The sequence below is a fragment of the Bacillus sp. 01N42_2 genome (assembly GCF_056399565.1).
The window spans coordinates 1-115343 of sequence record NZ_JBFTRO010000009.1 but is presented as its reverse complement, the minus strand read 5'-3'; the positions used below and the strand labels follow the sequence as shown (position 1 = coordinate 115343).

Below are 115343 nucleotides of genomic sequence, written 5' to 3'. Positions count from 1 at the left end.
AAAAAACGGCGTCACATTTATAGATGAACCGAAACAAATGGAGTGGGGCAGCTTCGTGCAATTTAAAGACGAGGAAGGCCATGTCTTTCTCCTCAAATCGTAATCAGTCATCGCAATTGACTTTGAGAATCATTTTCATTTAAAATAAAGCTTGAAAATGATTGGAGAGATGCCAGATGTTCGTGCAAATCAGAAAAATGACCGTAAAAGAAGGACATGCCGATAAAGTGATCGAACGCTTCAGCTCAGAAGGCGTAATTGAAAAGCAGGAAGGCTTGATTGACGTAACAGTCCTGGAGAAAAAAGTCCGCCGCGGCGATGAAGAAGTCGTCGTCTTAATCCGCTGGGAGTCAGAAGACCATTGGAAGCAATGGGAAAAAAGCGAAGATCACATCGCGGCCCACAAAGCAAACCAAGGCAAGCCGAAACCTGATTACATGCTTGGGACGGACGTCGGTATGTATCATGTCAAAGCCGTTAAAACAGGCGTACACGGAAAATAATAAAGAGCGTTTGCCCCAGGGCAAAGCTCTTTTTATTTTTTCTCCTCATACGGCAGGACAAACAGCGGCTTATCGGGCTTCCATTCCGCATACAACACGTCCTCCGTTTTTTTGATGTTCAGCTTTTTCAGCTCCTGAGTCAGCTGCTTTTCTTCCACCCCGGCTTCTTTCAGATTTTCGTGCAGCACTTCACCGTCAATAATCAGTGTAACGGGTAAAGAGACCTGCTTCGGTTTTATTTGCATGTCGCCGTTTTTCGTCGTGTCGTACGGAAATTTCGGCAGGACGCTGACCATCCCGTTTGTTTCTAAAATCGCATATTCCGCTTCCTGTATGGAAAAGCAGTTCGCCTGTCTGAGAAGGCTCTGCAGCTGATTAATGTCCAGTTTATTTTTTTTCAGCACATCATATTTCAGTTTTCCTTTATGAATGACAATGTTCGGCTCGCCTTCCAACAGCTTTCTGGAGCTTTTCACTTTCTGCGTAATCAGTTCGATGAAATAGATTAAAATCCCCCATAACAGAGAAGCAAAAATGATTTCAACGATCCTGACGCCTTTATCATACACCGCATTTCCGACCAATTCGCCGAGGATAAGCGCCGAAATAAAATCAAATGGCGTAATCTGTGAGAATTGAGTTTTTCCGAGCAATTTTAAAATCACAAATAAAATACCCAAACCGCATACTAATTCCCAAGCCACTGTAAATAAATGTCCCATATCTGCACCTTCTTCTTAAAAGTCATTACCATTATGGACATCCGCCTGTTTTCTATACAGCGGCCGAAAACACAAAAAACGCAGCCGCAGCCGCGTTTCTCAGTTTAATGTTTTTGATTCGATTTCACGACCCGAACGCACGTCTCAGCAACATAACCGACGGCCGCTCCGAAACCTGCAAACATCGCAGCAAGGCCCAGGCCCATCCCTTCCCAGCCGCCGACACCGAAAATGCTGTAAACAACCGTACCGAATGCAGCAAGGCCCAGTACCGCCAAAAGGCATTCAGGCCACATCTTTTTCGGCCATTTTTTACGGAGAACAGCCGATACGGCAAAGTTAAGACAAAACGCGGCCAGACAGATCAGATAAAAATATCCCATGTCTCTTGCACCTCCGTCATGAGGAGCTTTTTAATTGCTCATCTCTTTTTCAAACAAATGATAATCTGATGCAAATCCTTTTGATTCGTATCCCATCCCGCTGTAAAACGACTGAAGCGCCTTGTTGTCAGACACGCAATCGAGCCGGATTTTTGTTTTTCCCGGACAAGACACCCCCGTCTCCGCCCAAGTCATGATCGTCCGGCCGAGTCCCGCGCCTGCAAACCGCCTGTTAATCGCCAGCCGATGCAGATATACGGATTCTCCATGTCCTTCATTGCCCCATAGACGTCTGTCCCACTCGCTTGCTTCGGGAAGCAGCATGACGACACCGGCCAGCTCTGCTTTCTGCCTGAATAAAAAAACATGTCCTTTGGCGATCGCCTCCCGCATATTGTGGGTATCTTCTCCTTGCAAAAGCCCGCTCCACTGGTTTGACCCTTTATCCCGAAGCCATTCCGCAGTTGACACGAGCAGATCCATCACCTCTTTTGTATCATCCTTCCGGGCGGGGGTGACCCGGAAGGCTCTCGCCGTCTCTTCCGTAATCGTAAATGGTGTCATAAAATCCTCCCGTAATCAGAATATTCGACACCTTCATTATAGACCAAACGCAGAAAGGAAAAAAACAGCCGTCATGTTTGAGGGCCGTTTAAAAAATTTTCTTCTTATCACGTTCTTCTTTTAAAATCTCAACCGCTTCCCTGAAACGCATGGAGTGAACGATTTCACGCTCACGCAGAAAACGGAGTGAATCATTCAGGTCAGGGTCATCGGAAATATCAATAATCCATTGATACGTCGCTCTCGCCTTCTCCTCAGCCGCGATATCTTCATATAAATCAGCGATCGGGTCTCCCTTTGCCTGTATGTAAGACGCCGTGAACGGAACTCCGGCCGCATTATGATAAAACAGCGCGCTGTCATGGTTGACGTAATGGTCGCTGAGCCCTGCATCACGCAGCTGCTGCGGGGTCGCATCTTTTGTCAGCTTATAAATCATCGTCGCAATCATTTCCAAATGGGCAAACTCCTCCGTGCCGATATCCGTCAGCAGGCCGATCACCTTATCGGGAATCGTGTAGCGCTGGTTTAAATACCGGAGCGCGGCGGCTAATTCGCCGTCAGCCCCGCCGTATTGTTCAATCAAAAACTTAGCCAGCATCGGGTTGCATGTGCTCACTTTAACCGGATACTGCAGCTTTTTTTCATATACCCACATTTACAGATCCCTCCTTATACTTGCCACGGCCAAGGACCGCGGCCCCAATCCCACTGCGCGCCAACCTGACTCACGCCAAATTGCAGAAGCGGTCCGTACTCAGGTTCAAACCGTTTTCTCAGCTGCCTTGAGTACCGGGAATATTCATGAAACTGCTGAAGCGCGAGACGGTCATGGGGATGCGTATCCAGATAAAGCGTCAGCTCCACCAAGACAAAGTCCGCCGCCTGGATTTGCTCCAGCAGCCGATAGTATTCATCATCAATCTTTTTCGCCATATTCGATTCCCCCCCGATAAGGATTATCATAGAAATCGTAAAGATCCTTCCAAAGGGTCCCTTTTCTCAATGCCTCCATCGGAGAAAACTGCTCCAAGTGATACGGCTGAAACCGCATATAAAGATGCGGCGGCGTTCTGTAGTATTTTCTCCCGATCGGCGGGCAGGGATCAAACCGGCTGTGGAAGGGCTTATAAGATTTAACCGGTGTAAACGGCTGATTTTCTTTCATTACGATCCTCCTTTCCTAAACACATGACCTTAATAGGTATGAACCCGTAACGGCATTTATGCCCCGCAAGAAATGAAAAAAGCCCGGCGCTTAGAAACGGTCACAAAAAAACACTCTTGCTGTCCAAGAGTGCTTTTTCCCGAATGGTCAGATATATTGACTGTCCCGATGATGATGATGATGGAACGGGTAGCCGCCGTAGCCTCCGCCATAGCCGCCAAAACCGTATCCCGGGTAGCCTCCAAACCCTCCATAGCCGCCATAGCCGCCGTAACCGCCAAAACCGTATCCCGGGTAGCCGTAGCCTCCGCCGAAACCGTATCCCGGATATCCTCCGAAGCCGCCGTAGCCTCCGTAGCCGCCAAAACCGTATCCCGGGTAGCCGCCGTAGCCTCCAAACCCGCCATAGCCGCCGCCATAGCCGCCGCCGTAAATCGGTCTTCTTTCATCCATGATTTATCGCTCCTTCACATAGGTTACAGTCCAGTTTATGACATGCGGAAGGAAACGTATGGGCATCCGCCCAGTTTTGGCGAAATAATCAATAATTGCTTACGGAGAAATACGATACAGGCCGGCCGCATAAGCAAAATAAAAAGGCCGGAACTTATGCCGCCCCGGCCTTTTTGTCTTTATTCGCCTAAATCTACATTGTGATAAACCTGCTGTACGTCTTCCAAATCTTCCAGCACATCGATCAGCTTTTCAAATTGAGCTTTCGCATCTTCGGGAAGCTCGATTTCATTTTGCGCAAGCATCGTCAGCTCCGCAACTGTGAACTCTTCAACACCGGCATTTTTGAATGCCTCTTGTACGGCATGGAATTGATCAGGCTCAGCATACACGATAACACTGTCATCCTCTTCTAAGATATCGCGCACGTCCACGTCAGCTTCCATCAGCAATTCCAGCGCTTCATCCGCCGTCTTGCCTTCAACGCCGATAACGGCAGTCGCATCGAACATGTAAGCGACAGACCCGCTCACACCCATATTTCCTCCGTTTTTCCCGAATGCGGCACGAACTTCAGGCGCCGTGCGGTTTACATTATTCGTTAACGCATCAACGATGATCATTGAACCGTTCGGCCCGAAACCTTCGTAACGCAGCTCGTCAAAGTTCTCCTCCGCGCCGCCTTTCGCCTTTTCAATCGCACGCTCAATAATATTTTTCGGCACACTGTACGTCTTTGCGCGCTCAAGCACCACTTTTAACGCCTGGTTCGATTCCGGATCTGGCTCGCCTTGTTTTGCCGCCACATAAATCTCACGGCCGAACTTCGCGTAAATCCGGCTCGTATTTGCGTCCTTTGATGCTTTCTTTTCTTTAATATTGTTCCACTTACGGCCCATTTTGTTCCACTCTCTTTCACGAATTGAATCTGTATGATTAAATACTCTGTTTCTATTATACCTCAGCGATTAGGTTGTTTCGAGTGTAAGACATTAGAAAAAACAGGCACGCCTAAAATCACCGCGGCGCACTAAGCCGAATTTGAGGGTTATTGTACAAAACATAAAAAGCCTCCCTTCATACAGGAAGGAAGTCGCAAGTCAAAAGATTCATTTTATTCTTATTACCTATTTCCTACACTGTATACCCCGATTCACGTGGTAAAATTTTGATATCGAACAAAAGAAAGGATATGGTCATGAAAGTTTTCGAAGCAAACAGCCTGCTGGCCGCTGCCAAACAGCGCGCGGGTGAATATAAAAAACTGCGCGGTCAGATGGTCAACCTGAAAAAAGCGTTTCAAGGCATGGCTGATCTTGGTGAAAATGATTTCTCAGGCCGGGGCGCCGACAACATCAAAGCCTTTTTCCAGGATCACGCCGGCGTCACAGACAGCTGGCTTGATCTGATCGATATGAAAATCGCATTTCTCACAAGCCTTCCCGGTAAGGTCGAAGATGCCGGACTTTCCAATTCGCATGTGGAGGAATCTTTCCTGGAGCATGAACTCACCCACGCCCTCAGTAAATCAAAGGCGATTATGGAAGAGCAGAAAAAGGACATGCGCTCCATCCTCGGTGAGATCGATGACATCATCTCGCTTGATCTGTTTTCAACCGAAAGCACGGATCAGAAGCTTTCTTCAGCTGACAAAAAAAGAAGCGAAACGATACATAAACTCGGCAAGCTCGATCACGACCTAATGAAAGAATACGCAGAAACCGAAGCGAACGAACAGTTCATCCAAGCTGACTTCCAGCAACTTCAAAATGCCACGAGCAAAGGAAAAAGCGCCACGCCGCTTCACTATAACGCCAAGGCATATCGAGAAAGCGACATCCATAAGAAAAAAGGCGAGATTGCAAGACATTCGGATGCTTATTTGACGATTAAAAAGGAAGAAGCGAAAGAGCGGGAAATCAAGGATCTGAAGAAAAAGCTGGCTGATGGTGTCACCGACCCCGATGAGTATTTGGAAATCGCGAAGAAGATCGGCTATGAAAACCTTGAACCCGCTCAGGTGCAATATGTGATGCAGCTTGAACAAGCAAAACAACTCGAAGAAGTCGGAGAAACGGCTTGGGACATCGTCAAAGGAATAGGCGTCGGCCTTTATGATGTCGGAAAAGACACCGTAACCGGCGTCAAAGATCTGGCTGTCGGCGCATGGGATTTTTACCATCTCTCTGATGAACAAAAAGTCGCTAAAACCATATCGGCTGTATTGAACACACCCTCCTACGCAAAAATCATATGGACAAACCTGGCGGATTCATGGAATGATAAAATGGTTAACGGGGATGCGTATTCAAGATCACATTACATCACCTACGCCATCGGGAGTATCGTCGGACTAAAAGGTTCCGGCTCAGCTGTAAAAGTAACAAGCAAGCTCGCGAAAACAGGCGCCGCCAAAGTGGATAACGTCTTGGAAGCCGGAGAAAAAACGGCTGCAAAACATGTGAAGACAGGTATCCAGAAAACTAAAGATTTCACCAATTCATTATCAAAAGGAAATCAACCAGCTTTTGCAGGAATTCTCCAGGATATTGAAAATACGCATAATGTGAAGAATACGCCGCTTTTGAAGAAAGAGATTGATGTACAGAAGTCGAAAGCTTTACAAGAAACTGAGATAATAAAAACCCAGAATGTAAAGAAACCTAGAAAAACAATAGTTCCTACAGTAAAAAGTGGTGAATTTAATAATTGGTTCAACTCATTAACAACAAAACAACTTGATGAACTTTGGGCAGATAAAAAAGTTAGAAGAGCAATTGAAAGACAACTAAGAGCACCCGGCGGCATGCACGAATGGCATTTAGTTTCCCGAGCTCCTACCTTTAAACATTGGAATATTACAGCGGAACAAATAAGAGATTTAAGAACTGCCATAAACGAAGTTGAGTTCGTAAATCCTGTTGGTAAACACGGGGGATTGGGCTCTACAGCTGCCCATAATGAATTGCTAGGAATTATTGATTCATCTCTAAACTATAATATATTTGTCCGCAGATTAAATAATTGGGCAAACTATAGACTTAAAGGTGGAGTGGAAGCCCTGCCAAAAGGATTGAGGATTAAATAATAGGAGGTTTATATGGAACGCCAAAATTACGTATCATTGTGGATTGGAAGTATAAAGGATAATGAATCATTAAGTAAATATGTTGAATTAGTTTACAATGAAGATGAGGGTGATTTTCTTCCTTCCCAATTTTTAATTGACTTTGATATAGATATCGATGATTTAGATGAGGATTTTATAGAAAAAGTTGCACATGAAAATAGCCGTAACAATTTACCTGCACTAATTGACGGCTGTTCATACGATAGTGTCATCTTACCTCGTTTCGAAAACATGGTAGGTACCACACTCCCTGAACAAATCAATGCTGCTGTTCTTTTATATAATTTTGAATATGACGGCAGGGAGAAAGAAATAACTGCAAAAAATTATTCATTTAAATTTATTGGTGCAGTACCCTATGTTTAAAAGAAAAAATCATAATAAAACATAATTCAGAATTACATTTTCAGTGTAGCATTTTATTAGATGGTTATTCATACTACTTAGAAGCAAATAAAAAGTAGGATGACTAGAAGAAGGCTCTCTTTTTTTCAGAGGCCTTTTTTGTTTGCGTGTAAAACCTAAAAGACTATAAATATCCATAGATAGACAAAAGGAGGGGCGTTCTCTCACTGACAAAGTAACTAACTATAACTGGAGGTTATTCTCCACTATCGCCTACTCCATGCGTGGTACCGCCAAAGGAGTACCTTACACACCGAAACCGTACGGAACTTCCTCTAAGGGAAGAAGAAGACCGAGCTTCGCCAGTAGGGTCAAATAATACGGCGAGCATTTTGCGAAATGGACCAGAAAGAAAGTATTGAAGCCGAATGTCATCTACAAAACAAAAGAAGGCTACACATACACGACTGACAACTATGGTAGAATTACAAGTGTCAAAGCAGACTTTGCAGCTAGGAGAAGCAAAACACAACCAATATGCACAGTCAAAAGCAGGTAAACCAGACCGCCTGACAGATGACGACGGAGGCCACCTAATCGCCACCCAATTCAAAGGCTCAGGCCAATTCGACAATATCGTGCCGATGAACCCTCAGATTAATAGGAGCGGTGGCAGATGGTATGAAATGGAGCAAGAATGGGCAAAGGCTCTTAAAGAAGAACCTCCTAAAAGAGTTAATGTTAACATAGAATCTCTATATAAAGGTGACTCTTTAAGACCTACAAAATTCATAATCGAATATACGATTGGCAATAAAACAAAATTCGTGACAATAAAAAACCAAGCTGGAGGTTAAACCTATGGAAACTGAGAAAATGGGACAGTTATATCAACAAATAGCAGAACAGCTTAATGAAATGATTCCATCTGAATGGACAAAAATCATTCTTTATGCGGAAATATTAGATGATTCGTCAGAAGTTTACTTTTTCTTCAACACACTACAAAATGAAGAGAATATCTATTCTCATGATATACCGAAACAATTCGATGTTAGTAAAAAAATATACGTGAGTTTATTAATTGAACTTCAAGAGTTATTCGAAGAGTTAAGAGAAGAATTTAAAGCAAACAACCAAGATATTTGGACCAATTTAACGCTTAAACTAGAGAATACTGGAAAATTCTCAATTGACTACGATTACACCGATGTCATCGCCTCAGACTTAAACGGAACACAACGACAAGTGATATGGGAATATCAAAATTTAGGGATATTGCCTGAAGATGAGAGCGATAAAGAATTTGTAATAAACTACTTCGGTCTATAAATCAATAATGGCTCAGCACTTCTTTGCTGGGCTATTTTTTATAACTAGGATTTCTCGACGATTGAAGGTGAAAAGGTTGGAAAATAAGAAAATGCAAGATCTGTACCAGTTTATTTGTGATAAATTAAATGACATCATACCTTGTGAATGGACAAAAATATATCTTTATGCAGAAGTATTAGATGACTCTACCATGGTTCTCTTTCACTACAAGACACCAGAAAAACGTCAACTGATTTATTCGCAAGATATACCAGTCCGATACAGTGTAAGTAAAGATATCTTCAACACTTTTTTAAGAGAAATCCGAGAACTTTTTGAGGAATTACGAGCTGAGCACAAAAATAATTATGATCAGGTTTGGACGAACCTTACATTGACATTGGAGAGCAACGGTCAATTCCAACTTGATTATAATGATGATGATATTTTGGCATCTGAGCTTGATGGGTATCAAAGAATTGCATTATGGGAGTACAAAACTCTTGGAATTTTGCCTAAAGACGAGGAAGATCAAGAATTTTTAATTAGCTACCTAAATCTATAAATTTTGAACTGGAGGTTAGCATGGAAACAGAAAAAATGGGTGAATTATATCAACAGATAGCAGAAGGCATTAACGAAATCATTCCTTCTGAATGGGAAAAGGTCATTCTTTATGCAGAAATACTCGACGATTCTTCTGAAGTTTTCTTTTATTTCAATCCTCCGCAAAGTGAGGATTATATCTATTCTCATAATATTCCTGAACATTTTCAAGTAAGCGAAGATCTTTATGACAATCTATTAATCAAACTTCAAGAAGCCTTCGAAGAACTGCTCAAAGAATATAAAGAAAATAATCTGCATATTTGGACGAACTTGACTTTAAAACTAGATAGGACAGGCCAGTTTTCTATAGATTATAACTATGAAGATGTAATCGGTTCAGAGCTAAATGGAGCTCAAAGAAAAGCTGTTTGGGTGTATAAAAACCTAGGCTTGATGCCAAAAAGGAAAACGGTAAGAACCTTCCTAGAAGATTTCATCAAGACTAGCGAAAGATAAATGAAAAGCTGACAACCAGGATATCTTGACTAATGTAACATGTTATTGCATCAGAATTAACCGGTACACAAAGACAGAACCTGAAGAAGCACAAAAATATGGGCATGCTTCCATAAGACTAAGCAAAACAGGCAGCATCCAGTAAACGGATGCTGCCTGTTAAATCGTTATGTATCGACTGAATAGGTTATTTATTTTGTTTTTTAAATATGAAAATAGATATAACGGTAAATATGATGGCTGTAATGACAATGATCCACAAGCTTGCTGCCGTACTGATAAAATGGCCGTTTAACTTGTAGACGATCCCGTAATGCTTTTCATATTCCTGTATTTGGTCCGCAGAGGCATGTTTAAATACTTTGTCAACTGAATCTGTCATAAACGCCTTTCTGAACAGAACAGCGGTATGGCTGATAGGGAAATACATAATAATCTTCTGTACAAAAGCCGGTACACCGCCGATCGGCACATAAACTCCGCATAAAAAACCGATGGCTGTTCCGACAATCGTACTTAACGTCGAAAATGCATTTTGTGTGTGAATAAACAGCGTTAAAAATAAATTAATAGAGCTTGACAGTGCAACTGAAAGAATAATGATCCCCAATACTTCAAGTATATCTGTACCGCTTAAAAGCTTGCTGCCTGTTGAAATGAGAAAAATTTCACAGCCTAAAAAGGCGATGAAAGAAAAGATCAAGCCGATGACAAATGAATGAATGACGTAGCTCAATTGGATGGTCGCCCTTGATAAAGGAGCTGTTAAAAAGTCATACGTTCTCTTGCTTTCTTTATCCTTCACCATAATTCCGAAAGCGCCTAAAGTCGTTGTCACAGCTGTAATGGACAGCAATCCCGCCACCATCCATTCGTTCACCATTGCTTTGGAATCATCTGTCGAACCGACCAGAGCCTTAATAGCGTCCAGCTGTGTCTGCTGTAAGAACACGGCATATAACAGAATGACGATAAATACTGACAGCAAAGAAAGAAGCAAAAGCGTTCGATCACGGAAGTAAATTTTTATATTTCTGCTGATTAAACTGGATAAAGACTTCATTTACGCAATGCTCCCCTTTACTGGCAAACTGCTTCCTTGTTCTTCGATAATATGGATAAACACATCATCCATATTCCCTTTAATCACCTCGAAAGATTCAATTTTTCCTTCAAGACCTTTCAAAATGTCCAACGCATGAAGAGTGGACTCTACACGAAGGGAATAAATAGAGTTTTTAACCGTAAAATCCAGTTGTTTATTTTCAAACCACGCAGTCGGATCAACGCCTTGCTTAAATATCATATGCAGACTGTCAAACGCATATTGATCTTTCAGCTGACTCGGTGTGCCCTCTGCGATCAGACGTCCTTCTTTGATGACCACAACGTTATCAGCCACAGCGGCCTCCTCCATGTAATGGGTCGTTAAAAAGATTGTCATGTTTGTTTCTTCCTGCAGCCTTTTAATCGCATTCCAAACAAATACTCTCGTTTGCGGATCAAGACCTGTAGTAGGCTCATCTAAAAATAATATAGTCGGTTTATGGATGATGGCACGGGCAATATCTGCTCTTCTTCTTTGTCCGCCTGACAAATCGCTGTATTTTTTCTCCTTAATATCATCCAATTTTAAATAGTCTGTTACAAACTGATAGTTCTCTTGCACTTGTGCCTTGCTTAAATGATAATATTGTCCGCGGTTCATGATATTTTCATAAACGGTCAATCGTTCGTCCAAAATGCTCTCTTGAAAGACAACCCCAATCTTTTTACGGATATGATTATTCTCTTTCCCCTCACCAAGCGTAAAACCGTCTATTACCACTTTTCCGGATGTCTTTTTAATCAGCGTACAGAGAATATCGATAGTGGTCGATTTCCCCGCACCGTTCGTTCCCAGAAATGCAAACAGCTCGCCGCGTTTGACAGAAAAGGATACCCCTTTCACTGCTTCAAATGATCCATATTTTTTGCGCAGATCCGTTACTGTAATAATGTCTTGTTCTTCTCCCATTCTGTTCACCTCGAAAAGTAAGATTATATACCGTTGTCCACTAACTTTATATCGTCATTCCCGCTGTGATTTTCTCATTTTTATCCAACTTTATTATCTTTTTATAAATAATTATCTTGATTATAATGATATAATTTATTACTTTCGGATTTTGTTATTGAGTTTAGTATCGGTGGATTTTCTATACACGTGGATCACTATTGATTTTGCATGAAGTTTATACATGCTGTAATCAATAAACCCTTTATCATAAAAAGGGTTATTATTGGTTAAGAATCTCTAATACTATTTAAAATTCCTGTCTGTAACCGAAATACATACTATCTTGGAACATTCAGAAAGGAGAACGTAATGGAAACATGCCCTTATTGTGCAACTTCAATTCAAAAGGATGATCAGTATTACTGTAGTTTTTGCTTAATGTACATACATAATGTTCAGAGAGATGGCAAACGTGAAATCATAGAATATCGTGAGCATATTTCTGAATTAGATTTGGATAAGTCTACACCAGAACTAATGACTCTGCCAACAATTGAATTATTTCATTTACTGCGGCTCTCAAGAAAAATACGCAAACAGAAGTATGATCAGCTATAAAATCTCGACTTGAATCAGAAAAGGGAAATGAATCAGAAAGAGTTCAAATCGCAACGGATAATTACCAATATTACACAAAGAAAATGTATATCATAGAGAATATATTAAATAAACGTCTGGGTTACATTCCGGATAGGATAGATAATGTATTTCTTAAGAGTTATTTAGAAAAAGTAATGATTAGTAAGGAGAAAAAACAAGATATGAAAGTGTATTAAAAAAGCTGCCCCTCTAGAGTGAATATTAATAAAGAGATGTATAGAAAGCTATATTATAGGCGTTAACCAAACATCTTCTGGCACTCCTCTCATGTCAAGAGTTCGTCCTGAATGCAAAAAAATTCGGATTAAAAAAGGCAACTATCCCTAAGGGTTAGTTGCCTTCTCTTAATTCCAGCACTGCCACACACTCCACATGATTCGTATGCGGGAACATATCCACAGGCTGCACTTCCAGCGTCGCATACCCGCCATCCTCAAGCACCCGCAGGTCTCTTGCAAGCGTTCCTGGATTGCAGGACACGTACACCACCCGCTTCGGTTTCATGTCGATAATTGTGCGCAACAGCGCTTCGTCACAGCCTTTTCTTGGCGGATCGACGACTAGTGTATCGGCCGTGATGCCTTCCTCATACCACTTTGGAATCACGGTTTCCGCTTCTCCGACTGCGAATTCCGCGTTTGTGATGCCGTTCAGTTCAGCGTTGCGTTTTGCATCGTCGATGGCTTCCGGTACGATTTCGACGCCATACACCTTTTTCGCCTGCTTCGCCAAGAAGAGAGAAATTGTTCCGATGCCGCAGTAGGCGTCGATGACGGTTTCTTCCCCTTGCAGCTCCGCGTACTCAAGCGCTTTGTCGTAGAGCACTTTTGTCTGTTCCGGGTTAACCTGATAGAACGATCTGGCGGAGATGGCGAATTTGACGTCTCCGATGAGGTCGTAGATGTATTCTTCGCCCCAGATGACGTTTGTTTCGTCCCCAAAGATCACGTTTGTTTTATTTGGGTTGATGTTTTGCACGATTGATTTGACGTGCGGGAATTGCGCCGTAATGTCTTCGATGATCTTCGCTTTGTGCGGGAAGTCGTTTGTTCTTGTGATGAAGACGATCATCATTTCGCCTGTGACGACGCCGTATCTGACCATGATATGGCGGAGCCAGCCTTTGTGGCGTTCTTCGTTGTAGGCTTTGACACCGTAGTTTGCGCAGATGTCTTTGACGGCTTGGACGGCTTCGTCATTTTTGGATTGCTGAATCAGGCAGGCGCTCATGTCGATGATGTCATGGCTTCTTTGCTGATAAAATCCGGCGACGAGTCCGCCTTCTCTTTCACCGACTGGCACCTGTGCTTTGTTTCTGTAGTTCCACGGGTCTTCCATGCCGAGCGTCGGGTGCACGGTGACTTTAGAGAGATCCAGCTTGCCGATCCGTTCTAAGACGTCTTTGACTTGTTTCTGTTTAAACAAGAGCTGGCCTTCATAGGTCATGTGCTGGAGCTGGCAGCCGCCGCATTGCTTGTAGATTGGGCACGGGGCATCCGTTCTGTGCGGGCTTTCTTCCTTCAGCTCGATTAAGCGGCCGAAAGCGAAGCCTTTTTTGACACGTGTCACTTTGATTTGCGCTTTTTCCTCAGGCAGGGCGTTCGGCACGAAGATCGGGAAGCCCTCAACCTTTGCGACGCCCGCTCCTTCGTGCGTCAAATCCTCAAATGTCACGTCATAGTATTCATTTTTTTCTATCGGGGGTTTCATTTTCATCTATAATCACCTCTAGTTTTAAGCGAAAGAAAACTCGGCCAAAAGCCTTGTTTCAGCGTGCTGGCAAACCTTCAAATTCAGGCCTTCAAAGGTTTCCGATCACGCTGAAAAGATGACAAAATCCTAAAACGAATACTGTTTTAGGATTTTGTCCGCGTATTAATCATCCAGCTGTTCCGCTTTCTCCTTCGGCATGATGACGTGAATATGCCGATACAGATTCACGAATTCGCCAGGCAGCATGCCGCCGTATTCGCCATCCAGGTTCAGCTGCATCTTTTCTGATACATTGACTTTCACACGGTTCGCTTTTGTGTAGATAATGTGCTGATCGTTAATATGATCGCCTCTGAGCGCCATGCTCGCGACTCTGATAAACTCCGCGAGGTTGGCTTTTTTCAAAATAATTAAATCAAACATGCCGTCATTCAGGCTGGAATCAGGGGCCAGCTTCTCGAATCCGCCGACCGAGTTGGTCAGCGTCACTAAAAACAGCATAATTTCGCCTTGAAACAGCTTGCCGTCATATTCAATCTCGACTTCTGTCGGTCGAAGTGAAGGCAGCATTTCCATTCCCTTTAAATAATAAGCAAGCTGGCCGAGCATCGTTTTCAGTTTGCTCGGCACATCATACGTCAGCTCCGTCAGACGGCCTCCGCCGGCGATGTTGATGAAGTACTGACCGTTCACCTGACCGATGTCGATCGGGCGGGCTGCGCCGTTAATGACGGTATCAGCGGCATTCAGTATACTCTCTCTCGGAATGCCCAGCGCTCTGGCGAAGTCATTTGTCGTGCCGACCGGAATGATGCCGAGTGTCGGGCGGTTGTCTAACGGCGCAAGGCCGTTGACGACTTCATTAATCGTTCCGTCTCCGCCGGCTGCGATAATCAGGTCAAACTCCCGCAAAGCGGCTTCTTTTGCGGCGTGAGTGGCATCCCCCGCGCATGTGGTGGCATGGGTGGAGGTTTCATAACCGGCTTGTTCAAATTTTTGCAGGACCTGGGCAAGATTTTTCTTAAAAAGCTCCCGTCCTGAAGTCGGATTGTATATTATGCGTGCACGTTTCATTATCTCATCATCCTACTTAAGAGTATCCGATCCATTATTAACACTAACAACCTTTAATTATACTATGACTTGAGAAAATCGCAACAATATGTACAGGAATTGCCAGAAGAAAAAAGGCCCCGGCTCCTTTTAAGGAGCCAAGGCCCGCTGTCTTACTCTTCTTCTGTTCCTGGTTTTTTCTTACGGAATTTCGCCAATACTTCATATACGATCGGCACAATCAGAAGGGTAAGCAGAGTCGAACTGATTAAACCGCCGATAACGGTGACACCGAGTCCTTTAGAAATGACCTGGCTTCCGCCTTCGAAGCCCAATGCCAATGGAAGCAGGGCGCCGATTGTCGCGATCGCCGTCATCAGAATCGGACGCAATCTCGTAGAGCCGGCTTCAAGGAGCGCTTCTCTCGTCGATAAGCCTTCCGCTTCTTTATGAATGACGCGGTCAATTAAGACAATCGCGTTTGTAACGACGATTCCGATCAGCATCAGCATACCGATCATGGCGTTCAGACTGATCGTCTCTCCGGATACATACAGTCCGGCTAATGCGCCGATGATTGTAAACGGCAGCGAGAACAGAATCGCAAACGGCGCTAATGCTCCGCCGAACGTAATCACAAGCACGAGGTATACGATGGCGATTGCGGCAAGCATCGCTAAACCGAGTTTCGTAAAGGAATCAGCAATATCGGCTGATACACCGCCGGTATCAATGGATACATTGTCCGGCTTATCCAGTTTGTCTACTTTCTTTTGAACGGCTGATGACACCTTCGTGACGTTGTCAGAAGTGACGGTTGCCGTTACGTCAGCGTACACTTTGCCGTCGCGTCTGGAAATGGTATCAGATGTCGTGCCGTTTTTCACTTTCGCCACATCGCCGATTTTTACTTCTTGGCCTGCAGGCGATGTGATGGTTTTATCCTCTAATTCTTTTACACTCTTATACTGGTCTTTTTCTGTTTTGATGTTTACGTCAAGCTCTTTGCCGTCTTTTTTCACCGTTGTCAAAGGAGACTGTGACGTTTGCGGCATCAAGGCTTGGGAGATTTGCGAAGCCGTCAGGCCCATCTTGCTGAGCTTCTCCTGGTCAGCGGTGAACGTGTACTCATCATATGTGCTGGAAAGGCCTGAGTTGACGTCTTTCAGATCCTTCTGCTTTTTCATGATGCCTTCGATGTCTTTGACCGTGCCTTTAATATCAGACTCTGAATCTCCGTACACATAGTACGTTAATTCGTTGTTGTTGCCTGACGAGCTGAAATTTTGTGATTTCCATTCGCCGCGGCTGGATGTTTTTTTGACTTCTTTTAAGACATTGTCTTTTTCTTTGTCAAAATCAGGCGTGTCATCCTCGTATTTCACGTAGAACAATGCCCCGTTTGAGCTTCCGCCGAGCGGGCTTTGCGAGCCTAATGAATACTGGACGGTATCGACATGTTTGCGTTTAAGCAGCATGTCTTCCGCTTTTTGCGCAGCTTTTTCAGCTTCGCTTTTCGTTTCACCCGGTTCAGGCGTGTATGTGAGCTGCATTGTTTTGTCCGCTTGCGCAGGCAGGTAGCTCGCGCCGATCAGAGGTACGAGGAACAAACTGCCGGCAAGCATCAGAACCGCGATAATAGATGTAATCCATTTATGGCTTAATGACCAATTCAGCACTTTTTTATAGAAATTGGCCAATCTGCCCGGCTTATGCTCTTTCGCTTTAACAGGCGCGCCTGTGAGCGATTTTTTGAATAAACTGTGCGCAAGCATCGGCACCAGTGTGATGGAAATCAACAATGATGCGGCAAGCGCGAAAACGATTGTTAAGGCAAACGGCATAAACAGTTCGCCGATCTGTCCGCCGACCATGGCAAGCGGCAGGAATACGGCAATGGTTACGATCGTTGATGACATGATCGGTTTAAACATTTCTTTTGTCGCTTCACGCACCAATTGCTTCCCGCGTAAAGGCTCATCTTTCAGCCTCATGCGGCGGTAAATGTTTTCGATAACGACAATGGAATCATCGACTACCCGTCCGATGGCGACCGTCATCGCGCCGAGTGTCATAATGTTCAATGTGACATCGAGCTGATTCAGCACCAGAAGCGCAATCAGCAGTGACAGCGGGATGGAAACGATAGAAATCATCGTTGATTTAATATCTCTTAAGAATAAGAGAATAATCACGACCGCAAAAATCGCGCCGAAAATCGCTTTGCTTAACATCGTCTCCACTGACTCTGTAATCGGCTTTGCCATATCAAGAGTCGAGCTGTACTTGAACCCTTTGTGGTCTTTTTTGTATTGATTCAGTTCATCTTTAATCGCATCGGCCACTTCCACCGTGTTGGCGTCATTGGCCTTTACGATATTAATTCCGATGCTGTCCTTTCCGTTCGTGCGGGAAATGGATTCTGCTTTTTTCACATCTTTAATGTCGGCAATGTCAGAAAGCTTGACTGTCGGCACCCCTGCTGATGCGCTTTGCTGTGCCTGCTGCGCAGCCTGAGCGTCCGCCGCAGATGCCGCACCAGCTCCGCCCGCTTGACCTTGAGCGGCAGAAGAAGATGTGACGGGGATTCTCATATCTTTCAGATCTTTAATTGACGTAATATTTCCGTTAACGACAACTGATTTTTCTTTGTTGCCGAACGTGTACAATCCAAGCGGCGTATTGACGTCAGAGCCTTGGATCACTTTCTTGACGGTATCTTCATCAAGTCCGTACTCTTTCATTTTTTTGTCTTTGAAAGAGAATTCCACCTGCTCTTCCTGCTGTCCGGAAACTTGCACGGACGCAACGCCCTGGATGCCTTTGAGCTTAGGAACGAGAGTGTTTTCCACATTTTTGGTCAGATCTTCAAGCGAGCTTTTGCCGCTTGTCACACTGAGCGTCAAAATCGGGAAAGAGTTGAGACTGTAACGGGAAATGTCAGGTTTTTTCGCGTCGTCAGGAAGGCTGACACTGTCCAGCGCTTCAGCGACTTCAGTTTTCGCCTTGTCCATATCCTTGCTGTAATCATATTCAATCGTAACCGATGAGACGTTTTCAGAGGATGTGGACGATACGACGCTCACTCCTTCTAAATTCTGCACCGCCTGCTCAATTGGTTTCGTTACGTCATCCGCAACTTGACTCGGAGCAGCTCCGGGATAAGTCGTATTTACTGAGAGATAAGGCATGTTGACGTCCGGTATGGATTCCTGTTTCATATTCAGACCGGCATACAGCCCTGCTACAGTAACGATAATCGTCATCAGCCAAACTGCGAATTTGTTCTTCAGTACAAAGTTAATAATGTGGTTCATCATGTCCTCCGTTATTTTTTATTGACTGACTGGTCATTCTATATAATACTAAACGGTATAACTCAACATCGTCAACCAATAAGGCAGTAAATTTTTCTAAATTTTTCAAGGATTAAGGGGAAGCACGTCATGAACGAAAAAAAAGAGAAAATCATAAAAACAGGCATCCATTTATTTGCTAAAAAAGGATTTTCTTCAACAACCATTCAGGAAATCGCCGGTGAGTGCGGAATTTCAAAAGGCGCCTTCTATCTCCATTTCAAATCAAAAGAAGACCTTTTGCTGTCCGCATGTGAGTATTACATCGGCATGTCTATGGAAGAAATAAAGAAGATCAAAACAGAACATCAGCATAAACCGCCTAAGGACGTATTCCAAAAACAAATCGCATATCAATTCCAGGAATTTATGGAGCATAAGGACTTTATCATTCTCTTGCTGAGCGAAAAGGTCATCCCAGAAAATCAAAAGGTGAAACAATACTTTCATGAGGCGAATATTCAATTTAACATGCTGTACCGGGATGCTTTGCTGTCCGTTTACGGAGATGCCGTCATACCGTTTTTAGCGGACGCATCCGTTATGGCCCAAGGGATTGTGAGCTCTTATATCCATTTCTTGATTTTCAATGAAAATACCGCATTCCGGACGGAAAACGTGGCCCCCTTTCTGATCGCCAGGATCGATGATCTGATTACCGGACTGATAAAAGACAATCCCGATCCGCTTTTGCCTGAGGATATTTTCACTCAGCCCGCGGCGGACAGAAAGAGACTGCTCGCGGATATTCAAATGGCAAAAGCTCAGCAGGGGCTGCCTGAGGACGTTCTCATTTCGCTGGAAGTCATTGAAGAGGAAAGCGCAAAGGAAGAGCCGCGAAAACCGATTATTAAAGGAATGCTGTCCAATTTGGCAGGCAGCGGAAATAAACAGATTGAAACGCTGCGTGCTTCCATTGAAACCTATTTCAGCTTATAAAAAAAGAGACCGGCGCATGCCGGTCTCCGTGTCAGCAGCGCCCTTACAGGCGGCTGCTTTTTTTATCGTTTTTTGATTTCTTCAAGTAAGATTTTGTTGACCATCGGCGGGTTGGCCTGTCCTTTTGAGGCTTTCATAATCTGCCCGACAAGGAAGCCGATCGCGCGGTCTTTTCCGTTTTTGAAGTCTTCAATTGACTGCGGGTTGCTGTCAAGTGCATCTGTCACCAGCTTCAGAAGCACGCTTTCGTCAGAAATCTGCACGAGGCCTTTTTCTTTGACGATTTTTTCAGCGTCTCCGCCTTTTTCAATTAATTCTTTGAAGACTTTCTTCGCGATTTTAGACGAAATGGTCCCTTTTTCAATCAGCTTAATCATGCCGGCAAGGCCTTCAGGAGTCAGTGCGACATCCTCAAGCTCTTTTTGTTCGGCGTTCAGGTAAGCTGACACTTCACCCATCAGCCAGTTGGATGCCTGCTTGGCTTCTGCGCCTTTATTGACCGTTTCTTCGAAGAAATCAGCCATTTCTTTCGTCAGCGTCAGAACCATTGCGTCATAAGCCGGCAGGCCGAGCTCTTCGATATAACGTTTGCGGCGCTCATCCGGAAGTTCAGGAATGGTTGCTCTTACGCGTTCTTTCCATTCGTCATCAATGTAGAGCTCGACAAGGTCAGGCTCTGGGAAATAACGATAGTCATCCGAACCTTCTTTGATACGCATCAAAATGGTTTTTTTCGTCGCTTCATCGTAACGGCGCGTCTCCTGCTGAATGACGCCGCCTGACAGAAGCACCTGCTCCTGGCGTTTTTCTTCATGCTCAAGGCCTTTTTGCACGAATGCGAAGGAGTTTAGGTTTTTCAGCTCCGTTTTTGTGCCGAATTTCTCCTGGCCGATCGGACGGAGAGAAATGTTGGCGTCACAGCGCAGTGAACCTTCTTCCATTTTACAGTCAGACACGCCTGTGTATTGGATAATTGATTTCAGCTTTTCGAGATATGCGTAAGCTTCCTCCGGTGTGCGGATATCCGGCTCAGATACAATCTCGACAAGCGGCGTGCCCTGGCGGTTGAAGTCAACGAGGGAATAGCCGTCGCCCGTATGCGTCAGTTTTCCCGCATCTTCTTCAAGGTGAAGACGGGTAATACCGATTTTTTTCGTTTTTCCGCCGACTTCGATTTCGATCCAGCCGTTTTCGCCGATCGGCTTGTCAAATTGAGAAATTTGATATGCCTTCGGGTTGTCCGGGTAGAAATAGTTTTTCCGGTCAAACTTCGTATCCGTTGCGATTTCGCAGTTCAAAGCCATTGCGGCTTTCATCGCGAATTCGACCGCTTCTTTGTTTAAAACGGGCAGCACGCCGGGATACCCAAGGTCAATGACGCTCGTTTGGGTATTCGCTTCCGCTCCGAATGGCGTCGGTGAGCTTGAGAAAATTTTAGATTTTGTTTTTAATTCCACATGGACTTCAAGTCCGATTACCGTTTCAAAGTTCACTTCATTTCACCCCTTACAGTTCAGGTTTCGCTTTATGATGATCTGTTGCCTGCTCAAAAGCATGAGCGACACGGTATACAGTGCCTTCATCGAAGTGCTTTCCGATGATTTGCAGTCCGAGCGGCAGTCCGTCCGCAAATCCGCACGGCACGCTGATTCCCGGCACACCCGCGAGGTTGACAGGAATCGTTAAAATATCGTTGGCGTACATTGTGAGCGGATCGCTGGTTTTTTCGCCGATTTTGAAAGCTGGTGTCGGCGTTGTCGGTCCGACGATGACATCGTATTTCTCAAAGACGTCTTCAAAATCTTTTTTAATGAGCGTGCGCACTTTTTGCGCTTTTTTGTAATACGCGTCATAGTAGCCTGAGCTGAGCGCGAAGGTGCCGAGCATGATGCGGCGCTTCACTTCGTTGCCGAAGCCTTCTGAGCGTGTCTGTTTATAAAGGTCGATCAGGTTGTCCGCATTGTCTGAGCGGTATCCGTAGCGGATGCCGTCAAAGCGCGCAAGGTTCGCAGACGCTTCGGAAGATGACAGCAGATAATACGTCGCAAGCGCGTATTTGCTGTGCGGCAGAGATACTTCTTCCCATGTCGCTCCAAGGTCTTCAAGCACTTTTAAAGCGGCTAAAACCGATTCTTTCGCTTCTTTGCCGACGCCTTCTCCGAGATATTCTTTCGGTACGGCGATTTTTAAGCCTTTAATATCGCCAGTTAATGAAGAAAGAAAGTCCGGCACTTCGACATTGGCGCTCGTAGAGTCCATTTTGTCCGCGCCTGAAATCGCCTGAAGCAGGAATGCGTTATCTTCTACGTTTCTTGTGATCGGTCCGATCTGGTCTAATGAAGACGCAAAAGCGACCAAACCGTAACGTGACACGCGTCCGTATGTAGGCTTTAATCCGACGACGCCGCAGAAAGAAGCCGGCTGACGGATGGAGCCGCCCGTATCAGATCCGAGTGAGAACGGCACTTCGCCAGCTGCAACCGCAGCTGCGGAACCGCCGCTTGATCCGCCGGGAACCGTATCAAGATTCCAAGGGTTTTTCGTCGCTTTGTACGCGGAGTTTTCAGTAGAAGAACCCATCGCGAACTCGTCCATATTCAGCTTTCCGATCGTGACGGCTTCAGCGGCCTGAAGGCGCTCTACTACCGTCGCATCGTAAATCGGATCGAAGTTTTCGAGGATTTTGCTTGAGCATGTTGTGCGAAGCCCTTTTGTCACGATGTTGTCTTTGACGCCGATCGGCATTCCGAAAAGAAGACCGTGTTCAGACCGGCCGTCAACCGCTTCGTCAAGCTCTTTCGCGTAAGCGCGGGCTCTTTCTTCGTCAAGCTGCAAAAACGCCTGCACCTTATCATCCACGGATGCGATCCGTTTGTAAGATTCGTCAACAAGATCGGAAATCTTGATGTCTTTATTATGTATCATTTGTTTCAGTTCTGTGATTTTGTGATCAAATAATGACATACTGTCTCCCTCCTTTAATCCAGAATAGATGGCACACGGACATAGCCGTCTTTATGATCGGGAGCATTCTTCATGACATCCTCGACCGGAAGGCCTTTACCCGCTTCATCTTCTCTCATTACGTTTTTCATTTTCAGTACGTGTGTTGTCGGTTCCACGTTATCCGTGTCTACTTCATTAAGCTCCTCGGCAAACGAGATGATGCTGTCAAGCTGTTCTGTGAACATTTCAGCTTCTTCATCCGTAATGGCGAGTCTCGCCAAATGAGCGACATGTTTTACTTCTTCTATAGAAATTCGTGACATAAGATCCACCTCCGCATAATTCTCCGTTTCGTCATATAATACAGATCATATCAAAAACGAGCCCTCTAAAGCAACAAAACGCCGCCTCCTGAGGCATGATGAAACCCTCTCTATTTTATCCTAAATCGGAGAGAAAGAGAAACGAATTATATGTCAGAAAATTTTTACTTTTATAATTTATTGGTAGCGTTTTCATCTTTAAGCTGTTCTATGTTGCCGGGGATTTTTTCCTTGAATGGGCCAGGTTTCGAGAGTTGATTGATCGGGGATACTTTGTTAGGTTTAGTAACCATAGCCTGCACAAAATCATGCATTCGGCATGTCATGATGACTAAAGGCTTGCCGCCGGCGCAAAAGTCCGGCACTACTAATCTGCAGAGGTGATGCAACATTTACTTAAAAGAAGAGAGGGTCCAGAAACCGTGAGTATTGAATTAATTATATCTCTTGGCATTTACTTTGCTGCCATGCTGTTAATCGGCTGGTACGCATTCAGAAAGACAACGAATATTAATGATTACATGCTGGGCGGAAGAGGACTCGGCCCGTTCGTAACGGCGCTGTCCGCAGGTGCGGCGGACATGAGCGCATGGATGCTGATGGGGGTTCCCGGCGCAATGTTCGCAACGGGATTATCGACCTTATGGCTGGCGCTCGGTTTGACGATCGGCGCATATTCAAATTATCTGCTGCTTGCTCCGAGGCTGCGCGCCTATACGGAAGTTGCAGATGATGCGATTACGATTCCCGATTTCTTCGATAAACGGTTCCGCCATTCGTCATCATTGCTGAAAATTGTTTCCGCCGTGATTATTATGATCTTTTTCACACTGTACACATCGTCCGGAATGGTATCCGGAGGCAGGTTATTTGAATCGGCATTCGGTGCCGACTACAAATTCGGTTTGTTTTTAACGGCCGGTGTTGTTGTGCTTTACACGCTGTTTGGCGGTTTCCTTGCTGTCAGTCTGACTGACTTCGTACAGGGAGCGATCATGTTTGCGGCATTAGTGCTTGTGCCGATCGTTGCTTTTACCCAGCTCGGGAGCGTTTCAACGACGATTGATTCGATCAACGCCGTAAACCCGAAACTATTGGATATCTTTAAAGGCGCGAGCGTCATTAGCATTATTTCTTACTTGGCATGGGGACTCGGCTATTACGGCCAGCCTCATATCATCGTACGATTTATGGCGATTAAAGAAGTGAAGGATTTAAAACCCGCCCGCAGAATCGGGATGAGCTGGATGGTTATTTCAGTTGTCGGTTCACTGCTTACCGGGATTATCGGGGTTGCGTATTCTCATCACTTCGGGGTCTCCGTAAAAGATCCGGAAACGATTTTCATTATTTTTTCTAAAATCTTGTTCCATCCGCTGATTACGGGCTTCCTGCTGTCCGCAATTTTAGCGGCGATTATGAGTTCCATCTCCTCACAGCTTCTCGTAACGGCAAGCGCCATTACGGAAGATTTATACCGCGCCTTTTTCAGACGGGAAGCGAGCGATAAAGAATTGGTCATGACCGGACGCCTGTCGGTATTCATCGTGGCCGTAATCGCCATCCTGCTTTCCATGAATCCGAACAGCACCATTCTTGACCTGGTCGGATATGCGTGGGCAGGCTTCGGTTCGGCCATCGGCCCGGCGCTCCTTCTCAGTCTGTACTGGAAACGGATGAACGAATGGGGAGCGCTTGCGGCGATGATTACCGGAGCTGCGGCCGTTCTAATCTGGATTACGACGGGGCTTGCCGCTTCAACCGGCATATACGAAATCATTCCGGGATTCTTCCTCAGTCTGATTGCCGGTATTGCCGTCAGTCTGCTGACCAAAAAACCGGCCGATGCTTCTTATCAGCTGTTCAGCCGGATGGAAACTCTTTTGAAAAAGAAGAAATAGACAAAAAGCCGTCAGATTTTATCCCTGACGGCTTTTTTCTTCCGCACTTGTCCTGCTATAAATACTGTGAGAAAATCATATCAATTTACTATAAGAAAAACTGCGGAGGTGCTGTGCAAATTGAGCTGGCCTATCGATCCGGACATTTTATTAAAACTGGGCATTGCCACGCTGATCGGGATGATCATCGGTCTTGAGCGCGAGCTGAAAAATAAACCGCTCGGACTGAAAACCTGTATCGTCATCGCCGTCAGCTCCTGTATGCTGACGATCGTCAGCATTAATGCGGCCTATCATTTTCCGAAATATTACCGTATTATGATGGATCCGCTCCGTCTTCCCGCCCAAATCATTTCCGGCGTCGGCTTTATCGGTGCGGGCGTGATTCTGCGTAAAAGCAATGACGTCATTTCCGGCCTGACGACATCGGCTATCATCTGGGGTGCAGCCGGACTGGGTCTGGCCACAGGCGCCGGCTTTTATAAGGAGGCGTTCGCAAGCCTCTTGTTTATCCTGATCAGCGTCGAGTTTCTTCCGTGGCTGATCAGAAAAATCGGCCCCAACCGCTTGAAGGAGAAAGATATCCGCGTGAGGATGTCTCTTTCCGACAAAGACAAAATGACCGAGATTTTAAAGGAAATGAAAAGCAAACAGCTCCGCATTCACTCCGTCCGGATAGATGATCTGCATGAAAAAGAATTTCCGATTATGGAAGTGAAAATCAGCGTTCATAAAAACCGCTACACAACGGACGTGTATTATGATATTAAAGAAATTCAGGGTGTCGTCGGAGTGAAATGCGATACGTTATAAAAAAACGCCGGACTGATGTCAGCCGGCGTTTTTCTATTTATACGAATGCAGAAAAATGATATTCAGTAATCGGTGTTTCGTTTTCAATATCGCGTCTGAAGCCTTTCAGCATCTCAAGCTCTTCATCTCCGAGTGAGTCTAGGTCAAACGCCTGATGCAATAATCCGTAGATCAGCATATGGCGCAGCCGGAGGAAATCCGGGATTTTTTCAAGCCAGGCGGGATCAAGGTCATTTTCTTCCCTGTAGCCTTTCATAAAGTGTGTCATGAATTCACCCGTAAACGCGGCCTTGTCTTCATACGGGATGACCGGATACCACAACATGTTGTACAGCAAAATACTGATATCATTCACAAACCAATTGTAGCCGATATCATCAAAATCAAAGGCAGTAATTTTTCCGTTGTCCCAGTTGAAATTGCCATGGTGCAAATCGGCGTGCACCAAACCGTAGCTTTCCGGGTTCTTCGGCAATTTCCGCAGTTCCTCCATTAAAGCATCCGCCCGCTCGAATACAAGATGCTGATCTGCGGGCACGTATTTTCTCAGCTTCAGCTGCTCCTCTTCGTCCCATTCCTGCCTTTTATATTTCGGGTCGCTCAGACGGTAGCTTTTCGTCAGCCGATGCATGTTCCCCGTATACTTGCCAAGCTCATAAAACAGAGTTCCGTTCCAGTCTGATTCTTCAACTTTATGGCCCGGCGCTTTTTCGTAGACTCTTAATAAAAACGCTCCGCCTTTTCCATCCGGCACTTCTTCGACATCTCTGCCATTTAATGAAGGAATCGGTTTTGCTGCTGAAAGCCCTCCCTTTGTGAGATGATGAAGCCATTCCATTTCTCCCAGAATATATTCCGGTGTTCTGCGGAGCGTATGCGTAATTTTTAAGATATAAGGTTCGTTATCTTTCACAATTTCATATACGTAGTTCTCTGCGTCTGCGATAAATTGAAATTTGGTAAAGCCGTATATTTCACCGGCTTTAGCGAGCACCTTATCTTCCTCCAAAACCGCTTTAATATCTTTATGCATGCTGATTCACCCTCTTCATATCTTTTGGCAGTGATATGTGTACTCAGCATAAGTCATTCATCAACATCCCGCCCTTCTTTTTGTTCCTAACAGATTAGTAACATCCGCCTATAAACAAAAAAGTTTTTCCTGTTAATCCTTATTTATACAAATATCTTAACATACGTCACTGCTCTCACCAACGATATATACAAGAAAAACCCTTGCTCATAAACAAATGAACAAGGGCGCTTCATTAATCGTAAATATGGACGGTCGGTTCTTTGTCACCCGCATTTCGGACGATCAGCGCTTCCTGGCCGTCTGACGAGGTGATATTGATTTCAACATCGACTGAGCCTTTTGAATAATAATCCATAAGCTCACCCGTTAAGTATTGGGTAAAGGCGATGACTTCGCTTTTTCCGTAAAATTGCATCGGGATTTCTATTTTCATTTTTCTCATTTCATCATTTTCGTACATCGCCGTTCCGACTACTCCGGTGTAGTTCGGGAAGTAGCTGTCGATCGCGTTTTTGAAGCGTTTAAACACTTCGGAATCGTCAGGGTATTTCTTTGCCGTATCTGTATCCGCCGGATAGAACACGTATTTTTCTTTGACATCATCCCAGTTTGAAATGGTGGATGAGCCGGCTTTGACTTCTGTTTTTGCAATGTAATTTCCCGGTACGATTGATGTTTTCGGCGCTTGTTTATAAAGGGCGACGGTAATCGGCACATTTTTCAGGTTATCCATTTTCCGGAGACGGTTAACGACTTCCTGGGCGATTTCTTCCCCGTGGCTGCGGATCGTTTTGTCGCTGAGCTCTACTTCCTGCTGCGGATCACCGGTTTTTTCGCGGTAATAGTAAACAGAGTTGAGAGCGAGACCGATCATGACACCGCCAAGCTGGATGGAATTTTTATCTTTTCTTACTAAGTAATCCTGTTCAAGCATAGACGCTAAGTAAATCGGGCTGTTTTCGTTTTTCTCTTTTGCCGATCCCGAACTTGGCAGCACCGGGTTTAATCCGAGATTCTGGAAATTGGCGTCTGCCTTTTTCGCCTTTTTCAGATCACTGCCTTCTTTTTTGCGGTCAAGCCAGCTGAGTACCGTATCCTCATCTAAATACTGGCCTTCCTGATACAAATAATCATCCGTCGGGAACGTGTCTTGAGCGAGCCGCATCAGCCCCGTCTCGAATTCATCGATGTCCAGCCTCGTATTCAGCCGGTCCGCGGTCAGGCCGCGCGCTTTTCCGGCCTTAAACGGAAGCACCATCTTATAGTAGGAATCAGAGATATTATATTTCGGTATGATCGCTTTTTCAGAAGACTTTGCGGTTTTCTGCGTGATCTCTTCCTCTTTTTTTCCCCCGAAACTCGGCGAACAGGCTGACAGCATCAATACTGCCGCGGTCGCCGTCGCCGCCAATGCCAACATCTTTTTCAATAGAAAACACTCCTCTTATTTCTTTAGCTCTCCCAATAGCTGTGCTTCATTCCATACTTCAATGTTTAATTCCTGCGCTTTTTCCAGCTTGCTTCCGGCCGCTTCTCCGGCGATCACCAAGTCTGTTTTTTTGCTGACAGATCCCGTCAGCTTTCCGCCGAGCGCTTCGATCTGCGCTTTGGCTTCATTTCTGGACAGCTCTTCAAGCTTTCCGGTTAACACGATGGTTTTTCCGGCAAAATAAGAGTCGCTGTCCTCCGCTTTTACTTTTTTCGGGCCTTTATAGAGTGTGTTCACACCGAGCTCTTCCAGTTCATTCAAAAGCTCAAGCATTTCTTCTTTTCGGAAGTAGGTGATGACGGCATCAGCCATCTTTTCACCGATTTCGTCTACTGCAAGCAGCTCTTCCTCTGTGGCTTGTTTCAGATTTTCCAGGCTTTCAAAATGCATGGCCAGTGTTTTGGCCGCTTTTGAGCCGATAAAACGGATGCCGAGACCGAACAGCAGCCGTTCCAGCGAATTCTCTTTCGACTTTTGGATCGAGCTGATCAGATTGTCAGTTGATTTTTCCCCCATCCGCTCAAGCCGGATGACCTGTTCTTTTGTCAGCTTATATAAATCAGCGACATTACGGACGAGATGTTCACGGAAAAGCTGTGTGATGACACGTTCTCCGAGGCCGTCAATATTCATCGCGTTGCGTGAGACAAAATGAATCAGGCCTTCTCTGATTTGCGCCGGGCATTCCGGGTTGATACAGCGCAGCGCGACCTCTCCTTCAATGCGGACAAGTTCGCTTCCGCACTCAGGGCAGCTGGTCGGCATATTGAATTCTTTTTCTTCTCCGGTCCGCTGTTCAACTAAGACATTGACGACCTCAGGGATGATATCGCCCGCTTTTTTGACGACCACTTTATCGAGAATGCGGATATCCTTCTCTTTAATTAAATCTTCGTTATGAAGGGATGCTCTTGAGACCGTCGTCCCCGCTACTTTTACCGGTTCCAGGACGGCAGTCGGCGTAATGACGCCCGTTCTTCCGACATTCAGTTCGATATCGAGCAGTTTTGTCACGACTTCTTCTGCCGGGAATTTATAAGCAATCGCCCAGCGCGGGCTTTTTGCCGTATACCCGAGCTCTTCCTGCTGATCGAGCGAATCCACCTTGATGACGATTCCGTCAATTTCATACGGGAGATCGGCCCGCTTCGCCTGCAGCTCTTCGATCATTTCAATCACTTCATCTATCGTGGCGCATTTTTTCCGTTCCTGGTTTGTTTTAAAACCGAGCTCATCCAGAAAATCCAGGCCTTGACTCTGTGTTTCCACACCCATTTCGTCAAGCTCCGCTATACTGTAGACGAAAATGTCAAGATTTCGTTTCGCTGCAATTTTCGGATCGAGCTGTCGGAGTGAGCCCGCAGCCGCATTCCGGGGATTGGCAAACGGCTCTTCTTCATGTTTCAGCCGTTCTTCGTTGAGCGCTTCAAATGACTGTTTCGGCATGTACGCCTCTCCGCGCACTTCTATGGAGAGGTTCCGTTTCATTTTCAGCGGAATGTTTCGGATCGTTTTTAAGTTTTCCGTAATATCTTCGCCCGTCGTTCCGTCTCCTCTTGTCGCGCCTCTGACGAAATAGCCGTCTTCATAACGGAGAGAAACAGCAAGACCGTCTATTTTCAGCTCCACATTGTAAGCGACGCTGTCACCGACAGCCTGACGGACGCGGCGGTCAAAATCGCGGAGATCATCATCGTTAAATGCGTTGCCGAGACTGAGCATCGGCGTGCCGTGCTGCACCTTTTGAAAAGATTCAAGCACCGCTCCCCCGACCCGCTGTGTGGGCGAATCAGGCGTTCTGAGCTCCGGGTGCTCTTCCTCTATGGCAACCAGCTCCTGCATCAGTCTGTCGTACTCGGAATCCGGCACGCTCGGTTCATCTAAGGTGTAATATTCATAACTGTACTGATCGATGGTGCGGCGCAATTCTTCTGCCCGGTGTTTCGCTGTTTCTTTGTCCATCATGTTCTTCCTTTCCTCTTCAGGTTACTGCTTTTCAATCGGGGCAAAGGCGGCCAGCAGACGTTTCACGCCGACTGGGCTCGGGAATGCGATATCAAGCTCCGTGCTTTCGCCTTCTCCTTTTACGCTGACAACCGTTCCGGTGCCCCATTTTTTATGGCCCGCTTTATCGCCGACCGCCCAGCTGAGCGAGTCGCCGCCTGTTTTGTTCGCGTAGGAAACAGGACGGGATACGGGCCCGCGTTTCGGTTGCATTTTTCTTCCCGGCTGCATGCGCGGGGTTTTCTTCTCATTTAGGTTCTCCAATAAATCGTCAGGTATTTCCCTGATAAAGCGGGATTCCGGATTCATATTGGTGCGCCCGAACAGGGTGCGCATTTTGGCATTCGTTAAGTACAGTTCTTCTTCCGCCCTCGTAATGCCTACATATGCAAGCCTGCGCTCTTCTTCCATCTCGGCTTCTTCCATCAGGGAGCGGCTGTGCGGGAATACGCCTTCCTCCATGCCCATTAAGAACACGACAGGAAATTCAAGCCCCTTAGCGGCGTGCAGCGTCATTAACGTGACGGCATCCTTTCCGCCCGATTCCTCTTCCTTCTGGTCGAGCTGGTCAATATCCGCAATCAGCGCCAGATCGGTCAGAAACGCGACGAGAGACTTGTCTTCGCTTTTTTGTTCGAAGTTTTTCGTGACAGAAAGAAACTCGTCGATATTTTCAAGACGGCTCTGGGCCTCAATAGACTTTTCAGCCTTCAGCATTTCTCTGTATTCCGTTTTATCGAGAATTTCTTCCGTGAGTTCCGTAATGGACAGGTAATCCTGCATATTCGTCAGGTTTTCAATCATCGCGCCAAAGCCGTCAAGCGCGTTTGCCGCTTTCGCGCTGACGCCGATGAAATCAATCTGTTTGATCGCCTGGAACATTGACATGCCGTTCATCGCTGCGTATGAAGCGATTTTTTCAAGCGAAGTGGCGCCGACGCCCCGTTTCGGCACATTGACGATCCGTGTAAAACTGATGTCATCGTCCGGGTTTGACACAAGGCGCAGATATGCGAGAATGTCTTTAATTTCTTTTCTGTCGTAGAACTTGGTTCCGCCGACGATATTGTAGTTCAGACCGGCTTTTAAAAGGGTTTCCTCGATAACGCGCGACTGGGCGTTTGTCCGGTATAAAATCGCGATATCGGAAAGCTTCCGCCGGCCTGAGCTGTTCAGCTCATAAATTTTGCCCGCGACGAATTGGCCTTCGCCGAATTCATTGTCGCCGCTGTAATAAGAAAGCTTGACGCCTTCGTCATTCTCCGTCCACAGGTTTTTCGGCTTGCGGTTTGAGTTGTTTTTGATCACTTCGTTGGCCGCCTGCAGAATCCGCTTTGTTGAGCGGTAGTTTTGTTCGAGCAGAATCACGTTTGCGCTCGGATAATCTTTTTCAAAGGAAAGGATATTCGCGATATCCGCCCCGCGCCATCTGTAAATGGACTGGTCGGAATCACCGACGACGCAGATATTTTCAAGACGGGCCGCAAGCTGCTTAACGAGCAGGTATTGCGCTCTGTTCGTATCCTGATACTCGTCTACGTGAATGTACTGGAATTTGCGCTGATAAAACTCAAGCACTTCCGGCACACGCTCGAAAAGCTTGATCGTCGTCATGATTAAATCATCAAAATCGAGCGATTGGTTTTTCAGCAGTTTTTTCTGATAATCGGTATACACGTCACTCGTGACCTGATCGTAGTAGCCGCCGGCCGTTTTTGCGAATTCCTCAGGTTCGATCAGCTCGTTTTTGGCGCTGCTGATCGAGCCTAAAATACTTCTCGGATCAAACTTTTTCGGGTCGATATTCCGCTCTTTCAGAATCCCTTTAATAACGGAAAGCTGATCAGCCGTATCAAGAATGGAGAAGTTTCGGTTGATGCCGATTCTGTCAATGTCCCTGCGCAGAATCCGCACGCACATGCTGTGGAAGGTGGATATCCAGATTTCATCCGCGCCGGGGCCGAGAATGCTCTCCACCCGCTCCTTCATTTCTCTGGCGGCTTTATTTGTAAATGTAATCGCCAGAATATTCCACGGCGCCACGTGTTTTTCCGCCATTAAGTATGCGATTCTGTGCGTCAGCACCCGTGTTTTTCCGCTTCCCGCACCTGCCATCAGAAGCAGCGGACCGTCCGTCGTCTTGACCGCTTCCTGCTGAACGGGATTTAATCCGCTTAATAATTGATTGCTAATGTAATTCATATCCGTTCACCGCCTATCAAACATATGTTCTATCATAAATCAAATTCGTCCGCTTGGCTACTTTGTCTTTACAGCCGCCACCGTTTTGAGCGCCTGATCAAAATCTTCATATACGGCATTTCCCACAACGATGACATCGGCATGACGGCTGAACCGTTCCGCTGTTTCCGCGTCTTTAATGCCGCCGCCGTAAAACAGGACGGACTTGTCCAGCACAGCCTTCGTTTTCTCCACTGTTTCTATGTCCGCCAGCATCCCGCTGTATTCCAGATAAAAAATCGGGAGATGAAGCAAATTCTCCGCGACCCGCGCATAGGCGAGAATATCTTCTGTTTCTATATGTGTATCCGCCTCCGTCAAAGCGGCCGCCTTACAATCAGGGTTGACGATGCAATAGCCCTCCGTCACGATTTCCTCCATTGACATGAGCTCGCCGTATTCTTTCATCGCCTGGTGGTGCATGCCGACAATCCAGTCCGCATTTTTGCTGTTAAGCACACTCGGAATGAAATAAAGATCAAACCCGGGCACAATGGAATCAATCGTTGACACCTCAAGTACGCACGGCACTAAAAACCGCCGCACCTTTGACATCAGCCTCAGCACATTGTCCTCGGTGACATTGTCGCTTCCTCCGATCACAATGGCGTCAGTCCCTGATTCACAAAGCCGTTCCAGCTGTTCATCCGGTAAATCTTTATTCGGATCGAGTTTAAAAACGTGCTTCCACTCGTTAACATCGTACATGCGTTTTCGTTCCTCCATTCGTTTCTTGCCATTTAAACATTATAACAAATTCATTTGGCCCGGAAAAACGGAAAAAGACGTCATTCACCTGATTCACAAAAAAAGATTGCGCTCCGCCTGCTGGGATACGCCTATGTTTCAAAAAAGACAAAATGTGGAATGTCAAAGAGAAAAAAGGCAAGGAGTCTGATTTCAATGGAACAAGCCATTATCGTACTGATTTGTATATTAATTTTGATTATTTTAGTTCCCGCCGCATTGTTTCTTTGGATATACATAAGAGACGAAAAGCAGGAAGAGCATTCAGTGCTGCGCAATTATCCCGTAACGGGAAAGCTGCGTTATATATTTGAAAAAATCGGGCCTGAGCTGCGGCAGTATTTGTTCAGCAATGATAACGAAGAACAGCCGTTTTCCCGGAGAGAATATGAACAGACAGTCATGTCGGGAAAGTATAAAAGCAGAATGATGGGCTTCGGATCGGAACGGGATTTCGATCAGCCGGGCTATTATATCCGTAACGCCCTCTTCCCGAAACAAAGGGAGGAACTGCGCACAGATCAGACGCCGAAGATCGAGACGATGGTATACAAGATTGACAAAGACAATCTGCTGAAACGCAGCGAGCACCGTGAAAAAGCGAAAGCAGACCCTTATTACCTGCATCCGGACGATGTGCAAGTAATCGGCCGTGACACATGTAAGAAGCCGTTTTATGTAAAAGGATTAATCGGACAATCAGCGATGAGCTACGGCTCACTTGGCGACCGGGCAATTACCGCCCTGTCAAAAGGGCTGCACCAAGCCGGAGGCACATGGATGAATACAGGCGAAGGCGGCCTGTCAGAGTATCACCTGAAAGGCGGCGCGGATATTATCTGCCAAATCGGCCCGGGGCTGTTCGGCGTCCGCACCGAAGAAGGAGAATTTTCCTGGGAAGAATTTAAGAAAAAAAGCCGTCTCGAGCAGATTAAAGCCTTTGAATTAAAGCTTGCGCAAGGGGCGAAAGCAAGAGGCGGGCATATTGACGGCTCAAAGGTGACCGAAGAAATTGCCGCCATCAGGAATGTGCAGCCCGGACAATCCATTGACAGTCCCAACCGCTTCAACGAATTTTCAAATGTACCGGACATGCTTGATTTCATTGAGAAATTAAGGACTGTAGGTGAAAAACCGGTCGGCATTAAAATTGTCCCCGGCAGCCGCAAAGACCTTGAAGATCTTATTTCCTGCATGAGTTCATCAGGCAAACATCCCGACTTTATTACGATTGACGGCAGTGAAGGGGGAACCGGGGCTTCTTTCCATGAGCTGGCGGATTCCGTCGGCCTGCCGATTCTGACCGGCCTCCCCCTTGTTGACAGCCTTTTGAAGACATACGGTATAAGGGATAAGCTGAAAATTTTCGCATCCGGAAAGCTGCTCACTCCGGATAAGATTGCCGTCGCCCTCGCGCTAGGCGCGGATTTTGTCAATATTGCCCGGGGAATGATGTTTTCAGTCGGCTGTATCCGTGCTCAAGTATGCCACACCAATCATTGTCCTGTCGGAGTGGCGACAACCGATCCAAAACTTCAGCGCGCGCTCAGTATCGAAGACAAACAGCACCGCGTCTGCAACTACGTGCTTTCCCTGCGTGAAGGGCTGTTTCACCTTGCCGCGGCGGCGGGCCTCAGCTCGCCGATTCATTTCTCAGCTGAACACATCGTATACCGGGAGAAAGACGGAAGCCTGAGAGAACTTCCCGGCCTTATGGATCAGCACGCATAAAAAAACCGCCTGCCGTCACCGGCAGGTCGGTTTTTTACGTTGCTGAGGAAGATTCCCCTTTGTTTACACGGTCAAGCGCCATTTCATAGGCGTCATTTCCGTAATTTAAGCAGCGCTTCACTCGGGAAATCGTCGCTGTGGAAGCACCCGTTTCGCTTTCAATTTTGTGATACGTATTTCCTTCGCGGAGCATTCTTGCCACTTCCAAACGCTGCGCCAGCGATTGAATTTCATTAATCGTACAAAGATCGTCAAAGAAACGATAGCATTCCTCCAGATCTTTCAGCGATAAAATAGATAAAAATAACTGGTCCAGTTCTTTTCCGCGTAATTTATCGATTTGCATCGTCAAACACCTTCTCCTTTACTAATGGAAGCTGCATCGAGATCAGGAACGATATTAATCCATGTCTTTCCCGGCACAAACGGAAGAATCTCACCGCCTTTAACGGGCAGAATACGGCCGTCTTTGTATTCCCAGTCTGACTCAATAACATCGCCGTGCTGAAGCAGGAGGCCTTTCCCTCCTGATTGAATATCGATGGCCCGCCTTCCATCTTTGTCTGTCATGCGATGGCCGGCTTCAACAATAAAAATGTTGCGCATGGCTAAAGGCTTTCCGGTCTCCCGGTCTGTCGCTTTCACACCATCAGAGCTTCTTGTATAAGTATCAGCTTTTTTATCATAATCGTATTCGACAAGATTTGTAACGTTTTGTGTTCCATAATCTATCCGAATATTGTAGGTTTCGTTTCCGGGATTTGCATCTGATGTCTGAAATGGAAGCGGTTTTGTTTTTCCGTTCAGCTTGTATCCTTTTTGTTCCGCCGCCTTTCTGATATTGTCATAAGACGTGTAGGAATTGTGGGGCGGCTTGCTGAAATCGGCCCGCCAAAACAGGCTTCCGTCAAAATCCAAACCGTTTATATAATCGTAAGCACCGGACTCCAGCTGCTTTTTAGCGCCGGGACTCCAGCCATGATGGATAAATATGCTGTTAAACCCGCTGCTGAGGGTGACAAAGTATTCCCTCGCGCTCCGCACAGGCCCGACCGTTTCCGGCATCTCACTCTGAAAAATCGCGAGAAACCGCGTAATCCTGCCTTCCGCGAGCGCTTCAATGACAACATCCGCCTTTGACAGCCCGGATTGGGGCCTCGCCTTCGGATGATTGTTCACTATAACTGCAATCGGACGGCGTTCTGCAAGCTTCCGCTCAGTTTTTAACCCCGTTAAAGGAGCTTCCGCCTCTTTCGGCTTCACCTGATCGGCATCATTCTGCCGGCAGGCGGCAAGCAGCAAAAACGCAAAACAAAGCATACAAACGGTTTTCCATCTTTTCATATGTCGGCTCCCTGCTTTTATATTTTAACGCATTATCGATGGAAAGAGTACAGTTTTTTTCATCACGTCGAATATTCCTCTCGGCGTAATGCGAATATAAGGCAGATGTGTGCTCTGCAAAAAGAGCAGCGTATAGATCGGATCGCAGAATCGGTAGCCCCGCTCCTCAAGCAAAGTCCTCAGCTTTTGCTCTTTTTCAAGCACGTCTTCAAAACTCTCCGCAGATGCAGAACCGTTCAAGGCAAGGGGAATTTCATGAAGAATCTTCCCGTTTTCGGCAAGCACGATTCCGCCGCCGATTTCTTTCATCCGTGAGAAAGCAAGCAGGATATCTTCCTTATTTTTTCCCGCAGCGATAATATCTCCGGTTGTCGTGTAAGAACTGACAAAGCCCTGCACCCGCTCGGCAAAACCTTTCAGCATTGTATTGACCCGCCATTTTCCATGCTTATCGAGAAGCGTGAGGTAACTTTCATCATGATCAAAAGAAAGCTGGTCAACAGAATTATCAATCGCAATCATATACGGCTCCATAATGACCGCGTTGCGCATTTTCACACCCATCGGCATTGAAAACTGTAAATCATCCATCGTCATATCATATGAAAGCTCAAGAGGGACAAGACCGCCTCTTTTCCAATCCGTTTTTGTAAACGCCTTCATATTTCGGCCGTCTTCTTTCAGCAGGATGCCTTTGGAGATCACCGTGACCGGGTCCGGATTCATCGGGTCGTCGAGAATGTTCAATGAGGCAAGCCGGCCCGGACCGACCACACCGAGAAAGTCATCCATCTGATAATACTTCGCGATATTAAAAGACGCCATATTGTAGGCGTCAATCGCCGGAACCCCTTCCTCCAAAGCGATTTTGATCAATTCATTCGTCATGCCGCCTTTATAAAAATGCGGCGCCGCCCCATCCGTCGTGTAAAAGAAATGATCATAATGCCGGAAGCCTTTTTGATGGAGATCCTGCAATATCGTTCTCAAATCAGGGCGGATGGATGAATGTCTGAGTGAAACATAGTAGCCCAATTCAAGCCGTCTCATCACCTCGTCACCATTCATGGCCTCGTGGTCGGAATCAGCTCCGAATAATTTCATCTTCGTCAGTGTTTTCTCAGAAGCGCCGGGAAAATGCCCTTCAATCCGCTTGCGCAGTTTTTTCGTCGCCTGCATGCAATGAAGCATTAAGTCATCGCCATCCATCAGGCGCGGCCACCCGGTCAATTCTCCGCCTTGAATGACATCCGGGTGCTCAATCCATTGTTTACGGACATCATAAGAAAGCAGCTGATCCTCATTCAGCACTTCTGTCTGCAGGTCGTATCTGGACCACCAGAAATATTGCACCGGCTGTTTTTTCAGTTCCTCTAATATAGTAAGCGCTTTCTTTTTACCGCTGTTCAAAAGAAAAAACAAGTTATCATTAACAAACGTCGTTGTTCCGAATTGAGACACATATTCGGCGAGCGTTTGGGGATTATATATTTGAAAAGGATGTGTATGCGGTTCAATGTAACCTGGCACAATGTATTTTCCTTCACAATTTATGGTATGAATGTGCTCTGCTGCATCAGGAAGCTCATCACCAACATATACAATTCGGTCTCCGTAAATCCAGATATTCTTATTCAGCCATTGTTTTAAAAAAGGATTTAAAACGAGAGCGTTCCGTAAAAGCAGCGTTGGAAGCAGCTTTGAGTCTACAACATCCGCCTGTGATCTGATGTCTTTATTTTTCCAGTTAAAGGTACGTTCGGACATTCACATACTCTCCTTCGCTTATATTAGACCCATCGTATCACATCCGCACAATTATCGCACGGCTGAAACGTTACAAATTATTGAAGATGAATGAAAAAACTTTTTCTAAGGGAGCTGAAATGATGAAACCGAATATCAGTTTATTGAACGCCGTTATGCGCATCACTTGCGGCCTCACCATTTTGTCTGCTGCGTCAGCGAAATATACAAGGAAACCTTGGTGCAAGATGCATCTCTTCTGTATGATGATGGGCGCGATGAAAGCGGCGTCCGGCATCCTCCGCTTCTGTCCGGTGACATATATGTTCCAGGCCGGAATGAATCAGGATGACAGCCATCAGCAAGAAAAATAACAAGCCGCAACGGCTTGTTATTCCGAGAAGAATCATCTCTCACGGCAAATCGACAACCTTAGTCGTCCTTTCAGAAGAAAACCCGCGTCTTACATGACGCGGGTTTTCTTCTTTATCGCTGCGAAGCTTTCAGCGCACGGGCGCCGATGTCGCTTCTGTAAAACAGTCCGGGTTTTGTCAGCCCTGAAACGGCGCTGTACACTTTATCCCTCGCCGCTTCAAATGTTTCAGCAAATGCGGTGACATTGGCGACCCGGCCGCCGTTTGTGACAAATTGGCCGCCGGCTTTTTTCGTTCCGGCATGAAAAACGGCGATCCCGTCTTCAGCGGCCGTCAAACTGCCGATCGGTGTGCCTTTCGCATAGCTTTCAGGATAGCCCTCAGAAGCCAGCACAACGCTGACGGCGGCCGTATCCTTCCATCTTAGGTCAACATCTTTCTCATGCAGCAGATCCAAAAGCACCTGAATAAGGTCTGATTCCATTCTCGGCACGACGACCTGTGTTTCCGGATCTCCGAAGCGCGCGTTGAATTCAATGACTTTTGATCCGTTTTCCGTCAGAATCAGCCCCGCGTACAGCACGCCCGTGAAGGAGCGTCCCTCCTTCACCATTGCTTTTGCCGCCGGCTTCACAATCGTTTCGACGGCGCTTTTGACGATATCATCGGAAATGTGCGGCACCGGTGAATAGGCGCCCATTCCGCCCGTGTTCGGCCCTTTGTCTCCGTCGAAGGCGCGCTTATGATCTTGGGCGATCACCATCGGATAGACGGTCTCCCCCTTCACAAACGCCATTAAGGAAAATTCTTCGCCGGCGAGGAACTCTTCAATGACAACAGATGCGCTCGCCTCCCCGAATTTCTCATCCTCAAGAAAATCGTGCAGGCATTCGATCGCTTCTTCTTCCGTCATCGCGACCGTTACACCTTTTCCGGCCGCAAGCCCGTCGGCTTTAATGACAATCGGCGCGCCTTTTTGCCGCACATAAGCTTTCGCCTCTTCAAATGAAGTAAATGTCTCATACTCCGCCGTCGGAATGCCGTATTTTTTCATTAAATCCTTGGCAAACTGTTTGCTTCCCTCAATGATTGCCGCTTTTTCGGACGGTCCGAAAACAAGCAGTCCGGCTTTTTCAAACTCATCCGCTATCCCTTCGATCAGAGGAACTTCGGGGCCGATAATCGTCAGGCCGACATGATGTTCTTTCGCAAAGGCGATGAGTGCGGCATGATCGCTTTCTTCGATGCTGACCAGCGTCGCGCAATCCGCCATACCGTCATTTCCGGGCGCGGCGTACACCGTGTCAACAAGCGGGCTTTGCGCCGCTTTCCAAGCCAGTGTGTGCTCTCTGCCGCCTTTACCGATAATCAATACATTCACGCTTCGTTCCTCCCCTTAATGTTTGAAATGTCTGATGCCGGTGAATACCATGGCGATGCCGTATTCATCCGCTTTTTTAATTGACTCTTCGTCGCGGACCGATCCGCCCGGCTGGATAATTGCCGTGACGCCCGCTTTTGCGGCTTCTTCGACTGTATCCGGCATCGGGAAAAACGCGTCTGATCCGAGCGCGCTGCCTTTTGCTTTTTCTCCAGCCTGCTCAATGGCGATTTTGGCTGAACCGACGCGATTCATCTGTCCTGCGCCCACACCGACCGTCATATGGTCTTTTGCAAGAACGATTGCGTTGGATTTCACGTGTTTAACGACTTTCCAGGCGAGCTTCAGATCTTCCCACTCCTGCTCGTTCGGCTCTCTTTTTGTCGGAATGCTGATGTCGGCGTCATCAAATCCGTGCACGTCTAAATCTTGAATCAAAAGGCCGCCCTGTACGGAAGTCAGCTGTTTTTCTTTCTTTCCTGATGCGGTCACATCAAGCGTGAGCAGACGAAGATTTTTCTTCGCCGTCAGCACGTCCAGCGCTTCTTTGCTGAAAGAAGGGGCGATAATGATTTCTAAAAAGATGCCGTGAAGAGCTTCAGCCGTTGCCTGATCAACTTCACGGTTCAGCGCGATGATGCCGCCGAAGATGGACGTTTTATCAGCTTCATACGCTTTATTGAATGCTTCCTCAATTGAAGCTCCCGTACCGACTCCGCACGGGTTCATATGTTTAACGGCAACAGCCGCGGGTTCTGCAAACTCCCGGACGATTTGAACGGCCGCATCCGCGTCCTTAATATTATTGTAAGAAAGCTCTTTGCCGTGAAGCTGTTTTGCCGCCGCGATGGAACCGGAAACAGGCAGTGCGCTTTGATAGAAAACAGCCTCTTGGTGAGGGTTTTCGCCGTAGCGGAGCGATTGTTTTTTTTCAAATGTAACGGTGAATTGCTCAGGGTCTTTCTCACCGGCCTCGCGTGTTAAGTAATCAGCGATTAATGCGTCGTATGCCGCGGTGTGGCGGAATACTTTGGCCGCAAGCTCGCGTTTTCTTTTAAGCGAAACACCGCCGTGTTCTTTGATCTCATTGAGCACTGAGCTGTAATCGGCCGGATCTGTGATGACCGTCACATCCTGATGGTTTTTCGATGCGGCGCGCAGCATACCGGGGCCTCCGATATCAATGTTTTCTATCGCTTCATCATATGTTACGTCTTCTTTTGAAATCGTTTCTTTAAACGGATAAAGGTTGACGACCACAAGATCAATGGGGGCAATGCCGTGCTCATTGATCTGCGCCATATGCTCTTCATTGTCTCTTACGGCAAGCAGTCCGCCGTGAATATTAGGATGGAGCGTTTTTAACCGTCCGTCCATGATTTCAGGAAATCCGGTCACTTCCGAAATGCCGATGACATCCACACCGTTTTCCTGGAGAAGTTTTTTTGTTCCTCCGGTCGAAATGACTTCGACGCCGAGCTCTGTCAGTTCCTTTACGAAAGGTACGAGATTTGTTTTATCAGAAACACTGATTAGTGCGCGTTTGATTGTCATGCCTTTTCACCTCTGTTATTTAGTCCCAGCAGCTGTTTCACAACGCTCGGATACCATTTGTGCTCAAGCTCGTGTATCGTACGTTCTATATCTTCAAGCGTATCGTTTTCCTGTATCTCGAATGCTTTTTGCGCGATAATCGGTCCGGTGTCCATGCCTTCGTCGACGTAATGAACGGTAATGCCGGCCACTTTCACACCGGCCCGATACGCCTGTCCGACAGCGTCGATTCCCGGAAATGCCGGAAGAAGCGAAGGATGTATATTAACAATGCGGCCTCCGTAAGCTTCAAGGAGCGTATTTCCGATCAGTCTCATATAGCCGGCGAGAACGATTAGTTCCGCTCCGTGCAGACGAAGCTGTTCAAGAATGGCCTGTTCAAAGGCGGCCTTGTTTGCAAAAGCTGACGGCTCAAAGGCGAAGGACGGGATATGTAAAGCCTCCGCCCTTTCCGCAGCCTTTGCCTGGGGCTTATCCGTCACGAGAAGGGAGAGCTCCGCGTCCCACTTCTCTTCTCTCATACGTTTGGCAATGGCCTCAAAGTTCGATCCGTTTCCTGAAGCAAATACCGCAAATTTCTTCATGAAAGAGCCGCACCGCCGAAAGAAATGCCTTCGCCGCGTTTGACCCGTCCGATTAAATAAGCCTTTTCGCCTTGGGCTTCAAGCGTTTCGATAACGTCTGTCAGGTCCTCTTCTTTAACGGCAAGGACAAAACCGATGCCCATGTTAAAGACATTGAACATGTCTTCTTCTTTCAGCTTGCCGTGCTCCTGTAAAAACGGAAAAATCGGCGGGATCGGCCATGATCCGTGATCAATTTCCGCGCTCAATCCGTCCGGCAGCATCCGCGGGATGTTCTCGATGAATCCTCCGCCTGTCACATGCGCCATGCCGTCCACCTTACCGCTTTTCACTGCCTCAAGCACCGGTTTCACATATATTCTCGTCGGTTCCAGCAATTCTTCTCCGAGAGGCCGCGCAAACGGTTCATAGACAGTATCCAAATCAAGTCCGCCATCATCAAGAAGCACTTTTCTCACAAGGGAAAACCCGTTGCTGTGAAGGCCGCTTGAAGTAAGTCCGATTAAGAGATGCCCTTCTTCGATATGTTCTCCGGTGACGATTTCGTCTTTTTCCGCGACACCGACTGAAAATCCGGCAATATCGTATTCATCAGCTGTATACAGTCCCGGCATTTCCGCCGTCTCACCGCCGATAAGCGCTGATCCTGACTGCTCGCAGCCGTCTGCCACACCTTGAACGATCTGCTCAATTTTCACCGGATCGGCCTTGCCGACTGCCAAATAATCAAGGAAAAACAACGGCTCCGCTCCTTGGGCGAGCACATCGTTTACACACATCGCGACCGCATCGACGCCGATCGTGTCATGCTTATCCATTGAAAATGCGAGTTTCAGCTTGGTGCCGACACCGTCTGTTCCTGAAATTAAAACAGGCTTTTGATACGGGAGCTCTGACAGATCAAACATTCCGCCAAAACCGCCCAAGCTTCCCATAACGCCGAGCCTTTTCGTGCGCTCCACATGTTTTTTCATTCGTTTGACGGCTTCATATCCGGCTTCGATGTCGACTCCGGCATTTTTATAAGCATCAGACATCCCTATCACTCCTTGTTAATTCGTTTCTCCTTAAAGGCAGAAAGAGAAAGGCAGCCTGAACTTGCGCTGCCTTTATATCATTTTCAAACTTTATTTTGTCAGCACCGCTTCTTTTACGTGAGGAAGCACTGTATCCTGATAAATTTCCGTCGGATATTTGCCTGTAAAACAAGCGAGGCATTGTCCGCAATTGGTGTCTTCAAATTTTCGGCCGACTCCTTTTAACAATCCGTCTACACTTAAGAAAGACAGCGTGTCGGCACCGATGATCTGGCGGATTTCTTCCACGGAATGGGAGGAAGCGATCAGCTCCTCATGGGTTGATGTGTCAATGCCGTAGAAGCACGGATGGGCGATCGGCGGTGAACTGATCTTGACGTGCACCTCTGTCGCTCCCGCTTCTCTGAGCATTGTAACAATCCGGCGGCTTGTCGTTCCGCGCACGATAGAATCATCAACCATGACGACCCGTTTTCCTTCAACAACACCGCGTACGGCCGACAGCTTCATTCTCACACCTTGCTCACGGAGAGCCTGTGACGGCTGGATAAACGTTCTGCCGACATAACGGTTTTTAATGAGACCGAGTTCGTACGGAATGCCCGTTGCCTCGGCATAGCCGATGGCAGCAGAAATACTGGAATCAGGCACGCCTGTAACGACATCCGCTTCAACCGCGGACTCCTGAGCAAGCATTTTCCCGAGGTTTTTCCGGGCGCTGTGCACGTTAATGCCGTCGATATTGCTGTCAGGTCTTGAGAAATAAATGTACTCCATGCTGCAGATGGAACGATTGATATTCATGGAGAAACGCTCTGATTTCATGCCTTCATCATTGATGATCAGCATTTCGCCCGGCTCTACCTCGCGGAGGTATGTCGCGCCGACCACATCGAATGCGCATGTTTCTGATGCCACGACGTAAGCGTCGCCGAGCATGCCGAGCGAGAGCGGTCTGAGTCCGTTCGGATCAAGCGCTGCAATCATCTCTGTTTCTGTCATGATTAAAAAGGCGTAAGCGCCTTTCAGCATGGACAGCGAATTTTTGATCTGATCCTTCAGCGAAAAGTGGCCGCTGCGCTTAATCAGATGAGCCAGCACTTCCGTATCGGAGGAAGTCTGAAAGATGCTCCCTTGGTTTTCAAGCTGCTGCTTCAATTGTGTAGCGTTGACCAAGTTGCCGTTATGGGCGAGCGCGAGGCTGCCGTTGTTTTGCGAATGGAACAGGAGCGGCTGGACATTTTCATATCCGCCTCCGCCGGCCGTCGCATAGCGGACGTGGCCGATCGCGCCTTTTCCCTTCACTTTGCTCAGTTCGCCGTTTTGAAAAACCTCGGTAATAAGCCCCTGCCCTTTATGCGCCGTCAGTTTTTCGCCGTCGGTCGCCACGATGCCGGCGCCTTCCTGTCCTCTGTGCTGCAGACTGTGCAGGCCGTAATACGTAATCTGCGGAGCCTCTTCGTGACCCCAGATGCCAAACACACCGCATTCTTCATTCAGGCCTTTGATTTCAGCAAGCATGGAATAGCTCCTTTCCACGCGCGCTCAAGTTCTTTCGTTTGCGCGTGAACCAATTGTTGTCCTTCTTGGCTTCGGATCGTCAGCTGTCCGTCTCCTGTCACTTCACCGATATGAACGGCATCTGCCGCAGCCGCTTCAAACGCCGCCTTGTTTTCTTTCTTCACGGAAACGACAAAGCGGGATTGAGACTCAGAGAATAATAACGCCGCTTCCCCTTCTACAGTCACGTTCGCGCCAAGGTGTTCCGTCGTCATGACGATTTCTGCTATCGCCACGCCCAAGCCGCCTTCTGACACGTCATGCGCGGATTGGATCAGACCTTGTTTAATGGCGTTAAGAAGTGATGTTTGGCGGGCTTTTTCAACGTCAAGATCAATTTCAGGCGCTCGGCCATAGATTTTTCCTTCAGTCATTTTCTGAAGTTCACTGCCTGCATACTCAGGCTTCGTTTCACCGATGACGTAAATCAAGTCTCCGGCCGCTTTGACATGCTGTGTCGTAATATGAGCCGTATCTTCAATTAAGCCGACCATGCCGATAACAGGCGTCGGATAGATAGCCGTTCCGTTCGATTCATTATAAAGTGATACGTTACCGCCGATGACCGGAGTGCTGAGCACGTTGCACGCCTCGCTAATCCCGTCGGCCGCTTTTTCGATCTGCCAGAAGATTTCCGGTTTCTCCGGATTTCCGAAGTTAAGGTTGTCTGTGACCGCAAGCGGTTCGGCACCTGAGCAAATGATGTTGCGCGCCGCTTCGGCAACGGCGATTTTTCCGCCTTCTTCCGGATCAAGATATAAATAGCGGGCGTTGCAATCCGTCGTCATCGCCAGCGCTTTTTTTGTGCCGCGGATTCTGAGCACTCCCGCATCAGATCCCGGAGCGACCACCGTGTTTGTACGCACCATGTAGTCATATTGATCGTACACCCACTCTTTGCTGGCGATTGTCGGCTGCTGCAGCAGGGCAAAAAGCGTCTCTGTCGCATCTTTCACTTCAGGCGCGGGAACTTCCGTTTTCTGAAACTCGCGGTAGTACGCGGGTTCCGCTGACGGCTTGTGGTATACAGGTGCTTCTTCCGCCAACGCGTCGACCGGAAGTTCGCATACAACCTCTCCGTTATGGCGGAGGCGGAGCATTTTATCATCCGTGACATGACCCACGGAAACCGCTTCAAGATCATATTTATTAAAAATATCGACAATTTCCTGTTCACGTCCGCGTTCAATGACGAGAAGCATGCGTTCCTGAGACTCGGAAAGCATCATTTCGTAAGCGGTCATACCCGTTTCCCGCTGCGGAATGAGATCAAGGTTCATTTCAATGCCGGAGCCGGCTTTGCTTGCCATTTCCGCACTTGAACTTGTCAGGCCGGCCGCCCCCATATCTTGAATGCCGACTAACGCGTCGCACTGAATGACTTCAAGGCAGGCTTCCAAGAGAAGTTTTTCCATGAAAGGATCGCCGACCTGCACCGCGGATCGTTTTTCCTCAGACGAATCTGACATTTCTTCTGATGCGAAAGTAGCGCCATGAATGCCGTCGCGCCCCGTCTTAGCGCCGACGTACATGACCGTGTTGCCGACACCTTTCGCCTGGCCTTTTTTAATATCCTTATGATCGATTAAGCCGACGCACATTGCATTGACAAGCGGGTTGCCCTCATAGCTTGCGTCAAACTGCACTTCTCCGCCGACGGTCGGAATGCCGATACAGTTTCCGTATCCCGCGATTCCCGCCACTACTTCTTCAAACAAGTACTTCACTCGAGGTGAAGTGAGTTCACCAAATCGAAGAGAGTTTAATACAGCTATCGGACGGGCGCCCATTGAGAAAACGTCACGGATGATGCCGCCCACTCCCGTCGCAGCACCTTGGTATGGCTCAAGCGCTGACGGGTGGTTATGCGATTCAATTTTGAACACGACCGCCTGATTGTCACCGATGTCAACGATTCCCGCGCCTTCTCCGGGACCCTGCAGCACGCGTTCGCCGCTAGTCGGGAATTTGCGTAAAACCGGTTTTGAGTTTTTATAGCTGCAGTGCTCTGACCACATCACGGAAAAAATCCCGATTTCCGTATAGTTCGGCAATCTTCCGATAATCGATTCAATGAGTGCGAACTCGTCATCACTGACACCCATTTGCTGATAGAGTTTCTCTTCTTTTATTTGTTCTTTACTTGGTTCAAGCAGTAGCGACATGAGTTTCCCTCCAATTTTTCACAATAGACTGGAACAATGCAAGACCGTCTGCGCTGCCGAGCAGTTCATCGACCGCACGCTCCGGGTGAGGCATCATGCCTAATACGTTGCCTTTCTCATTCACGACGCCGGCAATGCCGCTTACGCTTCCGTTAATATCGCTGCCGTATGTGAAGGCGATTTGATTGTTTTCTTTTAATCTTTCAAGCGTTTCGTCATCACAGTAGAAATTGCCTTCGCCATGGGCAACCGGGATCGTAATCGATTGTCCCTCTTTATAAGAAGATGTGAACATTGTTTCGCCGTTCTGCACGATTAATTCAACCGGGCGGCAGATGAATTTTAAATCTTTGTTGCGTCTCATGGCGCCGGGCAGAAGTCCGAGCTCCTGCAAAATCTGGAATCCGTTGCAGACGCCGAGAACCGGTTTGCCTTCAGCAGCCGCTTTTTTCACCGCCGGCATGATGTTTGCGAATCTGGCGATGGCGCCGCATCTCAGGTAATCGCCGTAAGAGAAGCCGCCGGGGATGAGCACGCCGTCAAATCCGTCAAGGCTTGTTTCCTCGTGCCAGACATACTCGACTTCTTCGCCGAGTTCGTCCTTCACGGCGTGGAACATATCAATATCACAGTTGGAGCCGGGTAACACAATCACCGCAAATTTCACTGTGCGACAACCTCCTCAACTTCATATCGGTAGTCTTCAATGACTGTATTGGCTAGGAGCTTCTCACACATTTCTTTCACGAGCGCGTCAAGATCACGGTCAGATTTTTCGATCTTCAGCTCCATGTATTTTCCGATTCGCACATCCTGCACTTCATTGTAGGTCATGCTGTGCAATGCATGCTGCACCGCGCTTCCTTGAGGATCGAGCACACTTTCTTTTAAGCTGACATAAACTTTCACTTTATACATTATGAAATGCCTCCCAGTCTTTTGAAAATCTCTTCATATCCGTCGGTTAAGCTTCCCAGGTTCTGTCTGAACAAATCTTTATCAAGCTTTTCGTTCGTGTCTTTATCCCACAGACGGCACGTGTCAGGAGAGATTTCATCTGCTAAAAGCACCCGTCCCTCTGCGTCTAAGCCGAATTCCAGCTTAAAATCTATTAATCTGACACCGCAGTCTTCAAAAATATGCTGAAGTTCTGGATTCACTTGATTTGTAATTGATTTGATCGTTTCGACATGCTCAGGAACCGCCGCTTTTAAGAGCCAGATATGATCTTCGGTAATGAGCGGATCACCGAGTGCGTCGTCTTTATAGTAAAATTCGATAATCGGCTGCGGAAGCTCAGTTCCTTCAGGGATGCCGAGGCGTTTCGACATGCTTCCGGCGGCAAAGTTTCTGACCACGACTTCAATCGGAATGATGCTTACCTTTTTGATAAGCTGCTCTGATTCTGAAAGGCGCTCTACAAAGTGATTGTCAATTCCTTTAGCATGCAGATGTTTGAAAATCAGGCTTGAAATTTCATTGTTCAGACGGCCCTTTCCGCTGATCTCCGCTTTCTTCTCACCGTTAAAGGCTGTTGCGGAATCCTTGTAGACCACGCGGAGAATCTGTTCGTCTTCTGTTTGATAAATTCGTTTCGCTTTTCCTTCATAAAGAAGATTATTGTTCTTAATATTCACGGAAGGCCTCCTAACCCGAATCTTGGGAATATTCAATCTATGGCGGCTGAAGAAGCCGCCTCCGGCTGGCTTCTTCTATAAACCTAAACGCTCAAAGATCAAGTCGACGTTTTTCAGATGATAATTGTAGTCAAAGCAATCGGCAATCTGTTCCGGTGTAAGACGGGAGGTGATTTTTTCCTCCGCTTCGACAAGCTGGCGGAACGGCACTTGTTTTTCCCACGCTTCCATCGCTTTCGGCTGAACCGTGTCATATGCTTCTTCACGAGGCAGACCCGTGTCGATTAAAGCGAGCAGCACGCGCTGAGAATAGATTAAACCGAGTGTGCGATCCATGTTGCGTTTCATATTTTCCGGGAATACCGTTAAGTTTTTGACGATATTGCTGAAACGGTTCAGCATGTAATTCAGCGCGATTGTCGCGTCAGGAAGAATGATGCGTTCAGCCGATGAATGAGAAATATCACGCTCATGCCATAACGGAACATTTTCGTATGCCGTCAGCATGTACCCGCGGATCACACGCGCCATGCCCGTCATATTTTCCGACCCGATCGGATTCCGTTTATGCGGCATAGCCGATGAACCTTTTTGTCCTTTTGCAAAAAACTCTTCCACTTCACGTGTTTCACTCTTTTGCAGGCCGCGGATTTCCACAGCGAATTTCTCAATGCTCGTCGCGATCAAAGCCAGTGCCGCCATATAATCCGCATGACGGTCCCGCTGCAATGTCTGAGTGGAAATCGGCGCCGCTTTCAGGCCGAGTTTTTCACAGACATACTGCTCTACGAACGGATCAATATTTGCATACGTGCCGACCGCGCCGGAAAGCTTACCGACTTCGATTCCTTCTTTTGCCTGCTTGAAACGTTCAAGGTTGCGTTTCATTTCTTCGTGCCAAAGCGCGAGCTTCAGGCCGAATGTCGTCGGTTCCGCGTGTACGCCGTGCGTGCGCCCCATCATGACCGTGTATTTATGTTCTTTCGCTTTTTCTTTTATAATGTCAACAAATCTCTCAATGTCCTTGAGCAAAATCTCATTCGCCTGTTTTAATAGATAGGAAAGAGCGGTATCCACGACATCTGTTGACGTCAGGCCGTAGTGAACCCATTTTCTTTCTTCGCCTAATGATTCTGAAACCGCGCGGGTGAATGCCACGACGTCATGGCGCGTATCCTGCTCGATTTCCAAAATGCGGTTAATGTCGAAAGACGCGTTTTCGCGCATGACTTTAACATCTTCTTTCGGAATGACGCCAAGCTCAGCCCAGGCTTCACAGGCTAAAATCTCGACTTCCAGCCATGCCTGGTATCTGTTTTCGTCCGTCCAGATCGCGGACATTTCAGGTCTTGAATAACGTTCGATCATTATGCTCGTCCTCCGTCTCTTTTCATCCATATGTTCGTGATGTCCTGAATCCATTTTTCATCAGGCTCCCGCAAAAACGTTATATGCCCCATTTTGCGGCCTTTTTTAATTTCATGTTTTCCGTACAAATACAGTTTGGCTTCTCTTAAAAGCTCCGTATGCTCCTCCGCCAGCTTCACTTCATCACCGAGAAGATTCACCATCATTCCCGGTTTAAGCAGATCGGTTCGGCCGAGAGGAAGTCCGCAGACCGCTCTGATGTGCTGTTCGAACTGGCTCGTTTCACAAAGGTCGAGCGTATAATGCCCCGAATTGTGAGGACGCGGCGCCAGCTCATTGATCAAAAGGTCTCCGTCTTCTGTGACGAACATTTCCACCGCAAGCGGCCCGACAAGCTCCAATTTCTCCGCGAGCTGAACGGCAAGCGCCTCTGCCCGCTTTTGAACCGTTTCCTCCGCTCTCGCGGGCACGATGCTTTGGAACAGAATATTATTTTTGTGGATATTTTCAGCAGCCGGAAAGGTTGAAATCTCTCCGTGCACCGATCTTGTCACGATAACGGAAAGCTCCATCCGGAATGACACCCAGCTTTCCAGTATGCACGTGCCGTTTTCCAGCAGCGCGGCCGCTTCATCTGTCTGTCCTTCTTTCTTAATGACAAATTGGCCTTTGCCGTCATATCCGCCGCGGCATGTTTTCAGCACCGCCGGAAGCCCCAATGACTGAACGGCTTCCTCAAGCTCCCGTCTGCTGTTTACGATCCGATAAGGAGCGACCTGACATCCGGCTGACTGGATCGCCTTTTTTTCCGTTTCCCTGTTTTGGGTGATAAGCAGCAGCTCGCTTCCTTGAGGAAGGTATGCATGTTCTTTGAGCCAATTGAGCGCCTCGTAATCGATATTTTCAAATTCGTACGTAATGATGTCGCTGACTCCGGCCAATTTTTGAATCGCTTCACGGTCATTATACTGGGCGGTAATCTCAATATCGGCGATCTGTCCGCATGGCGAGTCTTTAACGGGATCGACGACTGCGACTTTATAGCCCATCTGTTTTGCGGCGACAGCCATCATTTTTCCGAGCTGTCCGCCTCCGATAATGCCGATGACGGCGCCGGGAAAAATCGTTTTTTTATCAGACAAGCTGATCACTGCTTTCCAGCACCGTTTGTTTTGTCGCATTTCTTCTCGCCTCTAGTTTATCCGCAATATCACCGTCAAATGCCGACAAAATTTGCGCGGCTAACAGACCCGCGTTCACCGCGCCCGCTTTCCCGATCGCCGTCGTCGCGACCGGCACGCCGCCGGGCATCTGTACGATAGACAGAAGAGAATCAAGCCCGTTAAGCGATTTCGTCTGAACCGGTACGCCGATCACCGGCAGCGTCGTTTTGGCCGCCGTCATTCCCGGCAGATGCGCCGCTCCCCCGGCTCCGGCAATAATGACTTTTAAGCCTCTGTCTCTTGCGCTTTCTGCATATTCAAACATCAAATCAGGCGTCCGATGCGCGGATACCACCTGTTTTTCATAAGGAATGTGAAGTTCGTCAAGTATGTCGCATGCATGTTTCATTGTCTCCCAATCGGAGGTGCTTCCCATGATGATTCCTGCTAGCGGCTGCATTCTGTTCCCACCTTCTCATGCTTTGTTTTTCAGAAAAAAAAGCCCGGCTTATATTGCAACTATGAGGAAGCAATACAAACCGGGCATGGCGCGCGTATCGTCAGTCGTTCGCTTCTGCGATATCCATGTCAGCTGTTTATCACTTTCCTGCATAGTCCGGCCGTTTACGGCAGCCGGGTAGAAACTTATGGGCCATATTCCCAAGATTATATGAGGTCGTGTTTTGATTTCATGTTTATCTTAACAACGGACTTGGATAATGTCAACGACATTATCGAACGATATAAAAATTCTTTCTTTTAATGTTCGTGTTTAGATCAATTTCCCTTCAAATACGATTTTTTTCCCGCAAGGAACAACTTGAATTGACCCATTTTCTTTCTTTTCTGTAAAGATCGGCTCTTCCATCCGCCGGACGGGCATATAGCCCTCTTCCTTCATTAAAGTGAGAATGGTGTCGATCGTTTCATGTTCCGTTACTTCAAACCGTTTCTTTTTTGGCTTTGTCATTCCTTAATTCTCCTCTTCTTCACTGCTTTCACCCAGAATCCGCCGTGGATCGCTTTCGGCTCAAAAGCGATGATAAACGCTTTTTCATCGAGCGTTTTAATCGTATCATACAGCTGAAGCTCATATTTGCGCGGCGTCAGAATCTGCATGGCGGTCCGGTCCCCTTCAAGGCCGCCCGCGACCCAGCTTGTGACTCCGTATCCTTTTTCCCGAAGCTGTTTCGGCAGGTCCAGATCAAGCTCTTTCGTAATGACGTTGACTGTTATGTAGCCGAGCGCCAGTTTTTCTTCAATTTTCATTCCCACTATGACGCCGAGGCCGTAGCCGAGCGCGTAGGCAATGACGTTTTGAATCTGATTCAGATTGCCGAGCACGAGACTCAAGCCGGTCACATACACAAGGATTTCAACCGTACTGATGCCTGCTGCGAAATAGCGCTGCCCCTTTAATGTAAGGATCATCCTGATCGTAAAGAAAGAGACATATATAATATTAATGATGAGAATAATGAGAACCATACCTATACTGTTGGATAAAATCGTCTGCATCATTGATTCCCCCTCCTCTGATAATTTGAAAAGCCAATCTTTCAATTAAGGATAGTTTACCCTCTTTTGATCATTTTCAAAAGAAAAAAAAGCCCGCCCCAAGGCAGACTTTCAAACTCTTTTCAGTGAAGCTCAGCTTTCTTCAATCGTTTGACCGCTTCATATTCCTTTTCAAGCTCGCTCAGCGTGTATCCGGACAGTTCCTGAACATGGTTTTGGTAAAACCCTGAGCGGATCAGCTTTGTCCTCAGATGCTGTTTTTTCCGATTAATGGCTTCTCGCAACAACGGGGCCATCCTCATCATCCTTTCCGAATCATAAAGATTAATGCCGCTTTCCAATTTCTGTTGCTCCCATCATATATCGGCCGGCTTTTCAAAACAACACGCTTCATTAGAAATATTTGTAAACATTGTGAAAGACAAATTTCGACTTATAAAGGGATCAGCGAGGCAGTAAAGTACTCTGAAATAAGCGGCCATGTCACAGCCGTAAAGACGAGCATGATGATGACCGCCGCAGAAATACAGTACATCACGTCGACGGCAGGATTCTCAGCCGATTTGTACAGAATCTGCACAAACTGCACCATCGCCGATGCCGCCAGAAATAAGGTCAGCGCCGTAAACACCACGGTGATAACCGGCAGATTCAATATCGCGAAAATCATCCACACGATAGAGCAGACGACAGCCGGAACAAGAAGTGAGCCGACTCCCGCGGCCGCGTCCCGCATCGTAATTTTCTGTTTCAGCAGATAGCGTGATACAAGCCAGACCGCGCCGGCCGCAGCGGCAAAAAAGACGAGCGTATACACGAGAACGACGGTAAAGCCGTCAAAAAACGTGTGATGCCGTTCCCCGTATCCGAGCGGTCTCTGCTGGCTCGCCCTCAGCTGAAACCAATTTCCGATTGAGAAAAAAATACTGAATACAAGCATTGAAATAAGAGCATATTTAAAGCGGGAAAAGCCGTCTTCTCCAACGACCTTCACCGGTGAAGTCAAAATGCGCAATGCGAAACGGCAATAACGTTTGACCGCGGCCCATACAGAAGCGAGTTTTTCCGTAAAAGCCGGAGCCGGGCGCCGTTCCTTTTCTTTCTTCTTTTGCTTTTGATAACGTCCCGCTTTTCTGGACATTCTCGAGAGCGGTTCTTCATCAGTTCCCTGATGCTGTTTTTCTTCTTCCAACGTTTCTTTTCTTTCTTCCGTCATGTCAGCAACTCCTATCAAAAAAATACGGCGGAATTTGTTAAGCAAGAAAATAAAACACTTATATAAGGTACCGAAGCGTCCTTCATCAGTCAAGCGGTTTTCTTCACCCCGACACCTACATGACGTTTTATATTATGTATTGGTTTTACGGAATAGGACAAAAACAAAAAACCGGCTGTCCTCAGCCGGTTTTTCCGTTATTTCAAGAAGATGAAATACAGGATAAAGATGACGAACAGCCCGTACATAATCGGGTGGACGCTTTTTCCTTTTCCTTTGCAGATCATTGTAATCGGGTAGAAAATAAAACCGATCGCAATCCCCGTCGCAATGCTGTACGTCAGCGGCATCATAATCATCGTTAAAAATGCCGGCACAGCCACCTCGAATTTATCCCAGGCGATCTTACCGAGCGGCGCCACCATCAGCGCGCCGACGATAATTAAAGCCGGAGCCGTCACATTCGTGGTGACAACTGACAGAAGCGGCGAGAAAAACATCGCCAGCAAAAAGAGAATGCCTGTCACAACAGCAGCGAAGCCGGAGCGCGCTCCCGCCGCAACGCCTGAGCTTGATTCAACATAAGAAGTCGTTGTAGACGTACCGAGCACGGCTCCGATAACGATTGAAGTTGAATCTGCCAAAAGCGCTCTTCCCGCACGCGGAAGTTTGTTTTCCTTCATCAGTCCGGCCTGTGTCGCTACAGCTACCAGCGTACCGGCCGTATCGAAAAATCCGACGAACAGGAAAGTTAAAATGACAATCAGCATTTGTACGGAAAAGATATCCGGAAGGTGCATCCACGCCTGTCCGAAAGTCGGCGCAAGACTCGGCACGCTGCCGACAATGTGTGTCGGAACCGGAATCAGCCCGCAGATCATACCGGCAACCGCCGTCAGAAGCATTCCGATAAATACGCCGCCGTTTACGCGAAGCACCATCAGAATGACCGTCACAATAACACCGAAAACCGTCAGCAACACAGGCCCGCTGTGAATATTGCCGATAGATACCAAAGTCGATGAGTTCGCTTCAATAATGCCCGAACCCTGCAAACCGACAAATGTAATGAATAAACCGATACCCGCGCCGACCGCCAATTTCAGCTCAGGCGGAATCGCATTAATGATTTTTTCCCGCAATCCCGTAAGCGAAAGCGCTACGAAGATAATTCCGGAAATCAAGACGCCGGAAAGCGCAGCCTGCCATGAAATTCCCATGCCGAGTACGACAGAGAAAGCAAAAAACGCGTTTAATCCCATACCCGGCGCAATCGCGATCGGATACTTTGCAATGAGCCCCATTAAAATACATCCGGCCGCAGATGCAAGAGCTGTAGCGGTGAACACCGCGCCCTGATCAATTTTTAATGCTTCCGGAAATCCTTTCACACCGTTTAAAGACAATGTGAGCGGATTGACGAACAGAATGTACGCCATTGACAAAAAGGTCGTTAAACCGCCGATGATTTCATTACGATAGCTTGTCCCCAGCTCATCAAACTGAAAAAATTGCTTCAAGCCAATTGCCTCCTTCATTCTCTCCCATTTATTCTGCCCGTTATCCGCCAAATAAAAAACGCCCCAAATACATTTGGGACGCTTGACTACATACGTTCAGTCTGAATAAATAAGAATGGATTATTTATATCAAACGATTGAGATTGATCCGTAGTCAAGCCATTTACGGTAGCTTGGTAGAAACTTGCGGGCCATATCCCCGCCATTATACGATATCTGCATATTTGATTTCTGAGTCTATTGTATCAATTCAATTTTGAAAACTCAATAAAAAAAACGAACAATCTTGTTTGAAAAAATTAGTTTATTCGTCAATTGACCAATAATGGAAGACGGCAAAAGCCGCCTTCCTGACATCATTTTCCGTCAGCAGGCCGGACCGGCACCGAGAATGTGATCCCCTTGTCATCCGCCAGCGAGTTCATAACCGTTTGATTGACATACAAAGCATACGAACCGAATGAGAAATCGCGCAATGAATAGTCTTTATCGGATGAATCATCTAATTCAAAAACGGATTCCATTTCACCCGTTTTAAGGTTCGTGACTTTCGCCTTATTCCCTTTCAGATAATAGCCTTTTTCATACTCATTAATCGATGGCCATGTTTTCATTTTTTTCGTATTGCCGAGACCGATAGTCTCACCGATATTCATCAGCTGATCTTCATCCGCCTTGCTTAGATTAATTCCACTGAATTGATAATCGACAATTACCCGTCTGCCTTGCTGTTTAATCTTTTTGATGGTGATACCGACATGATGATGTTTCGTTTCATAGCTGGCGGGCAGTTTTGTTTTCAGAGGGACGATTTCTCCAGGCTCTGATTCTGATTTTACATCACCCGTGATGAAAAGTGTTTTCGCTTTCGGGTCTATCGGTTTGCTGAATTGAGTTTGGCCGCGTACTCTTTTCCCTCCGCCGGGAAGGTTCTTCCGGCTGCCAAGTTCAATATTCGACATCGTCATTTCATAATGGTTTCCAGCATCATCCGATGCCTCGTAAATCGAGATGGCATCATTTTTAGCAACATCGTGAAAGTCGACTGAATACAGGAGAGCCGATCCCGTCGTTCCGTTTTCCGCCCGGATATCGAAAAAGCGGTATAACCCGTTTACATTCACAGCTTTCGTTCCTTCAAGAGAAACAGACTTTTGTTTTTTAATCGGAAGTGTAAAGCGCCAGTTTCCGGGGATATCCTTGATTTGTTTAATGACAAGCGGAAGCTTATCACCGTCTTTCAGCTTTGAACCGTCTGTGAACAAGCGAAACTGCCCCCCGTACTGCCCGTCTTTCATTTTTTTCATGCCCTGACTGTCATAATCCAAAGATAATATATTCCGGGTGTCTTTATAATCGACTTCAAAAGGAATATCCTCCTCATCAGATTTCAAATTGTCAACGGTAAAATTGTAAACGAGCTGTCCGCTGTCGTAATACACACTTTTCACTGTCACCGTAATCCCGCGCGATTCCGCTTTCTCGTTCAGTTTTGTCACCAAATTGCTTTTAAACAGCGCAGAACCTGCCTTATCCTGAAATACCCTGTAAATCTGCCCGGCAACAGGGATGTTTCCCATAGCCGTATTAACGGAGGGCATGAACAAGCCTGAGGACAGATACAGAATAAACAAAGCAGCAGCAACCGCGAGGCCGTTTATCACTTTTCGTCCCCATCTCCGTCTGACGGCGCCTTCTTTTCCGGCACGGACAGCGGCGCTATGTATCACGTTTTTCAATTCAGCTTTCGGCACGTCAATGTCCTGATACAATTGCTTCATTTGATGCTTTTCCATATTTGTTTATCCTCCTTTTCCAGCTCCTGCTTCAATGCTTTTCTCGCCCTGTGGAGATGCGTTTTTACAGTGCCTTCCGCCATACCGGTCTGTTCAGCGATCATGGCAATCGAGAAATCTTGAAAATAATAAAGCTGAATGGTCAGCTGTATATGTTCGTCAAGCGTTTCCAGGGCATTCCGAAGATCTATGTATTCTTCAATGTTCTTATTCTCCGCGCGTGTATCATGTTGCGGCTCAAACGGGATAACGTCTCCGTTCTTTTTCCTCATTGCAAAAATCGTATTAAGCAAAATCCGGATCAGCCACGTTTTAAAATATTTCGGCTCCTTCAGCTGCGCGATATGAAGAAAAGCCTTGTAAGCCGTTTCCTGCACTGCGTCCAGCGTATCTTCTTTGTGATGCAAATAGAGATAAGCTGTTTTATATAAAGTATCCTGGTGGGTTGTGATCAGTTTTTCAAAGGCTGAGGCATCACCTTTTTTCGCCTTTTTGATCAATCGTTCTTCCTTCACCTTATCCACCTCCTATGCTGTTAGATATGAATCAGGGCAAAACGGTTTCAAAAAGATAAAAAAAACGCCTCTTTTTAATGGGAGACTTTCAAAATAATGTATTAATTAAACTCTTATTTAAAAAACTTTTTATTGAAGTTTTGTATGGTAATGATAAGAGATTAAAAGAAATGTATCATAATGTACTTATTCATTATGTTCCCTATGCTGAGCACCGTTCAGTTGGAAAATACTTCTATCTTGTGAAATAGAAATGCCTAAGCTTCATTATAGTCAATATTTCATTTCAGCGTATTTTTATCAAATAAATGAGGATAACATATTCGCAAAGTATAAGGCCATACAAACAAAGCAATAGAATTTCTTTACTATAAACACGAATCGCAAATAAAATTATTACTTGAGAATTTCATACACAAGGAAGGTTATTCTTTGAAAAAGTTAGATAAAAAATTAACAATGCTCGTTTCATACCTAACTGACATGCTTCAAACGTTATTACCGAACGAGGAATCACTAGGACTAAGAGTTCGTAATATAATAATTTCTGATTAAAACAAACTCGGACCGGTGATAGCTAACGATTTGGTGGGTGAAAAGAGAATGACACTGAAGATAGTACGATGAAACTATAGGCAGAATCTTCTTTAACGTACATTATGCAATTAGAGAGAGTGCAAGTAGTAGAGCTTGAAGTTAATAGAGGAATCAAATTTAGCAGTAAAGAAAAAGATGGCGTGTAGACTGTAATATGTCTGTAACACCATCTTTTTCTTTCACTGATATTTTATGTGTGTATTATATTTAAGTAACTTTGATTATAACATAAGTTTCAGAATTTCAATTTTTCAGGTTCTAGGGATACATCAGATACTTCTTGTACTTTTGTAATCTCTGCAAGTTGATCCATAGTTTTTTGACCGTCACCCTTAGTGTAGAATTTCAGCCCACTAATTCGGACATTCTTTATTTCATCTTCAAATTCCATCTCTGCTTGGTGATCAGTCATATACAATAACAAGTCTTGTTTCCATAACTCGCTGACAAACCTGTCACCACTCATTCCTTTTGGTTCAATAAATATTTGGAAATGAACATCACTATTCTCTAGGAATAAAATAAAGTCAGGTTGAAAACCTTGTAAGTGCATGTCTACTTTTTCACCTGCACGATTTATCCGTGAGCCATATTGGTGCAACTTAAGTTTCTCACTTTTTGCTGATTCACGGTGCATATTTTCATCCATTCGGAATAGGTAGACAGCTTTGTTGTATTTTTGTTTTAATTTATCTACATACGCTTTAATTCGCTCAATCAACTCATATTCTAGCTTGTTGATGATTGCTTTTTCATAAACGTAAAATTCATCGTCGATTTCGTAAGCGCAAACCTTTTGAGTTACTTCATTCAAAAGGTTTGCAGTGTCATCCTCTGGAACACGCTTGTTGTAGTTTGTTAGGTATTCTTTAATTGGATAGCCGATAAATCTATTGGTTCCTCGTTTTTTAATGTAACCTGATTTAAATTTCACTTCATACTCTTTCAATAAGTCGACAGTTACTTTCAAAATCTCATTTGGAGAAATATCTGACGCTTTGTATTCTTTTGGAACAGTCAAGAAAAGCTTCAAATTCTCCGCATTTAACCATTTTTCTCCATAGATAAATTCTTTCATAGAAGTCAGCAGGGGAAGATACTTTTTCAAATTATCAAACTGGTAAAACTCCAAGCGTTGGATGGCTTTTTTAATGAAACGAACATCAAATTTTTCTATACCGATGGTTTTTGTTTCAATATTTTCAACAGTTGCTTTATAAGAAACTTCCCGACTGCCATGATTCAAGCTTCGAGAAATATCTGACTTATGGTTAATGCCGTATTTTTCAATAGAGTCGAACCATTCATCTGATACGTCCTCCGCTTCGTTATAATAGATTTTCCCTGTTTTATAGGTATCTGTTTTCTTGAATGAAGGTTTAACTTTAATTTCAATAGGCGGATTTTTCTTATCTTGTCCCGTTGGTAAATCCATTTGTTGCAGAGAGCCCACTAGCTGTTTCAAATATTGAGGTTCATTCATTGTATGGTAGTGGAGAGTTTCCAAAAATAATTGCTTATTTGAGGAATCATTGTCATATCTCCGCTGATAACTTTTCTCACCATCAATTTCAAATGGATAATACCTGGCACCACGTCCAATCAGTTGAGCTTCAACCATTGTAGCGTTCTTGTTAGTGCCTGCTTCTTTTTCAATACGAACAATATCATACAGATTGAGTACATCCCATCCCTCTGTCAGTTTTGCCACAGCAAAGACCACTCGATACAGGTTATTTGGGCTTTCTAGTGTGTTCAAAGCTTCATACTGACCTTTTTCAAGCATATTGCCACTGGCATCGTTGGCATTTAAAACATTTCGTGGGTCAAAATCCCGTTTAATCTCACGAACAATCTTTGCTAAATCATCTTCATTTTGCAAGTAGAAATTATAAGCCAACTCTAGTGCAGAGCTTTCATTACTATTCAATAATTGCTGACGTTGGATGAATGACACTAAATCACTTACGTTTAGATTGGCAATGAGATCATTAAAGACTTTTGTTGCTTCAAGTGAGATTGCAACTTTTGGTGATTTGAACATAATCACGGGCTTGAATGATCCCGTGACACCCTCAGCATAGGCACAATATTTTCGGAATTGTGAGAGTAACACCACGTTCAGCATTTTATCTTCATCACTTGCGGATGTTTCAATACGTTTAACCCGCTTAGAGTACCCATCAAACATAAGATCGTTTAACGGATAACGGTAAATGACTTTATCACGATACTTGTTGTAAATTGCTTCCTTGTCAAAATCCACTGTTGCGGTGAACTCTAGTAATAGATTCTTTTTCTCCTTGTCATCTCTAGCTCTTAAAATCTTATTGATAGCAGATTCCCAAGTATTCTCAGCTTCTTTTTCTGACTTTGTGCTTGCGGAATAATGATGGGCTTCATCGGCCAAAACAACCACAGGATGATTTTCATAATCAGATAAACCCATTGTGTTTTCTTTTAACACAAACATATCATCTGATACCTTTTGCACGGATGAGAGCTTGATATAGATGGTATTATTTTGCCGAACACGAGGGAAACGCTCAACTTGTCGAATATAAATTCGTTGTCCTTCAATCTCAATCTTCTCTTGAAAAAGATACTTATCACTATTTTCATTTACCAAATTATCCTTTGTTTTCATAAGGACAGAATTTGTATTTACCGTAAACAAGAAATTCTGATACTTATGTTCTTGATAAAGATAGAGAATTAGACCCGCCATCAAGTCTGTTTTGCCTGAACCAGTCGCCATGTTAAACAAAACGTGTTGAGGACTTGGGTTAATGTGGGTTTGCGTATAGTGATAGTTACGCATTGCTTCATCTTGATAATCACGTAACGTATGGAGTAAATTTTGATTGATATACTCTGGGATAACATACCCTTGATGCTCACTAAATAAGTTTTGTTCTGCCCTCGCAGCCTGCTCAACTAAGGGGAATTGGCGAACATTAGCAGGAGTTTTTTTTGCTCTTGCCATATTACTCACCACCTTCATAGAACGCTTTGTTAAAGGCGTAGTCCTCGTCAGAAATTAAGTCACGGACATTCTTATCATCAATTTCTGAGAAGTTATAGTAAAGTCCATTCTTATCAAGCAATTTAATTAACAGACGTTTATTTTCATCAAAGCCTTCATTCCAATCAATTTTTGATAAATCAGCACGGAAGGAAATATCCGCAGGTTCATCTGTATCAGTTCCTAGTAGCATGCGTTCATAAACTGATTTAAGCTCGTCAATAGTCTTTGAGTGGATGACATCTTGAAGGTAGCCCATATTTTTAGGGAACAGTTCAGCATAGACAAATGAACCTCCACCTTGCCAGTTTACGTCTTTAGATAAACCATTCTGGTCTTCACCAGAAATAACATTATTTAGCCTTTCAATTTCTAAGATAACTTGTTTTTCCATCTGCTCTAATGAAATGAATTTACGATTCAATTTCAATGCTGACGCGGCGGTAGAACCAGAACCACCAAAGAAGTCTAAAACAATATCCCCCTCATTGGTTGCCATTTCAATTATCTTACCTAGCAGTCTTTCTGGTTTTTTGCCATTTGGAAAATCAACTTTCCCTTCCTTGTTTACGTTTTTTGTTTCCCCTACAAAGTTCCATAAAGTTCCAAGTTTTTGAGTTTTATATACTGTTCCATCTTCATCAACATCAACAACATCTGATAGCCATGCGAATAAATTAAACTTATTCCCCGAATAAAACTGTTTGTAAACTTTCCCTTTATTTCTACCGCTTCTTGGAATGTACTCAATTGACATTAGCGAGTTATCTCCCACGCCTAATTCGTTCCATTTCTCCATTGCACGGGTTCTAATTGAGGATTGAGGCATTGTTCCACGGTATATTTTGTCATAATACTTTTCGTAAAACTCTTTTTCGGTCAATCCCTCTAACTTCATTTGCTTAGATATTGCTGGCAGACTGAAATTAGTATGCTTATATAGTCTTATCTCATCACCAGAACCATCAACAGTTGAACCAATATATTCTCTATCGCCCTCATCCAATAGCAGGTTATTATATTTCCAAGATTTGTTCTCTTTGCGATATTCTTCAAGCTGTTCTGATATTTCCTGCTTTTCAAACACTGCCGAAAATGGAACAGATACATCATAATTTTTACTATAAACAGTTATATACTCAACGTTTTTCTTTAGTCGTTTATCCTCTCCACCACCCGAAGCACCTGCTATATTTTTGAACAACACTGAAATTGTATTGACGTACTGCCTCCTACCAAAAATAGAATCCATCAGAACTTTCAAATATGCTTGCTCAGAGTCGTCCGTCTGGATAAAGATATAACCATCTTCTCGTAAAAGCTCTCTTGCAATCTCAAGACGATTTTTCATGAAGGTCAACCAAGCAGAATGATTAAATCTATCATTGTACAAAAATGAATCTGAACCAGTGTTATAAGGAGGGTCAATATAGATAAGTTTCACCTGTCCCGCGTACATTTCTTTCAACGTATGCAATGCCAACAGATTATTTCCTTTGATAATCAGGTTGTCTTTCTCCTTATCAAAACAAACAATTCCATTATCCTCCTTTTCGCTATGCTGTGCTGACTGATTATCGCCGTAGCGTTTTACATTTACAAACACTTTCTTATCAAATAAACGGTCAATTTCGTCTTTTTCAATAACCTCATTCAAAAAGGCATCATCATATCCATCTTCATTGTCTTCCCTTGTCATGGAAGCAGTAAGCACACCATCTTTGAACGGAAAATCCAAAACAACATCTTGACTCTCCTGTAAGAACCTCCCTTTCGAAGCTAATCCAACGCGATTTTCATACTTGGTGTAACTTGTATCCCAATAATCATTGTATAGAATCGCTTCCTCAAGTTGTTCAATTTGAAATAACTTCTGTCCTGCAACTTCCTTGATAAAATGTTGCTTGATAAATTTCACTTCAAATAACTTGCTAAGAAGTGCTTCATCATAATTCCGTAAATCATCCGTGAGTTTTGAGCGGTTCAATTCTTCCCCAACTAAGTATTTTCCGTCAAAAGAAGATAAGGCCTTTTTTAGCTCATCAAAAATCTTTGGTTCAATCTTTGCCATTTCATTCATTCCCTTTACAATATTCTTCAAATTATAACATTGAAAACAATCCCCATATAGGCACAAACCACAGAAAGAAAAAACTCCCACCGACAATCATTCGGTGAGAGTTTTTTTGGCTACAATCTTGGAGACAATTCAAATGATTTTTGATCTCTCTCCCAAAAGTCACTTGAGTTTTACCTAAATGTAATTGTCACTAGATTATTCCCACTCAATCGTTGCAGGCGGCTTGCTCGTAATGTCATACACGACGCGGTTGATGTGTTTCACTTCGTTGACGATCCGTGTTGAAATCACTTCAAGCACATCCCAAGGGATACGCGCCCAGTCAGATGTCATGCCGTCGATTGATGTTACGGCACGGATACCGATTGTGTAATCATACGTTCTCGCATCTCCCATGACGCCGACGCTGCGGATGTCAGGAAGAACCGTGAAGTACTGCCAGATGTCGCGCTCTAGGCCGTGGTTCGCCACTTCTTCACGCAGAATCGCGTCTGATTCACGAACGATTTCAAGTTTTTCTTCCGTTACTTCGCCAAGTACGCGGATGCCAAGGCCAGGGCCAGGGAACGGCTGACGCCATACGATATCATCCGGAAGGCCGAGCTCTGTGCCAAGCGCGCGCACTTCATCTTTGAAGAGCGTGTTTAACGGCTCGATCAGTTCAAACTGCATATCTTCAGGAAGTCCGCCGACATTGTGGTGAGATTTGATCGTTTGCGCCGTTGCAGTACCGCTCTCGATAATATCCGTGTAAAGCGTTCCTTGCGCAAGGTAATCGATGCCTTTAAGCTTGTCCGCTTCATCATCAAACACGTAAATGAATTCGTTGCCGATGATTTTGCGTTTTTGCTCAGGATCAGAAACACCTTTCAGCTTGTTTAAGAATCTGTCTTTCGCATCAACTTTAATGACATTCATATTAAAGCCTTCGCTGAACGTTTTCATGACGCCTTCCGCTTCGCCTTTACGAAGCAGGCCGTGATCGACGAAAATACAAGTCAGCTGGTCCCCGATCGCTTTATGAATCAAAGCAGCCACAACAGAGGAATCAACACCGCCGCTTAGCGCGCAAAGAACCTGCTTGTCTCCGACTGTTTCGCGGATTTTTTGCATTTCGATTTCGATAAAGTTTTCCATTGACCATTTGCCTTCACAATCGCAAACGCCGAAGACAAAGTTTTTCAGAAGATCATTGCCGTATTCAGAGTGGCGCACTTCCGGGTGGAACTGTACGCCGTACCAATTCTTGTCCGCTTTGCTCATCGCTGAATTCGGGCAGTGATGGCTTGTTGCGTCAACAGTGAAGCCTTCAGGAACTTCTACAACCAAATCGCCGTGGCTCATCCACACAACCTGTTCTTCCGGAAGATCTTTGAACAAGTCAGGAGTTCCTTGAATCTGAATGTTCGCTTTTCCGTATTCGCGCTGGCTTGCCGCCTCGACTTTTCCTCCGAGATAATGAGTCATCAGCTGCATGCCGTAGCAGATGCCTAATACAGGAATATCGAGTTCAAAGATTTTTTCGTCACAGCGGAAAGATCCTTCATCATATACACTGTTCGGTCCGCCTGAAAGGATAATTCCTTTTGGATTCATTTCTTTGATTTCCTCAGCTGTCAACGTATGGGGATGCAGCTCGCTATATACGCCAAATTCACGGATCCGGCGGGTAATCAGCTGGTTATACTGACTGCCGAAATCAAGAACAAGAATCATTTCATTCACTAACTTCGTCATGGTTGTCACCTAATCTCCTCTAAGTTTTTGACACAGAAAAAACGGAGGACAAACGTTCAGCCCTCTGTCGCGCAAGACTTGTACGGAAGCCCGGCTTTTTAACGCTCCCGGGCTCCCATTTAACATTCATTTATTCTAACAACAGGACGATATGCGGTCAAGACTATCTTGTTTTAATTATATTTTCCCACAACTGTCCCGATTCATTCCAAAGCTCCGCGGCATTATCCCTGCGGTATAAGGCCCGCTCATAGCGCAGCGTCAGCTCGGACATGTCGTTTGTACCGTATGCCTCGTCAATCCTCGCGGCAAAATCGCGCAGCGTTTCTCCGTCTCCTCTGCTGAATCGTTTTCGTTTCAGCTGGCGGAGCAGCGCGGCATATGCGTCGAAAAAGACGTCTTCATCCGTGCGCCGCTTCAGTCTGGCTGCTGCAGCGTACGGAATCCAGCGCGCGCGGAGCAGCCAGGCGAGCACCGCCGCGGCTGAAATCACGATGATGACGGCTGCATACGGCCACAGCTGTGCCGCGGTTTTGTTGCGGATCACAGGATGCGGTGCCGCACTGTGCTCCCGCTTTTTCGGTGCTTCTTCTTTTTCAGGCTTTGTTTCCTGACGCTGCTTGTCAGACGGTGTATCCGAATTCCCCGCTGAGCCCCCGCTGTCTTTTCCCGCTGCTTGATTCTGCTCTGACGTAAACTCCGTCGGATTGGTGAAGCCTTTCGTCGGCTCAAACGTCACCCAGCCCTGATCGGGAAAATACACTTCAACCCACGAATGGGCGTTGTTGTTTGTGACTTCATAAATCTGGCCGTTATGGTCGCCTGCGCCTTTATACTCGCCGGATGTATAACCCTTCACCCAGCGGGCGGGAATACCCGCAGATCGGAGCAGCACAGCCATAGCCGATGAAAAGTTATCACAATAACCTCTTTTCGTTTCAAACAGAAATTGATCCACATAATCCTGATTGTGCTCCGGAATGGCGACATCCTGCGTATCATACGAAAATGCGGAAGATCCCAGATAGTCCTCGACAGCCTTCGCTTTATCAAACATATTATGATGATCCCGCGTCAGCCTGTCCGCAAGCTGTCTCACTCTTTCCGGAACGCTGTCCGGAAGCTGTAAATACCGATCATTGAATTGGTTCTGCTCACGGTATCGTTTCACTTTCACTTTTCTGAGATCATTCAGCTTAAAGACGGGCGCGTGAAAAGTCACCGTGTACCGTCCCATATTGCGGATGTTGCCCACTTGTTCACTGATCGGCGTGATTTGCTCGGTGTTTCCGTTCATTTCAAGCTGAATCGAGTGCTTCGGTTTAATATTGGAGAGGCCGATCGGATACATGACGTGATTATAAAGATAATTTTTATCAATGGACACCTGTGCCGTATAGCGTCTCGTCTGCACACTCCGGTCAAACCATATGTCTTCCACATTGCCGCCGTTCAGTTTATAGGACATGCCCTGGTCGGTCTCCACCCAGCCTTTTCCCGTATATGTATCTTTCGTTTCCACCCGGAAGTACGACCGCTCTTTTCCCTTCCATGTAAAAACCGGCGTATCGTCCTGCTGAAAAGGGCCGCCCAATGTTTCATCATGATTGCCGTAGCCGATTTTGCTTTCAGCGGCGGGCACTTCTTTGTGATTTGTTATTTTTTTCAGAAACGGCACGGGGTCCGGCCAATTCGGATCTGATTTCGGAGCCGCCAGACCGAACACGACGGAAGCGCAGATAAACAGCGCCAGCGGCAGAAACCATTTGAAAATCAATCTTTTTTTAAATGCTATGTGTTCTGTCAGGCGGATGCGCTCCATATACAAAAGCCCCATCATCAAAAAGCCGATAAAGACGATCCGGATGACGGCGTATGCGGCATCATAAGGAGTAAATGTATCAAGTACGGTAATATACGCCACCGTCATGATAAAAAAGAATAAGATTTTCCGCTGATAGATCACCCAATAATGCAGCAAATACACAAGCAGCCATAAAAGCACAAAAAACAGCAGTGTGCGGAATGACGGGTTCATATCATTCCATCTTCCGGTTCCGATGTGCCGGACATTCAGCATCACGTCCCGCAAAAAAGAAGCAAGCCATTCCGGCTGAAAAACCGATCCTTTATAAAACAGCATGTGAATACTGATCAACGTAAACAGAATGCAGGACGGCACGGTGACGTACCACCTCATCCGGAAGAATGACAGCAGAAATGCCAAACCGATAAAGACGATGAAAAAACCGGTATGCTTTGTATCCGTAAAATTGTGCAGCGGCCTGAGCCATTCCCACAACAATAAAAAAGCGAGAAAATAAAACAGCAGCAGACTCAGCCTGCTTCCCTGGTTCTCGTCATGCGGCATGGCGCGCCACCTCTCTTTCTAAACAACATGGGACACCCGTTTGTCCCTGATCATTTGCACCTTGATATTCTTTTGAGCGAAGATGAGAGCGAGATTCCGTTCTTTTTCCGAAAGCACGGCATTCGTTTCTTTCGCCAAAAACACCGTCATGTCAGTGCGGACGGACTCAGCCTGTTTGAGGAGATCTTCTGTAAGACTGCCCGTCACGACGGCAATAAAAGCTTTGCGGACGCGCGGAACCGCCAGCTCTTTTCCTAAGCGACCCCCTGCACCAGCTTCTTCCGATTCAGAAGCTGATGCCAGGTAACGCAGCACATTTCTGAAATGCTCTTCTCCCTCCCGGACGGGAAAAACAGTCCGGTCGCTCCCTAATGAAATAAATCCTGCGGGAGAGCCCTTCACAAGCGCCGTGTAAAGCAGGGATGCTGAGGCTGACACCGCGGCTTCAAATGAAGGAGACGGCCTGCAGTCCAAAAGGAAAATCATATCCGTGCTCTGCAGCGGGTCAAATTCCTTCGTCATCAGTTCATTGCGCCGCGCGGACGTTTTCCAGTCGAGAGCGGAAAACCGGTCGCCCGGCTGATAATTTCTGACGCCCGCGGCTATTGCGGAGCGGTGAACCTGAAACGGCGTGCCGGCACCCGCACCCTCTTCGCCTGATACAGCCTGCTGCTTATCATGAACAGACCCGTACGCCGGGAATACTAAGACCGTATCCGTTACGGAAAATGAAGCCGTCTTGTCCAAGAGCCCGAGAACATCTCCCGTCCGCACTCTTATCGTATGGAAATGATGCTCCCCGCGCGGCGCCTGCGGCAGCTCATATTGTAACGTCAGCTTCTTTTGAAACCACGGAAACACGAGCTGTTTCGCACTGCGCCTCTCGCCAAGCGTTTCCGGCATCACGTCTTCAATGACCATATATGTCAGCGGGAACGGCAGGCGCCTCGTCAGCCTGATGGTGACAGACAGTCTGTCACCAGAAGTTAACCGGGCGGAAGAAATCTCACGCGCCGCCTGAAACGCCCGCAGCGGATACACGGCGACCAGCCCGGCGTAAACGATAAACGGCAAAAACGCATAAAATAAAAACCAGCTCACAAATCCGCCCTGAAACATGGCATAAGAAAAGACCGCCGCCGTCAGCACGGCCAAAATAAGCAGCTTCCAGCCGTATAACAGCCAATGCACTTTCTTTCTCATTAGCGGACCGACATCCTTTGAACCGGAACTTTTTCCGTTTGCATGATGTCTTCGATAACCGCTTCCGGTGTGACATCATTAAATTTCGCATCGGCAGTCAAGATCATTCTGTGCGGCAGCGTATACGGAGCCAAATACTGGACGTCATCAGGAATGACGTAATCGCGGTCATGAAGCAGCGCGTACGCCTGCGCGGCTTTCATTAATGAGATCGAACCGCGCGGACTTACGCCCAAATGTACGGACGGATGCCGGCGGGTATGCTGAGTGATGCCGACGATATACGCTTTAATTCCATCATCTACCCGCACCTGCTCCAGTTGTTGCTGGAGGGTGATGAACTGTTCTTTAGAAATGACGGGCTCGATTGTTTCGAGCGGATTGCGCCCTTCCTGCAAAGACAGAACCCGAAGCTCCTCCTCGGCAGTCGGATAGCCCATGCGCAGCTTAAATAAAAACCGGTCAAGCTGCGCTTCAGGAAGCGGATACGTTCCTTCATATTCAACCGGGTTTTGTGTCGCCATGACGAAAAACGGCTCGGCCAGCCGCATTGTCTTTCCGTCAATCGTGACATTTCCCTCTTCCATCGCCTCAAGCAAAGAAGACTGCGTTTTCGGCGAGGTTCTGTTAATTTCATCGGCCAGCACGATGTTCCCCATAATCGGTCCGGGGCGGTACTCAAATTCCATCGTTTTCGTATTATAAATAGAGACACCCGTCACATCTGACGGCAGAAGATCCGGCGTGAATTGAATCCTCTTAAAGTCAGCTCCGATCAGCTTGGCCAAAGCGCGGACCATCATCGTTTTTCCGACTCCCGGCACGTCTTCCAGCAGCACATGCCCTTTTGCGAGAATAGCGGCCAGGCTGAGTATGGCGATGTCCCGTTTTCCTATGATGATGTTTTCAATATGCTCAACGGCTTTCTCCAGCAGCGGATGCAGCTCTTCTTTATAAGCCATTCTTCTCCCCCTAGTCATCTCTCAAATTTCAATTATTGTAACCTAACTTTACCACAAAATATAATTAGTATAAAAAAACGTTTCAGCGAATTGTGTTCAGTCCGAAAAGACAAAAAAGCTCCCTTTAGAAAGGAAGCTTTATTTCAGCTGAAGAGGCTCCATATGAACGTGTGAATGGTCGATGGCGTGTTCCTCTTTCATCCTGCGTTCTACCTCATTGGCGATATCATGGCTCTCTTTAATATTCAGATCAGACGGCACTTCAATGACGACATCAATATGAACGGAGCTGCCAAGATATCCCGCTTTAATACCTTTTAAACGGCTGACGCCGAGATTTTTTCGATCGTCTGTTTATAAGCTGAAATGTCCGTTACATCGAAGCCATCTGTCAAAGAGTGGGAGGATTCTTTTCAAAATAAGGAGACCGATCACACGCCGTGACTGTATCAATCCAAGCAAGGCAGATTTGCAACTCAATGGTTAAGTTCACCTTAGGATTACATCGTTTCCAATGTTAATGGTTTTATGTATTCATATGCAGGCTGATAAAATTGATCAAAAAAACTTTTTCCATCCATTTTGGATTTACGAAATAGATAAGATTCATAGGTTAAAGCTATAGGAAACACTAAGCTGTTTTCTATAACTAATTCTTCTACTTTTCTATACATGTTATTTCTCTTATTAATATTAATTTCTTTTTTCGCATCTTTGAGGAGACCTCTAATATGAATAAGAGTTTCAGTATTCGCACGATAAATTTCTTTATCACTGCTGAAAAATAAAGATAAATCTTCCGGATCATTATAGTTAAAACTTGAGGAACTGACTAATATATGCTGCTGAGTATCTAAAAGGCTTTCATTTAAGGAAGAAAGTTCTGTTTTAACTACGTCGAAGCCTTTGGCACTCAATAATTGATATAGCTTGTTCTGCATTTCACGCAGATGAGAGTGTTCACTATAGTTATTGTAAACAATGATACTTAATTGAGGAATATACCCCCATTTCAAAAGATAATTTTCCTTAGCAGCTTGAAAATTAAAATTTGTTAATTCTTCCTCATTATCAGGCATATCTAATATAGTTTCAGGTAAAAAACTATGAGCAGGCGAATATATTGATCTCTCTGATTTCGGTATGCTGGATAATAGATCTTCTTTGTTTATTGCTAAGTTAATTAAACCTCTTAATTCCTTCCACATTTTATCTTCATCATGTAACACAAAATATTCTAGAGCTATTGTGACGCTTATAGGGCTTTTCAAAATTTCAAACTCGTTTTCTGTTTGGTTTTCTGCTTCGGATAATAAATCAACTTGACTTACGTCTGTATATACCACAAACTGTAATTTTTCAAAAGAATCGATTCTTTCCTCAAAGTAATCCTCGTTCTTTTTTAAAGTCAAAACCTTAGAGTCTTCACTTAGGCTTTCATAGCAGTAAGCCCCAACTCCTATAGGGTTGTCTTTCCACACCCAGAGATCATTTTCTAAAAACTCTTCTCGCGGAACAATACTTAAGGCACTTCGAGTAAAGTATTTTAAAAAAAGCAAATTTAGATGTTTCAATTTTATTTTTAGTCTGTAATCATCAAAAACCTTTATGCCGGAACACATATTCGGAACATATCTATTTGTCTGACTTACCTCTTCATAACCTTCTATATCGGATAGTAATTCTGAAAAGGTGGATCTTGCCCCCTTCATCATTCCTCTGCATAAAGAAAACTCAATATCTCGCGCTAAAGCCTTTCTGCCATTGTGAAAGTAAATATCTTTTCTAAGTACAAGGAGGTATTCATTATCACAATCATTAATTTCCCATTGTTCAATAATGTTAGGCAATAAATGCCCTTCTTTGGACATCTTAAATAATGGAGGAAAAAGAGCTCTGCATATTTCATAATCACATGAATAAATATTAAAAGGAGAGATATTTTTAGAAATAGCCGAAACCCCCACTTTCAAGGTACTATTCATTCTTCCCACTCTCCAAGCCCTCTTTTATATATCTTTCTACTAGTCTTCTCGCTAGTATCTGAGAAGAATCATATATCTTGAGTTTAGTATGATTCGTACAAAAAAATAAATCAGTACAAGCACAAACTACTTCATTTATCCCTTCTGTTAAAAGAATATCTTCTATCGTTTTCCATTCATCCGTTACTTTTGAACAAACTCCTAATGTTTTAGTTTTTAAAATTAATTCATCAACTCTTTTTTGATACTCATCGTTCCAAAATACATTTTTACCTTTTAACTTTAGTTTTTCTTGATATAAATTGCTTTCCACAGTCCCTCTTGTAGCAAGTAAGCCGACTGCACTTCCTTCATTTTCTAATTCGTTTACTGTTTCATCAATTATATTTAATATAGGTATATGTGTCATTTGGCACAATTCTTTATAATATGAATGAACCACGTTACAAGGTATTGCTATAATCGAACAATTAGAATTGTTTAGTGAGTCAATTCCGACTTTTAATGCCTTTAACATCTCGCTGTCATCAATCGCTTTTTTAGGATGAAAAGGTGTTGGCAGCGAATATATTATCATGTGGGGAAAATCATCATCGAACTTTGCTCCATATAAATTTTCACAGCAGTCCAGAACAGATTCTAAAAATGGACCTGTTGATCTTGGTCCCATCCCTGCAAGAATTCCAATTTTATAAACCTCACTATTATTCATTCTGGTTCTCTCCTTGTTAATATCTTAGAGGTTAACAATTAAAATAAACCATACACTTAGTTAAACGATAAAATTTATTCTAAGTGTATGATTTAAGAAATTTATATTAAGCTAACTGCATAAAACGACTATAATTTACTTTAGTTTAAGTTCATATTTTAGAGGTATGCAAACATGACTGCCAGGGCTTCTGCTAAAACTAGATCGGCCTAAATCATTCACCGTAAACATTCTTTGAAGCCAACGATCTTTCCCATCGTATTGTGGGGTAAAAGATGAGCGAGCGTGCGCTGCTAATCGGTTGTCGATAATAATAAGGTCCCCAGGACAGAGAGGTACTTTTATAGAAACCTTACTTAATGCTTCTTTTAATAATTCCAATGCCCATTTTGCTTCTTCAGTTATTCCTTCCATTAAGGAACAATGTATAACCATTTCTGGTGCTTGAATGCTGCCTGAAAGCACGGGTATGATCTTTGATAAGTCATCCGAATTAAATGAAGCAGGCGGGCTTAATTTATACAGAGGCTCCCTTAATGTTAATACTACTGAACTTGGCAGTAATTCTAAAGCATTAACTATAGAAGCAGTTTCTGTTTGTGCTTCGTTTTTATGGTCTGATCGTAAGCAATATAAAGCAAGGTGATCAGGTCTGTATGGATGTATAGCGTCTTCAGTATGATAAGTAAAAAAGACTTTCGATCCAGAGTTTTCCAAACCGCTTTCTTTCCCTTTAATCGGACAAATATCATGAATGAGCTGTCCATTTTTTTCATCAGCATACCCAATCGGCTCACCCATATACAGCATGAATAGCACTAGACATAATTCACTGACAAAGGAGATCTTATCCAAAGAAGGATTGCCATCATCAGGAGTCTGAGGTAAAATATCGTCTGTAGGCAAGTTTTTAAATAAAATCGTTCCTTCTCTGTTAGAATTTCGCTTAAAATTAATTAGAGCACTCTTTACTCTGTCTGGAAGATTATGCGAAACAAATTGTAATCTATTTAGGTCAGAATTATTAATAGCATTTGGATTGAAGTTAATATCCTTTATTAAGTTCTCAATTAGTTCTTTTTCAGCCTGTGATATTTCTAAAACTACACCTTCACTCATACCTAGAGACGAACTTTTTCCTTCGGTAAGCAAGGTTGACAATTTAATCTTCCCCTTCCAAAACTCAAGTTAATGAATCTTATAAAATTATTTTTTATTATAATATTACTGTTTTACAAAGCTTTTATATTCATACTGATGTTCTTTGATAGCATTCATTACATCTTTATAAACTTGATTTGTTTCCCCTTTAAAGATGTATCTGGCCGGAATCTTCAAATATCCGCCGCTTCCATCCAGTACGTCTCCTTTACTCCGTAAATACTCTTCTACTAAAGTTGACAATTTCCCTTTAAATGAAGTGTTTTTTTCCATTAAACAAGGCAGTTCTGCTGGAAAAGGAATTAAGAGATAGCCTGAAGATACTCCTTCATCCAGCCGCACATCTGAAACTTCTTCCCCTAATTCAACTTTTAACTGATCAGTTACAGCATCTCTGCCAATCAATAGGCTTACACATCTTGGTATATCTGCTCCTCCCATACGGGCACCAATTTCCATAAAAATAGGTTCGGGCTTGTCACTTTTCTCATCTACAATTAATTCAAGATGGAACATCGTATTGTTTATTCCCAAGGCATTAACTGTCTTTTGGGTAAAGTCGATGAGCCCCTCATATAACATAGTCTCATTCTTATCTACAGAAACAGATCCCAATGGACTTTGTTGAAAGAATTTTATTGGTGGATTGATATACCGAAACGGAATACAAAATTTTAATTGATTATCCTTTACTAATCCATCAACGTGAAATACTGTTCCCTCACAATATTCCTCGCATTCCAAGTCCTTAAATTCTATGTGTGGCAATATTTCGTCATACTCCTCTTGATTATGAAGAATATGAACTCCTTTACTAGCAGCCATTCTCCGAGGCTTTATGACAATAGGAAAGCCTGCTTGGTTAATAAATTGTTCTAATTCCTCTACACTGTCGCATTTACTAAATTTAGGAGTTCTTAAGCCGGATTGACTGACAATCTCTTTCATCTTTACCTTATCTCTGGCATTTAGAGCCTGTTCAAAAGATAGACCCTCTAATCCCTTTTCATCTCTTAATTTCCCTGAATTCAATATATCCCATTCACTCAGAGCTATTAACCGATCTATACTTCCTCCTTTTTTTTCAATCTTTTCAAATGCTGTACGAATGTTATCCAAAGAGTTAATATCCTCAACAAGCTCTATGATAGAATTTTCTAAAATATTTTGAGATAAACCTTTATTGCCTTCAGCGTCAACAATATAACTTACTTTATATTCGTTATGATTCATTATCTTTTCATAATCAGGTTTTTCAGAATCCCATCCTACTGACCAGCGATTAATAATACATATGTGTTTAGTCATTATACTAGTCCCCTTTATCCTTCATATTATAATTCTAAAACATCTTTTTGGGCAGCATGACGTTTATTATAAAAATAATAAGTAAATATTGTGGAGTTGACTACAATCCAAAAAATCGAAACTCCTAATATTACTTCTTGAGGTCCTGTAATTTTAGTAAAGGTAGAAGTTATTAATCCAGCAAGGGGCAGGCTTAGACGATTAAAGAAAACAATAGTTCCCATACTCTTACCTAATTGATGTTTCGGTATTAACTTAACTCGTTCTGTTCTTAGAAATACATTAAAAATCCCTATTCCACAAACCAAAAGGGCGTAGCCGATAACATAAATGTAAAATTGATTGGCTATTCCCAAAATGATGCCGGATAATGTTAATAACACAATAGATGCTATGCCTATATTATTAATACTCTTACTTTTTTTCAAAAATACAGGAATTAACAAAACCACTATAGATCCCGTGATCCCGCCAAACATCGCCAAAAATGAATACTCTCTAGATGTTGCACCAAGAACCCCTTGGGCTACAGCTGGATTTAAAGCCATTACAGTCCCCATCACAAGATTAATAAGCATTGTTGCCAGTACCAACAGCCGAAGAAAGAAATTTTTAGCTATAAACTTAAACCCATCCCCAATTGTTACTAGAACTCGTTTAACGGACTTCGTTTCCCTAACAACCAGATTTTTAGCCTTATTGGGAAGACCCAGTACTCCGAAACCTGTCACTGCAAATGCAATACCAGTAATAATAAGAAAATCCATCTCTTTTATAAATAGAACCAATATACTTGCCAAAGCCGGTCCTATCACTTGGGAACTAAGCTCCAATCCTTGGATTAACGATTGGATGCGGGGAATATCGTTATTATCAAAGTTCCTCCCGATAGTTGTTTCTAATGTGACAAAGTTTAATGAGTTTAAAATAGCGAACAAAGATGCTGCAACTGAAAGTATAATAAATGTTTGGCTTGGCATATAGATTAATAATAAGAAGCCTGATATGGAAACCAATGCTCGCAGGCTATCGCCAATAATATAAAGTTTCTTTTCTTTATAAGTATCTACAAGCACTCCTATGAAGGGGAGTAATAATACTGCCGGCAACCACTCTATAAGAAATGCTAATCCTGATTTGGACGCTTCTCCGGTGTATTGAAAAATTAATAAAGGGATAGCAAATAGCAGAAGTTGTTCGGATACTGTTGATACAAATCTGCACCCAAGGAACCAAATCAATTTAGATGTATAGATACTATTAGACTTTTTCAAGATAGTCTAAAGGCTCCTTTAATTCCATATTATAGTACACAGGTTTTATCCATCCGTTATGTAGAGTTTTTACTCTTATAGAATCTACATCTTTAATTACGTCTTCCCTTAGTCCAGAGAGCATTCCCAGCCAACTCCAATTACTGCTTCCCATAGCGGAAACGGTGTCCCCTAAATTTTGGGCCTGTGTATGCTTAGATTTCATATTTTCTGCATACTTAATTTCAAGTACTCTATCTTGATTAGGAATTCCGTATGCTATCCCTAAGCTCTCCTTACATTCTTCTCCCCAAAAGGCCGCAGGAATGATCTCTTTTTCATTTAGGACTAACTCCATTGCTTGTCGGTAAATACTATGCGGTTCAATTCCGTATGAACAAGCTATAATCTCAGTAATATTTGCTCCGCCAGGCCTTCCAAAGTTACAATCTATTAGTTTAACTTGATTTTCTGAAACAATAAATTCAGTATGAAAAAATCCTCTGCTATACCCGCTCCTCTCCACTAGAGTTTGAACAATCTTGCACAATTCTTTCTGAGCTATAGAATGATAAGGGAATATGAATACCGATTCTGCATTTTCCGTCTTCCTTCTGCCAGTTACTCCAATTGGAATTACTTTACTCTCTAAAACGTATCCCTCTAAGCTTACAAGTTCTCCGTCTATTATTTCTTGAACGACATATTCGTCAGGGTGCAGATGCTTAGGTAAGGTTTTATCAAATAATTTTTCTATATTCTCAATATCATTTTCATCCTCTAATACACTTATACCTTTAGCCCCAGCTGCAAAGGATGGTTTTAGTATCAATCCATTCTGTGAAGCTGATAACATTTTTTTTATCTCTGAATAAGGAATCGCCCCTGTAGTGAAAGAAAGTGATAGCGGCGTAAATTCTGGGATAATGTCATTGACATAAGCCTTATCCTTAAGTAATTCAATTTTTGGATCAATTCCCTTTATATCTAAAGCGCTGCATAATTTAGTGCAAATTTCTAATTTACTATCTAAAAAAGAGATAACTCCTGCAATGTCCTCTTTTGGAAAAGTTTTTATAATTTCATACAGTTCTTCAAAAGAATTAGTATTACAATTAATAAACTTATAAGATGTAAGTTGAGAGAGTGCATCTCCTTCCTGACTATTTAAGTTTGTCAAGAACAGAACATTCAGATTCATTTCCTTTGCCGCTTTTACAATATACTCTGGCCCAATAACAGAAGAATCAATAACAAATAAGGTTTTCACGTTTTTCTAATTCTCCCTTCTATACACTCAAAAGAAAGAAAAGGGTCAGAATTTAATTCCTTACCCTCTCCCCTATTAGAAGTTATTATTTTTGAATAGGACGTGTAATCGTCGTGTTTGGACCTGCATCATGATATTGAATGAAATCTAAAATACTTTCTGCGCCAGAGATAAACTTTAACAATCTCTCCAGTCCAATTCCAAATCCAGCTGTTTGTACTTGTGATTTATCTTTCCATTGAGCATATTCCGGATGATAAGAATTGCCGAGAGTTTTTGATTGGTTAATAATCTCCTCTCCGCTAGTTGGACGGATACCCCCGGTAGTCAGTTCACCGTAGCCAAAAGGTAACATTAAATCGTAAGTTTGAAAAACACCTTTTGGACTTTCATGATAAATTGAATCTCTGACTCCTGCTGGATAGTTATAAATCCAAAAAGGTGTGTCAAATTGGTTAGAGAGAAGTGCGTCTTCTTCAGAAGTAAGATCCCCTTCTGAATCTTTAGATCGTCCTACTCTTTCTAAGGCTTCTTCAAATGTTATTCTAGGATATGAGCCTTTTACCAAGCTCTCTGTGTTGCGTTTTGCTAAAGGAGTTAACGTCAAATTATCATTATTATCAATTAGAGATAAAATCTTATTGCCTGCTTCATAGAGAATCTTCTCCCCTAAATCGAAAACATCTTCCATTCTCTCAGTTCTCCATTCAATTTCAAATTGAAAGAAGGAATAAATATGTTTTGCAGACAGCTCTTCCCCTTCCATCAATAATCGAAGGCATGGGGCAAGGCAATAAACCTTAGGTAAATATTCCGTTGCCATCTGTTTTTCTACAACATGACTAACACTCATATAGTAATACTGTTCACCTGCCACCTCAACTTTTGAGTTAGAGGAGGAGTCATGATCCCCATTTTCTCTAATGTCAGGTAAAGTTTTATCCCCTAGTACGATTACTGAATGCTTGGCACCTGGCTCATATCTTCTAGAAAAGGGAGTTGGAACAATTTCGTCAAACTTAAATAAATCCATTGAATTTCTCAGCGACTTTAAAAGAGTTGAAGTCCATGCATAAGTTTCATTATAAGCAAGTTGTCTAGTGTCTAAATTTTCAATTTCAACCTTCATTTGTTACACCTTCCTATTCTGAATATTAGTAAATAGATATAAATAATCTTTTAATTTAATTACAAAAATAAGAATAAATTGTATATTTGTAATTAAATACATTTACAGAAAACAGATTATTATAACGAAATGATTCTGTCAATTGAAAATATATGAAATAGTACAAATTATCTGTTCTCTCCTGTAATTCCGATAACGTGCTGATACTGACGAATGCCTCGAAATTTATTATTACCAGCTGCAAGGAGCACCTGGCTCTTCACTTTTTTGACCGGCCTAATATTGTACTGGCAGGCCTGCTGTCGTCCAAGCTTTTGGCATCTCTTGTTTAGCAGAAAAAATAAATTCCAACAGCACTTGCAGTCCGACAACTCTCATAATAAAAGATTCGATAAGCGATGCGATCGTTTCCACCCGAAAGCGGCCGTGAATGGATGATCTACTTCAGGAGGTTTTTGAGAGATGGCAGGACGATTATTACAGCCACCGAAACAATAATGTCAGTTATTATTAAACCTCTGCAGTAAGTGCTTCTGAGTGAAAAACATAACCGATGATCAGCTTCATTGCAGATAGAACACCATTGTCCCGGATTCTCCCTTTTTCAGTTCATCATTTCTCTTCATATTAATAAACTCCTCTCTACTCGCATTTTCCTATTATTGAGATACATCACTGAACCACAGTGGGTCTATAGAAACACCTTGCGTCATTTTCTGTGTACGGATGAGAAAAGAAGTCACATTTTCTAACATCATTAACAAATGTCTCATGCATTTATGATAGAATAATATTTGTCGGAATATTCAGCATAAAATAACCCAAAAGGAGGCAAAGAATGAATCAGCCTAATTCTTTATCGAAGGGATTAAAAACCCGGCATATGACCATGATTTCAATTGCCGGCGTGATCGGCGCCGGATTATTTGTCGGAAGCGGATCCGTCATTCATTCCACCGGACCCGGAGCGATTGTCTCCTACGCATTAGCAGGACTATTAGTGATTTTTATTATGAGGATGCTGGGGGAAATGTCCTCCGTCAACCCGACAAGCGGTTCGTTTTCACAGTACGCGCATGACGCCATCGGACCGTGGGCCGGTTATACCATCGGATGGCTGTATTGGTTTTTCTGGGTCATCGTCATTGCCATTGAAGCCATTGCGGGCGCCGGAATCATACAGTACTGGTTCCCCGGGATTCCGTTATGGCTGACGAGTCTGCTTCTGACCGTGCTATTAACACTGACGAATATTTATTCAGTTAAATCGTTCGGTGAATTTGAATACTGGCTTTCCTTAGTGAAGGTAGCGACAATCGTTGTCTTCTTAATCGCGGGATTTGCTTTCATTTTCGGAATCGTCCCCGGCAGCAAACCGGTCGGGCTGGAAAATCTGACGGGCAACGGCGGATTTCTCCCTAATGGCCCAAGTTCCGTTCTGCTCGGAATCGTCGTCGTCATTTTCTCTTTCATGGGATCTGAAATCGTCGCAATCGCAGCGGGAGAAACGTCAAACCCGGTCGAATCCGTCACAAAGGCGACCCGCTCAGTCGTCTGGAGGATCATTATTTTTTACGTCGGTTCCATTACGGTTGTGGTCACGCTGCTTCCGTGGAATTCAGCCAATATTTTGGAAAGCCCCTTCGTTGCCGTTTTGGGACATATCGGGGTTCCCGCAGCCGCTCAGATCATGAATTTCATCGTCCTGACAGCCGTTCTGTCCTGCCTGAACTCCGGGCTTTATACGACGTCACGGATGCTGTATTCACTGGCGGCGCGAAATGAAGCGCCGCGGCGTTTTATGAAACTGAGTAAAAGAGGCGTACCGGTCCAAGCCATTATCGCCGGCACCTTTTTCTCCTATATTGCCGTTGTCATGAACTACTTTTCTCCCGACTCCGTATTCTTATTTCTGGTCAATGCATCAGGGGCGATCGCACTGCTCGTCTATCTCGTCATCGCCGTCTCACATCTGAGAATGAGAAAGAAAATCGAACGGACAAACCCTGAATCTCTTAAAATCAAAATGTGGTTTTATCCGTACTTAACCTACCTGACGATTATCGCCATTTGCGCCATCTTGTTATCTATGCTGTTTATCAGTTCAATGCGGTCTGAATTTCTGCTGACAGGATTTATTACACTGCTGGTGCTTGCCTCATATGTATTCCGCAAAAAACAAAAACCGAAAGAGAGCGCTTCCGCAAACCGGGTTGCGCAATAACAGAAACACCCGTCCTCAAAAAAGGGCGGGTGTTTTTTTAACCAACTTGTTCCAGGCAGCATTATCTATAGTACAGGAATTCAATAAATGATAAGGACAGGATGAATAATGGCACTTGAAAAATTTGCAGATGAACTGCCGATTATCGAAACACTGAAGCCGCAGAAGAAATCAGACGGCAGCACGTATTATGAAGTCACGATGAAGGAATGCTTTCACAAGCTGCACCGCGATCTCCCGCCGACCCGGCTGTGGGGGTATAACGGTTTGTTTCCGGGCCCGACGATCGACGTCAACCAAGGTGAAAGCATTTATGTTAAATGGATGAATGACTTGCCGGATAAGCACTTTCTGCCCGTAGACCATACCATTCACCATTCAGAAAGCGGCCATCAGGAACCTGATGGCAGAACCGTCGTCCATTTACACGGAGGAGAAACGCCGCCTGACAGCGACGGCTATCCGGAAGCCTGGTTCACACGGGATTTTAAGGAAACGGGTCCTTATTTTGAAAAAGAGGTATACTATTATCCAAACAAACAGCGCGGGGCGCTCTTATGGTATCACGACCATGCCATGGCGGCCACGAGGCTCAATGTGTACGCCGGACTTGCCGGGATGTATATCATCCGTGAGCGAAAAGAAAAGCAGCTGAAGCTTCCCGCCGGAGAGTATGACGTACCGCTTATGATTTTGGACCGCACGTTAAATGACGACGGTTCCTTGTCTTATCCGAGCGGGCCGGATAACCCTTCCGAAACGCTGCCCACCCCTTCAATCGTCCCGTTTCTTTGCGGAAATACCATTCTCGTCAACGGAAAAGCATGGCCGTATATGGAAGTCGAACCCCGGACATACCGTTTCCGCATCCTTAACGCCTCAAATATGAGATCATTTACTCTCTCGCTCAATAACGGCGGCCGGTTTATCCAAATCGGTTCTGACGGCGGACTGCTCCCCCGCTCTGTCAGAACACAGACCATCAGCTTAGCCCCGGCAGAGCGGTATGATGTGCTGATTGATTTCTCCGCTTTTGACGGAGAACATATCATTCTGACGAACGGCACCGGCTGCGGGGGTGACGTCGATCCGGATACAGACGCCAATGTCATGCAGTTCCGCGTCACAAAACCGCTGAAGGGAGAAGACACAAGCCGAAAGCCTAAATATCTTTCAGCCATGCCTGATATGACCTCAAAACGAATACACAATATCAGGACGCTTAAACTCACAAATACGCAGGACAAATACGGCCGGCCGGTTTTGACGCTTAATAACAAGCGCTGGCATGATCCTGTGACAGAAGCGCCGAAGCTCGGCACAACGGAAATCTGGTCGATTATCAATCCGATGGGGGGAACCCATCCGATACACCTGCACCTTGTTTCCTTCCAGGTTCTTGACCGGCGTCCTTTTGACTTAGAACGTTATAACAAATTCGGCGACATTGTGTATACGGGCCCCGCCGTCCCTCCTCCTCCAAGTGAAAAAGGCTGGAAAGACACCGTGCAGGCGCACTCGGGAGAAGTCATCAGAATCGCGGCGACATTCGCTCCTTACAGCGGACGCTACGTATGGCACTGTCATATTTTAGAGCATGAAGATTACGACATGATGAGACCGATGGACGTCACGGATAAGCAGTAAACAAGAATCACCCCTTTTCTCCGGAAGGGGCTTTTTTTATTTATCAAAAAGAAAAAATAAGAAGCCGTTTATTTGCATATACTGTAATAACAGGAAGACGATGCACCCTCATTGGAAATATGGATAGAAAAAGGAATTAGGAGATTAGGGAAAAGTATGAGACAATGAAGGAGTGCACGAAAATTCATAAGGGAAGAAGTGACTTTATGTCTTACTACAACAAACGTAATCAGGAACCGCTGCCTAAAGAAGATGTCAGTACGTGGGAATGCACGAAAGAGGACTGTATCGGCTGGAGCAGAAAGAATTTTGCCGGCACCGGCAGTGATACCCCGACTTGCCCCCTTTGCGGCAGTAAAATGATCGACGGCGTCCGTTCGTTGGTGAATCTCCAAAACAACAATCAAACGGCATCAAGTTAGACCTCCCTTTTACGAGTCTCAACATAGAGAAGGCCTCCATGTCCCATGAGAGGCCTTTGCGTTATCATGTCCTTTTATGATGAAAAGGAGCAATGAACATGAAAAACGATCAGCAGCAAAAAGACCTGAAGGAGATGGCGAAACGGAAGAAAAAGAACCTTGCCGCACAGTCATTCATCGAAACACTCCATTTTGCCGTTCCGATTCTCCGTTTTTTCAAATGGCTCGCCTCAGCCGCAGCCAGCCTTGTTTATTAAAAAACACCCAGCTGGCGCTGAGTGTTTTTTTCATTATTGGATAACGGAAAAGCTGTTGATAATGCCGCTGTCATTTTCCCAGACTTTTTCACATTTTTTCGTATCCAAATGATAAGCATAAATGGTCCGGACCTTCGCGTTCCGCCCCGTTTCATCCTTCAAGCGTTTAGCGCCTTTGGCTTCCGCCATGAAATAAATGATGCTGCCGTCTTTAGAAAACTGCGGCTGGGCATCTATCAGCGGAGCGAAATCCTTCCCGTTTGTAATAATCGTTTCATCTTTTTTCGTTTTGACATTCATCAGACGGATGGACGCTTTTTGTTCCGTCCCTTTTTGTGTATAAGATGTAAAGACAAGGTTCTTTCCGTCCGGTGACATCGCCACGTCGCTGATAAACTGTTCAAGATTGGTCAGATCCTGAAGGTTTTTGCCCGCCCCTGCTGCAAACCGGATATTCGTCGGTTCAGGGTCAATCCCCTTCTCATTTGCCTCATCCGTTTTTTTATAATCCTCTTTAACGGAATAATGCAGAAGCGCAAAATCGTTTTGGCTGCGGTTATAAAAGAAGCTGCTCACACTGTCGTCTTTCTCATCCGCCGCCGGATACAGATTTTGATAACGCTTCGTTTTCAAATCAAAAGATGCGAGACGGAAAATATCTTCATCCGCTTTACCGAGACGGAAATAAATGTGCGTCAGGTCCTTTGATAAAAACAGACTGTCAGCGCTCGCCGATCCTTTATAAAGCACCGTCTTCTTTTTCGTCTTCAGATCAAGCTTATACAGACGCATTTCATTTTGATCATTATTACCGACAAAATAGAGCGCCTGGTGAGCGTCATCCAGCGCAAACGCCGGATATGCCGAAAGCTTTTCCTCGTACAGCATGCGGCTGTCTTCGTAATATTTCGTCATCAGATCTTTGTCTGTAAGCGAAACAAGCAGCTTGTCATGCCCGCCGGAAACAACGGCTTTTCCGCCGCTGCCGCTTTTTCCTTTGATCAGCAGAACAGCTCCGATGACCGCCGCCGCCAAAACAGCGGCTGCGAGGATCCAAATCCATCGTTTCTTCTTCATTATCAATCTCTCCGTCAATCAGAAAAAGCAAGAATCATTCTCCTTGCTTTTTAAGATGGTCTATTTTAATAGCTGTAATGTCCGGATACTCTTCCTTTGCTTAACGGATATCCGAGCGCTTTGAACGCTTTCGGGCTGACATCCAATACGGCATTCGGCAGACGGCCTACATCATTTTTGTATACTGTGATAACCTTTTTCGGTTTTGATTTCGCATAAGCTCTGATTTTCGTTCCGTTTCTCGGAACGTCAAATCCTAATTTTGTCGCGCAATCCCAGTGTCCCAGTTTTTTACCGGACGATCCTTTTTTACCGACTCCATTATACCATGTAATATTTCCGTTCACTTTTTTAGCACTTGCATCAGAAGAGAAACTGATCGCTCCCAGCGTGCTTCCTGCTAAAATCAATAAGGCTAAGAATAACTTCTTCAAGCTTTCATCCTCCTGATTCTTTATTCTAGGCAAAATTATACACCAAGAAGACGTTTATAATATTTCAATCACTTTACATGTTCATTACAACGTGACGGAAACACGCACTCAATTGATGACACAAACTCCTGTTCTATATAATTCCATGGTAAATTATACTACAAAATTTAATACATTAGCGTTATAATATTCATAGAGTATTTCTGCATTCAATATGGACTTTTTATAAGGCCTATTGATAATTGCGTCATATGATATAGTTTGAGAAATCAGGCTTCAGGAAGCATTTCTTCCTTTTAACCGTGGTTCATATTGATCATGTACCTATACTCGTTTCTATCAGACTAGGAGTGATAATCAATGAAAGCGGCAAGATGGCACAATCAAAAAGACATTCGAATCGAAAACATTGATGAACCTAAAGCAGAACCGGGAAAAGTCAAAATTAAAGTCAAATGGTGCGGGATTTGCGGAAGCGACCTTCATGAATATCTGGGAGGTCCGATCTTTATTCCGGTCGGCAAACCTCATCCGTTAACAAACGAAATGGCGCCCGTCACGATGGGTCACGAATTCTCAGGAGAAGTCGTGGAAGTAGGAGAAGGCGTCAAAAATTACAGCGTCGGCGACCGTGTCGTCGTAGAACCGATTTTTGCCACACACGGACATCAGGGTGCCTATAACCTTGATGAACAAATGGGATTCTTAGGCTTAGCCGGAGGCGGCGGCGGATTTTCTGAATATGTGTCCGTTGACGAAGAATTGCTGTTTAAGCTTCCTGAAGAGCTTTCTTACGAACAGGGCGCGCTTGTTGAGCCGTCAGCGGTAGCACTTTACGCCGTCCGCCAAAGCAAATTAAAAGCGGGCGACAAGGCAGCCGTTTTTGGCTGCGGACCGATCGGGCTGCTTGTGATTGAAGCCCTGAAAGCGGCCGGCGCAACGGATATTTACGCGGTCGAACTTTCACCGGAACGCCAGGAAAAAGCGAAAGAACTCGGCGCTATCATCATTGATCCGTCAAAAACGGATGATGTAGTTGAAGAAATCGCTAAACGCACAAACGGCGGCGTTGACGTTTCTTATGAAGTGACAGGCGTTCCTGTCGTTCTCCGCCAGGCGATCCAGTCAACAAACATTGCCGGTGAAACGGTTATCGTCAGCATCTGGGAAAAAGGAGCGGAAATCCATCCGAACGACATCGTCATCAAAGAACGGACCGTAAAAGGAATTATCGGATACCGTGATATCTTCCCTTCCGTTCTTGCACTGATGAAAGAAGGCTACTTCTCAGCAGATAAGCTCGTCACGAAAAAAATCGTGCTCGACGATTTGATTGAAGAAGGCTTCGGCGCTTTAATCAAAGAGAAAAACCAAGTGAAAATCTTAGTCAAACCGAACTAAGCCGTTCGGCAAAATACCAGACACATCCGAAAAAGAGCCGCTCAGGCTCTTTTTTTCGTCTCTTCCTCTTCCCTTCCTTTTCCTTTTAAAAATGATCCGCTCTGCGCAAACTATTTTTTACCCTGTCCCGTCTATCCTTAGGCAGCAGCCTATGATACGTATTTTTTAAAAAGGAGCCCTTTGAAGCAATGAAGAACGAAACAGCCAAAGCGTCGCTTGTGACGTGCATAACTGAGCGCAAAGAAGACTTTTACCGGCTTGCGTACAAGTTATGTAAAGAACAAGGATGACGCGTTAGATATTGTTCAGGAATCAATTCAAAAAGCGTTGACATCGGTCGAATCCGTCAAAAACCCCGATGTAATCAAAAGCTGGTTTTATAAAATTTTAGTGCGCACGGCCATTGATTTTCTCCGCAAACAGAAAAAACTAAAAGTGATGGACGATGAAACGATCGAGTTTTTAAGCCGCGGAAAGGAAGATCACTACAAAGACACAGACCTTCACGAAGCGCTTGACGACCTGCCGCATCCATATAAAACCATTATCATTCTGCGTTTCTTTGAAGACCTGAAATTAGAAGAAATCGCAGACATCACGGGGGAAAACATCAATACCGTTAAAACACGCCTTTACAGGGGGCTGAAGCTTATGCGCATTCAGCTGACGAAGGAGGATCTTTCTTAATGGAAAAGAGATTAGAGCAATTAAGGGAAGAGTACAAAAGTGTGCCCATTCCTAAGGAATTGGACAGCATTGTTGAAAAAGCCCTTCAGCCAAAACCGAAGAAAAAACGAATCGTGATGTGGCCGACATCTGCGGCAGTCGCTGCGGCCGTCTTATTTACCGCCGTTGTCAATATCAATCCGGATGCCGCACAGGCCATGTCCAAAATCCCCGTCATCGGCAAAGTCGTCCAAGCCATCACGTTCGTGGAGATGAAAGAAGAAAAGAACCAATCAAACATTGATGTGAAAACACCCGCACTGTCCGGCCTTTCCAATCATAAACTTGAAGACAGCATCAACCGGCATTATATGAAAGAAAGCAAAGAGCTGTATCAGGAATTTATGAAGGCGACCTCAAAAAGCAAAAAAGGCCACCTCAGCATCTACAGCGATTATGAAACCGTGACTGATACAGCGGATCTGATCTCAGTCCGCCGTGATATCGAAAAAACACAAGCTTCCGCTTATACGCAAAGCCGATACATCACGATTGATAAAAAAAATGAGGCCGTGCTTACGTTAAAGAGTTTATTCAAAGATGACCGTTATATCAAAGTCATCAGCCAAAATATTAAAGAACAAATGAAAAAGCAGATGAAAGAAGACCCGAATAAAATCTACTGGGTCGAAGATGATGATATGGCGGAGCCTTTCAAATCCATCCGCGCTGACCAAAACTTTTATATTACAGATCAGCACAAACTTGTCATCTCATTTGATGAATATGAAGCGGCACCCGGATATATGGGCGTTACAGAGTTTACAATACCGACCTCTGTCATCTCCAAACTGCTTGTCGGAGACCGCTATATCCGGTAAAAGAAAAAAATCCATGATATCCGCAGATCATGGATTTTTTCTTTTTCCCGCAACAGCCATTGCGCAAGGGAACCCTTTCATATAACAGACGCCGGACAGGGGCAGAAAAGTTTAAGAGAATCAGAACATTTCATTCATTTTTTCTGAAACAAAATCCCCTTCCGAATGCGTCTATTTAACGGAACAAATGGAAGACTGTACAGAAATCTGCCATAGCCGTCCGCAAAACAGCGAGAATTTCCGCACACATTATTGGAGGAATACCATGTCAGACAAGTCACTGCACCACCGCTATATTCCCGGACTGGATGGACTTCGCGCCTTTGCCGTCCTCGCCGTGATCGCCTATCACCTGAATTTTAATTGGGCAGACGGCGGTTTCATTGGTGTTGATATCTTTTTTGTTTTATCGGGATATTTAATTACATCCATTATATTGCCTGCCCAAGGCAATAACATCACCCTTGATTTGCGTGATTTTTGGGTGCGCCGGATCAGACGGCTTCTGCCGGCGGCTTATCTCATGATTATCACGACAGTCATTTGGGTCGTACTGTTTAACAGCGAGCTCCTGCATACCGTACGAGGAGATGCGGTCTCCTCACTTTTTTACATAAGCAATTGGTGGTTTATCTTTCATAAACTTTCTTATTTCGACAGCTTCGGCTCCCCTTCGCCATTAAAAAACCTGTGGTCGCTGGCGATTGAAGAACAGTTTTATATCTTATGGCCCTTTTTGCTGCTTGCGGGAATGTACATATGTAAAACACGGGCCCGGCTTGCAGCTGCGGTCATGTTCCTCGCCTTATGCTCAGCAGTCGTAATGAGTATGATGTATGTGCCCGGCGGAGATCCGAGCCGCGTTTATTACGGGACGGACACCCGTTCATTTGAATTGCTGATCGGCTGCGCTTTAGCTTTAGTATGGCCGATGAAACGATTATCTTCCAAACGGCTGCCGAGCAGCATGAAACATCTGCTTCACGGGGCAGAGCTTGCCGCCTTTGCCGCACTGGTGCTTTGCGTCTTTTACACGGATGAATATGAACCCTTCCTGTACAAAGGCGGCATGCTTTTGATCAGCATCACTGCAGCGGTTCTTGTCGCATGTATATGCCATCCGAGCAGCTTTATAGGATATGTCCTTTCATGGAAGCCGCTTCGCTGGATCGGAACGAGATCATACGGAATCTATCTTTGGCATTACCCGGTTATCGTGCTGAGCACCCCGGTGCAGGAAATCGGAAATCCGGTTTATTGGCATTGCGCCGTCAGAATCGGCGCCACTTTCATTTTGGCCGAGCTTTCTTATCATTTCATTGAGAAGCCGATCCGCTCTGCAGGCTTCCGGCCATTTTTACGCCGCGTGTTTCTGAACCGCTTTTTGGAATGGAAGACGTCCTCTGTCATCAGCAGAATGTCGCTCGGCCTCATTCTTGCCGCCATTCTCGTATTTGCGGGCGGGCTGTCAGGGATAGCCGAAGAGAAAAAAAAGCCGCAATGGACGTACGCGCAAAACGAGCAGCAAGAAACAGCCGCCTCTTCGCACAAAACGGCCGATCACGATCAACCTGCTAAAGAAGATGACAGCAAGAAAAAACACGGCGGCGAAAAAACGGATACCGCATCAGACAACAACAAGAAAAAACCAACAGGCAAATCAGATACGAAGAAGACGAAAGACAAAAAGGAACAGTCATCTCAAAAAACGGCTGACCCAAAACAAGCACAGCCTCAGCAAGACGTGCTGGCCATCGGTGACTCGGTGATGCTGGACATTGCGTCATACCTGCGGCAGTCCCTCCCTCATGTCACCATCGACGGAAAGGTAGGAAGACAAGTCTCTCAAGCACTCCGGCTCACTTCGGAATATGCGTCATTTAATCAGCCGAACAAAGCGGTCATCATCGAGTTAGGGACGAATGGCTATTTCACAAACAGCCAAATTGAATCACTGATCAGCTCCTTCTCAAAAGCCGATATCTATCTTGTCAACACGCGTGTACCGCGGCAGTGGGAAAGCAAAGTAAACGAATCATTGCGCCAGCAGGCCGAGTCACGCAAAAATGTGACCCTTGTCGATTGGCACGCAAAAGCATTGCAGCACCCTGAATACTTCACACCGGACGGCGTCCATCTCATACCCGAGGGATCAAAAGCGCTGACATCCCTCATCGTCCAAACAATGAAATCATGACAAAAAAAGAGGCCAAAAAAGGCCTCTTTTTCGTATATCGTCAGGCAAGCTTCTGTCCGCAATTCGGGCAAAAATTCGCGCCTTCCGTTTTCGTTCCGCAGTTCGGACAAAATTTCGGCTTAGCCGCTCCTTCCGAGCCGTTTGCCTGCGCCGTCCCCTGATTTTGCTGACTTTGATTCTGCTGCGGCTGGTTCTGCTGATTTTGATTCATTTGGTTCATCATTTGATTGGCCATATTCATTCCCATCATCATGCCCGCCATGTCGGAGGCGGCGCCGCTTCCGCTCATTTTGCCGGATGACATTCCGTCCGTCATGGAAATCTGCTGATAGCGGTTCACATCGCCCACCATGCCGTAAGAAGCGTTTTTCGTAATCATATCCTGAACTTCCTGCGGATAGTTAAAGCTCATAATATTGAAACCCGTAATCGACATCCCGTCTCCGATCAACTGCATATCAAGATCTTCTTGAATCCCTTTTCCGATTTCAAATGAATTCGACTGCAGATTGAACATGTCTTTTCCTTCTTTTGTGATCCATTTCATCAAAAGCTGATCGAGAATAGACGTAATCCGGATTTTAATGTCATCCACTAAATAGCTGTCCTTGACACCCGCAATCTTATCAATCAATCCGATGTAGTCAATGACCTTGAAGTTAAATGTGCCGTTTGCTCGGATCGGCATACCGCCAGGCATTCCCGCCGCCGGAATGTTAATGGCGTTTTTCGTGCCCCACTTCACGGTGAACTCCTTCGTATTCACAAACAGCACTTCAGCCCGCATGCCGCTGTTAAAGCCAAACTTAAATCCTTTTAATGTCGATAGAAACGGAATGATTTCTGATTCGATATCATAATCGCCGTCATCACGGAAAATCCCTTCAATCTTCCCGTTGTATAAAAAGATGGCATCCTGCCCCGGCCGGATGATCAGACGGCTGCCTTTTTTAATTTCACGGTTGTTCCATTTATAGAAAACCATGTCGTCTCTGAATTCTTCCCATTCCACCACATTTGCTAACTGATTTCTGAAAAAGCCCATGTATGTTCAAATCCTTTACGTTAAATTTAAAAGCTTCCCTTGCTTCCGCTGTAAGACGTGCCGCCCCTCGTGACTCCGCCGTCATTGTCATTATCTTTGTCAGGCTTTCTTTCCCTTGTCACGTCCGTTCGGATATATGTGTCGTGCTGGTCCAGCACTTCAGACGTATCGTGATCCATATACGTGCTTCCGGTGACGGTGACCCTGCCGCCGGAATTGTACACCATCACGGTGACGGCGATACCGGCTGCGGCTGCGGCGATAATCAGCTGAAACCACCATGTGAGCAGCAGATTGTCAGACTTGCTGTCCGGGCTTTTCCCCATATCTTTATAAGACATTTTAATGTAGGTCTTAAATGCCTTTTCATAATGACCTGCGGAAATGTCTGACGAAATCGTATTCCTGATCGTATTCAGCCGGCTGCTGTTCAAATACGTCTCCGCCTTTTTATACCCGGAGATAAACACTTCCCGGTCCTTCATATCAATGGTTAATATCGCCGTGCTTCCGCTAAAATGACTGTCATAAAAATCACCGGCATACTGCTCGATGTCCTTACCGTCCGTTCCGTTTACGGTAAGAATGATAAAATCGGTATGGCGCTTTGCCCCGAGCTTCCCCGCCAATTCCTCAAGTTTCTTCGTTTCATCCTTCGTTAATAAATGAGCATTGTCATAAACATATTGCTTCTGTTCCGCAGCAGACGCTGTTGTATGTAAAGAAAAAGACAGCATCAGAAAAAGGACGAAGCAGAAGAGACACGCTTTTTTCATTGATCCTCTCATCAAAAACCGCCTCCTATCATAAGTGAGACGAGTCTTAATGCTAAAAACGCACCGGCGGTTATGCCGCCGAACCAAGCAGCCACTTTTCCGGCACTGATCGGCGGTTTGCCGACAACCTTGCCCGTCTGCCCGTTCATCGCAAAAATGTGCTCAGTCCGCTCATAATCGTAGCTGACCATCCAGACCGGAAGCAGCACGTAAAAGCTGCTGATCTTATCCGTCTGAATCTGTTCATCCGTTATGTCAGCCGTCGTATAGCCGGAGAAGGTGGATCTGATATAAGAATCAATATAATGGCTGATTTTATCCTTCGCCCGCGGAAAGAGATCGTCATCGGTATAATTGTACTTTTCCGCTATATAGCCAGCTAAATAAGCCGTATTAAACTCCTTCAGCTCACTGTAAGCGTAAGGCTCCAATTTGTCCATTAATTCATCATTCATTTTTTCTGAAGCGTCGACCGGAATTTTGAGATAATCGAGATTGATATCACGGTACGCGTTGTAATACTCGGTCTCCGTCACCCGATATTCGCCATCATCATAATGATGCACTCTCGTACAAACGGCATTGACCTGAACCTTGCTGTTTAAGTCAAACATCCAAAACGGCACGTACATACCGGTTATACTCTTCACCCGATCGGCAGTCATAAATCCCCTCGGTGTCAGCCGGCCGTTTCGGCACCACTTTTTAAAAGCGCTCATGGCCTCTTCTTTACTGATCGTAAAAGGAATCACCATGGAAGGCGCGAGGTTTCCTGATAATCGGTCGGCGAGAACGGCGGCTCCTCCGCAAAATCCGCACGTCGTGGCAGTCGTTTCCGCCTCAGTCATCAGAACCGCGCCGCAGTTCTCACAGCGGTACTCGTTCGCCTCATTTTCGGAAAATCTCGTCGTAATATACTCCTTTGGCAGGCTTTCAATCTGATCCTGCCGCCCGCAGCTGTGACATGTCAGCATGCCGGATGAACTGTCAAAGACCATATCATCTCCGCAGTTCGGACATTTATAAGAAATGATCATTCTGTTTCTCTCACTTTCTCTTTATATCGGACAAAGCTGCAGCCCGCTTTCTATTGATCTTTACTGAAAAGCATTTTCTGCTTGAGCGCCGCCAGTTCATCATCAACACTGCTTTGATTGCTGTCATATTTAGCCGTCAGCTCGTCAATATCGTCTTTCGGAGACGCGTTCAGCTCAGCCATCGCATTGGCATGATCAAGCGCCCGGTTGACCTTGTCTTCCATTCTGCCGAAAGCGGTCAGCGATTGGCCCGCATTTGACACAGAGGACCCCAGTTTATTCATTCTTTCCTGTGTTTTCGCCACAGACCACTTCGCTTTGATGGCATTTCGCCGCGACTCAAGCTCTCCGATATCAGCAACAAGCTTGTCATGCATTTTGCGCATTTGAGACGCGTTGGAAGAAGCTAGCTGATAAGCCGTTTGCAGCTCAGTCAGTCTTGTTTCAACAGCCGCTTTCCTTTCCAAAAATGTCCGCGCATCGGCTTCATTGCCTGCCTGTAAAGCTTTCATCGCGTAGCTTTCCATCTTTTCGGCATCGGCCTGACATTCCGTCAACGCTCTTTTCGCCCGCTGTTCCTCAGCCATGACAGAAGCCGTCTCCGCCTTCACTTTTCCTAAATCACTGTTCAGATTCCGCAAATATTGATCAACCATTTTCTCAGGGTTTTCAGCTTTATCCAGCAACGCATTGATATTGCTTGACATAATGTCTTTAAATCTTCCTAAAATACTCATTTTTCATTTTCCTCCTAAAGTTAAATAGTAACAAGTTCACAGTTATATATACTGATTTTTTTCGAAAAAAGTTTCATTTTCTCATGAATTCATGTATTTTTATATGAAAATAGTCTCATTGAACCCATTTTTGCCGGCGGATATTCTTCATGACCAAATACAGTGAAAACAAAAAATAAATAAACAGCCCGATCATCAATCCGCTCACTAACGGATAATGCTTAGCAGAATACACAAAGAAATCCAGCTGTGATATCTGCTCGGGCCTTGTAATTGTATCCGTCCCATTCAGCAGCTTTGAAAATTTAGCCGTATAATTCCAATCAAACGAATCAGTAACAAGCTCACTCCCCTGATACCAATTCACAGCAGCGAGACAGAAAAAACAAAAAATAGAAAACGTGCATTGCACAATAAGAAAAATATGTTTCATGAACATTCCTCCGCAGTCCAATATTTAAAGGCCGTCACCCTGTACATGACGGCAGCAGCAGAAACTTGGTTTTACTCGGGACCTGATAAAAACGTTATTGTATGTACTTCACAATGGTTCAATTTACTGGATATCTCTATAGAGTATACCGTATATCGAAAAGGCTTTCAGTCCTAAATAAAAAAGGATGCTTCCCGAAGTCCGATGACTCTCAAGAAACATCCTCCATATTTAAAGTGATACTTCAACCTCTTTTAAGCTCGGCAAAGCATCGATCGCACCGATTTTGGTGCACACGAGCGCCCCTGCCTTATTGGCAAATGAGACAATATCACGCAGCTTCGCAAAATCAGCGGCTGCCGTCTGAATCTCATCAATGCGTGCCAGCTGATACAGCGCCGCGCCGACAAACGCATCTCCCGCTCCCGTTGAATCTATTGATGTCACCTGAATACTCGGAATGATGTCAAGATCTTTTCCATTTGAAAGAAGGGTTCCGCTTTTTCCGAGTGTCACCGCCACAATGCCGGCCCCGATCTCGTGAAGGATCGCAACACCTTCTTTATGATCCTTCGCACCGCTGATGATCTCAAGCTCCTCATCACTGACTTTCACAAAATCACTTACGGCAATTGCTTTTTTTGCGGTGTTTATAAACTCTGAAACTCTTCCCTTCCATAAATCCTCACGGTAGTTAGGATCGAAGGAAACAAACTGTCCATTGTCTTTCGCAATCGACATCAGCCGTAAATAGGCTGAGCAAAACGGATCTGATAACAGTGCCGTCGCTGAGCCGAAATGAAGGATTTTCGCATCGTTTACCTTTTCCTGATCAATATCCTCAAGCGTAAACAAAGCGTCCGCTCCTCTGTTAAACACAAAGTCGCGCTCCCCATTTTGTTTTAATGAAACAAACGCCAGCGTTGTAGGCGCTTTCTCATCCATGACGAGCATAGAGGTATCGACGTGTACGGCGTCTAATGTCTGCTTCAAAAAATACCCGAACGGATCCTTGCCTGTTTTTCCGCTGAAAGCCGCGTCTCCGCCCAATTTGGCAATCGCTGCCGACACATTTGCCGGTGCCCCGCCGGCACTTTTTAAGAAATTGCGCCCTTCCGTCAAGTCGACATCCACATCGGTACAAAAGAAATCAATTAATAATTCTCCAATACAAATAACAGATTGGCTTCCCACATTATCACACTCATTTATCAATTCTCGATTATAGTTTCAGTATAGTGCTTTCTGTCATAAATACAACCGTTTACATTGAATATTTTAAATTTTACATATACTTATCTTACAGCTCTTTGCTCCAGATCAGACATCATCTGCTGATATTTTTTTTCAGTTAAAGGATAAAAAGAAATAAGAATAATGGACAGCAGAATGAACAATCCCGGAATGAGCGCATTCATATTTTTAATCGCATTCAATGACGATGCCGCCTGTTCGGTATTCGCAGCATACCCGGCGATTCCGAGATAAACGGCCGAAAATGACCCGGCTAACGCAACGCCGAGCTTATTGATAAAACTCATGCTCGATATCACCACGCCATCTGCCCGGACCCCGGTTTTCCATTCCGCATAATCGACACAATCGGCAACCATTCCCCAAGCAAGGGTATTCAAAGGCGTCGTGAAAAATCCAGAAACAAAAAGCCAAAAGAAAATAAGCGGAATCGAGGAATACGATGTAAACTGAAGGCCCACATAAGAAATCAGCGATAGCGCCGCCGTAATGATCATGACCTGCTTCCGGCCCCGCTTCTCAGCAAAGAAAGGAATAAACAGATTGCTGATCAGCGCCGCTCCGAAAAACAATACGGTTCCTAAAAACACAAATTCCTTATGGCTGACGTTATACGTAAAATAGTACACCATCGTGCTGAGCTTAATGTTAAACCCGATCGCAAACGCTAAAAATGAAGAGACCAAAATAAGCAAAGGCTTATTTCTGAACAAAACAGATAACGTTTTTTTCATTCCTTGTTTTTTTCTTTTTTCAGGCTGAATCCGCTCCCGCACTGTAAAGAAACTGAACAGATTCAACGCGATGCTCACCGCCGCATAAATAAGCGCCGTCATCTGGAAACCAAACGCCTGGTCTTTCCCGCCGATAGCGTCCGCAAGCGGTGCCGCACAGGAAATCGATAACAGAATTCCGATATAAACCAAAATCATCCGTGTCGTCGTCAGAACCGTCCGTTCCTCCACGGAATTCGTCATCCGCCCCGTTAAGCTGTTGACTGGGATCGTCTGCATGCTGAAGGACATCCCAAGCAGAATATAGGTGATGTACGCGTATACCATGTTTCCCGTCTCGCCGAAATGAGGGGTCGTGAAGCATAAGAACGTAAATAGCGCAAAAGGAAACGCCACCCACAGCAGATACGGCCTTGCCTTTCCCCATCTAGTATTCGTCTTGTCTAAAATCACGCCCATAACCGGATCAAAAATAGCGTCCAGCACCCTTACGATCAGAAACAAAGCTGCAATAACCGCAGGCTTAATGCCGCCTACGTCTGTATAGTAGAATAATAAGTATGCGTTTACAAACTGAAAGATCACATTGTACGACATATCGCCGAACCCGTATCCGATCCGTTCCATCCAGGACAGGCCGCGATGTTTTGTCTTTATTGCCGCTGCTTTTTCTGTTTCAATCATCATATCCCACCCCAAGAATCCGTTTTCATTTTTTGATAAGCAAGAGGGAGAATGCAAAGATCCTCCCTGTTCAATCAGCGATTTGGATATACCATCACTTTTAAGCATTCATTTTTGTATTGAAAGGCGCGTTCCATCGCCTCCTGCGTCTTCTCAAGCGGATATTGGTCCGTTACAAGGTGCTTCGTGTCCACAATGCCGGAAGCAAGAAATTCAATTCCCTTCGGATACGTATTCGCATAACGGAAGATTCCGTATATATCAATCTCGTTATCTGCAATAAACGGCACATTGAGCGGAATCTCGTTCTGAGAAGGCAAACCGACAATCGCCAGTTTTCCGCCCCGGCGCACGGAAGCCAGTGCGGATTGCAATGCCGCCGGATTCCCCGCTGTTTCCCAGGCAGCATCAACTCCTCTTCCATTTGTGATCGTTTTAATCTCTTCAAGGGCATCCTGTTCCCGGACATTGATGACATGCGTCGCTCCCATTTTCTTCGCGGCTTCTAACCGCAGCGGCTCCAAGTCGGTCACAATGATTGTGCCTGCCCCGTATGCTTTCGCTGCCGCAACAGCCATTAATCCAACAGGCCCCATTCCCATGATCGCAATCGTTGATCCGGGCTGAAGCTTCGTTCTCGCGGCCGCATGAATACCGACAGAAAACGGTTCAATTAAAGCCGCATCTTCATAGGAAAGTGAATCCGGAATCGAAAAAACAAAGTCCTGACGCATTTTGATGTATTGGACAAACGCGCCGTCTACCGGCGGCGTCGCCAAAAACTGTACATCCGGGCAAAGATTATAACGCCCCTCCTTGCACGCCTCACAGCGTCCGCATGTGACACCCGGTTCGACAGCGACCCGGTCTCCTATTTTAAATTGATCGACAGACGATCCGACGGCGGCAATTTCTCCCGCGCATTCATGACCGAGGATAAATGGTTTTTCCACTACATAATTGCCGATTCTGCCATTTGTATAGTAATGCAGATCAGATCCGCAAATTCCGACAGCCATCACCTTTATCAATACTTCATCATGATTGATCTCAGGCACAGGCAATGTTTCGATTTTGATTTCTCTCGTGTTATGCATAACCGCCGCTTTCATGTTTTGAGGCACTGTGTGAGTCATTTGGCAAAATCCTTTCTCTGCTCTGAAATGTAAGTGCATACATTTTTGTTTTCTCTGTTACTGCCCCCATTTTATCTGCTTTTCAAGACGTGTAAAAGCCTTTCCTGCTGTATAAAAGGACAGCGGCACTGTACTTTTTATTTTTTCATATACAAAAAACACTGAATTGATAAAATAGTACTAATAGGAGGTGCAGGCTAATGGCTGAACTTGAAAACCGGGCACAATTTGCAGAACTGCTGGCGCCTGCCGTCAAATCGCTGAAACTTCATCCTGATTACAAAATCAAAAGGACAAAGAACGTAAAAGCAGGACAGTCTTATATAGACAAAATTGCACTCCGATTAGGCGTGTCCTCTAACACGATCAAAAGCTGGATCGGACAGATGGGCGCAAACTACATTCCCGGACGAATTGACGACGGTAAGCTGTTCGGCATGATCTGGATTATTATAGAAAAGACCGACATGGATCCTGAATGGCTGACCGGCCTTCTGGAAACCACCACCATTCCCGTCATCAAACCCGCATTACCCGTTTGGACGGCGTCTTGCCTAAAAAAAGCAAAAATACGCCGGAAAGACGGATCATTCGGAGCGCCGAGTGATGAAGATGTTGAAAAAGCAGTGAAGCGGCTGTTTCATGACAGACCTAGCCATGAAACGAATGCGCTTACAGAACAGTCCGTCACGCATAACCTACCGTCACGCCGGACCGGGAACTTTATCGGCCGCGGCTTTGATATAGAAGCGATCCGGCAATGGATGCTTTCTCCGTCACCGGTCTGTTTAATCACAGGCTGGGCCGGCATGGGAAAAACAACGATTGCTCTTGAAGCAGCCTGCCTTTGTGCCGGAGGTTCTTCAAATTGGCCGGCATTCAACAGCATCATCTGGATCAGCGCTGACTGGAAAGGATTAAGCTTCAGTGATTTTTTAAACACGATTGCCTACCAGCTCGGACGCACCGAACAAATCGACAAATCCATCAACGAAAAACGGTTCGTCGTCCGCAATGCATTAGCCGCTCATTCAAATGAAAAACCCGTGCTGCTGATCGTTGACGGCATTGATACAGCGGAACGTGACATTCTCGAATTTATCATCGGCCTTCCGCAAGGCGTAAAAGTCCTCCTTACGGCACGTGAAAACGTAAAACAGACATATCGGGACGGCCTCGGAGAACTGGCGGCCATCCAGCTGAGCGGTCTTGAACAAACGGATGCCCTTGATTTTTTCCATCAAGAAGTGCACCGCTGTCTGCAAACATGCAATCTCCCGCATAAACGGGAAAAGCTGGAGCAGCTGTTGCAGCTATCGCCTGACCTTAAGAATGAATTTGTCTCGGCAGCCGCCGGCAACCCGAAGGCCATGGCACTCAGCATTGCATACATGTCAGACGACGACATCCCCGCTCCCCAGCTCATTCAAGAGCTTAAACAAGCGGGTTACTCATTATTGGAATTGTTTGAGGTTCTCTTTGGCCGCACATGGGACAGATGTCATGAAGACACACGGAAACTATGGCAGACGCTTTGCTTTTTCGCTAAGCCCCCTGACGAAAAAAGCTTGGCTCAAGCGGCCGGATTAGACGCCCGCCGTTTTCATTACGCGATTGAGCAAATGCGATCATATGCTTTAATACAGCCGGAACGAAGCGAAGGAAGAATTCAATACGCAGCCCATCAAACCGTTGTCGCTTACGGAGAACAGCACTTATCCGAAAATCATGATTTTGCAAAAGAAGCCCGAAGCCGCTGGGCGCATTATTATATGGATTATGCGGAAACCCATATAAAACGGGAACAGCCGAATTCCATCTATTGGAGCTATCTGCTGGGACGGAATTTAGAGCTAATGAAAAAAGAATGGCCGAATATCCTAAAGGTCATCGAATGGTCGAGCGAAACCGGACAACATGAAATCCTGATTAAACTCATCATCCGTATCAGCCATTTTCTAAGCAGAATCAGCCTGCCCCTGCGAATCGAATACGGATTAAAAGCCGCCGATGCCGCCCATCAATCAGGCGAACACACACGGGAAGCCTACTTCAGGATCGACACGGCAGGCTGGGCGCTGATGGAAGTCAACGATTCAGACGGAGCTCTCAGGCAAATAGAAGCCGGCCTGAAGATACTCGAACAATCAGGCGCGCCGGATCACGATGACTTAAAAGTATGGGGAACTGCCCTGCAATCGAGGCTGCTGTTAAAAACCGGAGAATCGGACAAAGCGGCAGCAATGCTGGACGGCATCAAAGATCAGCCCGTCTCGCCCATTATCCGGCACAGGGTTCTTCTGGTCCGCGGCGACCTGAGTTTCGCCCGCTCTCACTATGAAGAAGCCATCACATTATACGAAGCGGCAAACACAACCAGCGCCGCATACGGCGGCGAAAAAACGATAGAAGCCTATTTTAACCTGGGCATGGCTTACGTCAAGTGTGATCAACTCGAAAAAGCGGAAAAAGCCTTTAAACAGATGCTCTATGACAAACACAACGCCAATCAAGTTGAATTGATCTACTATCATTACGGAATGGCACAGCTGTTGTACCGAAAAGGAGAGAAAACGAAAGCAATAGAATCGAATCAGAAAGCCATTCGTCTGATTGATTCGTGGGAGCCTGGGATTGGGATTCGGGGTGAGGTGGGGCAAATGGATATTCTCATTTAAAAGACAACTACATTGCGGCTAGCGGTACGAGCTTTGAAAAACACTCATGACCTTGTTGTTTTTAAAGATAAAAAGGTATCTTAATCAATACAGTAAATTGATTAAGATACCTTGATTGAAAAATTAATATTTCACAGAAAACAAATTTCTAAAGTTAAACTTTTTAACAACAAGAGGTTAATACTTATACAGCCGTATTAATGCTGTACTGTAATATAATGTTTTAGTTCACCTGACCAATATCTTCCTCCCCAATCCTGTCCAACTTGCACATCATACTTACCTGCAGGAAGATTTTTCGTTGAAAAACTCACACGAAAATTACGTGAACCAATACTATGCGAAATATCTTTTCTGGCAAATACTTTACCTTTATTATTTAATATAATTACTGAAAAGCCATTCTCTAAGTCCCTAGCCAAAGTACCCGTAACCACAATGGAAGTGGCACTTTTCGTATATGTATTAGCATCTGTTTTAAATTTGATTGTACCTTTCGAATCCATAGCTAAGGCTTCTGACCCGCCTGCGAAAATGGCAACACCCAAAAGCACTGCTGTAAACAGGGTCATTACTAACTTTTTCATCTTTAGAATTCCTCTTTTCTTTTTAATATTTTAAATCCACAATTATAATAACATATTTTCCTAAAAAAAACAGAGGCTTTTCCATATCTTTCTTCTAAGAAGTGAATAAGTATGATAGAAATTTATTAATAATAATGCAAATTTAAGGTTCTTGTGAAATGAAGCTTAAAATTTGAAGTATCAGATCTATAAAACCTTTGCCAAGGTGCCCTTCCAAGCGCCCAATGAATATGGGGTAGAAAACACAATGTGAATAACAGCATGATAAGTGACACTATCCCTAAATATTTCCTCATGTTTCCCCCCTTTCTCTTTCCTTCCATACTATTAAACAAGACTATTCTAATACCCTTGAACTGCATTTAAAATTGGCTTAGTGTTATTATTTAATAAAGATCTGTGCAATGAAAACTCTTTCTGTCCGATATACCCTTAAGTATTCCTAATCAACATTATGCTGGTGAGTTCAAATATTTCTTAATTCAAACTCTGGTTCTTCTGCTCTTTTTCAAAATCCAAACAAGTAATGCAATAAAAATGATGTTAATTATAAACGCAGAAATAACATAAGTTTCATCTGAAACGCCAATATACTTCCCTTTCGATTCTAAGAGATTCCTTACTTGCTTACTCCATAAAGAACCATTCAGCGAACTATCGTCTGCTCCAAATGTAATTTGTGCTGTTTCCTTATTGCTGTTTGTAATATTAACACCATAAAATACTGTATACCTATTGTTATAAAAGATAGGCATATAAGAATAGTCAGAAACTAAAGGCTTTACCTTTTTGGCAGGTAATGCTACGTACAAAATCGCAGAATAATTACCTACCCCAGTTTCAAATTGCTCTGCTTTAATAAGCTTCGTGTTTGAAGGTAGATCAATATTATAAAAATGCTCAAAAATTTGAATATCTTCTTCCGAAAAATCTGTTAATTGGTAGTAATGCGGATCAATAATACATTTATGAAAATACCATCCATTAAACAATAAAAAACAGGCACTTATTAAAATTACTAATACTCCCTTATATATAATCTTTAACTGTATCACAATGATATGCGCCCCCATAGCATGCATTATAACGCTTTTGCCTTGAAAATAAATGATAAAAATAAAAAAGGGGCCTCTCACAAGTTCATTAAACTTGTGAGGAGGCCTTAATATAGTGTTACACCTGACAAACCCTCATAAACCAAGGGGAACATTTGTATATATACTTTAAAAAAAGTACATACTAAAATTATAACATTTATGTATTGGAGGAAATGATAATAATGGGATATTATGTTGATTTTAAAACCGGTACAGTAAAAGATTCTGGTACTGATGCTACTGTAACTCTTGTCATACAGGACGAACAAAATAAACCACATCGTTTTGAAATTTCTGATACCAATGGTAACTGTTTTGAATCAGGGAGTTATACTAGTTTTTCACTTCACCCTGCCAATGATTTAGGTAACATTAATACAATTAACGTTTCACATGATAATACTGGAACGAATCCCGGCTGGTATCTAGAATTTGTTATCATTCGAAAAGATGGTGAATATTGGTCATTCCCTTATTCAGGTTGGATTTCTCAAAATACATCTCTTTCCATTTCACTCGAAAAATTCCCATTACCTTTATCCTCTAATACTATAATTAAAGAAATACCAAAACCAAAAGAGGAAGGACTTTCATAATAATGGGACTATATTATGTTGATTTTAGAACTAGTACAGTAAAAGATTCTGGTACTGATGCTCCCATAACTCTTATCATACATGATGAACAACATAAACCACATTGGTTTAAACTTTTTGATCCCAAAGGTAACTATTTTGAATCAGGAAGTTTTACAAGTTTTGAAATTGAAACTATTAATGATTTAGGTTCAATTCCTTTGATTAAAATTTGGCATGATCAAACAGGAACCAATCCTTATTGGAATTTAGAATTTGTTAGCATTCGAACAGATTCTAGTTTTTGGTTATTTCCGCATTATGATTGGCTTGAAAAATCAACTACAATAACACCAATATCATGTGGAATTAAGACATCTGGTGATATTAAAGAATTTCCAATTACCTAAAATTAATAATAATTTAATAAGTACACTTATTTTAAATATCCTTTTTATATTTCTAGATCTTGTACCTGACGCTTGGATTGTTTTCCTAATCCCACCGACATATTGGAAGAACGACATCTACCTTATCTGCTCAACATTCTTATCGATCCCAATTCAAGACATTTTCATCCAAGGGTCCAGGTATCAAAACGCGAAAAATTCACTCTAAGATTTTGTTTAGAAGATCTTGAGTTTCTGAACACCTTGTCGCTAAAGGATATAAACGTTTCCCTCCTATTTAGATGTCCAATAACTCATCTACTTCTAAATATAATCGCCAAAATTTAAACGATGAGAGCTTTTTTTAATCTTAAATATCTTCAGACCATAACTTCATGTGGATGACCCCAACGCGTTTCAGTTGAATTTGTCTACATATTCCTGAGTTTTTCATAACAGAATCAGTTCCCCTATTTCACACATTTGAAACACCATTTCAAAATTTAAGGTAAAAATATGGTGTCCTTAGATCTTTTCAACTTGGGCAAATTGCAGAAATTGCTCAAAAAAGCCACTGAGTTTGCAGACTCATTAGGGCTTTTTGGATAAATAAATATATAAGTTTAAATGTCATTTTGTCATGAAAACCTATAAAACGTGATCATAATTAACTTTTTAATATATGACAAAACTTTGACATGATCGTCATATCGATTCATCTAAAAATATACATTTATTTAACGAATAATCATTTAATGTGAAAAAGTTATATTTTATTCCAATCACTTTTTCGCAATGAAATCCCTCTTCTGTATGCATATACCAAAAGTTGTCCTTGTTTCTCTTAAGCCTGGGATTTGTCGTAGAATATGATTGGTTTCAGGAGAATTTTTTAGACATATTGCTTTTGTTTAATAGATATTCGCGCCAGATTTCTAATGAGCATACTTTCTCTCTTAAAGATGAAACAGCGAGTGTTAATATCAGGATTCAGGTTTTATCTTTGCAGACAACATTGGTTATCCGATAGTGATGAAACTAGTAGCGATCCGACTCCAAAGGTTACTTAGAAAGCTTGAGATTAATAAGCATATTACTCCTCATAGCTTCCGACACATGCACACCTCTCTTCTTTTAGAAGCCGGAGCCGGCTTGAGAGAGACTCAAGAACGACTTGGGTCATTCAGACATTAATACAACCATGAATATCTATGCTCACATGACCAAAAATATAGAAGAAAAGACCTCTCATAAGTTCAGTGAACTTACAAAAGGCCTTCTCTAATGAGTAATATTCAGTTATAAAAATAACCGAAGTTAACAAAAAGTTAGCAAATCATGTTTCAAAACCTCATAAACCCTCTACGATCAAGGGTTATAGGCGATGATTACATCATGCCGCCCATACCGCCCATGCCGCCCATGTCAGGCATTCCTGCACCGCTGGAATTTTCTTCCGGTTTGTCAGCGACAACGGCTTCAGTTGTCAGGAGCATTGCTGCTACAGACGCAGCGTTTTGCAGAGCAGAACGCGTCACTTTTGTCGGGTCAACGATTCCTTTTTCGATCATGTTTACCCATTCGCCGGTTGCAGCGTTGAAGCCTACGCCGATTTTTTCGTTTTTCAGGCGCTCAACGATGACAGATCCTTCAAGACCAGCGTTGTGCGCGATTTGACGGATCGGCTCTTCAAGCGCGCGAAGCACGATGTTGATACCTGTTTGCGCATCGCCTTCAGCTTCAACTGCAGCGACTTTGTTGTATACGTTGACAAGCGCTGTACCACCGCCGGATACGATACCTTCTTCAACAGCTGCGCGAGTTGAGTTGAGGGCGTCTTCGATGCGAAGTTTACGCTCTTTCAGCTCAGTTTCAGTCGCAGCGCCGACTTTGATGACAGCTACGCCGCCGGCAAGTTTCGCAAGACGCTCTTGTAATTTTTCTCTGTCGAATTCAGAAGTTGTTTCTTCCACTTGAGCGCGGATTTGGTTGACGCGTGCAGCGATTTTTTCAGTATCGCCGGCGCCTTCTACGATTGTTGTGTTTTCTTTCGTTACCACAACTTTAGAAGCGCGTCCCAACTGTCCGATTTCAGTAGATTTCAGGTCAAGACCTAAATCTTCTGTGATCACTTCTCCGCCTGTAAGAACGGAAATGTCTTCAAGCATTGCTTTACGGCGGTCACCGAAGCCAGGAGCTTTAACGGCAACAGCGTTGAATGTGCCGCGAAGTTTGTTGACAACGAGTGTAGCAAGAGCTTCACCTTCAACATCTTCAGCGATCAGAAGCAATGGTTTGCCTTGCTGTACAACTTGCTCAAGCACAGGAAGGATTTCTTGGATGTTTGTGATTTTTTTGTCTGTGATTAAGATGTAAGGATTGTCAAGAACCGCTTCCATCTTATCAGAGTCAGTCACCATGTAAGGAGATGCATATCCGCGGTCGAATTGCATACCTTCCACAACTTCAAGCTCAGTTGTGAAGCCTTTAGACTCTTCGATTGTGATGACGCCGTCGTTTCCTACGCGCTCCATTGCTTCAGCGATAAGGCTTCCGACTTCCTCATCAGCAGCAGAGATCGCAGCAACCTGAGCGATAGACTCTTTGCCTTCGATCGGCTTAGAAATTTCTTTTAAGTTTTCGATTGCAACAGTTACGGCTTGTTCCATACCTTTACGCACGCCGACAGGGTTTGCTCCCGCAGTTACGTTTTTCAGGCCTTCACGGATCATAGCCTGCGCAAGAACTGTTGCAGTTGTTGTACCGTCACCGGCAACGTCGTTTGTTTTGCTGGCTACTTCAGCTACAAGCTTCGCACCCATGTTTTCAAACGCGTCTTCAAGTTCAATTTCTTTTGCGATTGTCACACCGTCATTTGTAATTAACGGAGAACCGAATTTTTTCTCCAGAACCACGTTGCGTCCTTTTGGCCCTAAAGTTACTTTTACAGCGTCAGCAAGCGCATCGACACCGCGAAGCATAGCGCGGCGTGCTTCTTCACTAAACTTAATATCTTTTGCCATGTTAACGAAACCTCCTCGAATTTTTAAAAGTATTTATTTGCTTAGCCGATAACAGCTAAAATGTCGCTTTCACGTAAGATTAAGTATTCAGTACCTTCGTATTTCACTTCAGTACCGGCGTATTTTGAGAAGATAATGCGGTCGCCCTCTTTTACTTCTAAAGCAACGCGCTCTCCGCTTTCCAACACGCGACCTGAACCGGCTGCCACGATTTTGCCTTCTTGCGGCTTTTCTTTTGCAGAATCCGGTAATACGATTCCGCTGGCAGTTTTTTCTTCAGATTCTACGAGTTCAATGACAACGCGATCACCTAATGGCTTTAACAATGTAATAACCTCCTCAATAGTATGAATATGTAATTTTAGCACTCAGCTCTAAAGAGTGCTAACACAATTATTATAATAAAGAATCTCACTTCCAATTTCAAGTCATAAGAATAAAAAATTTTCACGCTTACATCATTCTCTCTTACAGCGATTTTCTCCTTTTTTCACGTCCGGTTCACTTGTGTTACAATAAAAACAAATAAGTTGATTTTATAGGATAAAGGAGTACATATCATTTGAGAAAACAGTATTGGTATATCATTTTGACATACGTTATCATGCAGCTTTCCGCATTGATCGGCATTCCTTTAATGTACAAATTCGGCTATGCGGGCGGGCATCCTACGAATGCGAATCTCACCATGGCTCAAGGGATTTATTCCGTCGTAAGCTTTTTTATCTGCCTGATTATCGTTCTCTTGATTTTGAGAACCGCGCCGAAGCAGACATTAAGAAACGGGAAGAAAGCATCCGCCGGCATGTCCGTTCTCTGGGCGGTCGCGGGAATATGGCTCGCTTTATTTTCTCAGGGTATCGCCGGAATGATTGAGCAGTATGTCTTTCACGTGAACAGCGGTTCTGAAAACACGAAAGCCATTCTCAACATTATTAAAGCCATGCCGCTCATGATTATCGTTTCTTCTATCGTCGGGCCGATTCTTGAAGAAATCATTTTCCGGAAGATCATCTTCGGTGTATTATATGAAAAAACGAATTTCTTTTTCGCCGGACTGATCAGTTCCGTCATTTTCGGCATTGTGCACCAGGACCTCACACACCTGCTGCTATATACGGCTATGGGCTTTACCTTTGCGTTCTTGTATGTGCAGACGAAACGGATTATTGTGCCGATATTCGCCCATGTCATGATGAATACCATTGTCGTGGTCATGCAGCTCGGCCCCGCCCAAAAATATATTGAACAGCATAGTGAACAAATGCAATTAATTATTGGAGGATTGTTTGTATGAGGAACCCAATGACTTGGGGCTTGATTTATTTCGCAGTCGGCTGTATCTTTACGTATTTGGCCGCAAGCTCGCCGGGAAGCATGTGGTCTTTTTATTCCATACTGCTGATGGTTTTCGCCGCTTATAATATCAGCATCTCGTTTAAAATGTTCGCTTTCTCATTTAAAGTGAAGAAAAATCAAAAATAAAAGAAAAGCCATTTCTCATCATGGAGAAATGGCTTTTTTTATGCTGATACGTCCTGATCGGATTCGCTGCTGCCGGTCTGCCTTTTCCGGTACGCCGCTTTTGAGATTAGGATACTGATCTCATATAAAATGCAAAGCGGAATCGTAATCATCAAGTGAGACAGCAGCTCAGGCGGCGCAATCATCGCGGCGATCACGAGCAGCACAAAATACGCGTACTTCCTGATCTTCGATAAAAACATCGGCGTGACAACCCCGAGCCTCGTTAAAAACATGATCAGCACCGGCATCTGAAACAGCAGCCCGAACGGAATCGTCAGCTGCAGCAGAAAATGAAAGTACTCGCTGATTCCGATCACCTGATTGACATCCAAGTCATTCGAGACCCGCTTCATAAAATCAACGACCAGCGGAAATAAAATATAATAAGAAAATGACACACCGCCGACAAACAGCACGATCGAAATCGGAATATAGCTGAGTGTTACTTTGCGCTCCTTTTCATACAGCCCCGGGCTGACAAACGCCCAAATCTGATAGAGAATAATCGGCGAAGTCAAAATGATGCCGATAATAAACGCGAACTGCAAAAAGATAAACAGCGGATCCGTCAGGTTAAAAGCATTAAGGGTGAGCTCTTTTACTTCATCGGCTTTTTGAAGATACACAATGATAGGTTTTGCCAGAAAAAAGCCGGCAATAAAGAAAACCGTAAAGGATAACGCCACAATCAGCAATCGTTTCCGAAGTTCGGCAATATGCTCCACAAGCGTCATTTGATTCACTCTCATACGCGTCATCCTATCTTACTGTTCTTCTTTCTTTTTTTCCTCTTCTTCACCGGCTAATCCCTTAGTGGCGTTCTTAAATTCACGAAGCGTGTCCCCCGCGGCTTTTCCTAACTCGGGAAGCTTCTTCGGACCGAAAATAATCACCGCCACCACACCGATAACAGCCAGGCTTCCAGGACCGATCATGTGCAGCTCCTCCTTTCGTTATTCAATTTCTTCCAAAACAGAATAATGCTTTAAGAAATAAACCAATGATTGAAGCTCTACAGCTAAATCTATATGATGAATTCGAATGTGATCCGGCACATTCAAACGGGCCGGCGTAAAGTTAAGGATTCCCTTGATTCCGAGCGACACGAGCCGATCGGTGATTGACTGCGCGGCAACCGCCGGAACGGTAAGAATCGCCACGGGTTCATCCTTAATGTGAAGTTCTAAATCATTAAGATCATAGACAGGCACGCCGCCTACCTCAGTTCCTATTTTACTCTGATTCACATCAAAAGCCATAGATATTTTTGTGTTATTATTTTTTGTGAAATTATAGTGAAGAAACGCCGTCCCTAAATTCCCGACACCGATCAAAATGACGTTCGTCGTTTCATCCTGATCCAATGTTTTTCTGAAAAATGACAGCAGGTAATCCACATTATAGCCGTATCCTTTTTTGCCGAGCGCCCCGAAATAGGAAAAATCCCGGCGGATCGTGGCCGAATCGACTTTTACCGCATCGCTCAGTTCAGCAGATGAAACGCGCTGCTTTCCTGACGCGTGTAAATTCTTTAAAAAGCGGTAATAAAGCGGCAGCCGTTTTGCTGTCGCCTGCGGAATTTTTGATTGATCCTTGTTCATGATTGGTCCTCCACTTTATACTCAGATGCATCTCTTTTAAAATCACCGTTTTTGCCTCCCGTTTTTTCCATGAGGCAGGTCGGGCCGATGACCATTCCTTTATCCAGCGCCTTGCACATGTCATAAACGGTCAGAGCGCAGACTGAAGCAGAAGTTAGCGCTTCCATTTCCACACCTGTACTCCCTTTCGTTTTTACGCTTGCCTGTATATGAAGAACGGCTTCGGAATCCTTTTCCTCCCAGCCGAATGAAATGTCGACGCTGCTTAAAGAAAGCGGGTGGCACATCGGGATAATCGCTGAGGTCTGCTTTGCAGCCATGATTCCGGCCACCTGTGCGACAGCCAGTACGTCTCCTTTTCCGATCTCGCGGTTTTTGATTCTGCTGTACACGTCATGCTTCATGTGTACGCTGGATATTGCAGCGGCAGTACGGACTGTTGAAGATTTATCGCTTATATCCACCATGCGGGCACGGCCTTCTTCATTAAAATGAGAAAATCCATTCATATTTAAACTCTCCTTACTTCTGATCATACACTATTTTCTCCCTGATGTCTTATCCTATAATGTTCCAATTCTGATGTATTGTTTGCTGACAGCAGGTTGATAAGCTACACTTAACTTATTATAACAGAGGTGAAATAATATGATGATCTTACAAATTAATCAGCTGTCCAAATCTTTTGGCGCTGATCCTATTTTAAACAATATAAAGCTTGAAGTCAGATCTCGGGATCGCATCGCCATTGTAGGCAGAAACGGAGCGGGCAAATCAACTCTCCTTAAAATTATCGCAGGTCACCTTTCATATGAAAAGGGTGAATTAATCAAACCGAAAGAATTAACGATGGGATATCTTGCCCAGCACACAGGCTTGGAATCCCAGCTTACCATAAAAGAAGAACTGCTGAGTGTTTTTGATTTCCTGAAAGCAATGGAAAAAGAAATGCGTTCTATTGAAGAAAAGATGGCTACGGCCGCCCCCGCGGAGCTTGAGACGCTGATGAAAACCTATGACAGGCTTCAGCAGGACTTCAAGGATAAAGGCGGCTACCAGTATGAAGCAGACGTCCGTTCTATCCTTCACGGCCTCGGTTTCGGGAAATTTGACGATTCCGTGAAAGTGCAAAGCCTGAGCGGCGGTCAGAAAACAAGGCTTGCTCTCGGCAAGCTGCTTCTGACCCAGCCTGATCTGCTTATTTTGGATGAACCGACGAACCATCTCGACATCGACACGCTTACATGGCTTGAGCATTATTTACAGGGATATTCAGGCGCCATCCTGATTGTCTCCCACGACAGATATTTCCTTGATAAAGTCGTCAGCCAAGTGTACGAGGTCTCACGGACAGAAAGCAAAAAATACCTCGGCAACTACAGCGCCTATTTAGAACAAAAAGCTGAGCAGTATGAGAAAGACCTGAAGCTGTATGAAAAACAGCAGGACGAAATCGCCAAGCTCCAAGATTTTGTCGACCGCAATCTGGCCAGAGCATCAACAACGAAAAGAGCCCAGAGCAGACGAAAGCAGCTTGAACGGATGGACGTCATGGCAAAGCCGCTTGGTGATGAAAAATCAGCCGCCTTCCGTTTTGACATTACAAAACAGAGCGGAAACGACGTCCTTCGCGTACAGGATGTTTCCATCAGCTATGACGGCCAGCCGCCGCTTTTGAAAAACCTGACCTTCGGCATTACAAGAGGGGAAAGCGCCGCCCTCGTCGGACCGAACGGGATCGGCAAGTCAACCCTGCTGAAAGCCATTACGAATACGCTCAGTCCGAAATCCGGGTCGATCACGTACGGTTCCAATGTCACAATCGGCTATTATGATCAGGAGCAGGCCGAACTGACCTCATCTAAACGCGTCTTGGACGAGCTGTGGGATGAATATCCGGACATGCCGGAAAAAGAGATCAGGACATGCCTCGGCAACTTTCTGTTCAGCGGAGACGATGTCCTGAAACCTGTCCGTTCTCTAAGCGGCGGTGAGAAAGCAAGAGTCGCGCTTGCCAAGCTGATGCTGCAAAAAGCAAACTTTCTCATCCTTGATGAACCGACAAACCACCTTGATCTGGACAGTAAAGAAGTGCTGGAAAACGCCCTGATCGACTATCCGGGAACACTGTTATTTGTATCGCATGACCGCTACTTTATTAACAGGATCGCCACAAGGGTGCTGGAGCTGTCTCCGGATCATGCCGAAGAATATTTGGGTGACTATGACTATTACACCGAGAAAAAAGCCCAGCAGCTGGAATTGGAAGAAATGAAACGGCAGGAAAAAGAGCAAGCACAGCCTGCCGGCAAGGTCAAACAGGACACGAAAAGAACATACGAGGAAGAAAAAGAATGGAAAAAGAAAGAACGGCAGCGCCTGAGACGAATTGAAGAAATCGAAGCAGCCGTCTCATCCGCCGAAGAGAAAATCAGCGCTAATGAGGAGCTGCTGTGCGACCCTGACGTGTATCAGGATCACGAAAAGGTACAGACCATTCACTCAGAGAACGAAGCTCTGAATCAAGAGCTGGAACGATTATTAGCGGAGTGGGAAGAACTCTCCTCAGAAGAATAGAAAAAGTCAAGCACCTCTTTAAGGGGTGCTTTTTTATCCACAGCTTTTCTCCTTGCCTGCTATTTAAGTAAGCGCTTTATACACACTATCCACAAAATTTTCTGACTTTATCCACTTTACTAACAACTTATAGACCCTTATACAGCCTGGATTTCTGAATATATTCACAATCCTGTGGATATGTTAGAATTATCTGTTAATAAATTAAAAAAAGCCTCACGTTTTACAACGTGAGACGATCAAAAGATGTTAATTCCAAGCCGGGCTGTCCATTCATATCATATGAACCCCGGATTCCCTTTTCAAAAGCAACGGTTCCGGCAGCCGCAATCATCGCTGCATTGTCCGTGCATAAAGAAAGCGGCGGGATAACAAGCTCAGGATCTCCCGGATGGCTGAATTCCTGCTGCAGAGCGGCTCTCAGCCCTTTGTTGGCGGCTACGCCTCCCGCAAGCAGCACTTGTTTAACCCCGTATTCTTTCGCAGCCTTAGAGGTTTTTGCCGTCAGTACATCAATGACACTCTGCTGAAAGCTTGCGGCAAGATCCTCAGGAGGAATCACCTCATTTTTTTGCGAGGCGTTATGGAGTGTGTTAATCACGGCTGATTTCAGCCCGCTGAAGCTGAAATTATAAGATCCCTCATCCAGCCACGCACGCGGAAGCGGAATAGAATCCGTTCCCACAGCAGCCAGCTTATCAATCTGCGGCCCTCCCGGATAAGGAAGCCCCATCGTTCTCGCCACTTTGTCGTAAGCTTCGCCTGCGGCATCGTCCAGCGTTTCTCCGATAACCTCGAATGAACCGTGCTCTTCCATATAAACCAATTCCGTATGTCCGCCCGACACAACCAAAGCAAGCGCCGGGAACTGAAGCTCCCCTACCAGTCTGTTTGCATAAATATGGCCCGCAATGTGATGGACGCCGACTAACGGTATTTGATGGGCAAAACTTAACGCCTTTGCCGCATTGACTCCGATTAACAGGGCTCCGACAAGTCCGGGTCCTTCCGTTACGGCAATCGCATCAAGATCGTCAAAGCCCATCTCCGCTTTTAAAAGAGCTTCCTCAATCACTAGGGTAATCTGCTCCACATGATGTCTGGACGCAATTTCAGGCACGACCCCGCCGAACCGTTTATGGCTTTCAATTTGAGAAGCGACTACGTTAGAAACGATTTCTTTACCGTTTTTTACGACTGAAGCCGCTGTTTCATCACAGCTTGTTTCAATTCCTAATACATAAATATCTTGTTTTTCACTCATGTAATGTCACCCACATTAATAACGCATCTTCCCCGTTATCTGTATAGTATTGTTTTCTGATTCCTCCGGCCTGAAGACCGAATTTTTTATATAAGGATTGGGCGGGATGATTCGAGACCCTGACTTCGAGAGAGAGCCTCCTTGCCTTTTTTTCTCTGCACAATTCTACCGCAGCTCGAAACAGCGCTTCTCCCAATGATTGGCCCCGGTATTCCGGCTTAATGGCTATGTTCGTAATCTGCGCGTCATCTATAATAATCCAGATTCCGCAGTACCCCGCCAGACAGCCGTCCTTTTCAATGACAAGGTAGTGCGCATACGGATTTTCCAAAAGCTCATGATAAAATGAATCCTTCGTCCACGGAGAAGTGAAGGATGCTGTTTCAATTTCATAAATTTGATCAATATCTTCCGGCCGCATGCTTCGAATCGCCGTTTTCGTTTTCATCCCCATCACCCTATTTTTGAGATTCCATCCATTTCGCTTCAGCCTCTGCCAGACGCAAATAATCCGGAACAAGGCTGTGGACATCCGCTTCTTCTTTTTCCAAGCCTAAAAACGCCAGCTCTGACGGCCGCGGATTATGCTGTGCAGCCGTTCCCATCACTGCTTGAGATGTCAGTTCATGCAGAATGGTTTCTTCATGAATGGCTGTATCATGCCCTAAAAATAAAACCGGAGACGCTTTTTCTTTCAGCATGCCGAGCCAATCCGTCAAAAGCACATTCTGATCAGGAAGAACGGATTGTAATCGGCCGTCCTGATATTCATAAAGTCCCGTATACACCTGTCCGCGTCTGGCATCAAATAACGGGCAGATCAGACCTTGAAAATGCCGTCCGTTCGCCGCCAGCACCTCAAGGCTCGACACAGCGGAAATCGGAAGCTTCAGCGACCAAGCCAAAGTCTTCGCCAGCGTCACACCGATTCTGACACCAGTGTACGATCCCGGTCCTTTCGCCACCGCTATTTTCGTGAGGTCCTGCGGTTTTAGGCAGCAATCCTCCAGCAATGAATTGACAGCAGGCATCGCCCGCACGGAATGATTCTTTTTTAAATATGTAATATACTCCGCCATCACCGTTTTCTCACGAACGAGCGCGGCACCCAGCGTGTAATTTGACGTATCAATTGCCAGTATTGTCATGTTTATTAATCTCCTCACAAAGCGTTTCATACCGTGTTCCGCAAGCCGTAAAGGTAATGTCCCTTTCCTCATCACCGGCTCTCTTGATGACGATCTGCAGCCGTTCAGCGGGCAGCTGATCCTGAATTAAATGAGCCCATTCAATTAAACAGACGCCTTGTCCTTCAAAATATTCTTCAAGGCCCAAGTCTTCGCTTTCATCCTCCATGCGATACACATCCATATGATATAGAGGAAGCGAACCATCATGGTATTCTTTTATAATTGTAAAGGTCGGGCTGTTTACCACTCTTGTGATCCCCAGTCCTTCGGCAAACCCTTTTGTAAAAGTCGTTTTTCCCGCTCCCAAGTCGCCTTCCAGTGTCAGAATGTCTCCCGGCTTTGCCAATGAAGCGGCAAGCTTGGCTACGGCTTTCGTTTCTTCAGGGTTTTTCGTTCTCCATTGTAATGTCTTCAAAGTGAGTCACCCGTCTTATTTAAAATGATTGTATCCTTTTTTCTCAAGGACGATTTGTCTCTGATCATTGGCTGTCAAAAGAACACTTGCTTCCTTCCGTTCAGACACCGCTCCAATCTTCGCAATCGGAATGCCTGACTGCGTGCAGTAATCAAGCAAAGAGATCCACTCCTGCTGAGAGACCGTTCCAGCCAATTCATAATCTTCTCCGCCGAATAACACCCATCTCTTCCACTGAGGATCTGTCTCAGGCAAATCCGGATGCACCGGCAGAAGCTGTTCTTCAATTTCTATCGTAACTGAGCTTGACTCAGCTATTTCATGCAGTTCACTGGCCAATCCGTCACTGATATCATTCAGAGCCGCGCGTTGAAGCTGAGAGCAGAAGCGGCCGACCTGAACCCTCGGCACGGGCCGTTTATGTTTTTCGATAAAATAATCACCCGTATGAAAAGCAGAAGGAGGCGTTTCTCCTAATAAAAGAGACAGCCCCGCTGCGGACGAGCCGATTTCTCCCGTAACAAAAACGACATCCCCGGGTCTTGCCGAACTTCGCAGACAAGCTCGATTCTTTTCAACTTCTCCGATGACCGTAACGGTAATAACGGCTTGACCGGCAGCGGAAACGGTATCTCCCCCGATCAAATCCATCCGGTATAGTTTCGCCAGTTCCGCCATCCCTTCATACATTGCCTTGACATCAGCTTTCTGCCAGCAGGAGGGAACGGCAAGAGACACCAGATAAAACTTCGGAATGCCTCCCATCGCCGCTACATCACTAATGTTAACAGCGAGCGCCTTATAACCGATATCTTGAGGAGAGGAGTACTCTGATTTAAAATGGACACCCTCCACCATCGTGTCTAAACAGACAATTTGCTGCATGTGAGATGACGCTGTATATACCGCACCATCATCACCGATCCCAACATCGACGGAAGGATGATAATGCGAATGCGGAGTAATACTGTGAATCAAATCAAATTCGTCCATGTTTCTCCCGTCTCCCTTTCTGACGCTCTTGTAAAATACAGCTCTTTCTAGTGTATCGGATTATGTTTCAATATCCAAGACTTTAACGGTATAAAAGAAAGCTTGGTTAGAAACCAAGCTGAAAGTATTAAAAGAAAACACAAAAAAAAACGAAAACATGATCGTTTCGTTTACAATGAAAATGGCGGTCCGGACGGGACTCGAACCCGCGACCTCCTGCGTGACAGGCAGGCATTCTAACCAACTGAACTACCGGACCATTTTTATTTTTTGGTTGCGGGGGCAGGATTTGAACCTGCGACCTTCGGGTTATGAGCCCGACGAGCTACCGAACTGCTCCACCCCGCGATGATAAAATTTTAGAAAAGCTTGGCGGCGTCCTACTCTCACAGGGGGAAACCCCCGACTACCATCGGCGCTGAAGAGCTTAACTTCCGTGTTCGGCATGGGAACGGGTGTGACCTCTTCGCTATCGCCACCAAACCATTGAGAGTGTTCTCTCAAAACTAGATAACA

The 115343-nt window shown here is 44.8% G+C and carries 105 protein-coding genes, 2 tRNA genes, 1 rRNA gene, 4 pseudogenes and 2 riboswitches (1 of these 114 running past the window's edge); of the genes and pseudogenes, 28 read left to right on the top strand and 84 right to left on the bottom strand.

Going from position 1 to position 115343, the window contains the following annotated elements:
- Positions 1–103 carry the 3' portion of a VOC family protein gene (locus AC1DN5_RS17285; protein WP_049628048.1) on the top strand. 260 nt of this gene lie to the left of the window's left edge, so only the last 103 of its 363 coding nucleotides appear in the window; the start codon falls outside the window, past its left edge; the stop codon is at positions 101–103.
- 73 nt (positions 104–176) lie between these two features.
- Positions 177–503, top strand: a complete 327-nt coding sequence (hmoA, locus tag AC1DN5_RS17280; RefSeq protein ID WP_016936945.1) for a heme-degrading oxygenase HmoA — start codon at positions 177–179, stop codon at positions 501–503.
- Positions 504–535: 32 nt separating this feature from the next.
- On the opposite strand, the gene AC1DN5_RS17275 is transcribed toward hmoA, so the two are convergent.
- The 8 genes from AC1DN5_RS17275 to AC1DN5_RS17240 all read right to left on the bottom strand — a co-directional run bounded on the left by AC1DN5_RS17275 (position 536) and on the right by AC1DN5_RS17240 (position 4692).
- On the bottom strand, positions 536–1225 hold the full coding sequence (locus AC1DN5_RS17275) for a YetF domain-containing protein (protein WP_016936944.1): 690 nt from the start codon (positions 1223–1225) through the stop codon (positions 536–538).
- A gap of 104 nt (positions 1226–1329) precedes the next feature.
- A complete protein-coding gene (locus AC1DN5_RS17270; protein ID WP_045927134.1) occupies positions 1330–1608 on the bottom strand; it encodes a YesK-like family protein in 279 nt (92 codons plus the stop codon).
- Between the two features lie 30 nt (positions 1609–1638).
- Positions 1639–2172, bottom strand: coding sequence for a GNAT family N-acetyltransferase (locus AC1DN5_RS17265; protein ID WP_366970087.1), 534 nt, complete (start codon positions 2170–2172; stop codon positions 1639–1641).
- An 88-nt stretch (positions 2173–2260) separates the two neighbouring features.
- On the bottom strand, positions 2261–2830 hold the full coding sequence (gene cotJC / locus AC1DN5_RS17260) for a spore coat protein CotJC (RefSeq protein ID WP_013351314.1): 570 nt from the start codon (positions 2828–2830) through the stop codon (positions 2261–2263).
- A 14-nt stretch (positions 2831–2844) separates the two neighbouring features.
- Positions 2845–3108, bottom strand: coding sequence for a spore coat protein CotJB (gene cotJB / locus AC1DN5_RS17255; RefSeq protein WP_007408934.1), 264 nt, complete (start codon positions 3106–3108; stop codon positions 2845–2847).
- Complete coding sequence (cotJA, locus tag AC1DN5_RS17250; RefSeq protein WP_003155704.1) at positions 3092–3340, bottom strand: spore coat-associated protein CotJA; 249 nt, start codon at positions 3338–3340, stop codon at positions 3092–3094. Before cotJA ends, cotJB begins: the two co-directional genes overlap by 17 nt.
- Positions 3341–3487: 147 nt before the next feature.
- Positions 3488–3793 carry a hypothetical protein gene (locus AC1DN5_RS17245; RefSeq protein ID WP_366970088.1) on the bottom strand — a complete coding sequence of 102 codons (306 nt, stop codon included), beginning with the start codon at positions 3791–3793 and terminating at the stop codon, positions 3488–3490.
- Positions 3794–3972: 179 nt separating this feature from the next.
- On the bottom strand, positions 3973–4692 hold the full coding sequence (locus tag AC1DN5_RS17240) for a YebC/PmpR family DNA-binding transcriptional regulator (RefSeq protein ID WP_014469866.1): 720 nt from the start codon (positions 4690–4692) through the stop codon (positions 3973–3975).
- 299 nt (positions 4693–4991) lie between these two features.
- On the opposite strand from AC1DN5_RS17240, the gene AC1DN5_RS17235 reads away from it, so the two are divergent.
- From AC1DN5_RS17235 to yezG, 6 genes and pseudogenes are all read left to right on the top strand, one after another.
- The gene (locus tag AC1DN5_RS17235; protein WP_366970089.1) at positions 4992–6881 is read left to right on the top strand and encodes a ribonuclease YeeF family protein; all 1890 of its coding nucleotides are present in this window, start codon (positions 4992–4994) and stop codon (positions 6879–6881) included.
- A gap of 12 nt (positions 6882–6893) precedes the next feature.
- Positions 6894–7289, top strand: coding sequence for an immunity 22 family protein (locus tag AC1DN5_RS17230; RefSeq protein ID WP_326239980.1), 396 nt, complete (start codon positions 6894–6896; stop codon positions 7287–7289).
- A 292-nt stretch (positions 7290–7581) separates the two neighbouring features.
- Positions 7582–8125 (top strand): annotated as a pseudogene (locus AC1DN5_RS17225) (DNA/RNA non-specific endonuclease); the annotation flags it as partial.
- A 4-nt stretch (positions 8126–8129) separates the two neighbouring features.
- Entirely contained in the window at positions 8130–8600 is a 471-nt protein-coding gene (locus tag AC1DN5_RS17220) for an antitoxin YezG family protein (RefSeq protein ID WP_061861234.1), read from the top strand.
- Between the two features lie 76 nt (positions 8601–8676).
- Positions 8677–9147: a TIGR01741 family protein gene (locus tag AC1DN5_RS17215; RefSeq protein ID WP_366970090.1), complete on the top strand. Its 471-nt coding sequence runs from the start codon at positions 8677–8679 to the stop codon at positions 9145–9147.
- Positions 9148–9167: 20 nt separating this feature from the next.
- A complete protein-coding gene (gene yezG / locus AC1DN5_RS17210; RefSeq protein ID WP_366970091.1) occupies positions 9168–9647 on the top strand; it encodes an LXG family T7SS effector immunity protein YezG in 480 nt (159 codons plus the stop codon).
- 187 nt (positions 9648–9834) lie between these two features.
- On the opposite strand, the gene AC1DN5_RS17205 is transcribed toward yezG, so the two are convergent.
- From AC1DN5_RS17205 to AC1DN5_RS17185, 5 genes are all read right to left on the bottom strand, one after another.
- Positions 9835–10710: an ABC transporter permease gene (locus AC1DN5_RS17205; protein WP_366970092.1), complete on the bottom strand. Its 876-nt coding sequence runs from the start codon at positions 10708–10710 to the stop codon at positions 9835–9837.
- The gene (locus tag AC1DN5_RS17200; protein WP_016936985.1) at positions 10711–11664 is read right to left on the bottom strand and encodes an ABC transporter ATP-binding protein; all 954 of its coding nucleotides are present in this window, start codon (positions 11662–11664) and stop codon (positions 10711–10713) included.
- A 972-nt stretch (positions 11665–12636) separates the two neighbouring features.
- The gene (rlmD, locus tag AC1DN5_RS17195; protein WP_366970093.1) at positions 12637–14022 is read right to left on the bottom strand and encodes a 23S rRNA (uracil(1939)-C(5))-methyltransferase RlmD; all 1386 of its coding nucleotides are present in this window, start codon (positions 14020–14022) and stop codon (positions 12637–12639) included.
- Between the two features lie 159 nt (positions 14023–14181).
- A complete protein-coding gene (locus AC1DN5_RS17190) occupies positions 14182–15093 on the bottom strand; it encodes a diacylglycerol kinase (protein ID WP_316101385.1) in 912 nt (303 codons plus the stop codon).
- A gap of 152 nt (positions 15094–15245) precedes the next feature.
- A complete protein-coding gene (locus AC1DN5_RS17185; protein WP_016936995.1) occupies positions 15246–18389 on the bottom strand; it encodes an efflux RND transporter permease subunit in 3144 nt (1047 codons plus the stop codon).
- Between the two features lie 129 nt (positions 18390–18518).
- Here AC1DN5_RS17185 and AC1DN5_RS17180 point away from each other — a divergent pair, with 129 nt between their 5' ends.
- Positions 18519–19367 (top strand): TetR/AcrR family transcriptional regulator, encoded by an 849-nt coding sequence (locus AC1DN5_RS17180; protein WP_366970095.1) that lies wholly within the window; start codon positions 18519–18521, stop codon positions 19365–19367.
- 62 nt (positions 19368–19429) lie between these two features.
- Here the strand turns inward: AC1DN5_RS17180 and gatB are convergent, their stop codons facing one another.
- The 3 genes from gatB to gatC are packed head-to-tail and all read right to left on the bottom strand — an operon-like array spanning position 19430 to position 22636.
- The gene (gene gatB / locus AC1DN5_RS17175; RefSeq protein ID WP_016936997.1) at positions 19430–20860 is read right to left on the bottom strand and encodes an Asp-tRNA(Asn)/Glu-tRNA(Gln) amidotransferase subunit GatB; all 1431 of its coding nucleotides are present in this window, start codon (positions 20858–20860) and stop codon (positions 19430–19432) included.
- 13 nt (positions 20861–20873) lie between these two features.
- Positions 20874–22331, bottom strand: a complete 1458-nt coding sequence (gatA, locus tag AC1DN5_RS17170; RefSeq protein ID WP_016936998.1) for an Asp-tRNA(Asn)/Glu-tRNA(Gln) amidotransferase subunit GatA — start codon at positions 22329–22331, stop codon at positions 20874–20876.
- Positions 22332–22345: 14 nt separating this feature from the next.
- The gene (gatC, locus tag AC1DN5_RS17165; protein WP_003155732.1) at positions 22346–22636 is read right to left on the bottom strand and encodes an Asp-tRNA(Asn)/Glu-tRNA(Gln) amidotransferase subunit GatC; all 291 of its coding nucleotides are present in this window, start codon (positions 22634–22636) and stop codon (positions 22346–22348) included.
- Between the two features lie 422 nt (positions 22637–23058).
- Between gatC and putP the strand changes: the two genes are divergently transcribed.
- Together putP and AC1DN5_RS17155 are read left to right on the top strand one after the other, a co-directional pair.
- Positions 23059–24537, top strand: coding sequence for a sodium/proline symporter PutP (gene putP / locus AC1DN5_RS17160; RefSeq protein ID WP_099744448.1), 1479 nt, complete (start codon positions 23059–23061; stop codon positions 24535–24537).
- Between the two features lie 120 nt (positions 24538–24657).
- Positions 24658–25350: an MgtC/SapB family protein gene (locus AC1DN5_RS17155; protein ID WP_045926645.1), complete on the top strand. Its 693-nt coding sequence runs from the start codon at positions 24658–24660 to the stop codon at positions 25348–25350.
- 37 nt (positions 25351–25387) lie between these two features.
- Here AC1DN5_RS17155 and AC1DN5_RS17150 read toward each other — a convergent pair whose 3' ends face one another.
- The 5 genes from AC1DN5_RS17150 to pcrB all read right to left on the bottom strand — a co-directional run bounded on the left by AC1DN5_RS17150 (position 25388) and on the right by pcrB (position 32828).
- Positions 25388–26383 carry a phosphotransferase enzyme family protein gene (locus AC1DN5_RS17150; protein WP_366970096.1) on the bottom strand — a complete coding sequence of 332 codons (996 nt, stop codon included), beginning with the start codon at positions 26381–26383 and terminating at the stop codon, positions 25388–25390.
- Between the two features lie 235 nt (positions 26384–26618).
- A complete protein-coding gene (locus tag AC1DN5_RS17145; RefSeq protein ID WP_016937002.1) occupies positions 26619–27815 on the bottom strand; it encodes a CamS family sex pheromone protein in 1197 nt (398 codons plus the stop codon).
- 15 nt (positions 27816–27830) lie between these two features.
- Complete coding sequence (gene ligA / locus AC1DN5_RS17140; protein WP_366970123.1) at positions 27831–29837, bottom strand: NAD-dependent DNA ligase LigA; 2007 nt, start codon at positions 29835–29837, stop codon at positions 27831–27833.
- Positions 29838–29861: 24 nt separating this feature from the next.
- Entirely contained in the window at positions 29862–32081 is a 2220-nt protein-coding gene (gene pcrA / locus AC1DN5_RS17135; RefSeq protein ID WP_366970097.1) for a DNA helicase PcrA, read from the bottom strand.
- A 57-nt stretch (positions 32082–32138) separates the two neighbouring features.
- Positions 32139–32828: a heptaprenylglyceryl phosphate synthase gene (gene pcrB / locus AC1DN5_RS17130; RefSeq protein WP_045926641.1), complete on the bottom strand. Its 690-nt coding sequence runs from the start codon at positions 32826–32828 to the stop codon at positions 32139–32141.
- 195 nt (positions 32829–33023) lie between these two features.
- Between pcrB and AC1DN5_RS17125 the strand changes: the two genes are divergently transcribed.
- Positions 33024–34598: an FMN-binding glutamate synthase family protein gene (locus AC1DN5_RS17125; RefSeq protein ID WP_342007446.1), complete on the top strand. Its 1575-nt coding sequence runs from the start codon at positions 33024–33026 to the stop codon at positions 34596–34598.
- Positions 34599–34632: 34 nt separating this feature from the next.
- On the opposite strand, the gene AC1DN5_RS17120 is transcribed toward AC1DN5_RS17125, so the two are convergent.
- The 3 genes from AC1DN5_RS17120 to AC1DN5_RS17110 are packed head-to-tail and all read right to left on the bottom strand — an operon-like array spanning position 34633 to position 37709.
- Positions 34633–34944, bottom strand: a complete 312-nt coding sequence (locus AC1DN5_RS17120; protein WP_003155745.1) for a YerC/YecD family TrpR-related protein — start codon at positions 34942–34944, stop codon at positions 34633–34635.
- Positions 34945–34946: 2 nt separating this feature from the next.
- On the bottom strand, positions 34947–35942 hold the full coding sequence (locus tag AC1DN5_RS17115; RefSeq protein WP_016937007.1) for a DUF3048 domain-containing protein: 996 nt from the start codon (positions 35940–35942) through the stop codon (positions 34947–34949).
- 24 nt (positions 35943–35966) lie between these two features.
- Positions 35967–37709, bottom strand: coding sequence for an adenine deaminase (locus AC1DN5_RS17110; RefSeq protein WP_264819796.1), 1743 nt, complete (start codon positions 37707–37709; stop codon positions 35967–35969).
- A gap of 122 nt (positions 37710–37831) precedes the next feature.
- Between AC1DN5_RS17110 and AC1DN5_RS17105 the strand changes: the two genes are divergently transcribed.
- Positions 37832–38062, top strand: coding sequence for a YgaP family membrane protein (locus AC1DN5_RS17105; protein ID WP_003155749.1), 231 nt, complete (start codon positions 37832–37834; stop codon positions 38060–38062).
- A gap of 112 nt (positions 38063–38174) precedes the next feature.
- Here AC1DN5_RS17105 and purD read toward each other — a convergent pair whose 3' ends face one another.
- The 34 genes and pseudogenes from purD to AC1DN5_RS16935 all read right to left on the bottom strand — a co-directional run.
- A complete protein-coding gene (gene purD, locus AC1DN5_RS17100; RefSeq protein ID WP_366970099.1) occupies positions 38175–39443 on the bottom strand; it encodes a phosphoribosylamine--glycine ligase in 1269 nt (422 codons plus the stop codon).
- 15 nt (positions 39444–39458) lie between these two features.
- The gene (gene purH / locus AC1DN5_RS17095) at positions 39459–40997 is read right to left on the bottom strand and encodes a bifunctional phosphoribosylaminoimidazolecarboxamide formyltransferase/IMP cyclohydrolase (protein WP_366970100.1); all 1539 of its coding nucleotides are present in this window, start codon (positions 40995–40997) and stop codon (positions 39459–39461) included.
- Positions 40994–41581: a phosphoribosylglycinamide formyltransferase gene (gene purN / locus AC1DN5_RS17090; protein WP_366970101.1), complete on the bottom strand. Its 588-nt coding sequence runs from the start codon at positions 41579–41581 to the stop codon at positions 40994–40996. The genes purH and purN overlap by 4 nt, the downstream gene beginning before the upstream one ends.
- Positions 41578–42618 carry a phosphoribosylformylglycinamidine cyclo-ligase gene (purM, locus tag AC1DN5_RS17085; protein WP_047476378.1) on the bottom strand — a complete coding sequence of 347 codons (1041 nt, stop codon included), beginning with the start codon at positions 42616–42618 and terminating at the stop codon, positions 41578–41580. The genes purN and purM overlap by 4 nt, the downstream gene beginning before the upstream one ends.
- Before the next feature lie 90 nt (positions 42619–42708).
- Positions 42709–44139: an amidophosphoribosyltransferase gene (gene purF / locus AC1DN5_RS17080; RefSeq protein ID WP_016937013.1), complete on the bottom strand. Its 1431-nt coding sequence runs from the start codon at positions 44137–44139 to the stop codon at positions 42709–42711.
- Positions 44115–46343 (bottom strand): phosphoribosylformylglycinamidine synthase subunit PurL, encoded by a 2229-nt coding sequence (gene purL, locus AC1DN5_RS17075; protein WP_264819793.1) that lies wholly within the window; start codon positions 46341–46343, stop codon positions 44115–44117. Before purL ends, purF begins: the two co-directional genes overlap by 25 nt.
- Positions 46327–47010 carry a phosphoribosylformylglycinamidine synthase subunit PurQ gene (purQ, locus tag AC1DN5_RS17070; RefSeq protein ID WP_016937015.1) on the bottom strand — a complete coding sequence of 228 codons (684 nt, stop codon included), beginning with the start codon at positions 47008–47010 and terminating at the stop codon, positions 46327–46329. Before purQ ends, purL begins: the two co-directional genes overlap by 17 nt.
- Positions 47007–47261 (bottom strand): phosphoribosylformylglycinamidine synthase subunit PurS, encoded by a 255-nt coding sequence (purS, locus tag AC1DN5_RS17065; RefSeq protein WP_327816204.1) that lies wholly within the window; start codon positions 47259–47261, stop codon positions 47007–47009. Before purS ends, purQ begins: the two co-directional genes overlap by 4 nt.
- Positions 47261–47980: a phosphoribosylaminoimidazolesuccinocarboxamide synthase gene (gene purC, locus AC1DN5_RS17060; protein ID WP_366970102.1), complete on the bottom strand. Its 720-nt coding sequence runs from the start codon at positions 47978–47980 to the stop codon at positions 47261–47263. The genes purS and purC overlap by 1 nt, the downstream gene beginning before the upstream one ends.
- 75 nt (positions 47981–48055) lie before the next feature.
- Positions 48056–49348: an adenylosuccinate lyase gene (gene purB / locus AC1DN5_RS17055; protein WP_007408896.1), complete on the bottom strand. Its 1293-nt coding sequence runs from the start codon at positions 49346–49348 to the stop codon at positions 48056–48058.
- Entirely contained in the window at positions 49348–50529 is a 1182-nt protein-coding gene (gene purK, locus AC1DN5_RS17050) for a 5-(carboxyamino)imidazole ribonucleotide synthase (RefSeq protein ID WP_269773905.1), read from the bottom strand. The genes purB and purK overlap by 1 nt, the downstream gene beginning before the upstream one ends.
- Positions 50483–50971, bottom strand: a complete 489-nt coding sequence (gene purE, locus AC1DN5_RS17045; protein ID WP_003155768.1) for a 5-(carboxyamino)imidazole ribonucleotide mutase — start codon at positions 50969–50971, stop codon at positions 50483–50485. The genes purK and purE overlap by 47 nt, the downstream gene beginning before the upstream one ends.
- Positions 50972–51103: 132 nt before the next feature.
- A riboswitch (purine riboswitch) is annotated at positions 51104–51205 on the bottom strand.
- A 78-nt stretch (positions 51206–51283) separates the two neighbouring features.
- A complete protein-coding gene (locus tag AC1DN5_RS17040; RefSeq protein WP_003155772.1) occupies positions 51284–51481 on the bottom strand; it encodes an NETI motif-containing protein in 198 nt (65 codons plus the stop codon).
- Positions 51478–52032: a DUF2179 domain-containing protein gene (locus AC1DN5_RS17035; RefSeq protein ID WP_016937019.1), complete on the bottom strand. Its 555-nt coding sequence runs from the start codon at positions 52030–52032 to the stop codon at positions 51478–51480. Before AC1DN5_RS17035 ends, AC1DN5_RS17040 begins: the two co-directional genes overlap by 4 nt.
- Positions 52033–52151: 119 nt before the next feature.
- Positions 52152–52325, bottom strand: a complete 174-nt coding sequence (locus AC1DN5_RS17030) for a Fur-regulated basic protein FbpA (RefSeq protein ID WP_012116994.1) — start codon at positions 52323–52325, stop codon at positions 52152–52154.
- A 137-nt stretch (positions 52326–52462) separates the two neighbouring features.
- Positions 52463–53245, bottom strand: a complete 783-nt coding sequence (locus AC1DN5_RS17025) for a hypothetical protein (RefSeq protein WP_316101374.1) — start codon at positions 53243–53245, stop codon at positions 52463–52465.
- A gap of 197 nt (positions 53246–53442) precedes the next feature.
- On the bottom strand, positions 53443–54765 hold the full coding sequence (locus tag AC1DN5_RS17020) for an NCS2 family permease (protein WP_003155780.1): 1323 nt from the start codon (positions 54763–54765) through the stop codon (positions 53443–53445).
- A gap of 131 nt (positions 54766–54896) precedes the next feature.
- A riboswitch (purine riboswitch) is annotated at positions 54897–54998 on the bottom strand.
- 123 nt (positions 54999–55121) lie between these two features.
- Complete coding sequence (locus AC1DN5_RS17015) at positions 55122–56561, bottom strand: DUF4179 domain-containing protein (RefSeq protein WP_366970103.1); 1440 nt, start codon at positions 56559–56561, stop codon at positions 55122–55124.
- Positions 56543–57076 carry a sigma-70 family RNA polymerase sigma factor gene (locus tag AC1DN5_RS17010; protein WP_016937023.1) on the bottom strand — a complete coding sequence of 178 codons (534 nt, stop codon included), beginning with the start codon at positions 57074–57076 and terminating at the stop codon, positions 56543–56545. Before AC1DN5_RS17010 ends, AC1DN5_RS17015 begins: the two co-directional genes overlap by 19 nt.
- Positions 57077–57908: 832 nt before the next feature.
- The gene (locus AC1DN5_RS17005; RefSeq protein WP_366970104.1) at positions 57909–60659 is read right to left on the bottom strand and encodes a DEAD/DEAH box helicase family protein; all 2751 of its coding nucleotides are present in this window, start codon (positions 60657–60659) and stop codon (positions 57909–57911) included.
- 1 nt (position 60660) lies between these two features.
- Positions 60661–62769: a site-specific DNA-methyltransferase gene (locus AC1DN5_RS17000; RefSeq protein WP_366970105.1), complete on the bottom strand. Its 2109-nt coding sequence runs from the start codon at positions 62767–62769 to the stop codon at positions 60661–60663.
- A 204-nt stretch (positions 62770–62973) separates the two neighbouring features.
- The gene (gene guaA, locus AC1DN5_RS16995; RefSeq protein ID WP_007408887.1) at positions 62974–64515 is read right to left on the bottom strand and encodes a glutamine-hydrolyzing GMP synthase; all 1542 of its coding nucleotides are present in this window, start codon (positions 64513–64515) and stop codon (positions 62974–62976) included.
- Positions 64516–64678: 163 nt separating this feature from the next.
- Complete coding sequence (locus tag AC1DN5_RS16990; RefSeq protein ID WP_366970106.1) at positions 64679–66886, bottom strand: DUF4129 domain-containing transglutaminase family protein; 2208 nt, start codon at positions 66884–66886, stop codon at positions 64679–64681.
- 18 nt (positions 66887–66904) lie between these two features.
- The gene (locus AC1DN5_RS16985) at positions 66905–68089 is read right to left on the bottom strand and encodes a DUF58 domain-containing protein (RefSeq protein WP_049628016.1); all 1185 of its coding nucleotides are present in this window, start codon (positions 68087–68089) and stop codon (positions 66905–66907) included.
- Positions 68089–69051, bottom strand: a complete 963-nt coding sequence (locus AC1DN5_RS16980; RefSeq protein ID WP_188154843.1) for an AAA family ATPase — start codon at positions 69049–69051, stop codon at positions 68089–68091. The genes AC1DN5_RS16985 and AC1DN5_RS16980 overlap by 1 nt, the downstream gene beginning before the upstream one ends.
- Positions 69052–69189: 138 nt before the next feature.
- Positions 69190–69523: pseudogene (locus AC1DN5_RS16975) on the bottom strand (cation diffusion facilitator family transporter); the annotation flags it as partial.
- A gap of 28 nt (positions 69524–69551) precedes the next feature.
- Positions 69552–71036 (bottom strand): ABC transporter substrate-binding protein, encoded by a 1485-nt coding sequence (locus AC1DN5_RS16970; protein WP_366970125.1) that lies wholly within the window; start codon positions 71034–71036, stop codon positions 69552–69554.
- Complete coding sequence (locus AC1DN5_RS16965) at positions 71029–71748, bottom strand: aspartate/glutamate racemase family protein (protein WP_016937033.1); 720 nt, start codon at positions 71746–71748, stop codon at positions 71029–71031. The genes AC1DN5_RS16970 and AC1DN5_RS16965 overlap by 8 nt, the downstream gene beginning before the upstream one ends.
- A 135-nt stretch (positions 71749–71883) precedes the next feature.
- The gene (locus AC1DN5_RS16960) at positions 71884–72909 is read right to left on the bottom strand and encodes a TauD/TfdA family dioxygenase (RefSeq protein WP_366970107.1); all 1026 of its coding nucleotides are present in this window, start codon (positions 72907–72909) and stop codon (positions 71884–71886) included.
- Between the two features lie 63 nt (positions 72910–72972).
- The gene (locus AC1DN5_RS16955) at positions 72973–74217 is read right to left on the bottom strand and encodes an ATP-grasp domain-containing protein (protein ID WP_366970108.1); all 1245 of its coding nucleotides are present in this window, start codon (positions 74215–74217) and stop codon (positions 72973–72975) included.
- A gap of 26 nt (positions 74218–74243) precedes the next feature.
- Positions 74244–75491, bottom strand: coding sequence for an MFS transporter (locus AC1DN5_RS16950; RefSeq protein WP_366970109.1), 1248 nt, complete (start codon positions 75489–75491; stop codon positions 74244–74246).
- Positions 75478–76740 carry an ATP-grasp domain-containing protein gene (locus AC1DN5_RS16945; protein WP_045926852.1) on the bottom strand — a complete coding sequence of 421 codons (1263 nt, stop codon included), beginning with the start codon at positions 76738–76740 and terminating at the stop codon, positions 75478–75480. The genes AC1DN5_RS16950 and AC1DN5_RS16945 overlap by 14 nt, the downstream gene beginning before the upstream one ends.
- Before the next feature lie 85 nt (positions 76741–76825).
- Entirely contained in the window at positions 76826–77869 is a 1044-nt protein-coding gene (locus AC1DN5_RS16940; protein ID WP_016937038.1) for an amino acid--tRNA ligase-related protein, read from the bottom strand.
- A 196-nt stretch (positions 77870–78065) separates the two neighbouring features.
- Positions 78066–78495: pseudogene (locus AC1DN5_RS16935) on the bottom strand (cation efflux transmembrane domain-containing protein); the annotation flags it as partial.
- Between the two features lie 212 nt (positions 78496–78707).
- Between AC1DN5_RS16935 and gabP the strand changes: the two are divergent.
- The 4 genes from gabP (at position 78708) to AC1DN5_RS16915 (ending at position 82419) form a co-directional block, all read left to right on the top strand.
- On the top strand, positions 78708–80093 hold the full coding sequence (gene gabP, locus AC1DN5_RS16930) for a GABA permease (protein WP_016937039.1): 1386 nt from the start codon (positions 78708–78710) through the stop codon (positions 80091–80093).
- 108 nt (positions 80094–80201) lie between these two features.
- On the top strand, positions 80202–81740 hold the full coding sequence (gene cotA, locus AC1DN5_RS16925) for an outer spore coat copper-dependent laccase CotA (protein ID WP_045926854.1): 1539 nt from the start codon (positions 80202–80204) through the stop codon (positions 81738–81740).
- Positions 81741–81946: 206 nt separating this feature from the next.
- Positions 81947–82162: a cold-shock protein gene (locus AC1DN5_RS16920; RefSeq protein WP_029575254.1), complete on the top strand. Its 216-nt coding sequence runs from the start codon at positions 81947–81949 to the stop codon at positions 82160–82162.
- A 98-nt stretch (positions 82163–82260) separates the two neighbouring features.
- Positions 82261–82419, top strand: coding sequence for a hypothetical protein (locus tag AC1DN5_RS16915; protein ID WP_045926855.1), 159 nt, complete (start codon positions 82261–82263; stop codon positions 82417–82419).
- Between the two features lie 33 nt (positions 82420–82452).
- Here AC1DN5_RS16915 and AC1DN5_RS16910 read toward each other — a convergent pair whose 3' ends face one another.
- Positions 82453–83496 carry a TolB family protein gene (locus tag AC1DN5_RS16910; RefSeq protein WP_045926856.1) on the bottom strand — a complete coding sequence of 348 codons (1044 nt, stop codon included), beginning with the start codon at positions 83494–83496 and terminating at the stop codon, positions 82453–82455.
- A 65-nt stretch (positions 83497–83561) separates the two neighbouring features.
- Positions 83562–83930: an RlpA-like double-psi beta-barrel domain-containing protein gene (locus AC1DN5_RS16905; protein WP_016937044.1), complete on the bottom strand. Its 369-nt coding sequence runs from the start codon at positions 83928–83930 to the stop codon at positions 83562–83564.
- Between the two features lie 360 nt (positions 83931–84290).
- On the opposite strand from AC1DN5_RS16905, the gene AC1DN5_RS16900 reads away from it, so the two are divergent.
- The 4 genes and pseudogenes from AC1DN5_RS16900 to AC1DN5_RS16885 all read left to right on the top strand — a co-directional run bounded on the left by AC1DN5_RS16900 (position 84291) and on the right by AC1DN5_RS16885 (position 89075).
- Positions 84291–85331, top strand: a complete 1041-nt coding sequence (locus AC1DN5_RS16900; RefSeq protein ID WP_007408876.1) for a 2,3-butanediol dehydrogenase — start codon at positions 84291–84293, stop codon at positions 85329–85331.
- 188 nt (positions 85332–85519) lie between these two features.
- A pseudogene (locus tag AC1DN5_RS16895) lies at positions 85520–86018 on the top strand (RNA polymerase sigma factor).
- A complete protein-coding gene (gene rsiV / locus AC1DN5_RS16890; RefSeq protein WP_045926858.1) occupies positions 86018–86878 on the top strand; it encodes an anti-sigma-V factor RsiV in 861 nt (286 codons plus the stop codon). Before AC1DN5_RS16895 ends, rsiV begins: the two are co-directional and overlap by 1 nt.
- 265 nt (positions 86879–87143) lie before the next feature.
- Positions 87144–89075 (top strand): acyltransferase family protein, encoded by a 1932-nt coding sequence (locus AC1DN5_RS16885; protein WP_366970111.1) that lies wholly within the window; start codon positions 87144–87146, stop codon positions 89073–89075.
- 40 nt (positions 89076–89115) lie between these two features.
- On the opposite strand, the gene AC1DN5_RS16880 is transcribed toward AC1DN5_RS16885, so the two are convergent.
- The 8 genes from AC1DN5_RS16880 to gutB form a co-directional block, all read right to left on the bottom strand.
- Positions 89116–90120, bottom strand: coding sequence for an SPFH domain-containing protein (locus AC1DN5_RS16880; protein WP_016937049.1), 1005 nt, complete (start codon positions 90118–90120; stop codon positions 89116–89118).
- Between the two features lie 26 nt (positions 90121–90146).
- Complete coding sequence (locus tag AC1DN5_RS16875; RefSeq protein WP_366970126.1) at positions 90147–90908, bottom strand: TPM domain-containing protein; 762 nt, start codon at positions 90906–90908, stop codon at positions 90147–90149.
- The gene (locus AC1DN5_RS16870) at positions 90908–91933 is read right to left on the bottom strand and encodes a TFIIB-type zinc ribbon-containing protein (RefSeq protein ID WP_025649882.1); all 1026 of its coding nucleotides are present in this window, start codon (positions 91931–91933) and stop codon (positions 90908–90910) included. Before AC1DN5_RS16870 ends, AC1DN5_RS16875 begins: the two co-directional genes overlap by 1 nt.
- A gap of 50 nt (positions 91934–91983) precedes the next feature.
- Positions 91984–92670: a PspA/IM30 family protein gene (locus tag AC1DN5_RS16865; protein WP_366970112.1), complete on the bottom strand. Its 687-nt coding sequence runs from the start codon at positions 92668–92670 to the stop codon at positions 91984–91986.
- A 115-nt stretch (positions 92671–92785) separates the two neighbouring features.
- On the bottom strand, positions 92786–93103 hold the full coding sequence (locus tag AC1DN5_RS16860; protein WP_366970113.1) for a DUF4306 domain-containing protein: 318 nt from the start codon (positions 93101–93103) through the stop codon (positions 92786–92788).
- A 231-nt stretch (positions 93104–93334) separates the two neighbouring features.
- Positions 93335–94297 (bottom strand): carbohydrate kinase family protein, encoded by a 963-nt coding sequence (locus tag AC1DN5_RS16855; RefSeq protein ID WP_064778063.1) that lies wholly within the window; start codon positions 94295–94297, stop codon positions 93335–93337.
- Between the two features lie 101 nt (positions 94298–94398).
- Complete coding sequence (locus AC1DN5_RS16850) at positions 94399–95775, bottom strand: MFS transporter (protein ID WP_366970127.1); 1377 nt, start codon at positions 95773–95775, stop codon at positions 94399–94401.
- A gap of 74 nt (positions 95776–95849) precedes the next feature.
- Positions 95850–96911: a sorbitol dehydrogenase gene (gene gutB / locus AC1DN5_RS16845; protein ID WP_045926864.1), complete on the bottom strand. Its 1062-nt coding sequence runs from the start codon at positions 96909–96911 to the stop codon at positions 95850–95852.
- A 200-nt stretch (positions 96912–97111) separates the two neighbouring features.
- On the opposite strand from gutB, the gene AC1DN5_RS16840 reads away from it, so the two are divergent.
- Positions 97112–99589 (top strand): NB-ARC domain-containing protein, encoded by a 2478-nt coding sequence (locus tag AC1DN5_RS16840; RefSeq protein ID WP_366970115.1) that lies wholly within the window; start codon positions 97112–97114, stop codon positions 99587–99589.
- 197 nt (positions 99590–99786) lie between these two features.
- On the opposite strand, the gene AC1DN5_RS16835 is transcribed toward AC1DN5_RS16840, so the two are convergent.
- On the bottom strand, positions 99787–100176 hold the full coding sequence (locus AC1DN5_RS16835) for a hypothetical protein (RefSeq protein WP_016937058.1): 390 nt from the start codon (positions 100174–100176) through the stop codon (positions 99787–99789).
- A 482-nt stretch (positions 100177–100658) separates the two neighbouring features.
- Positions 100659–101258, bottom strand: coding sequence for a hypothetical protein (locus tag AC1DN5_RS16830; RefSeq protein WP_029575256.1), 600 nt, complete (start codon positions 101256–101258; stop codon positions 100659–100661).
- A 197-nt stretch (positions 101259–101455) separates the two neighbouring features.
- On the opposite strand from AC1DN5_RS16830, the gene AC1DN5_RS16825 reads away from it, so the two are divergent.
- From AC1DN5_RS16825 to AC1DN5_RS16815, 3 genes are all read left to right on the top strand, one after another.
- Positions 101456–101869 carry a PLAT/LH2 domain-containing protein gene (locus tag AC1DN5_RS16825; RefSeq protein ID WP_016937060.1) on the top strand — a complete coding sequence of 138 codons (414 nt, stop codon included), beginning with the start codon at positions 101456–101458 and terminating at the stop codon, positions 101867–101869.
- Between the two features lie 2 nt (positions 101870–101871).
- On the top strand, positions 101872–102258 hold the full coding sequence (locus AC1DN5_RS16820; protein WP_016937061.1) for a PLAT/LH2 domain-containing protein: 387 nt from the start codon (positions 101872–101874) through the stop codon (positions 102256–102258).
- A 1011-nt stretch (positions 102259–103269) separates the two neighbouring features.
- Positions 103270–103431 (top strand): tyrosine-type recombinase/integrase, encoded by a 162-nt coding sequence (locus AC1DN5_RS16815; protein ID WP_223152434.1) that lies wholly within the window; start codon positions 103270–103272, stop codon positions 103429–103431.
- A 194-nt stretch (positions 103432–103625) separates the two neighbouring features.
- Here the strand turns inward: AC1DN5_RS16815 and groL are convergent, their stop codons facing one another.
- Positions 103626–105260: a chaperonin GroEL gene (gene groL, locus AC1DN5_RS16810; protein ID WP_366970116.1), complete on the bottom strand. Its 1635-nt coding sequence runs from the start codon at positions 105258–105260 to the stop codon at positions 103626–103628.
- Between the two features lie 41 nt (positions 105261–105301).
- On the bottom strand, positions 105302–105586 hold the full coding sequence (groES, locus tag AC1DN5_RS16805; RefSeq protein WP_003155970.1) for a co-chaperone GroES: 285 nt from the start codon (positions 105584–105586) through the stop codon (positions 105302–105304).
- Between the two features lie 236 nt (positions 105587–105822).
- Between groES and AC1DN5_RS16800 the strand changes: the two genes are divergently transcribed.
- Complete coding sequence (locus tag AC1DN5_RS16800; protein WP_060963432.1) at positions 105823–106557, top strand: CPBP family intramembrane glutamic endopeptidase; 735 nt, start codon at positions 105823–105825, stop codon at positions 106555–106557.
- Positions 106554–106745, top strand: coding sequence for a YdiK family protein (locus AC1DN5_RS16795; RefSeq protein WP_003155975.1), 192 nt, complete (start codon positions 106554–106556; stop codon positions 106743–106745). Before AC1DN5_RS16800 ends, AC1DN5_RS16795 begins: the two co-directional genes overlap by 4 nt.
- Before the next feature lie 38 nt (positions 106746–106783).
- Here the strand turns inward: AC1DN5_RS16795 and tatC are convergent, their stop codons facing one another.
- The 4 genes from tatC to moaC are packed head-to-tail and all read right to left on the bottom strand — an operon-like array spanning position 106784 to position 108897.
- Positions 106784–107545, bottom strand: coding sequence for a twin-arginine translocase subunit TatC (gene tatC / locus AC1DN5_RS16790; protein WP_095241917.1), 762 nt, complete (start codon positions 107543–107545; stop codon positions 106784–106786).
- 6 nt (positions 107546–107551) lie between these two features.
- Positions 107552–107722, bottom strand: a complete 171-nt coding sequence (locus tag AC1DN5_RS16785; protein ID WP_003155981.1) for a twin-arginine translocase TatA/TatE family subunit — start codon at positions 107720–107722, stop codon at positions 107552–107554.
- 18 nt (positions 107723–107740) lie between these two features.
- A complete protein-coding gene (locus AC1DN5_RS16780) occupies positions 107741–108388 on the bottom strand; it encodes a redox-sensing transcriptional repressor Rex (protein ID WP_016937064.1) in 648 nt (215 codons plus the stop codon).
- Positions 108385–108897 (bottom strand): cyclic pyranopterin monophosphate synthase MoaC, encoded by a 513-nt coding sequence (moaC, locus tag AC1DN5_RS16775; RefSeq protein ID WP_003155986.1) that lies wholly within the window; start codon positions 108895–108897, stop codon positions 108385–108387. The genes AC1DN5_RS16780 and moaC overlap by 4 nt, the downstream gene beginning before the upstream one ends.
- 139 nt (positions 108898–109036) lie before the next feature.
- Here moaC and AC1DN5_RS16770 point away from each other — a divergent pair, with 139 nt between their 5' ends.
- Entirely contained in the window at positions 109037–110965 is a 1929-nt protein-coding gene (locus tag AC1DN5_RS16770; protein WP_045926868.1) for an ABC-F family ATP-binding cassette domain-containing protein, read from the top strand.
- Between the two features lie 223 nt (positions 110966–111188).
- On the opposite strand, the gene tsaD is transcribed toward AC1DN5_RS16770, so the two are convergent.
- The 8 genes from tsaD to rrf form a co-directional block, all read right to left on the bottom strand.
- Positions 111189–112229, bottom strand: coding sequence for a tRNA (adenosine(37)-N6)-threonylcarbamoyltransferase complex transferase subunit TsaD (gene tsaD / locus AC1DN5_RS16765; protein ID WP_016937066.1), 1041 nt, complete (start codon positions 112227–112229; stop codon positions 111189–111191).
- Positions 112222–112677 (bottom strand): ribosomal protein S18-alanine N-acetyltransferase, encoded by a 456-nt coding sequence (rimI, locus tag AC1DN5_RS16760; RefSeq protein ID WP_016937067.1) that lies wholly within the window; start codon positions 112675–112677, stop codon positions 112222–112224. Before rimI ends, tsaD begins: the two co-directional genes overlap by 8 nt.
- 10 nt (positions 112678–112687) lie before the next feature.
- Entirely contained in the window at positions 112688–113377 is a 690-nt protein-coding gene (gene tsaB, locus AC1DN5_RS16755; RefSeq protein ID WP_366970117.1) for a tRNA (adenosine(37)-N6)-threonylcarbamoyltransferase complex dimerization subunit type 1 TsaB, read from the bottom strand.
- On the bottom strand, positions 113358–113834 hold the full coding sequence (tsaE, locus tag AC1DN5_RS16750) for a tRNA (adenosine(37)-N6)-threonylcarbamoyltransferase complex ATPase subunit type 1 TsaE (RefSeq protein WP_045926870.1): 477 nt from the start codon (positions 113832–113834) through the stop codon (positions 113358–113360). Before tsaE ends, tsaB begins: the two co-directional genes overlap by 20 nt.
- Positions 113835–113849: 15 nt before the next feature.
- Complete coding sequence (gene thiL, locus AC1DN5_RS16745) at positions 113850–114827, bottom strand: thiamine-phosphate kinase (RefSeq protein ID WP_366970118.1); 978 nt, start codon at positions 114825–114827, stop codon at positions 113850–113852.
- A gap of 182 nt (positions 114828–115009) precedes the next feature.
- Positions 115010–115086: transfer RNA gene (locus AC1DN5_RS16740), tRNA-Asp, on the bottom strand.
- Positions 115087–115098: 12 nt separating this feature from the next.
- Positions 115099–115175 (bottom strand) — tRNA-Met (locus tag AC1DN5_RS16735).
- A gap of 19 nt (positions 115176–115194) precedes the next feature.
- Positions 115195–115310 (bottom strand): 5S ribosomal RNA (gene rrf, locus AC1DN5_RS16730).
- Positions 115311–115343 lie beyond the last annotated feature (33 nt).

Excerpts from the sequence above, each read along its gene's own strand:
- hmoA (WP_016936945.1), top strand. The coding sequence starts at position 177 with ATGTTCGTGCAAATCAGAAAAATGACCGTAAAAGAAGGACATGCCGAT.
- AC1DN5_RS17275 (WP_016936944.1), bottom strand. The coding sequence starts at position 1,225 with ATGGGACATTTATTTACAGTGGCTTGGGAATTAGTATGCGGTTTGGGT.
- AC1DN5_RS17270 (WP_045927134.1), bottom strand. The coding sequence starts at position 1,608 with ATGGGATATTTTTATCTGATCTGTCTGGCCGCGTTTTGTCTTAACTTT.
- AC1DN5_RS17265 (WP_366970087.1), bottom strand. The coding sequence starts at position 2,172 with ATGACACCATTTACGATTACGGAAGAGACGGCGAGAGCCTTCCGGGTC.
- cotJC (WP_013351314.1), bottom strand. The coding sequence starts at position 2,830 with ATGTGGGTATATGAAAAAAAGCTGCAGTATCCGGTTAAAGTGAGCACA.
- cotJB (WP_007408934.1), bottom strand. The coding sequence starts at position 3,108 with ATGGCGAAAAAGATTGATGATGAATACTATCGGCTGCTGGAGCAAATC.
- cotJA (WP_003155704.1), bottom strand. The coding sequence starts at position 3,340 with ATGAAAGAAAATCAGCCGTTTACACCGGTTAAATCTTATAAGCCCTTC.
- AC1DN5_RS17245 (WP_366970088.1), bottom strand. The coding sequence starts at position 3,793 with ATGGATGAAAGAAGACCGATTTACGGCGGCGGCTATGGCGGCGGCTAT.
- AC1DN5_RS17240 (WP_014469866.1), bottom strand. The coding sequence starts at position 4,692 with ATGGGCCGTAAGTGGAACAATATTAAAGAAAAGAAAGCATCAAAGGAC.
- AC1DN5_RS17235 (WP_366970089.1), top strand. The coding sequence starts at position 4,992 with ATGAAAGTTTTCGAAGCAAACAGCCTGCTGGCCGCTGCCAAACAGCGC.
- AC1DN5_RS17230 (WP_326239980.1), top strand. The coding sequence starts at position 6,894 with ATGGAACGCCAAAATTACGTATCATTGTGGATTGGAAGTATAAAGGAT.
- AC1DN5_RS17220 (WP_061861234.1), top strand. The coding sequence starts at position 8,130 with ATGGAAACTGAGAAAATGGGACAGTTATATCAACAAATAGCAGAACAG.
- yezG (WP_366970091.1), top strand. The coding sequence starts at position 9,168 with ATGGAAACAGAAAAAATGGGTGAATTATATCAACAGATAGCAGAAGGC.
- AC1DN5_RS17205 (WP_366970092.1), bottom strand. The coding sequence starts at position 10,710 with ATGAAGTCTTTATCCAGTTTAATCAGCAGAAATATAAAAATTTACTTC.
- AC1DN5_RS17200 (WP_016936985.1), bottom strand. The coding sequence starts at position 11,664 with ATGGGAGAAGAACAAGACATTATTACAGTAACGGATCTGCGCAAAAAA.
- rlmD (WP_366970093.1), bottom strand. The coding sequence starts at position 14,022 with ATGAAAATGAAACCCCCGATAGAAAAAAATGAATACTATGACGTGACA.
- AC1DN5_RS17190 (WP_316101385.1), bottom strand. The coding sequence starts at position 15,093 with ATGAAACGTGCACGCATAATATACAATCCGACTTCAGGACGGGAGCTT.
- AC1DN5_RS17185 (WP_016936995.1), bottom strand. The coding sequence starts at position 18,389 with ATGAACCACATTATTAACTTTGTACTGAAGAACAAATTCGCAGTTTGG.
- AC1DN5_RS17180 (WP_366970095.1), top strand. The coding sequence starts at position 18,519 with ATGAACGAAAAAAAAGAGAAAATCATAAAAACAGGCATCCATTTATTT.
- gatA (WP_016936998.1), bottom strand. The coding sequence starts at position 22,331 with ATGTCATTATTTGATCACAAAATCACAGAACTGAAACAAATGATACAT.
- gatC (WP_003155732.1), bottom strand. The coding sequence starts at position 22,636 with ATGTCACGAATTTCTATAGAAGAAGTAAAACATGTCGCTCATTTGGCG.
- AC1DN5_RS17150 (WP_366970096.1), bottom strand. The coding sequence starts at position 26,383 with ATGCATAAAGATATTAAAGCGGTTTTGGAGGAAGATAAGGTGCTCGCT.
- ligA (WP_366970123.1), bottom strand. The coding sequence starts at position 29,837 with ATGGACAAAGAAACAGCGAAACACCGGGCAGAAGAATTGCGCCGCACC.
- pcrA (WP_366970097.1), bottom strand. The coding sequence starts at position 32,081 with ATGAATTACATTAGCAATCAATTATTAAGCGGATTAAATCCCGTTCAG.
- pcrB (WP_045926641.1), bottom strand. The coding sequence starts at position 32,828 with ATGTACGATGTTAACGAGTGGAAGCACGTTTTTAAACTCGATCCGAAT.
- AC1DN5_RS17125 (WP_342007446.1), top strand. The coding sequence starts at position 33,024 with ATGGAACAAGCCATTATCGTACTGATTTGTATATTAATTTTGATTATT.
- AC1DN5_RS17120 (WP_003155745.1), bottom strand. The coding sequence starts at position 34,944 with ATGCAAATCGATAAATTACGCGGAAAAGAACTGGACCAGTTATTTTTA.
- AC1DN5_RS17115 (WP_016937007.1), bottom strand. The coding sequence starts at position 35,942 with ATGAAAAGATGGAAAACCGTTTGTATGCTTTGTTTTGCGTTTTTGCTG.
- AC1DN5_RS17110 (WP_264819796.1), bottom strand. The coding sequence starts at position 37,709 with ATGTCCGAACGTACCTTTAACTGGAAAAATAAAGACATCAGATCACAG.
- AC1DN5_RS17105 (WP_003155749.1), top strand. The coding sequence starts at position 37,832 with ATGAAACCGAATATCAGTTTATTGAACGCCGTTATGCGCATCACTTGC.
- purH (WP_366970100.1), bottom strand. The coding sequence starts at position 40,997 with ATGACAATCAAACGCGCACTAATCAGTGTTTCTGATAAAACAAATCTC.
- purN (WP_366970101.1), bottom strand. The coding sequence starts at position 41,581 with ATGAAGAAATTTGCGGTATTTGCTTCAGGAAACGGATCGAACTTTGAG.
- purM (WP_047476378.1), bottom strand. The coding sequence starts at position 42,618 with ATGTCTGATGCTTATAAAAATGCCGGAGTCGACATCGAAGCCGGATAT.
- purF (WP_016937013.1), bottom strand. The coding sequence starts at position 44,139 with ATGCTTGCTGAAATCAAAGGCCTGAATGAAGAATGCGGTGTGTTTGGC.
- purL (WP_264819793.1), bottom strand. The coding sequence starts at position 46,343 with ATGTCGCTACTGCTTGAACCAAGTAAAGAACAAATAAAAGAAGAGAAA.
- purS (WP_327816204.1), bottom strand. The coding sequence starts at position 47,261 with ATGTATAAAGTGAAAGTTTATGTCAGCTTAAAAGAAAGTGTGCTCGAT.
- purB (WP_007408896.1), bottom strand. The coding sequence starts at position 49,348 with ATGATCGAACGTTATTCAAGACCTGAAATGTCCGCGATCTGGACGGAC.
- purK (WP_269773905.1), bottom strand. The coding sequence starts at position 50,529 with ATGCGACAAAACAAACGGTGCTGGAAAGCAGTGATCAGCTTGTCTGAT.
- purE (WP_003155768.1), bottom strand. The coding sequence starts at position 50,971 with ATGCAGCCGCTAGCAGGAATCATCATGGGAAGCACCTCCGATTGGGAG.
- AC1DN5_RS17040 (WP_003155772.1), bottom strand. The coding sequence starts at position 51,481 with ATGACAAAGCCAAAAAAGAAACGGTTTGAAGTAACGGAACATGAAACG.
- AC1DN5_RS17035 (WP_016937019.1), bottom strand. The coding sequence starts at position 52,032 with ATGATGCAGACGATTTTATCCAACAGTATAGGTATGGTTCTCATTATT.
- AC1DN5_RS17030 (WP_012116994.1), bottom strand. The coding sequence starts at position 52,325 with ATGGCCCCGTTGTTGCGAGAAGCCATTAATCGGAAAAAACAGCATCTG.
- AC1DN5_RS17025 (WP_316101374.1), bottom strand. The coding sequence starts at position 53,245 with ATGACGGAAGAAAGAAAAGAAACGTTGGAAGAAGAAAAACAGCATCAG.
- AC1DN5_RS17015 (WP_366970103.1), bottom strand. The coding sequence starts at position 56,561 with ATGGAAAAGCATCAAATGAAGCAATTGTATCAGGACATTGACGTGCCG.
- AC1DN5_RS17005 (WP_366970104.1), bottom strand. The coding sequence starts at position 60,659 with ATGGCAAGAGCAAAAAAAACTCCTGCTAATGTTCGCCAATTCCCCTTA.
- AC1DN5_RS17000 (WP_366970105.1), bottom strand. The coding sequence starts at position 62,769 with ATGGCAAAGATTGAACCAAAGATTTTTGATGAGCTAAAAAAGGCCTTA.
- guaA (WP_007408887.1), bottom strand. The coding sequence starts at position 64,515 with ATGACGAAGTTAGTGAATGAAATGATTCTTGTTCTTGATTTCGGCAGT.
- AC1DN5_RS16990 (WP_366970106.1), bottom strand. The coding sequence starts at position 66,886 with ATGCCGCATGACGAGAACCAGGGAAGCAGGCTGAGTCTGCTGCTGTTT.
- AC1DN5_RS16985 (WP_049628016.1), bottom strand. The coding sequence starts at position 68,089 with ATGAGAAAGAAAGTGCATTGGCTGTTATACGGCTGGAAGCTGCTTATT.
- AC1DN5_RS16980 (WP_188154843.1), bottom strand. The coding sequence starts at position 69,051 with ATGGCTTATAAAGAAGAGCTGCATCCGCTGCTGGAGAAAGCCGTTGAG.
- AC1DN5_RS16970 (WP_366970125.1), bottom strand. The coding sequence starts at position 71,036 with ATGAATAGTACCTTGAAAGTGGGGGTTTCGGCTATTTCTAAAAATATC.
- AC1DN5_RS16965 (WP_016937033.1), bottom strand. The coding sequence starts at position 71,748 with ATGAATAATAGTGAGGTTTATAAAATTGGAATTCTTGCAGGGATGGGA.
- AC1DN5_RS16955 (WP_366970108.1), bottom strand. The coding sequence starts at position 74,217 with ATGACTAAACACATATGTATTATTAATCGCTGGTCAGTAGGATGGGAT.
- AC1DN5_RS16940 (WP_016937038.1), bottom strand. The coding sequence starts at position 77,869 with ATGAAGGTTGAAATTGAAAATTTAGACACTAGACAACTTGCTTATAAT.
- gabP (WP_016937039.1), top strand. The coding sequence starts at position 78,708 with ATGAATCAGCCTAATTCTTTATCGAAGGGATTAAAAACCCGGCATATG.
- cotA (WP_045926854.1), top strand. The coding sequence starts at position 80,202 with ATGGCACTTGAAAAATTTGCAGATGAACTGCCGATTATCGAAACACTG.
- AC1DN5_RS16920 (WP_029575254.1), top strand. The coding sequence starts at position 81,947 with ATGTCTTACTACAACAAACGTAATCAGGAACCGCTGCCTAAAGAAGAT.
- AC1DN5_RS16915 (WP_045926855.1), top strand. The coding sequence starts at position 82,261 with ATGAAAAACGATCAGCAGCAAAAAGACCTGAAGGAGATGGCGAAACGG.
- AC1DN5_RS16910 (WP_045926856.1), bottom strand. The coding sequence starts at position 83,496 with ATGAAGAAGAAACGATGGATTTGGATCCTCGCAGCCGCTGTTTTGGCG.
- AC1DN5_RS16900 (WP_007408876.1), top strand. The coding sequence starts at position 84,291 with ATGAAAGCGGCAAGATGGCACAATCAAAAAGACATTCGAATCGAAAAC.
- rsiV (WP_045926858.1), top strand. The coding sequence starts at position 86,018 with ATGGAAAAGAGATTAGAGCAATTAAGGGAAGAGTACAAAAGTGTGCCC.
- AC1DN5_RS16885 (WP_366970111.1), top strand. The coding sequence starts at position 87,144 with ATGTCAGACAAGTCACTGCACCACCGCTATATTCCCGGACTGGATGGA.
- AC1DN5_RS16880 (WP_016937049.1), bottom strand. The coding sequence starts at position 90,120 with ATGGGCTTTTTCAGAAATCAGTTAGCAAATGTGGTGGAATGGGAAGAA.
- AC1DN5_RS16875 (WP_366970126.1), bottom strand. The coding sequence starts at position 90,908 with ATGAGAGGATCAATGAAAAAAGCGTGTCTCTTCTGCTTCGTCCTTTTT.
- AC1DN5_RS16870 (WP_025649882.1), bottom strand. The coding sequence starts at position 91,933 with ATGATCATTTCTTATAAATGTCCGAACTGCGGAGATGATATGGTCTTT.
- AC1DN5_RS16865 (WP_366970112.1), bottom strand. The coding sequence starts at position 92,670 with ATGAGTATTTTAGGAAGATTTAAAGACATTATGTCAAGCAATATCAAT.
- AC1DN5_RS16860 (WP_366970113.1), bottom strand. The coding sequence starts at position 93,103 with ATGAAACATATTTTTCTTATTGTGCAATGCACGTTTTCTATTTTTTGT.
- AC1DN5_RS16850 (WP_366970127.1), bottom strand. The coding sequence starts at position 95,775 with ATGATTGAAACAGAAAAAGCAGCGGCAATAAAGACAAAACATCGCGGC.
- gutB (WP_045926864.1), bottom strand. The coding sequence starts at position 96,911 with ATGACTCACACAGTGCCTCAAAACATGAAAGCGGCGGTTATGCATAAC.
- AC1DN5_RS16840 (WP_366970115.1), top strand. The coding sequence starts at position 97,112 with ATGGCTGAACTTGAAAACCGGGCACAATTTGCAGAACTGCTGGCGCCT.
- AC1DN5_RS16835 (WP_016937058.1), bottom strand. The coding sequence starts at position 100,176 with ATGAAAAAGTTAGTAATGACCCTGTTTACAGCAGTGCTTTTGGGTGTT.
- AC1DN5_RS16830 (WP_029575256.1), bottom strand. The coding sequence starts at position 101,258 with ATGCATGCTATGGGGGCGCATATCATTGTGATACAGTTAAAGATTATA.
- AC1DN5_RS16825 (WP_016937060.1), top strand. The coding sequence starts at position 101,456 with ATGGGATATTATGTTGATTTTAAAACCGGTACAGTAAAAGATTCTGGT.
- AC1DN5_RS16820 (WP_016937061.1), top strand. The coding sequence starts at position 101,872 with ATGGGACTATATTATGTTGATTTTAGAACTAGTACAGTAAAAGATTCT.
- AC1DN5_RS16815 (WP_223152434.1), top strand. The coding sequence starts at position 103,270 with ATGAAACTAGTAGCGATCCGACTCCAAAGGTTACTTAGAAAGCTTGAG.
- groL (WP_366970116.1), bottom strand. The coding sequence starts at position 105,260 with ATGGCAAAAGATATTAAGTTTAGTGAAGAAGCACGCCGCGCTATGCTT.
- AC1DN5_RS16795 (WP_003155975.1), top strand. The coding sequence starts at position 106,554 with ATGAGGAACCCAATGACTTGGGGCTTGATTTATTTCGCAGTCGGCTGT.
- tatC (WP_095241917.1), bottom strand. The coding sequence starts at position 107,545 with ATGACGCGTATGAGAGTGAATCAAATGACGCTTGTGGAGCATATTGCC.
- AC1DN5_RS16785 (WP_003155981.1), bottom strand. The coding sequence starts at position 107,722 with ATGATCGGTCCTGGAAGCCTGGCTGTTATCGGTGTGGTGGCGGTGATT.
- AC1DN5_RS16780 (WP_016937064.1), bottom strand. The coding sequence starts at position 108,388 with ATGAACAAGGATCAATCAAAAATTCCGCAGGCGACAGCAAAACGGCTG.
- moaC (WP_003155986.1), bottom strand. The coding sequence starts at position 108,897 with ATGAATGGATTTTCTCATTTTAATGAAGAAGGCCGTGCCCGCATGGTG.
- AC1DN5_RS16770 (WP_045926868.1), top strand. The coding sequence starts at position 109,037 with ATGATGATCTTACAAATTAATCAGCTGTCCAAATCTTTTGGCGCTGAT.
- tsaD (WP_016937066.1), bottom strand. The coding sequence starts at position 112,229 with ATGAGTGAAAAACAAGATATTTATGTATTAGGAATTGAAACAAGCTGT.
- rimI (WP_016937067.1), bottom strand. The coding sequence starts at position 112,677 with ATGAAAACGAAAACGGCGATTCGAAGCATGCGGCCGGAAGATATTGAT.
- tsaB (WP_366970117.1), bottom strand. The coding sequence starts at position 113,377 with ATGACAATACTGGCAATTGATACGTCAAATTACACGCTGGGTGCCGCG.
- thiL (WP_366970118.1), bottom strand. The coding sequence starts at position 114,827 with ATGGACGAATTTGATTTGATTCACAGTATTACTCCGCATTCGCATTAT.